The following is a 112,201-nucleotide window of genomic DNA, read 5'->3' on the forward strand; positions in this document are numbered from 1 at the left end:
GCGGTAACGGCTCCCTGATATCGACACCCCCCGGGTCCCCGTGTGGTAGTCCGCGTAACCAGCCCTGGTACATAGGCACCGGAACATTTCCCTATGTACCGGTGCTGGCTGGCACGTCTGGAAAAGCCCAACTCGTCGCAGGGTTGCCTAGCAGTACGGCAGCGCGGAGCACAAGGTGAGCTGCAAGCGACCGAGGTCGAGTCGGTTCCCTGTTCGGCTGGGATATCCAGTGTGGCTAGGGTTCCGCTCGGGGCTGGACGGTTCGACCCCGTCCCCTTAAGTGAGCGCGCTCGGCCGGCAGGCTTCTCCAGCCGATCACGCGTGACGTGCAACGACCGCCGCGTTTCATCGTGGCCCGTCGTGATTTCATGACGCAGGGGAGTGGCGGATAGCAACGCGGATAGCAACGGCAGTCAATTTGTAGGCATTCGTGACCGTCCGCGGGGAGGTGCAGACCTTGACTGAGCTGCACAGACCGGAGACCCAAGAACGCCCACGGATGCCGGAAATGATACTGGGGGTCAAGTGGTCGCAGGTTCAAATCCTGTCAGCCCGACAGAGTATGTATTTGTGCTGGTCATTGCATGTTTTTCACGGTAGCGCGGCCGACTCTCGAGATTCAAGCGACTTGAGACAGTTTCGATGGTTCGCGGTGTTTCCCCAGGTGAGGTGGGGTTGTGGCGCACTTGACCGAAATTTATGTGTGCGGGCCGAAAACCGCCTGTCGACCCCGGATTTGGCGTTCTGCCGCCACAGAATCTTCGGTGTCTTATTAAACAGGTTGTGTCACAACATGTTTGGTGGCACAGGGCGTGGTCCCCAAATGGTCCCCAAGGTGAGCGACGTGGTTGAACCGTGCCGGGTTTGATGCCCAGAGCGGCACGAAACCCGGCACGGTTAACTCCCGAGCCGGGCTATGGGTTCGCTACTTCTTGAAGGCGTCCTTGACCTTCTCGCCGGCATCTTTGAGATTGGACTTCGACTGGTCGTTCTTGCCCTCGTTCTGAGTGCTCTTGTCGCCGGTGACCTTGCCGACCGCTTCTTTAGCCTTGCCGCCAAGATCTTGGGCCTTGTTCTTAGCCTTGTCCGTACCGCTCACAGCATCTGCTCCTTGCTTCGCGATCGGCCTGCGATGGCCGATGCCTGAACACGCCGGTTACCTCGGACGCCGCTCGCCCAAACAGCGACTTCCCCTTCTGTCGGGGTCGCGGTGCTGCTTGGCCCGGCGCGGGTTGACGACACTGGCGCGCTTCGTGGCCGGTCAGGTAATGATGAACAGGTCGACGAGGGTGGCGGTGTCGGTGACCAGCGAGCGGCCCGCGAAGCGCAGGGTGGCGTTATGAGCATTGCGCGGCATCGGCGGCGCCCGCTCCCGTTCAGTGGGCTGCTCGAACGAGGATCGGTGCGCTGCACCCGATGCATAATCCACAAGGGGCGTGACACCGAGTGCCCGCCCGCGCCTTCGGCATTTCGATCGTTTATCGGGCCAATATCGGGCCAACGGGTCGGATGAGCCGGTCCAGTTGGTCCAATTGGAGGTGATGCGTCCGGTCTGACCTGGGGATTCCGGAACTACTTGGTGTTCTGTCCATTTCACACGCGGAAGGTCGCTGGTTCGATCCCAGCCGGGACCACCACAAAACCGCGGCAGGTCGACGGGCGGTAGGAACGTGCCGCGAGCCGGATGGTCGTCGGTACCGATCTCGGACGAGACCGGCCGTTGTCGAACAACGACGCCAGCGCAGCGCTCGGTCCCGGATCGATCGTCTCGTGTGTGACGACCGTGTGTGGTTCCCACATCGCTCCTACATGAACCTTCCGCCGGTAACTTCGAGGACGGTGCCGGTCATATATGACGAAAGGTCCGAGGCGAGAAACAGTGCGACCGAGGCGATCTCGGCGACTTCGCCGGCGCGCCCCATCGGGATTTCAGACATCTTCTGGTCCCAGATCTTCTGCGGCATCGCCTCGGTCATGGCAGTACGGATGAGGCCGGGCTGGATCGCGTTGACCCGAACACCGTGGTGGGCGAGTTCCTTCGCGGCTGCCTTCGACAATCCGACGATCCCGGCCTTGGCCGCGGAGTAGTTGGTCTGGCCGGCCAGGCCGACCTTGCCGGAGATCGACGACAGGTTCACAATCGCGCCACGCTTCTGCTCACGCATGATCGCTGCCGCCTTGCGGGTGCCGTTCCATGTTCCCTTCAGATGCACGTCGATGACCTGGTCGAACTGCTCCTCGGTCATCGTGCGCATCGTCGCGTCGCGGGTGATGCCGGCGTTGTTGACCATGACGTCGACCGATGAGAACGTGTCGACCGCGGCCGTCAGCAGCGCGTCGGTGTCCGCCGAGCTTGTGACATCGCAACGAATGCCGATGGCGATTTCCGGGCCCCCGAGGCACTTGGCGGCCAGTTCGACTGCGTCGGGATCCAGATCGCCGAGCACGACACGGGCGCCTTCGGCCACGAATCGCCCGGCGATAGCGAATCCGATGCCCTGCGCGGCACCGGTGATGACAGCGGTTCGGTTCTCCAGCAACAGTTGTGACACATCGGCTCCATTCATCGGGGGAGTGGTAGTTGGGTTTGGCGAAGAATTCTGCGTGCACGATCGACGACCGGTTTGTCGACCATCAGACCGTTGACGACGACGACACCGCCCGCGGCGGAGGCGCCGATGATCGCGTGTGCCCATTCCACCTCGACGTCCGTGGGCCTCATTTCCGCAGTGACGACGGGGACCTGCCGCGGATGGATGCACAACTTCCCGCTGAATCCGATCCGACGCGCATAGTGGACGTCGGACGTCAGCACTGTGTCGTCGTCGAGGTTGCCGGTGACGCCGTCGATAGGCCCGGGCATGCCTGCAGCCGCCGATGCGAGTACGAGGGCGCCACGCGCTCCTGCCACAGCGTCACGATCACTCGGATCGACGCCGAGTTGCGCCGCCAGATCGAGGTGCCGATGGCCAGTCGGTGCACGCCTGGCTCGGAGGCGATGTCGGGGGCCGCTAGTACGCCTCGCGCCGTTTCGATCAACGCGATGAGCGGTGAAGCCACAGCCGCGAGGACAGATGGGTTCTCGGCTTTGGGCAACATCACAGCGCACGGGTGCCTGGCTACCGCCGCGAGATCCGCTGCATGCCATGGCGTGCCGGCAGCATTAACCCGGACTGCGCATTCGTGTCCTGCTCCGAGCCACTCGCCGACGTGTTCGCGGGCCCGCGTTTTGCGTTCGGGTACCACTGCGTCCTCGAGATCGAGGACGATCAGCTTTGCTGGAAAAGTGGCCTACTGGAACGCGACGTTGGTCAAGGAGTTCAAGGCGGCGCTGGAGGGATAGCGGGGTGTAGGACACCTATCGAGTTGCTGTCGCGACCGGACTATTAAGTACGAAGAATCGCTCCCGCCACCTGCGCCCGCACAGCGTCCGCAGCGCCGGTGCGTACGGGTTCCAGCCGCTGGCCAGGTAGTGCCGCGCTTCTGCCGAAATCCCGTGACCTCGGTCAATTTCACCCGCATGATCAGCTCCCTTCTGGGCAAATCCCAACTGTTGGGAAATCTCCCTTCATGGAAGCATCAGCCGAGGTCGAGGCGCTATGTCCCTCGCCACCGTGCCTGCCGCCGCTGGGTCGGGAGATGTCGCCGGGTTGCTCGCCGAGTCGTTGTAGCAAGGGAATGTGCTGGTCCATTAGGGGCGAGCCGATGTGCCACCCGCCGAGCGCGTAGCGCTGACCGTACGGACTCGACGGACGGACATTCACCGGAGATCGCATCGCAACACAAAGTGGACCAAACCGTAACAATCGCGGGGCGTGACCGAATTGCATTGCGGGATCGACAGAATTGGAAGCCAATGCGCTTCCTACCTGTCACCCGAATCGTGCAGCAGTCCCTTCGATCCGTAAGGACATCCGATGCGCTACCGCGCTGTCGCTCTTCTCGCAGTCGCGTTCGGCGCGCTGGCCCTCATCATCGCGCCACGCATTGGCGCGCCCGCTGCGTGGGCCGATAGCGTGGTCACGACCATCCCGGTCGGATCTAATCCGGCCGGTGTGGCGATCACCCCTGACGGCACCCGCGCCTACGTCACGAACGGCGCCTCCAGAACGGTGTCGGTGATCGACACCGCTACCAACACGGTCACCGGCACCCCCATCTCCCTCGGCTACCCTTCGTCCGGTGTGGCGATCACCCCCGACGGCACCCGCGCCTACGTCGCTGGCGGCAACTACCCCGACTCTGGCATTGTGCAGGTGATCGACACCGTCACGAACACCCTCACGGCGCAGTTCAACCCCGGCAGTTTCGCGTCCGGTGTGGCAATCACTCCCGACGGCTCCCGCGCCTACGTCACCGGCGGGGTGGCAGGGGACGGAAAGGTGTGGGTGATCGACACCGCCACCAACGCGGTCATCGGCGCCCCCATCCTCGTCGGCCGCAACCCGGCCGGTGTGGCGATCACCCCCGACGGCACCCGCGCCTACGTCACGAACGCGCTCTCCAACACGGTGTCGGTGATCGACACCGCCACCAACACGGTCACCGGCACCCCCATCCCCGTCCCCGGCACAAACCCGTGGCATGTGACGATCACTCCCGACGGCGGCCGCGCCTTCGTCACCAACAATGTCTCCAACACGGTGTCGGTGATCGACACCGCCACCAACACGGTCATCGGCACCCCCATCCCCGTCGGACAAGGCCCGCTCGGGGTGGCGATCACCCCCGACGGCACCCGCGCCTACGTCGCCAACCGCGCCAACCAGGGCGACGGCAGCCCCGCCGGGACGGTGTCGGTGATCGACACCGCCACCAACACGGTCACCGGCACCCCCATCCCGGTCGGCGGGGATCCGAGGGATGTCGCGATCACCCCCGACGGCACCCGCGCCTACGTCACCAACTCGAGTTCGAACACGGTGTCGGTGATCCAGCTCGACAGGAGCGCGCCCACCACCACGCCGACCACCACCACACCGACCACCACCACACCCAAGCCGCCGAAGTTCGGAAGCAGCTAACGCGGTCGTCCCCGCCTCCCGAGCGCGGACAACCAGAGGCACGCGAGGTCTCCGCTCACGCTGCACGTCGTAACGGTCGGTGACGGCGGCGAGGTAGACGGTGCTGCGGTTTGGGCGCACGAAGGGCGAGGCGAAGTCGCCGGGGCAGTCCGTGCCGCCTTCACCGGCTCGGCGGGCCGACTCCAGGCCCTTGTCGATTCTCGTGCTGGACAACCCGACCTGACCCGGATCAAGTCGCAGTTCTATCAAGTCGTCGATGCGGTGAAGTCGACAGTCCCGCAGTCGATGTGGGGCGACATTCTCGACGAGTTGGATCTGGCCGATCAGCCTGAGCTTGCCGAATCTGACGAACATCAGCAAGACAACGAGGCTTTCGAACCCGACGGCTGCGACGACGAGTATTGAGATGCCTGGTGTGGCGTACCGCTGAGACGCAGCGCCGATGCCAGTCAGGCGGGTCGATGCATCTCTTACTGCTCGCGGGCCGTCACGATTCTGTGGGCACCGGAGCGGTCAGAGAGTCTTGAGCTTGCCGCACGGGCCGGGCACGTTCGACGTACTGCGAGAGGTCAGCAGCGTGCGAACGATCTCCTGGTCCGCAGCCGAGAGGCTGGGGTCGATGAAGTCCAGTTCAGATCTGCCAAGTTCGCGCACGCGTCCAGCGAGGGTGGCGTCGTAGACGGTCCGGTCGCCGTTGTGTCCGACTAAGCCGGTGACATGGAGGACCGAGACTGTGAACTTCCTCAGTGTCACCGGAAGGAACCGTGCGGCAAGGACATCGGCGTCACGGAAGTTGGTCCATGCACCTTGGTTTGCGAGCACACATTCTGCGTCGGAGTGCGTGGCGCTCTCGCCGATCTTGGTTCGGTTGAGGTACGGCTCCGGTGCGATGCCGGTTGAGAGTGCCTGCTGCAAGACCGGGTAATTGCCGTCCGAGTAGAGCAGTGGGTAGCTCGCCATCGTGAGTAGTCGGCTCGCGTCGAGATCGGGCAGGTAGCCCGAGTCGAGGAGGAACTGCACGCTTGCGTCCGCTGTGCCGAGCAGTTCTGCTGCCTTCTGTCGACTGACGGTCAGGTTTGCCTTCGGGGCGGAAGCCTGCTGAATAAGCTTCGGGGCCATGTTCGATCCTCTCGCTGCGGTGTGTGCTGAGAACGAAGCTTACATCGATAGATATAGATTGTCTACTACTAGTAGATACTGCCCTACGAGGTGGTTTTGCTCTACGAGATGATCGGGCCAAGCCAGGTGCGAGGGATCCGTCGTCGTCGACTTCGAGCGAGCGGAGGGCTAAGCCCTGGTCAACCGCCTCGCGACCTTGCTCGGCAGCCATCGGAGCACCAAAGGGGACGGTCCAATGAGCGTCCGCTCAACACGGTCGCCGATCACGACGTCGTCGGCCCGAACGCCTGGCCCATACCGAGGAGTAGCCGCGATCCTCGATGGAATCGCGTTGCTGGCGGGTATCGCGGACGCGATCAAAAGGGGCGATCAAGTCGCCGAACGAGTTGCACTTGGTCACAGTGGTGGCCTCCAATCGGCAGGGCATAGTCAATCGCACGGCTGTGGACCGACCGCAGGAACTCCAGCCGCGCCATGGGTGTGCGGCCCGTCGCGGCGATCATCGCCTCCCGCAGTGGATGATGACTCGCAATCAGGCGCTCATTGCGCTGGAACAACGACTCCAGGAAGTCGCCGTGCGCCAACTGGTGGAACTTTCCATCGGGACCTCGGTTGCACACCGCGCAGGCCAGCACCAGGTTCCAGACATCGTCCAGATCTAGGAACAGTCCCCGACTCATCAACATGTGGGGGAAGAAGTGGTCGACGTCGGCGGAGTGTTCGAGGCCGAGGAGCGGCGTGACCGGAGCGCCGCAGTAGAAGCATCGGCTGGCCTGGTACCCGCTCAGCGACGGACGCACCCAGGTGATGCTGCGGCGATGATCGAGCATGCCGCGCACGATCATCTCGCTGGGGCGGTCGTACTCCACGCGCAGAACCGCTCCCGTAGAGCGCCTTTCATCCCATATGGACTCCACCAGCCGCCAGCGCGACTCGGCCTCCGCCTGGAGCAGGTTATTGCGGTCGAGTTCGGCGAGCACGTAGGGGTAGACGAAGGTCCACTGTCATGGGGCTGTGATCGCTGTGAGCGATCCAGTCTGCATGCGCCCCCATCGCGACGGCTTCAATCGCATCGGATGGGGACACGAAGGTGTAGTCGATGTGGTATGTCGTGTCCGCGTTCTTCATCCACCACAGCGTGGGGTGCGACTCTGCTCCACGCGCAGATCCGTGGTGAACGTGGTAGGCGCTGACGAACCCCCGCACCTCTAACTGGTCCATGAAGTCGCCGAACTTCGCGCGCTTGGTGGGCTTGTCCCAGTACACGGAGTTGTTGAAGTCGCCGCTGATGAGGACGAGGTCTGCATCTCCGGAGAGGAACTCTTCATAGTGCGGGAGCGAGGAGCGGCAGGCTCCCATCTTTCTTGCGGATGGATGCCCGCTGCCTCTGTGGTTCATGTCCCACACCGCAAGAATCCGGATGTTCGCTGGCCCGGTCAGGTGCACCGGCATGACCCACTGGTAGCCGGGGTCGTAGCCGTCATCGATGCGAAGTTGCCAACCATTGAAGGCGACGACCGACAAACCTTTGTTGGGGTTGGCACCAATCCATTGCACGGAACTCGCCCCAATCGCCTCTAGCGCAGTTCGCGTCGAGGCAGTGTTGGCCGACTCGGGTAGGACCGCCATCGTCGGTTTCAAGCTAGCCAGCAGGTGGGCCTTGCGGTGGAGGGACATGGCGACGTTCCACTCGACGAGTCGAACGTTGATCGTGGAAGACACGGCTCGAAGGATGTCACCCGGCTCCGACACGTTGCACCCACCTCGTTCCACAACCTGGCGTCTCTTAGCGGACCATCACTATCGCCGACCCGCCAACCAGATCCTGGGATCGGGGTTCCACTCGTCTATGGTCAAGGGCAGCCAACCCTTGTGTACGCCGATCTGAGCATCAGACGGAGGCTGATCCGAGGCAAGGGACTTCACCCCCGCCAGACCGAGATGTTCGGCGACTTCGGAGCGGCTTAGGAAAACGTGCGATTGGGTGGTCATCCTTCGGTTGACGGTAATCGTCGTAGTCGCGCGCGGCGTCCCTGGAGGCGCGGCGGGGTTGTGGGTCCGACTGCACGGCAGTTCCGGCAACTCGTTATCGGGGCCGATCCTCACCGGCATTCGGTTATTCCTGTTGCTATTTAGCCGACGTCTTGCACGACGCGTTCTTCCTGACAGTTTCCGGCGCGGTAGCGTTGTCGCGTGCGCAGGACGGTAATTAGCCGGGTGATGGAATCACCAGATATTCGGCCCGGCACCTGGGGTCAGATTCGGCGCGGACGATTATCCAATGCCCAAAAACATGCCTCAATGCGGGCGATTGTCTCTGATATGGACGCAGTCAGAAGGGTGTAGTCCTGGTCTTGATGGTTCCTCCCACCGGCAGCTTCGTGGTCGTGCATTACTGCGATGCCGTGGTTCGACCGCAGGCCAGACAGGCAAACGAGAACCTTGTCGACTCTCTTCCTGACCGGATCCCATCCGTCATCGACACCTAGATTTGAACAAATCGCAAACAGTCGGTCCCAGCCCGATATGGAGGCTGGCAATACCCCTCCAGCGATATCCATGACCAATATGCGACGGTGAATGTCGCGGAGCAGCGACTCACAATCTGCCTTGATTTGAGTCATGTGTGCTCGGATTTCGGCACTGGTACCGTCTTCGACCGAGTTCTTGTGTCGGCGGACCATAGACAGCCTGCCGGAAGTCGCGACATACCAACCGGCGAACCAGCCGACAGCCCCGGCAATTAGCGGCGCTAGCCATGAGTGCATCTGGAAATTATGCACTCATGGGTGAACCCGCTGAGAGTGAAGCCGACGCAGCGCATTCCTCTCTCAGCGGAACCCAGACGTGGCACCGCCGCTCCTAGGATCTGGTCCGCCTGTCTCGAAAACGATCGCGACGACTCGCGGGCCATCGCTACCTCACCTAGCGGAACCCCGCCGCCGAGTGTTTTGAAAACCAGTCTCATAACCTGGTAGTATCAAAACCCAGATCAGAACGGGATTATGAGACAGGAGCGGTAGTTGGCAGTTATTGGGTACGCAAGGGTGTCGACCGCCGACCAGAACATGAAGCTTCAAGTCGATGCGCTGCGTGAGGCTGGAGTTGACCGCGTGTTCCGCGATCAGGGCGTCAGTGGTTCGACCTCGGCTCGACCCGGTCTCGATGCTTGCCTCGACCATCTCCGCGAAGGCGACGTGCTCACCGTCTGGAAGCTCGACCGACTCGGACGGAACACCCAACATGTACTCGCAGTCATCGATGCGCTTGCATCACGGGGGATCGGATTCCGCAGCCTGACAGAAGGTCTGCACACCGAGGGTCCGATGGGCAAGGCGATGCTCACGATCATGGCCGCGTTCGCCCAACTCGAGCGCGACACCATGATCGAGCGCACCCGCGCCGGGCTGGCCGCTGCCGCCGCTAACGGGCGGAAGGGTGGACGTCCCCGCAAGGTCGACGACGCCGACGCGGCCAAAGCCCGCAGTCTCCGCGACAAGGGCATCACAGCCACCGACATCGCGAAGATGCTGGGCGTCTCCCGCGCCACCGTGTACCGCTACCTCTCCCGCGGCGAGCCGCTATCCGCCTGAGACTCTCGACTCCTACTCAGGCGGATGCCATCGGAATGAACTAGTCGGCGGTGCCGCCCAATTCGCAGATGTCCTCACCCGGCGATCTCCAGACCGCAGGATCGAGCGCAGCGAGGCCGCCGGGACTGGGGTGACCGGGCACCGGTGTACCGATCGGCGCGGTAAATGCCCGAACGGGTTCGTCCAGCCTGGTCGTCGTCACAGCCACATTGCTTGTCAACACCTCGGGATCGACGACCAGCAGCCCGCTGTCAATCAGACCTTTCATCATGATCTGGGTGTAGATCACGCGGTCACAGATACGTGCGATCCCAGGGGCGGCGGCGTAGTACCGGTGGTCAATATCGAGGTCGCGAATGGCGGGCGCGGTAGGCGACTGCGCATGGATGACATCGCCGTATAGCCAGGCGTACATCAGCTTTCGGTCGGTGACCGACCCGCTCGGTGTCTCCACCCAGTAAGCCTGCGCGGCCAGGTTGGCGTCGATCACCTGACGCCAATAGTCATGCCACCAAGCCAGGTCGATCTCGTCGCTGAGAGTGTCGGCCCCGACGACTTCCTCAAGGGCATTGAGGGCTTTCTCGTAGTAGATCGGTTCCTTGCGGAGGATCAGCGGTCGGACCCGGCTCGCGAGCGACTCCAGGGCCTCCTCTGGCGGGTACTCGGCTTGGATGCGGTGCGTCTCATCACCCGTCTTCCTGTCAACCGTGACAAGGAGAGTGAACTCGCCGGAGTGCAGCTTCGACATCACGGCGGCCTGCTCTCGGATCAGAGAATGAGCCAGCACCCTTCGGGTTCGCAGCAGGAACCCCTCAACAACGGTTCGGGCCGTCTGCTTCCGTGCCATAGGCGCGCACTCTATGTGCCCGCTCCGACAACTTGACCCAGCCCAAGCAACGGAAATTGCCAGTTGTCCATCCGGCGACGGGATTGATCGACCGGACTGAGCGGGACCGGACAAATGCCACCGGCCCGATCGCCGTCGCGCCTACGGTCCGAGGCCGGGATCCCGCACGAGGCCAGCGCCGATCTGGGTTCTCGACGTGCTGCTTCGGATGGCCTACCGGCGGCGTTGAACTCCACGACCACTTGTCAAAGTAGTTCCACGTAGGACAATCCCGGCCCGTTCGCGGGTGGCGATCACAGCGCGTCAACTGCAACGAATGTCCAGCCCAATTGCCCGAGGTCGTAGCTGCCGTCGCCCGAGGCCCGGACCCTTTCGTAGAACTCGGGTTCCTGTCCCGGCTGAACGTCGATGGCTGGCGTACCGAGCCATAGGCCGCTGCCTTCCCATCGGTGGGGTTCACCGCTGGCCGCGAGCATTTGATCGAGCACGTCGCGACTGACCACAGGTGTGGCCCAGCCGTTCCACGGCTCGCCGAACCGAAGTGCTGGCCAAGTCCGTTCGGGCAGAGCATCGAGACCGAATTGCATGCCCCCAGCATGCCAAACCGCGCCGACAGTCAGGATTGCCATGAGAATGGGCACATGGCGGATCACATCTCCCGCGCTGGCCGCTCACGCAAGGCGGCGATCCGGTCCACGGACACCAAGCTCGAACTCGCGAAGTCATAGCTTGTCCGACAACCTTTTGATCTTTGAAGCAATGAGTGCCATTGCAATGACGCCGACCTCGTCGTAGAGGGCTTCCGCGACATCCCTTAAGTCGCCCTTGGGCTTGTAGCCATATTTTCCGAGGAATGCCTGCATACGGGTATACCGGTCACTTGCCTCCGCACCGGCCTGCTGAATCATGAAGTCTTTCCAGTCGCGACCCTGCTTAGCGGCGTTGCAAGGACTGCACGCTGGAACGATGTTGCCCCACGCATGGAGACCGAGGCTGGACTTGTTCATCGGAATGAGGTGGTCCTGTGCGGTGGCGGGTGCTGCGTTGCAATAACAGCAGTTTCCGTCGAAGAACTCCTTGACGGTTGCGAAGTCGTTGCGGCCCCCGTATGGGGTTAGACCCCGTTCTTTGTCGTACTCCGCACCCATCTCCTGGAGGAAGATTCTCAGTGCGGTGTTTGCAATGTCAGCCCTGCCACGCGCCATAGCGAGCAGCCTATTGCTCGTTGAGCAGGAGAGTTACACGGATGGCCTCGTCGACCTCTTGTGGGGTTTGGTGCACACAGACCTTTCGGGCTTCAGATGAGGGATCCAATTCCTCCGACCGCCTCGATCGCCCGCCTGAAGCGCACATTTTGATCGAGCAGCCAGTCGAGCATTGCGGGCCATTGATCAACGTCGGCAACGTCGTTGAACGCCGAAGTGACGCTGACTCGGGATGCTTTCCGGCCAGGCATCATGTCCCACACGGCGTCTCTGGTCGATTCGGCCACGGTGACAGACTCGAGTACAGATACCCATATCGCCGATTACCGGAACTGGCGCGCAAGCGGCGGTAGCTTGGCCACATCACCTAGCACCGGAAAGGAAAACGTGACAAAGAACGAATGGATTGTCGATCCGCAGCGGGTTGTCGAGACCACTCAGGTGGGTATGACGGCACTCTCGTCCGAGGACGTGGCTCTGCTTCAAACGCTCATCGGCGAACATGTCCAATCGGGTCCCACGCCTGCGTCTCGGGATCTGATTCCGCATATAGCCGAACACGTCGGGTACGTACTTCCGGCGTTGATCGCCGACCCACGCGCCGCCGACTGCCTGCGTCAACTCAACGCGGCGTTCGGCGTCATCGACATACCACCGGAGACCGGCCAGGACCTGACGCCACTTGCGGCGGTGTCCGGTAACGACACTCACGACGGCAGCACCGACGGGTCGCCGGATCCGGCGGTTATTCCCTGGGGTCCCATCGCCCTTGGCGTGGGAGCGGCGGCCATCACCTTCTACATAACGGCGGAAGCAATTTATCAATATTGCACCGATGTCCATCCTGAGCCGGGAGAGTCCGCCTCTCTACGCTGTTGATTCGGCAAACCCGCTGAGGGTCCGCGTACCCCGGCCCGGCAAAGCCAACCTCCGATCCGCTGGCCACAAGTAGCCTCGCATCCGTGGCGGCGATACCTCTCAGGAGCCTGATCGGCGACCTCGACCCGACGGCGTGCAAGCTTCACTGCGCGGTGTGGGACGGCACGGACCATCCGATCGATGTTCTTTCACGATCCTGGGACGAGTGGGTGGGGTGGAACCGGTGGCGTGGCACCCGCGACGACTTCAACCGGCAGTTCATCTGCTCGCTCGCCCGAGACAGAAGTAATCCGACCCACTGGCTGTTCGGTGGCGTCTTCGAAGTGACCGGGCGTCGCCCGACTCCGGGTGAAGGCTCGTACGACATCGTCCTGCGGGACGACCTGATGGGCGCATTTATCAAGCGTCTCGTCGTCCAGTTCAAACCGTCGGGCCGGGCCGTGCGGTTGAACATGGAGACCTACCTGGACCGGATGGGGGTCGTGTCCGTCCTCGAGCTGCCGTACGCCGGTGAACCCTTTCCCGGCCACGACCAGATCAACCACACCCTCGGTGTGCTGGAAGTCGCCGTCAAGCAGGACTGGGGGGACTGGCGCGGTGCGCTGCAACACATGAAGGGCGTCTACGTCATTCACGACGAGGAAACAGGCAAGCCCTACGTCGGCTCGGCCTGCGGCGACACCGGGATCTGGGCACGCTGGTGCGTGTACGTCGATTCGCTGCACGGCGGCAACGCCGCGCTTCGTGAATTGGTCGGCCAGGAGGGGGCCGACTATGCGCGGGCGAATCTGCGCTTTGCGCTCCTCGAGTTCTGGTCGATGCGAACCACAGACGAGCACGTGCTCGAGCGCGAGAGCTACTGGAAAAACGTGCTGATGTCGCGAAGGTTCGGCCTGAACAGGAACTAGGTCGCGTCGCGCAGCCGTCCAGGGATCCCGCCACCATGCTGCCCGGCAGCACTCAGGGATCCCGCCACGCCACCATCACCAGGCTGACGACCGCGCGGCAGCGTCCCGGGATCCCGTGGCCGACTTGCAGACGGCAAATGCCGATGCCCAGACATGACACTCCTCGGTCCTTGGTTCCGGTACGCGGACGTGCCCGAAGCGATTCGAAAGCCATTGTGCTGGTGTGTTGTAGGTTTGGCTGCCATTCATCCATCGGGCGCATCGTCAGCGACCCTGCGCGTCATGGGTAGGGATGCCAGCCGTGCCGCCGCCACTTTCCATCTGATCGTTCTACGCGGATCTAGCGGAGGCTCTTGCCGACGTAGGTCTTCTCCAGTTCGGGGTCCGGCGAGCCGGTATAGACCCACAACTTCGGTCTAGTCCGTCCGTTCTCGTCATGCGCCGGTTCCCATCGCTCGACCCGGTGAACAGCGCGAACAATGTCCTCAGCAAATACGAGTACCGGAAGGTTCGGGATGGTTCGGTGCGTGCCTGCCCGCCACGCCGCTCGCGACCATTCATAAATCTGCTCCGCCGTAGCATCGGCGCCTTGCCGCCGTAAGTCCAACCCCACTGGGGAACAGCACTTTCGATGTCCTCGGCCAGGACATCGGTGATCTTGTAGGCCGCGCCCTGGCGGTTGGGCTTCGTCTTGTCCTTGGTGCCGGTCGTCGTATTGGTATCGGACACGTTCTCGTCCTCCTCGTCGTCGGCACCCTCGGCCCGCTGCCAGCACCGCTCGAAGTCGTCGTCGCCGTTGCGGTCGAACCGCTCGGTCAGCCGCTCGGCGCAGTCCTCCCGCTGCCCGACCACCCACCTGGTCTGGTTCGCGGTCAGCCCGTTCGCACGGCAGCAGTAGATGAGGCGGATGGTGTCGGCGGATCGGTCTCCGCTGTCCGCCTTCAGCGCGGCATGCACACGCGGGTAACGGAGTCGGAGGCTCTTGACCTCCTCGGCACCGTCGTCCCAGCCGACCCACTGCGACGAGTCCGACAGCCCATTGGGTTGCGCCCGCGAGCGCCGCACCGGCTCGTCGGTCAACTCGGTGCCGAGCAGCGCGGCCAGCGCGGTCGGCTCGGTTCGGATGGTCATGGCCGCACCAGCCAACGAACCTGTGTCGGCTCACCACCGCCGCCGTTCATCACGGTCGCCTTGTGGTTGAGCGATCCCGGTGGGCGCAGCACGTCGTTGTCGGCGACCTTGAAGTCCTTGGCACCGAACCGCTCTCCCAGCACCCGACACAGTTGCTCGTGCTGATGGACCGGCACCGACTCGGTCAGCGGGACGTAGATGTAGATGTGGGCATGTCCGGTGGTCCCGCTGGCGACCGCAAACCCGTTGAGGGACAGCACACAATCTGTATCGATCTCGGTGTCGATCTCGGCATGCACCAGCGCCCGCGCCAACGACCGACCCTTGGCCCGACTCTCGCCGGTCATCAGGTACGGGCACAGAAACAGATCCCCGACCTTGGCGGCCTTTACCATCTCCCCGGCGATCTCGGTCGAGTCGTCGGGCCAGTGGAAGAAACCGGGCACCCACTTCCTGTGGGAGTAGCGACCTTCCTCGGTCTGGTACGGCTGACCGCCGATTGCGAAGTGGAGCTTGCCCTCCTGGCCGTCGTAGACGGCGTCCAGATATAGGCACAGGTCTTGGATGTCGTTAGTATCGACCATGATCGGTCCTTTCAAGTCGGTTCGCATCTGCCTGGTTCGTCCGGTCTCGGTGTTGGAGTTGTTGCGGTGGCCCCCACTGGTCATGGGGGCCGCCGCCGTGTCCGGGGGTCATCGAGCGTCCTCGCACGGATTGGCGCTTCTGCTTCCGATGTCCCACATCGTGACCGCGAAGTCTGCGTTGTCTCGCGAGTTTCTGATCCGTTGGATCGGATCTTGGAGGTACCTGTCCACGAACTCGACACGGTCGGTGTTGCCGAGTGAATCGACGTAGTCCGCCAGCACTTCGAGGAACTCGCCGCACTCCTCGTCGGTGTATTCGTCGGCCTGGACCTCCTCGTCGGTGTCCTCGGCGTCCTGCACCACCGCACAGGTCCGGTGGCACCACCGCTGTTCGATATACATCCGGCGGCAGCGCGGGCAGCAGGTCTCGTCGTGCTCGTCGTGGTCGTGTCAGCACGCGCACCGGGGCATCAGACCGCCCCCTCGTCCCACTCGTCCCACTCGGCCTGCTGGGCCTCGATCTCGGCGATGGCCCGGTCCAGTGCCACCTCGATCTCGCCGGTGCCGTACAGCCCTCGGCAGAAATCGTCGCCACCGTCGATGTAGTGAGCCACGAGGTCGATCCAGTAGCACCGGTACTCCCGGTCGTACTCGATCCCCATACCGTGCTCCTGGGCGCGGGCGCGGAGTTGCTTGATGGTGCTCACCGGTCGGCCTCGGCCTTCTCGGCATCCAGCCGGTCCCGCTTGATCTGGCGGGCCTTCGCGGCACGCTTGCGGGCCTGCTCCTTGCGGATCTCCTCCTTGCGGGCCTGCTCCTGGTGAACCTCGTCGGAGTAATCGGAAGGCCCGGACCCGGCCTCGAACAGCGCAACTACATCGGCGATCCGAACCCGGATGATCGGCGAGTTCTTCATGCGGAACGGCTCCAACTCGCCCTCGCGGATCTTCTTGCGCAGCAGCCAGTGACTGACATCGACTGCCGAGGCGGCGGTCTCCAGGCTGACGAGAATCTGTCCTGGCTCGGGCGCTGGCAGATTCTCGACTCGTAGCGCGGCGGTCTTCGCCATGATGGCTCCCCTTCGGTTGATCACCAACCGAGCGGGGCATGAAAATAGCCGCACCCCAACACGATTGATGTTGATGATGCAGCTTGTGGGCCAACGACGAGAGTACGCGGTTACGAGAGTGGGTGCAACTTGCTCCTAACGAATATCGCTACGCCACAACGCAATTGATGGCAACCTACAACGTCGTCACCGCAGCTTGGACATCTTCTTCGCCAGGGCGTCGTCCCGCACGCGGGTCCCATGCTGATACCTCGCGGCAGCCGCATTGGTGGTGTGACCGAGGCGGGCCTGGATCTCGGCGGTGGTGCCCCCGGCACGCGCTGCCATGGTTGCGCCGACGTGGCGCAGATCGTGGAAGCGCAGACCCTCCACCTTCGCCAGGCGGGTGGCCCGGTGCCAGGGATACAAGAAGTGGTGATGTCCGACGTGTGTGCCGTCGCTCCGCGAGAACAGCAGCGAGTCCTGCTCGGGCTTGACGAAGTTGCTCAAGTGCTCGCGTACCAGTTTCCTAATGTGAGGCGGAATGCTCACCGTGCGGATCGAGGACACCGTCTTCGGTGGACCGACCTGGAACCGCTTGTCGAGGTAGCTCACTGCGCGGGTGACGCTCACCGTCGAGCAGTCGGGGGAGATGTCCCCTCGGCGCAGCTCGAAGGCTTCGCCGAACCTCAAGGCGCACCAACCCGCGAGGTATACCGCCAGCCGTAGCTCCTCGGGGATTTCCATGGCCACCGCATCGACTTGTGCCGGGGTGATCACCACGACCTCGTGCTTGCGCTTGGTGCTGGCACCGGCACGGATGGTGCAGGGGCAGCGGTCGAGCAGTTCGTCGGCCACCGCCGAATTCAGGATGGTCCGCAATAACCCGTAGGCATGCGCACGGCGGGTCGGCGTGGACGGGTCGAGGGCGTAATACCAACCGCGCACCGTCTCGGATGTGAGAGCCACCAGGCTGGCGTCCCCGAGGCTGGGAAAGATCAAGCCGTCGAGCAGTCCCCGGTACAACACGCGGGTCCGTGGCCGCAGATCCCGCTGCTCGATCCAGGTGTCCGCGTAGGTGCGCAGCGTGACGCCCTTGAACCGCTCCTGCCCGCCAGGTGCCCAGATCGATCTCACGGCGGCGCGCGGACAACCATCCTTCGCCCGCGCCCTTGGTGGAGAACGTGTTGGGAGCGATGTAGGTCTTTCCATCCGGTCCGACGTAGGAGCACCACCACCGGCCCGAGGGCAGCTTCTTCAATCGACCGAACGCCCTGCCGGTCTTCCCTGCCATCGTGTCCTCCGTGCCGTCAGCGTGCCGTCAGCCAACCAATCCGTGCAATCGCAGCCTATCGCAGTGGCTGACAGGATGGGCGAAAGGCGTTGAATACCATGATATCCGGGCCGATCAGACGGGGTGCGGGGGAGGGTGGCATACAGGTTCAACTCCTGTCAGCCCGACCAGGTCAGACGGTGTTTCTGCGTTGCCGGGTCCCGGTCTTGGGGACCATTTGGGGATCACGACAGAATATCTCCGATACAGGGCATGTTCAGCGTCGACCAAAGAGCTGAGCTACTCGAGGCTCGCGGTCTATTAACGCGGATCGTGCTCGCACGCGATGCCGTCGTTGTCACGGTCCAGCCTCGGGGCGTACCCCGGATCGCCGCGGTGCAGCGGTGCCGCTCCCGCATTCCACGCCGCGGTGCAGTTCTCGTAGCCCGCCGGCGGTGCCGGGTCCGCACCGGCTGCGCCTGGCAACGCCAGCGCTGCGACGGCTGCGAACCCGAGGGCGACTCCTGCGATAGCTTGCTTCATCGTTCGCTCCTCGATCCCGTGTTGAAGGTCGACCACAGAATCGAACGGATCGCGCCAGGATTCGCGCGTAGTCCGCTACTCGATTCGGTTCAGCCCGCCCGCGAAAGCTGAACCGTCCCGCGTTTGATGCCGCTTGGGCTGTCCCAGGTTGTTGTCCGCCCGGTTGCGAGAGTCAGGACACCGATTGTAGGTGCTGGTTGGTTCTCTCGAACTCTGCCGGGTGAGCCAGCCGAGGCCGGAATGCCGACGTTGCCGGTTGTGGAAGATCTCGATGTAGTCGAAGATCGCGTTGGCGAGCTCGTTGCGGGTTTCCACCTTTCCGGTCGAGGAGATCGATTTGCATTCTGTTCCAGAAGGATTCGATCATCGCGTTGTCGTAGCCATCGCCGATGGTCCCCATCGAGCCGACCGGGCCGGCATCGGTGATGCGGCGGCTGAACGCCCAGGCGGTGGACTGGGTGCCGTGGTCTCTGTGAACGACGGTCCGGTTGGGTGAACGTGCCGCGATGGCCATGTCGAGCGCGGTGAGCACGAGCGACGCCGTTTGCCCGGAGTCGATGGCCCAGCCCACGATTCGCCGGGGGTATGCGCCGATCACCGCGCAGCGATAGACCTTGCCCTCCCGGGTGGGGTGTTCGGTGATGTCGTTGCGGCACAGCTGATTCTCCCGCTCAGCGGCGAAGTTCCGCTTGATCGGATCGAAATGTGTGGCAATGTCCTGCTTGCTGATGTAGCGTTTCCGGTTGCCCGAGAGGCCCTGAACAACAATATCTTTTATAACCGAGTGCAGTTTCCCGGACCAGACCTCGATGTCCATCGCGATGGTCAGTTCGGCGTGGATCCGGCGCACGCCATAACAGCCGAGCGACGCGGCGTGGAGGGCCTTGATGGTCTCGGCGAGCATCTCTTGGCGCAGCCGACGCTGGCTGGGCGGTCGGGTGCGATGGTGGGGGTAGCCGCGTTTGGAAATTCCAAGCACACGGCAGGCGGTGTGGATACTGATTGCTTGCCCGGTCAAGGCCGTGACAACCGGGAAACGCCTTTTGTGCCGATTCGACCAATGAGGTGCCAGGTGCCTCACCTCGGTCGATGAGGGCTTGCTGCTTCCACCGGTACAGGCTGGCTTCGGTGACTCCCAGATCGCGGGCCACGTCGGCAACGCGCCTACCCTCGTCGAGGATCAGAGCGACTGTGCGCTCCCGGAATTGCGGTTAATACATCATCGACACGAGTGGAGATCCCTCCATCGAAACGGGTAGGAATCTCACGACCAGGCGGACAGAACCTCAGGACAGCCCAATCGCACAGCGCGAGTGAGCCAAACGCAGGCACACCGACCGGACTCTAGGTGCCGGAGTCTTCGTCGTAGGCGTCCGCTGCCGCGGTACGGGCCCTCGCAATTTCCGGCGCTCTCGCGGCTGTCGCTTCGTCGGGAAACGGGCCCAGTCGTTCGGAGGTGCCGCACGGGTTTCCGTGCTCGGCGCGCTGATGCTTGACGCAGAACCACCATCGGTCGAGATTCGAATCGTCCATAGTCCGAACTTTTCATGTCGATCAAGCGGGTGTTTGACGCAAGCTTCAACGTAGCAGCTCGTGTCAACGGCGGCCGATGGCAACCAACACCGCGCGGGGGTGACGGCGTCGTTATGGCGAGACGGCAACGGGTGCCTTCGGTTGAAGGCACCCGCTGCCGTGTCTATTCAGTCCACGAGATCGGTCCGGTTAGAAGGCCGAACCGGTGCCTCCCGGGGTGGTGGAGGCCGACACCGTGATCACGCGCGCGTCCGAGTTCGACGCGATGAATCCGGTGGTGCCGCTGTACTCCGCGTGGAGGGAGTGGCCACCGGTGGTGGTGAAGGCGTGCGACAGGGTCGCCACACCGTTGACCACGGTCACCGGTCCACCGATCGTGTTGGTGCCGTCGAAGAACTGGACGGTACCGCCGGTCGCTTCGGGGGACACGGTCGCCGACAGCGTCACGGACTGGCCCGTGGTCGCGGTCGCCGGCGCGGTCAGCGTGGTGGTGGTGTTGACGTCACCCGGTGCGGGGTCGGTCACGGTGATCACGCTGGCCGCCGAGGTGGAGCCGAGGAATCCGGTGGCGCCGCTGTACACCGCGGTGACGCTGGGCGCGCCCGCTGCGGTGAACGTGTGGGTGAGGACCGCAACGCCCGCGGTCACCGGCGCGGTGCCGATGGAAGCCGCACCGTCGAAGAACTCAACGGTGCCGCCGTCCCCTTCGGGGGACACGGTCGCCGACAGCGTCACGGACTGGCCCGTGATCGCGGTCGCCGGCGCGTCCAGCGTGGTGGTGGTGGCAACGTCCTCCGGTGCCGGGGTGCTCACCGTGACGGTGGAGACCGCCGAGGTGGAGGCACCGTAGACGCCTTCGCCGCTGTAGACCGCGGTGATGGCGTGCGCACCATCGGTGGTGAACGTGTGCGGCAGGGTCGCCACACCACCGGTCACGGCGACGGGGGCACCGAGGTCGGTCGCGCCGTCCTTGAACTGCACGGTGCCACCGGCCTCAGCCGGGGACACGGTCGCCGACAGCGACACGGACTGGCCCGTGGTCGCGGTCGCCGGCGCGGTCAGCGCCGTGGTGGTGGCAACGTTGGCCGCCGACACGTCGACCACACTGGCCGCCGAGGTGGAGGCGATGAACCCGGTTGCGCCGCTGTACACCGCGGTGATGCTGTGCGCGCCATTCTCGGTGAACGTGTGATCGAGGGTGGCAACACCACCGGTCACGGCGACGGGGGCACCGAGATCGGTCGCGCCGTCCTTGAACTGGACGGTGCCACCGGCCTCAGCCGGGGACACGGTCGCCGACAGCGACACGGCCTGGCCGTTGGTCGCGGTCGCCGGCGCGGTCAGCGCGGTGGTGGTGGCAACGTCAGCCGCCGACACGTCGACCACACTGGCGTCCGAGGTCGAACCGAGGAATCCGGTCCCACCGCTGTACACCGCAGTGATGCTGTGCGCGCCATTCTCGGTGAACGTGTGATCGAGGGTGGCAACACCACCGGTCACGACGACGGGGGCACCGAGATCGGTCGCGCCGTCCTTGAACTGCACGGTGCCACCGGCCTCAGCCGGGGACACGGTCGCCGACAGCGACACGGCCTGGCCGTTGGTCGCGGTCGCCGGCGCGGTCAGCGCCGTGGTGGTCGCGACGTCAGCCGCCGACACGTCGACCACACTGGCAGCCGAGGTCGAGCCGATGAATCCGGTTGCGCCGCTGTACACCGCGGTGATGCTGTGCGCGCTCACTCCGGTGAACGTGTGCGCGAGAGTCGCAATACCCGTGGTCACCGGCGCGGTGCCGATGGAGGCCGCACCGTCGAAGAACTCAACGGTGCCGCCGGCCTCAGCCGGGGAAACCGTGGCGGACAGGTCCACCGACAGGCCCTCGGTCGCGGTCGCCGGCGCGGTCAGCGCCGTGGTAGTGGCAACGTCAGCCGCCGACACGTCGATCACGCTGGCAGCCGAGGTCGAGCCGATGAATCCGGTTGCGCCGCTGTACACCGCGGTGATGCTGTGCGCGCTCACTCCGGTGAACGTGTGCGCGAGAGTCGCAACACCCGTGGTCACCGGCGCGGTGCCGATGGAGGCCGCACCGTCGAAGAACTCAACGGTGCCGCCGGCCTCAGCCGGGGAAACCGTGGCGGACAGGTCCACCGACAGGCCCTCGGTCGCGGTCGCCGGCGCGGTCAGCGCGGTGGTGGTGGCAACGTCGGCCGCGGCCACGGTGCCGGTCTGCGGGGCCGACGTGGATGCCGCGAGGGTGGCGTTGCCGAGGTACTTGGCGGTGATCGAGTACGCCTGGCCGCCGTCGGCGGCGGACGGGGTCCACGAGTAGGTGGCGGTGCCGTTGGTGACGGTGCCGGTGCCCAGGACGGTGCCGTTGTTGGCGAACTCGACGGTGCCGGTGGCGCCGGCCGGCACGGTGGCCGTCAGGGTCGAGGCGGTGCCGGGCTTGGGGGCCGGGGTGACCGCTGCAAGGGTGGTCTGCGATGCAGACTTGGGGACCGTGATGGACGGACCCGCAGTCTGGTTTTCGCTGCTGGTGCTCTGGTTTGCGGTGATGCCGGCACCCGTTGTCAGGGCGAGGTCACGGCCACAGTTCGCACCGACGGTGTAGTCGAGTTTGTAGTCGATGTTGCGGTCGACGGCACTACGAATCCACGATCCCGTCATGGTCACCAATGTGGAGTTAGTGACGGCGGTGGTGACGGTACTTCCGGTGACTCGCGACGAACCCGCGACGTAGGTCAGGCAACTCGGGTGGTAGTCCTTGAAGCCGCTGATGGTCGGCGCCAGACCACCGTTCCAACGAATGGCGTTGGTGACGGTGATCGTGTCGCCCGGGGCCGGCGTGCCGTTGCTGATCGTCCGGTTGAATGTCCATTGGCCGGAGGTTGTCGACGCGTTCACGGGCGCAGCGTCTGCGGTCGCGGCGCCGAACGACGCGGCGAAACCCGCCGCTATCGCTGCCGTGCTTGCGCCGGCTAATAGCCGACGCATTTTTCTGTTCTGCACTCTCTGGAACCTCTCGTTGTGGAGCACGCCGACCCCCAAAGCGGGCGCTTGTTCAAAACAGTCATGCTTCAGAGCGGTGACAGTACGGTATCGATTGACTCGGGCAATGACTCAGGTCACAGCATGGCGTCGATCGTGACCGCGCCCACAGTTGCCGGACGCTTCTGTCAAAGCTGTCATCGGCCCATCCGGCTTTTCGTTACGTGGTGTCACGGATTCGATCACTGAGTTGCGGCGGTCACCCCGGCCGTGCCGTCTCCATGGATGGTTCATCCACGCCGGACTCGCCGGCGCGACCCGCAGGGGGCGGCGCGTCCGCCCCGAACGCTCTGTGCGGCCGTATCGAGACCCTGCACCTCGCGTTGCGGACCAGTTGTGAACCATGCGTCACGTGCGATGTGCGCTTTCCGCACGTGGTTGAGGCGGCTGGATTCACGGATACCGCGCGGTGACGTGCATAAACGGGGTAAACACCGTTTGGGGGTCGGGCAACTAAGTGAATCTGGTCGTGGAGCGTTGGTTTCGACGCGACTGCGCTCGCCCTACTGTCCCGCGAGCTCAGCGACGACAGGAGCGAAGCTATCGGCGAAGTCGGCGCCGAAGACGAAATAGGAGAATCCGATCTCCTCTCGGCGCCGCTGGATTTCTTCGGCGGCGGCTGCCGGGTCGTCAGGCAGCACGGTCAGTGCGTCTGCCGTGCGAAGTGCCGCCGTGTCGGTGTCGGGGGACGCCATGTGCGGCGCGACAGTGTCACCGATGACCGGCACGGCGAGCGCGAGCTCGACGTCCGCGACAGCGCGGAAATCGGTTGCCAGCCGCGTGACTTCGCCCCGAGGCTGATCGCCCAGCACGAAGGTGACAGTGTCCGCGACCTCGGCCGCCAACGCCTGGGCCTTCGGACCGAATACGGCCATCGCCACGGGCGTATGCAGGTCGGGGCCGTCGAGCTCTCGCAGCGTTCGCACGGTCTCACGAACCTGTGCCAGCCGCTTGAACGGCGGCGGTACAACCGGCATCCCCTTGTCGCGCAGCTCGTCCTCGATTCCCGGTCTGCCGGTGCCGATGCCCATTTCGAAGCGCCCCTCGGTCAGCAGCGACAGGGAGTGCGCTTCCCACGCGGTCAGCCATGCCGGGCGTAGCGGGGAGGCGTAAACCCACGTGCCCACGCGCAGGTCGGTCAGGGCCGCAACGGTGGCCAGCATGGGACCGGGCGCCGGTTGCATCTGCGGGAAGTCGGGCACCAACAGCGTCGAGTAGCCACTGTCGGCGATCCGGCGCGCGCGATCTCGCCAGGTCGGTACGTCAGATCTGAGCGGGGCAACGACCCCGAATCGGAACGGTCTCGTCATGCCTGTCCTCTCGGCCTCGGCGAGATCACCTGGCAGCAATGCTGAGTGTAGGCGCATGATCATCTCGTCGGCTCGGCCGGCAATTCTGGCGCGCGAAATATGGAGCGCGAGGGCGATCTTCAGGGTTTGGTTTGGGCTCCCGGTGAGCCAGTCCGATCCGGCTGTTGCGCCGCGAATTCGTGCATGAAGCGCGCAATATCGTCGCGGTCCGAAGCGCTGGGCAGGCCCCAGCCCGGCTGAAAACCGTAGGGCTCGGCCAGTGTCACCGAATGTCGGTTGCCGTCGGCCGTTTCGACGAAAGCGTGCCGATGCCCACTTCGACGGCATCGCGTCCCGATGGTCGGTCAGCCAACAGCCTGAAATGAGTTGTGCCGTCAACCGGATGCCCTTTGGGCCGGAATGAGCATTCCCATTCGATTGCCCATGGCGGCGATCGTCGGCATTGAAGGTGCCGACTGGACCTAAAGTCGCGAAAAGCGCTGTGTCGGAAAATAATTCGGTCCACGGCTAGCGGACTCGCACCTCACCGTTCTGTGCACCTCACGGTCGGGCATACCATCGGCAACGCGGTACCGTAGAGATCACGCTCGCCTGACATCCTGCTGAGGTGCGAATCCATCTGGTGATTCACCAGAGCCGAGGGCCGTGAGGAACCGGGCCGCCGCTGGGACGTTACGAAGGCGTTGGTCAGCGGCGATCGCGCTTTCGAGATAGTCACCCTGGCAAAACGCTCCGGGGCTGGCGGCTGCCTCATCGGTTGAACCACACATCGCGCAACGCAATCGTGGACTGTGACCGTCGAGCTCGGCCTAGAATTTGGGCGACCACTGAGCCTTGGTGATTGGCAGCAGGAGGCTGAATTGACGCCGTCGGTGTCGCTTGCGGGGAAGGTCGTTGTGGTTACCGGTGGGGCTCGTGGCATCGGGTTGGCCATCGCCACCGCGATGCACGATTTGGGCGCCAAGGTCGCCATCGGGGATATCGACGAATCCGCGGTCGAGGAGGCGGGTAGCCGGTCGGGATTCGGTATCCACTGCGGTTTGGACGTGACGAGTCGCCAATCCTTCGTCGACTTCCTCGACGCCGTTGAGGACCGGCTCGGGCCCATCGATGTTTTGGTCAACAACGCCGGCATCGTCGCGGTCGGTCCGGCGATCGACGAGCCGGATGCGGTCACGCAACGGGTGCTCGACGTCAATGTGCACGGAATGATGCTGGGCACCAAGCTCGCGGCGAAACGCATGATTCCCCGCGGCCGCGGGCACATCATCAACATCGCCTCGGCGGGCGCGATAATGCCGGTACCCGGCATCGCGTCCTATTCCGCTACCAAGTTCGCCGTGCTCGGGTTCACCGACGCGGTCCGGTTGGAAAATCGCGGCAGTGGAGTCCACTTCTCGGTGGTGCTCCCGTCCCTGACCAACACCGAGATGATTGCCGGAGTCGGGCGGGCGAGGGGATTCCAGAACCTCGAACCCGAAGACGTCGCGAAGGCGGTAGTGGGTTTGATCGCCAAGCCACGACCACGTGTCGTTGTTCCGCGGTCCTTCGGTGTTGTTGCCCTGAGTGCCAGGAGATTCATGCCTCAGCGTGTGGCCGAGGCGGTGGAGCGCGCATTGGGAGCCGAGCACGTGTTCTTGGATGACGTCGAGTTTCAGAAACGCCAGGACTACGCGAATCGAACGGGCACGTCCTGATTCACCGACCTCGCCCGTCTGCGACACCAACTTTCAATGCAGTCGTACCGATCATGGGATCGGTGTGGGGGAGAGGTCGTTGCCCGGCCCGACGACCGCGCAGTTGCTCGTCGGCGCAACGCTGGTGAATCGTTCGGTCAGGAACTGTGCAGCTTGCGCTTGGAACGGGATGAATGCGTCCGCGTGGTTGAGGCCGGTGTACTGGGCATAGGTGGCGGCGACACCGCGGTCGCAGTAGTCGCGGGCCAGTCCTTCGACGTCTCGGGTGACCATGACCGAGTCTCCGGTTCCGTCGGAGTCTCCGACGCCGAGCAGGATCGGCACGCGAGGTATTCCTGCGCTGCCCATGATGTTGTCGTCTATGGCCGCGACGACCTCGGGGATGTCGAGCAACGAGGTGTACGGAGGTTGCAGCATCTCGGTGTCGGTCAGTCCTGGATAGTCGGAGGCGAAGTCGTTGATGCAGTTGCCTTGGACTGCGTCGACGATCTGCTTGCCCTTATCCGAGAGGAACGCGTCGATGTCGATGCCGTAGGCGCGCTGGTACGCGACGATCAGGGCGGGGATGACACCTGCCCAGTCTTTCGAACCGCTGACGTAGGGAAGATTGTGCGCGAGGTCGACCGGGAGCCCGCCTGCGGCGGCGCCGACGATGTTCAACTCGGGTGCATACTGCGGCGCGACCTCGGCGCCCCATTGGGTTGGGACCGATCCGCCCGAGTACCCGATCAACCCGACCGGGGTGGTCGAGGCCAGGCTCAGAACGGATTCCGCGGCGCGGATGCCGTCGAGTGCTGCGTAGGCGGATTGGCGACCGATCGTCCACTCGAGGTGTTCACCCTCGTAGTCGGGGACGACGACGGTGTATCCGGCGGCCATGTAGCCGGTGATGACAACTTCTTCGATGGTGGCGGTTCGACTGTTTCCGTGGCCGCTGAGGGTGTACGACGGATCGCACTCCGTCCCGAGCCCGTCGTAGGCAGTGTGAAACGAGATCAATTTCGTCGGGCCGGGGATCAGCGGCCGGAGCACCGTGGCCACGGTCGTGACAGGCGAGTTCTGTTGGTTCGTGGTGCGGTAGACGACCTGTGTCGAGGTGATGGGCGTGGGGACGTTCGCAGCGCCGTAGGCCATCGGGCGGGTCCGCAGAACGGCGCCGGGCTCGCTGCCGTCGAGCGAACCATCCCAGTGGTAGAACGGGTCGGCAGAGGGGACAGGTTGCGATGCAACAGGAGCCGGTGGTTGCGCGGATCCCGTTCCTGTCGCAGCGGATACGCCGAGGACGGTCAGGGCAGCGATCACAGCGACGCGGCGGCTGATCGAACTGATTCGCATATTTGGCCTACCCGTCGTCACGTGTGCTGCCAGGTGGTCGGGAGGATACCGGCGACGGGTTTGGATCGGTGGAAAGACAAGGGATTCGACGGATCGGCCGCACGACGCCGCAGGTTCGCTTATTGCTTCGGAAGCTCGGCGGCGATGGATTTCGGAAGTTTGTAGGACGCGAGCGTCGTCCGGCAATGGGTGGTCATGGCGTGTCGTCGCCGTGTGTCTCGAGCTCGCGGGCCAAGACACTGTCGGGAAAGCAGGAAGATCGGGTGGCCGAGACTCTGAGCGGCGCTGCCGAATCCGCCGCTCGGCGCGGAGCGTGTCGGTTCATCTGGTGTGCGCCGGTGGGCTTGTCTGGTTCCGGTTCGCGGGTCACGTCACCGCGGAGGCTTGCAGGGCCGCGTCGAGGGTTGTGTGCAGCATCAGGATTTTGTCTACCCCGATCAGGTGCATTGGTCGTGCGACCGCGGGTCCGTCGGCAACGACGGCGAACTGTGCGGATTCACCGATCTGACCATGTGCCGTGAGGAGGACGGTCATGCCGGCGGAGGCGAGGAACTCGACGTCGGTCAGGTCCACGATGACTGCGGCGGGCTGGTTTCTCAGTTCGTGTTGGATCGATTCGGTGAGTTGGGGCGCGGTCATCATGTCGAGTGTTCCGCTGACACCGAGCACGACGATGTTGTCACGCACGGTGGTGGTGATCTCGCACCCGCCTGCTCCCGGTCCAGGGTCGGGATCTGCGGTCGAGTGGTAGTCATTCGTCGGTTCCAACACCGTTCACGCTCCTCCTGGATGTGTCTCGCGCCGGAGCGCGGGACTGCACGCTGGAAACCACTCGCCGCCGATTCGGGTGAACGGGCCGGGTGAGCCCGGAGACCCGAGGCGTCCGGGCCCACCCGTCGGCGGACGAATCTCAACCATGAACTTCTGCGGCGTGCCCGCTAGGGGAGCGGGACCGGTGCTGCCGCGGAGTCAGGCGTTGATCGCCTGATGGCCCTCGCGCTGGTGGGTGATCTCGATCTTGCGAGGCTTGGCCTTCTCCGCGACCGGGATCGCCAGGCGCAATACCCCGTCGTGATAGTCGGCGCGGATCTTGTCGGTATCGAGATTTTCACCGAGGAACAGTTGCCGGCTGAACACCCCGCGGGTGCGTTCCGCGGCGATCATCGACCGATCCGCGTCCAATGGCGGGCGCGAGGCCCGCACCGTCACCACATTGCGCTCGATATCCAGATCCAGTGACTGCGGGTCGATCCCGGGCAGGTCGAGTTCGGCGAAGAATTCATCGCCCTCGCGCCAGGCGTCCATCGGCATTACCACCGGCCGCGCCGACGTGCCGAACACCTGCTGCGTAAATCGATCCAGATCCCGGAAAGGATCGGTGCGCATCAGCATGGTCGCCACCTCCACTCACTCCATTCTTGCTCGTAGGTTAGGTCAGATAACCTCTGTCATCTGCCATAGATTTATTTATCACTGGACTGAGGTGAGCGCAAGAGTCAAAATGAGGTAATCTGCAAGCGACGAGGGAGGAGTGGTATGTCGGCCGATCGAGACGACATCCAGCCCGCATCCGGGCGCGATCATCGGCCCAGCCCCGGGCGGGCGGTGTACGGGATTTCAGTGGCCGCCGAACTCGCCGGGATGGGAACGCATTCGCTGCGCCTGTACGAACAGCACGGGCTGATCACGCCGGCGCGCAGTGCCGGCGGCACCCGCCGCTACAGCGACGACGATCTGGCTCGGCTGGCGCGCATCGCCGACCTGACCGGCCAAGGGATCAACCTCGTCGCGATCGCCCGCATCCTCGAACTCGAAGATGCCAACACCGAACTACGCGACAGCAACGCCGCACTCGCCTCCGAACGCGAACACCAAAACCGGAAATAACCCAGCACGCGGCAGGGCGGCGAACCGCGGGGTCGGGTCCAGGAATCTGAGACGGAATCTCATTCGGACCTGTTTCCCCGGGTCGGCGGGGTTGTGGCGCACTTGACCGAAATTCAGGTGCGGCGGGCCGAAATCCGCCCATCCGCCTCGAAATTGGAGTGCTGCCGCACTGAATAGGCTCAGGTGCCGTCAGTTATGTTGTGCAGCACGAATCTGGCGTGGCTCCGTGGTGCGCAAGTGGTCCCCCAAGCTGACGCCGGTTAGTGGCTGGGCGGGCGTCGCGGTTTCCGGGTATCCGGGAGGTGACCGTCCACGCCGTCCTTGGGCTCACCTGGCCTGCGACGCTCACGGCTGGTTTGGACCGCCGCTCTGTGTGGTGATGTGTTCGAGGATCACGGTGTGCACCTGGTGGGCCTTCTCGTTCCCGCGGAAATCGGCTTCGTAGGTGTCCGACCCCGCCGCGATGGCGATGCTGCTCGAGGAGAAGAACTTTCCTGCCCACGACTTATTGCTCAGCAATGACACCGACCGGATGTTCCGGTAGGGGATCGACGTGATCGCGGTGCGTTTGCCGACGAAGCTGTTGTCCTGGATGACGACTCGAAGGTTGGTCAGGCCGACGAACCCTGTCCCAGCGCCGGTGCAGTCGTAGACCGCGAGGATGCGCTCGCCGGTGAGCAGGCCTTGCTGCACCTGTTCCAGCTGATCGGACTTGTCGAAGACGGGGGCGGTCATGAGGATCTCCCTTCGGTGGCTGTGCGAGACGGTTCTGTCCGAGACTGCCAGAAGCTTGCTTTTCGCGCTTCGGCCCGTCCCGCTTTCCGTCGGCCGGTCGATACCCGGGTGCTTGGCTGCGAGACGGCGGACCAACTCGGTGGTTTCGCGGGCAGCACGCGCCGGATAGGCCAGGCGTAGGTCGGGCTCCCGTCGCGGAACGCAGTCGAGCAGTCTGGGCTCGTCGAGTTCGCCGGCCGATCATCCGTAGAGCTGCTGCAGCCGTGGCCCGATGATCCCGTAATCGAGCATCTCACCGACCGTGTGCTCGGCGGCAATGTAGGCCGCGATGTCGTCTCCGAGGCAGGTCGACGGTGTGCGAGGAAAGGGTCCCGCCCATTCCGCCGCTGCGTGCGACGGCTTCGCAGCCGTCGCGCACCAGCCGCTCGTTGACGCGCGCCATCAGCGACTACCGGGTGGCGCCGCATCCAGCGGCGCCGGCACTCCGCGTCGTAGCTGCCAGCGCAAGAACGACAAGGTGGCCCGGCGGAATGGCAAGTGCCTGGGTGCGTTCCCGGTCGACTTCCATCCCCCTATCATTGCGAACTCGGTCCGCCTTGTGCCTGGTCGGGCGGCACTGGCCTGACCGGTGTCCACCCAACGGCCGAATATCGATCATGTAGTGCTACGGCGTCCGCTCGCGTGGGCCGCCACTAGAATGATGGGCACGTACTGCGCCCGAGAGGAATGCCATCACACAGTCTGCCGCCCCGCCCGAGATCTACTTCGTTCCCGCGGAGCAGGAGACAAGCGACGAAATCCAGCATCCGTCGGCTGCCTCGATCGCGCGTTTGCGAGATCGCCCGGAGGTCGTTCGCTACCGGGACCGATACGCACTGTCGATCACAACGACCACACCGCTGCAGGCCATGATCGAGGACCTGCTGTTCTTGCGCGGCGCGCTCGACACGGCTGGGATCGCCTATCTTCTGGTCCGGGGCAACGACGAACGTCCGGTCATCGCCGTGGACTGGGCGAACCGCAGGACACTGCGTGAAGTGCTGGTGACGGCCTGTGAACGCGAGCCGTTCTACGCCAAGACAGTGGATGCCAAGAAGGGCAAGGCGCTGCTCGTCGGGGACGGGAAGCTGTCGACCACCTCCCTCGCGCGGATATTTCGGCTGTTCCGTCCACGGGTGCACGTCGGCAGCGGACTGACCTACGGCGCCGCGACCGGGGTGCAAATCGAGCTGTGGTCCTTCACGGACAGCGACATCGTGTTGCCGGTGGAGAACTCGCTGACCAGGCGATCGATTCGCCGGGAGGAGGCGATCAGGGGCACCGTCGAACGGTTCGGGCTGAGCTGGCCGACCATCGAGACGATGTTCGCCGACCACGCATCCGACATCGATTTCGACGTCGACATGGTGTTCTCCTGGGTCGACGGATCCGATCGGGAGTGGCAACGCGCACGCGCAGCGCGCATGCAGAACTTCGTCGCCGGTGAGGGAGACGCGCACGAAGCGCGGTTCCGTCAGGTCGACGAGCTGAGGTATGCGCTGCGCTCGGTGTATCTCTACGCGCCCTGGATTCGCCGAATCTTCGTCGTGACAGACTCGGCCAAGCCCGCGTGGCTTGTCGACGATCCACGGGTTACCTTTGTCCGCAGTGCCGAATTCTTCGTCGATCCCTCGGTGTTGCCCACCTACAACTCGCAGGCGGTCGAGTCCCAGCTCCACCACATTCCCGGCCTCGCCGAGCACTTCCTGTATTCGAACGACGACATGTTCTTCGGTCGCCCGGTGGGACCCCAGATGTTCTTCTCGCCGGGCGGAATCTCGATGTTCATCGAGGCGACGACGCGAATCGGGTTGGGCAGCAACGACGAAGAGCGCAGTGGGTTCGAGAACGCGGCACGCGTGAACCGTCGACTGCTGCTCCAACGATTCGGGCGCGTCACGACTCGTCACCTCGAACACGCCCCCACACCGCTACGCCGGAGCGTGTTGGGTGAGCTCGAGCGCGAGTTCCCGGAGGAGTTCGCGGCAACGGCGGCAAGTACTTTCAGGGCCAGCGAGAACATCTCCGTGACGAACTCGCTTTATCACTTCTACGCACTGCTGGCCGGACACGCAGTGGTGCAGACGGCGGCACGAGTGAAGTATGTCGACACCACCACCAGGGCCGGACTCGGCGAGATGGACCGGCTGCTGGCCAAGCGGTCGATGGACTTCTTCTGCTTGAACGACGGAAGCTTCCCGGAGATCGATGCCAAGGCCCGGGCATCGGCGCTCACGACGTTTCTCGAGACCTACTTCCCGATCCCAGCACCGTGGGAGAAGGCGGATCAGACCTAGCGCCGGCTCGGCCCGGCTCGGTGTCGGCAATCCGCACGCCCGCAGCCACGAGTCGGCGCGCCGTCTCGGCGGGCGAAACGTACTCGCCGACCGGCTGGTGGGACCCCGTGGGTACCACCGAGTGGACGACGGTGTCGCGGTAGACGTGGACCAGGTTGATCGCTTGAGCCCCGTCGCGTCCCCGCAGCGCCCCGGTGGGGACATTGAGATCCTGCGTGTAGCAGGTCGCCGACGCCACCGAGACGGGGATCCCGGCAAAAGTCGCGGTCGTGGAGTAGTGCAGGTGCCCGGCAAGGATCGACCGCACGTCGGTGCCACGCAGCACTTCGGCGAGGTCTTGTTGATCGCGCAGCTCCACCAACACCGCGAGATCGAGGACGCTCGGGATCGGCGGATGGTGCAGCGCGAGAATCGTGCCGTGCGGAGCCGGGACTTCGAGTTCGCCGGCCAGCCAATCGAGCTGAGTTCGAGTGATCTCACCGTAGTGATGCCCGGGGACGCTCGAATCAATGGTGATGACCCGAAGTCCGTCCACATCGTGCACCGCATCGACCGGGTGGTCGGAGGGGTGCTGATCGAGGAGTGCGCTGCGGAAGCCGGCCCGATCGTCATGGTTTCCCATCGCCCAGATGACCTGTGCCCCCAGTGATTTTGCCACCGGCGTGACGATGGAGCGCATGGCTCGGTACGCATCCGGCTCGCCCTTGTCGGCAAGGTCACCGGTGAAGATCAGCGCATCCGGCCGGGCGTGTGACGCGGCGAGCCCATCCAACATCTGTCGCAGCCGGGCGGCACTGTCCACCGCGTCGTAGAGATCATTGCCGGGACCGACGAGGTGTGTGTCGCTGATATGGACAAGGAAGTGGCTCGGGCGTGGATGCTCAGCCGTCCGAATGGTCTTCCGCCTCTCAACTTCTGTGGCCCGAGGACGAGCCACGAGCCGCAACGCTTGCTCGCCTCCCACACTAGTCACCGGCACGCGACCGTACCGCCGTAAGCCCGGCGCAGCGCGCTGACGCAACCACTGCGGACCTGACGACGATCGCGGACCGCGTGCGAAGCACCGAGCACACGAGACCGAGGTGTCGACTCGAGTCCACCAGGCATGTCCGGCGACGTACAGTGGATTGATCTGGATCCTCGATCCGAGGAGATCGCGATGAGCGTGTTGTCCGCGGAAGTGATGACGTCGACGCGGCCGGAGTCGTCGGGCGCCGATGCAATGTCACTAGGATGGCGCGACCGGCGTCGGCTGCGGAAACGCCTCGCCGAACAGGACCGGCGCAGTGCTCAGTTTGCCGAGTTGCGCACGATCTGCACCGTCCTCGACAAGGCGGAGGCGATCGTGCGCGCGGGCTGGGTGCAGCATGGGTGGTTCGCCTACCGCGACGAGCGGGACAGGATCGCCGTCGCGACTGCCCACGACCTGCGCCGCATGGCCGGCCGGCCGGTCGTCGGGGCCTGCATGGTTGGCGCGATCGTGCAGGCAGGCGGTGGCGTACCGGCCGTGTGGTCACAGCCGGTGCAACGCACACTCGACCTGCTCTGGCACACCCTGAGTGGGAGCGACCACCCGGTGCAGTGGTGTCCGGCGCCGCCGGTGCGGCTGGCCCGGTTGCGCGAGCTGACCCTGTGGAACGACCGTCCGGTGCGCAACCGAGGCGAGGTGCTCGCGTTGCTCGGCGCGGCCCGGGCGGCAGCCGCACGGCTGGGCACCGACACGACCGAGGTCGCCCGCGGAAGTCTGGCCTGCTGTCCGGCAGGTGGCTCGATCGACAATCGACCGTCGTAACGGCTGACGCCGCGTAACGGCAGGCTGTCCCGCGCATACGCCGGGGGCGGTTCGGTTGCGGCGGGCCGTACGACTCGAGGCAAGCGCGCTGGAGCCGTCGGAACTGCGCATTGCGACGCTCGGGATCCCGCCTTGCCGGCTACCTGTGTGAGGCGATGCCGGCTTACGCCAACACTCGGACGTGGTGCCGCGCCCCGGCTCCGCTATTGTTCGCACGACCAGGACCGAGGAGGGCACATGGTGGAACCAGGGCAGAAGTTGACATTTGGCCAGAAAGCCAAAATGGGATTACAGGTCGCGGGCGCGTTTGCCCGCAATCCAAAGGCTTTGGTTGCGCTGGTGAAGTACAAGCGCGCGGAGCGGAAGCAGCGAAAAGCGCAGCCTGAAGCTGCGAGCGGCTAAGACCTAGTTCTTCGGGCAGGTTCGGCGGCCTGGGCCGTAGGTGGCGAGCAGTCGGCGCATGCGGTCCAGGCCACCCTTGCATCTGGGAGCTAAGACTTCCTGGGTGACGGTGTCTGCTGGGCACAATTTCCAGGACCAGCGGGCAGTTCGCGATCGAGCGCGTCACGGTGCGAATTCTCCTGGGAATGTCGCGCGGTTTGGACGCGCCGTGTTCGTCGGCTGTTCACTCCGATCGAGTTGAGTCGCCGCAGGCCACTTCCGTACGGGACGGGACGAGGCCTCGGGCTGGAGTCGATCATGACGAGATTCACTGCGAACATCGCCTGCGTTGGTCGTCCGCTGCCGGCGGCCGGGTCGGTGGCGCCGCCCGTTCGTGCAGTGCGCACGCCGCGCGCGGTTGCGACGACGATGATGTTGCCGGCGCATGCGGAGTCGGTGCTCGCGATCTATCAGGCCGGGATCGATTCGGGCAACGCGACCTTGGACGCGGTTGCACCTCAATGGGAGACGTTCGACACCACCCACCTGCCCGAGTACCGGTTTGTCGCCGTAGCCGGGCCCACCGTGCTCGGGTGGATCGCGGCCAATCGCCCGTTCGACTTCTGGGCCGACGACCCGACGCTACCGATCTATCACGCGGTGTATGTGCACCCTGTTGCCACCGGGTGCGGGATCGGGCGCCAGCTGCTCGAAGTGCTGCTGGCAGCCGCGCAAGCACACGGCGTGCATGCCGTGCGGAGCGCCATCTTCCCGGAGAACACGGCCAGCCTCGCCCTGCACACCCGCGCGGGCTTCCGAGTCGTCGGAGCCCAGCAACGCTACGCTCATCGTGAACACCGTTGGCGCCATGTCCTTCTCGTCGAGCATGACCCGCGTGCAGCCGAACGCTCGGCGCTGCTGTGATAGTCGACTATCACCGGGGGCGACGCCTGGCTCCGCGAGATGCGGAGGCGTTCGGGATCATCGTGGATTCGCCCGATGCGGCGATCGCCGTGCGCCGGGGCCGGACCGGGTTCTCGGTCACGGTCGGGCGCCTGGTGCTTACCGGCGACAGCGTTCGGGTCGTGCCACACGACGGTGTCGAACCGCGCGCGATGGAGCTGTTGCTGGGAGCGGCCGAGCAGGTGTGGCGCTTCGGACGTGAACCAGAGCAAGGCTGGCATCGCCACGGCGAGGGCGGCTGGGAGACCGACGTGGAGGTACGGCTCGATCGCTGACTCGCCCCGTGACGGATATGACAACAGCACGGGCCCGAGGCCGATGAACCGTGAGTGGATTGTCATGCGCCGTTCACCCTGCGCCGACTGGTCGTAGCCCACAATGAACGGGTGTCGATATCACGTGAGCAGACCGGGTTGCGTGAGGCCAAGGTCGTGACCGACGCCGACATGGTGCAGTTCGAGCTGCGTTGGTTCGAACTCGGCGGCGGATCGGCTGAGGAGATCCGGGAGCGGTTCGGCGTAGAACCGGTCGCGTTCTTCGCCCACGTGCACGACATCCTCGACCGTGAACCACCGCCGGCGGTATCCCGATATGCGATCGAGGGCATGAAGCGAGTTGCACGCGCACGACAGTGGCTCGCGGCCTGACCGCATCGCGTGCATCTCGGGCCCCTGGGTGATTGACGAGGGATCCCGATATACCCACTCCGCGTGACACTTTGGTGGTACAGGCGTATTCACCGCAGCGCGGTCGATGCCAGACCGCGGTGCGGGTAACGTAGTGCGGGTGCTGGGCCTGCCCGATTCGATCGCGGTCGCATTGTTCGATCTCGACGGCGTGTTGACGAGTACCGCTGTGCTGCATTGCAGCGCATGGAAGCATGCCTTCGACGCGTTCTTGGCCGAGCGTGACGGTGACGCCTACGTGCCGTTCACCGTGCAGGATTACCTCACTCATGTGGACGGGCGCCCGGCCGTCGACGGGGTGCGCGCGTTCTTGGCCGCGCGGGGGATCGATGCCTCGTCGGCGGTGATCGACAACCTCGGCTCCGAGGAGAACGCGGTCTTTCTCGACGGACTCCGGCGGGGGGAGGCGGCGGCGTATCCTGGATCGGTCCGGTATCTGGAGGCGTTGCGGCAGAACGGTTTTCGTATCGGCATCGTGACATCGTCGAAGAATGCGCGAGCAGTGCTCGACGCGACCGGGCTGACCGGGTTCGTGGAGCAGCGGATCGACGGAGTGGAGATCGATCGAGTCGGGTTGCGCGGCAAGCCAGCCCCGGATTCGTTCCTGGCGTGCGCGGCAGCATTCGGGGTGACGCCGGCCGAAGCGGCGGTCTTCGAGGACGCGTTGTCGGGAGTGCAGGCGGCCCGTGCCGGCGGATTCGGATTCGTGATCGGGATCGATCGTGTCGGCGCGGATCACGCGGCGGCGATGCGCGATGCGGGGGCGGATATCGTCTTGGGTGATCCCGCGGAATTGTTGCCGGCATGACGTGTACCCGGCGGGGTCGATATCTGTGCGATCGAAGCTGAACCCCGGACCGTTGCTCAATCTGTAGTGATTGCCGAATATTGCGATCACGACCGCATAGAACGCGTCGTTGGGTCGCCCGAGGGAGTGCAGAAGGCCACGTCGGAGATGTTCGCGGCATCGACTCCGCGACGTCGTGGGCGACGCCAACGACGCGAGCGGCCGCGTTGACCCATGGAGTTCGGTGATCCAAGCCCTAACCGTCCGGTCTACGCGTCAGGCCAGCCGCACGGTCGCTTCGGCCCGTCCGAAGATTCGCTTGCCCGCGCTGGTGGCCCGCATGGCGATCGTGGCGGTCCCGGCATGCTCGTCGACGGATTTCACCCTGCCACCAAATTCGATCTCCGCCGGCTCCATTGATCCGACGAACACCGGACTCCTGAACCGCACCCCGTAATCGAGGAGCGCGCCGGGATCGCCGAGCCACTGCGTGAGGTATCCGGCGCCGATGCCCATCGTCAACATTCCGTGCGCGACGACACTGTCGAGTCCGACGAGACCCGCGACGTGATCGCTCCAGTGGATCGGATTCGGATCACCCGACACCCCGGCGTAATTCACCAGATCGCCGCGGGAAAGCCGCACCACCCGCGCGGGCAACTCGTCACCCACGCACACCGCGGAATGGAGCCGCCGCGGCCGGGGCAGATAACCCTTCGCCTCGGAGCGTGGTGCGGCCGACCCGTTCTCCGCCATCTGGGTGATCCGGTCCAGGGGTTTGCCGCGCGACATCATGACCGATGTGGCTGCCCTGGCGAGTTGCTCGTCGATCACGCCGCCGGTTCGCGCGACTGCCGTGGTCAACGAGGTCTGGACCGCTTCGCCGTCACTGTCGACCAGGTCGGTCTCGAACACGAACGAGTCCTGGCCGTGCGCCCGACGAAACGACGCCAGCCTGATCTGACAACCCAGGATGTCGCCCGCATAGACCGGCCGGTGTATCCGGATGCGTTGGTCTGTGTGGAGCAACTGACTCAGGTCGTAGTGCGGCAGGAATTCGTCGAACACCCGCTGCTGGGCGATCCCGCCCAGGATGGCGGTGAAGGTGACCGGGGCGACGAGTCGGTTGTGCCCCGACGCCGCTGCGTCCTCCTCACGGAAGTGCGCGGGGTGTCCATCCTGGACGGCGGCCGCGAACTCCCTGATCTTCTCCCTTCCCACTTCGTACCGATCGGGCAACTGATAGCGCCGCCCGAGCATTGCGGTCGCCTGGGCAGCCGCCTCGTCGACCACCGCATCGAGTTCCGCGCTCATGCGCCCGCTTTGCCGTGCTGAGCAGACTTCGTGAGGGTGAACTGCATGACGTCTATGTAACCCTTGCGGAAGTAGTCGGCGCATCCGGTGAGGTACTTGTTGTACGTGTCGTAGGTCTGTGGCGAAGCGATTGCGATCGCCTCGTCCCGGTGCTCGCGTAGGGCCTGCGCCCAATGGTCGAGCGTCCGCGCGTAGTGCTGCTGAAGCGGATGGATGCGTTGCACCTCGAATCCGTGGGAGGTGGCGTCGCGGACGACCCACTCGGGCTCGGGCAATTCCCCGCCTGGGAAGATTTCGTCTCGGATGAAGCGTGCGAAGAGCAGAATATCGCGGTCGATCGGCAGGCCTTTTTCGCGAATCAGGTGACGGTTGTACTGCACGATCGTGTGCAGCAGCATTGTTCCGTCGGCCGGCAGAATCGAGTAGGCCTTTTCGAAGAACGCATTGTGACGCGACTTGCGAAAGTGCTCGAACGCGCCGATGCTCACGATGCGGTCGACCGGCTCGTCGAACTCTTCCCAGCCCTGAAGCCGAACTTCACCGGTCCGCGTGCCACCACGGCGCTGTTCGAGCAGGTCGCTGACGTGCTCGTATTGGTTTCGGCTCAACGTCAGACCGATGACATTTACGTCGTAGCGGTCCATCGCGCGCAGCATCGTCGAGCCCCAGCCACAGCCGACATCGAGCAGCGTCATGCCCGGCCGCAGATCGCACTTGCCCAACGCGAGGTCGACCTTCGCCTGCTGCGCTTCCTCGAGCGTCATGTCGTCGCGTTCGAAATACGCGCAGCTGTATGTACGGCTGGGGTCGAGGAACAGGGCGAAGAAATCGTCGGAGAGATCGTAGTGGGCCTGGACGTCGGCGAAGTTTGGCTTGAGTGTCGGCATTGTCGCAGTTCCTTCCGCAGGTGATTCTTCAGACCGACGCCCGCTCGCGATCGATCCGTCCCGCGAGAGTTTCCGCCGAAATTTGGGTCCAAACCCGTAAATGAACAACATTGTTCGAAGAACCGATGCTTCAGATTCGCGTCGTCGTAGTCGGTTCGCGCTCGACCGCGCCGGAGGAAGCCAGTACTGCTGGTCCGGCGACGCGACGTGCCGAGACTTGTCGGGACGAGCGTGATTGCACAGCAATCGGCGGTGACCACGGGCGTATCCCGGCGCATACTCGATCCATACCGCGCGACGGGTCGGCTTCGCGCGAGTCGCCCTCGCACGGAACTCGAGCCCCGAGACCGCACGGAGAATGGCGATGATCATCGAGAGCGCAATCGAGCGGTACCGCTTCCAATGCCGAAGTTGCAACCACACGTGGGCCAACGACTACACGGTGCAGTATGTCGCGGACTCGGAGGGTGCTATCTGGTCGTTCTACCGATTCGATGGAACGCCCGTTCCCTCGCCGGGGGGCGGCGACATCATCTGCCCGCAATGTCACCATCAGCACGTGTCGTGGGATCTCATCGGTCGCCGCGAGATGCCACTGGCATCGCTGGACCGCGACGAGCCGCGTCAGCCGGTGACGAGCACGCGCGAGGAGCGTCGCGAATCGGCCCCGGAACTGCCCGGCAAGGTCCGAGTCACGCGCGTCCCGCCGGCGGCTGAGGATCCTGAGGGGTGAGTCGAGCGGGGCATTGGTCAGCAGCGCGTTCTACCCGGCGACGTCGATCGTCTCGAAGGCCGAGGTCGCCGCGCCGGCCGAACTGGCCGTTCAGCGGCGAGTGTTTGCGGAGTGGCCCGTGTACAGCTGTTGTCGCGGATCGCTACCCTGCCCCTGGCCGACCAGCGCGCCGAGACCAAGAGCAACCGGAAGCGAGACCATGACCCAGCCGCCGAGCGCGAGTGTCCACACCATGCCGGGCTGATTTACCCAACTGGACACTCGCTAAACATCAGGTTCGGGCGCATTCGAACGAAATCAGGCGGCTCCGGCGACCAACACGTCGGCAGCGGCGGTCATATGCTGCGCAACAGTCGCTGCGGCGTTGTCCGCGTCGCCGGATTCGATCGCGTCGACGATGTCGAAGTGGCGTTTGGCATTCATGTTCCGCTCGGCGCGATCGACGCCCGCGAACATGATCGACATCCGAATGCTGCCTTCGAGCGACGACCAGGAATGCATCAGCGTCTCGTTTCCGGTCAGCCTGCACAGCGTGCGATGAAACTCGAGGTCCGCCTCGATCCGGTCGTCGAGCTCCGCGCCCTCGCGGCGGTCCATCTCCTCGACCGTGCCCCGCAGCGCGGCGACGACCTCGGCGCGATCGGGCAATGCGCACAGCAGTCGCGCGGCGAGGGACTCGAGTGCGGCGCGCACATGGAAGATGTCCCGGATTTCCTTGGTGTCGAGGTGTCGAACCGACAGCCGACCCCGTTCGCCGGCGGAGATCAGACCCTCCTGCTGGAGTTGACGCATCGCCTCGCGCAGCGTGCCGCGGCTGATATGCAGCGCCTCGGACAGCTCCGTCTCCACGAGGTGAGTTCCTGCGGGCAGCTCACCGGTGGTGATGGCACGCCGAAGCGCGGTTAGTGCTTGCTGGCGCAGACTGGTCTTCTCCAAACGCAGCAACGACACCGGATCCGAGGCCATCGGCCCTCCCTTGCGCATCGACCGACTGTCGACAGAGGCTCTGTCGACAGTTGATCCTACGCCGCGAAGGAGGGTTCGGCTTTCAGGCGACATGCTTCAACACCGTCGATACCAGTTGCGAGGTGGACAGCCCATAGCGGTCGTGCAGTGTGGGCAGTGCGCCGGCGGCGAGGAATTCGTCGGGCAGGCCTACCGGAACGATCTTCTTGCCGAGTCCTCGGCGCGCCGCAGCCGCGGCTACCGTCTCGAACAGCCCGCCGACCACCGTGTGGTTCTCGCAGGTGACCACCAGCCGGTCGGTATCCACCTCGTTGAGCACGGTGTCGGCGTCGAACGGCTTGATGGTCGGGGTGTGTACCACAGCCGCGTCGACATGATGCGCGGCCAACTGATCGGCGGCCTGCAGCGCCCGCATGGTCATCAGTCCGCTGGAGACGAAGACCACGTCTGCGCCGGGCCGAAGCACCTTGGCCTTGCCGAGCTCAAAGGTGTAGTCGTACTCGTCGAGCACGGTCGGCACCTGCCCGCGCAACAACCGGAGGTAGGTCGGCCCGGCGCTGGCCGCCAGCTGCGGTACCGCCTGTTCGATATCGACCGAGTCGCAGGGATCGACGATAGTGAGGTTGGGCATGCCGCGGAAGATCGCGATGTCTTCGGTGGCCTGGTGCGATGGGCCGTAACCTGTTGTGAGCCCGGGCAATCCACCGACGATGTTGACGTTGAGGTTCGGTTCGGCGATGTCGAGGCAGAGGAAGTCGTAGGCACGCCGGGCGGCGAACACCGAGTACGTCGAAGCGAAGGGGATCAGTCCGGTTTCGGCCATGCCCGCCGCCGCGCCGAAGAGTAACTGCTCGGCCATGCCCATCTGGAAGAAGCGTTCCGGAAATGCCTCGGCGAAGATGTGCATGTCGGTGTACTTGCCGAGATCGGCGGTGAGCCCGACGATGCCGTCGTTGCGCTCCGCCGCGGCGACCAGTGCGTGCCCGAACGGCGCCGGCGTGGTCTTCTGGCCCTCGTCGGCGAAGGACGCGATCATCGCCGAGGTGCGTAGCCGCGTTGTGGTCATGACTGGGTTTCTCCTTCGTATCCTGCGGTCAGTTGGTCGCGGCAGACTTGCCACTCGTCGGTTTCGATGCGCATGAAGTGCGCCTTCTCCCGGTTCTCCAGCAGCGGCACGCCCTTGCCGACTCGCGTGTCACACAGGATCACCGAGGGCTGACCGGTCGAATCCGTCTGTGCCGAAACGGAGTCGAAGGCATCCAGCAGCGCGGCGACGTCGTTGCCGTCGACCCGACGGACGAACCAGCCGCACGCGGACCACTTGTCGGCGACCGGCTCGGTGCGCAACACGGTGCCGGTGTGCCCGTCGGCCTGCAGTGCGTTGATATCGACCATGGCGGTGAGGTGGCCGAGTCGGTGGTGGCTCGCGCCCATGGCGGCCTCCCAGGTCGAGCCCTCGTCGAGCTCCCCGTCGGACAGGAAGTTGATCACGCGGGCGGCGGAGCGTTGGTGCCGCAGCCCGAGTGCCATCCCGACCGCGATGCTGAGTCCGTGGCCCAGCGATCCGCCGGAGATCTCCATGCCGGGGGTGTAGGTGGACATTCCCGACATCGGCAGCCTCGATCCGTCGGACCCGTAGGTCTCGAGTTCGTCGACCCCGATGATTCCGGCCTCGGCGAGAGCAGCATAGAAGCCGATTGCGTAGTGCCCGGTGGACAGGAGGAACCGGTCGCGGCCCTCCCATTCGGGATCCTCGGCGCGGAAGCGCAGCTGGTCGGCGTACACCGTGGCGAGCATGTCCGCGGAGCCGAGTGCCTGGCCAACGTAGCCCTGGCCTTGCACTTCACCCATGTTCAGTGCGTGGTGGCGCATGCGGTAGGCGGCCGCGCTGACCCGCTCGATTCGTTGTTCGGTGGAGGGCGACACGACGTCGCCGGTCAGTGTGAGAGTCATCGAAGTCCTCGAAGTCGATTGAGAAGTTGAAAGTGCGGTTCAGGCTGCGATTTTCGCGGCGGGGGCCGCGATCACCTCGGCGGCGGCGGCGTCCGCGAGCGCGCGCTCACGACGGCCCCAGGTCTCGCGCGTCGAGAGTGCGGCCCACAGGCCGATTGCGCCGTAGCTGCTGAACAGCAGGGCCGGACCGAGCCAGCCGAAGGTGACGAACAGCAGCGTGGTGATGAAGGGCGTGAACCCGGAAACCGTTGCGGAGATCTGATAGGCAAGCGACGCTCCCGAGGAGCGGGTCTTGGCCTGGAAAAGTTCGGGGAACCAGGCACCCTGTGCACCGGCGAGCGAATTCTGGCACACCGCGTAGGCGAGCACGACGGTGGCGATGACCAACACCGCCAAACCGGTGTTGACCAGCAGGAACATCGGAATACCGAACAAGACGGCGAAGGCGCAGGACCAGATGTAGACGGGGCGCCGGCCGATCTTGTCGGTCAGCCGGGCCCAGGCCTGTGTCGCGAAGATGCCGATTGCGGCGGCGATGCACAGCGCCGTGAGCGTTTCGGTTTTCGTCGCGAGCCCTTCGCTCTTGAGGTAGGAGATCATGTAGGTAATGGAGACGGCGTAGCCCGCGGTTTCGGCGATGCGTAGGCCGATGCCGCGCACGATGTTTCGCCAGTCGGTCTTGATCACCTCGATGATCGGAGACTTCACGATGTCGCCGTGCTCCTTGACGTCCTCGAAGACCGGAGATTCGGGCACCTTCGCCCGGATGATCAGGCCGACGATCACCAGCACGATGCTGCCGAGGAAGGGCACCCGCCAGGCCCAATCGCCGCCGAGGTGCACGCTGAACAGGAAGACCAGGTTGGCCAGCAGCAATCCCACCGGGAAGCCGGCCTGCACGATGCCGGTGAAGCGGCCCTTTTCCTTCCACGGCGCGTGTTCGTAGCTCATCAGGATCGCCCCGCCCCATTCGGCGCCGAAGGCCAGGCCCTGGATGATGCGCACCGTCACCAGCAGGATCGGGGCAGCGATGCCTGCCATCGCATAGGTCGGAAGCAGTCCGATGGCGAAGGTGGCTAGCCCCATCACGATCAGCGACGCGACCAGCACCGGCTTGCGGCCGAGCTTATCGCCGAGGTGGCCACCGATGATGCCGCCGATCGGGCGGGCGGCGAATCCGACGCCCAGGGTGGCGAATGCGGCGAGCGTGCCGGCGATCGGGCTGGCGCCGGGGAAGAAGGCCGTCCCGAAGTAGAGCGCCGCGGCGGTGCCGAAGCCGATGAAGTCGTAGGTCTCGATGACCGCACCGACGCCGGAGCCGATGGCCACGCGCTTTGCGTCCGGAGTGCCATGCACCGGACCGCGCATCTGAAGAGCTTGATCGCTCATGGCGGCAAATCCTTTCGATCCAAGAATAGGGGCTCACTGTTGACCGTCAACAGCTGCGATGGATTCGAGTGTGAACCAGCACACAGACGACTGTCAACAGCTGAATTGCTAACGGCTACCCGTTGACTGTTAACAGTTACCCGAGATAGTGTGCTGGCAGTCACACTCACGACAGCAGAGACGGACGACATGTTTCACAACCGACTGGGCTGCTCGACGATCAGCTTCCGTCACCAACCGCTCGATGAAGCGCTCGCGACCATCCGGGGGCTCGGTTTCAACGAAATCGATCTCGGAGCGCTCCCCGGCGTCTGCGACCACGTCCCCCATGTGCTCGACGAAGCGGCGGTCGCCCAAGTGAGCGGTGCGGTCGCGCGGTCCGGTTTGCGCGTGCGCTCCATCAACGGAGACATCGGGGATCTCAACCTGCCGCTGAACAGCACTGCCCGCGCCGCACGCGAGGACCACCTCGACATGCTGCTCGCCCTTGCAGAGGCCACCGGATCCGATGCGCTGGTGCTGCCATGTGGTGCGCTGGACCGGACACCGGTCGGCGACGAGGACGCGGACCTCGACCGGGTCGCCGGTGAATTGGCACACGCCGCAGAGCGGGCTCGCGAGCGCGGTGTCGGGCTCTGGGCCGAGACGCTGCACTACTTCCGGCTGTGCTGGAACATCGACCGCGCGCAGGCGCTCACCGACCGACTCGCGGGTAGCCAGGTCGGCGTGGTTATGGACTTCAGCCACATCGTGGCCTCCGGTGCCGATCCGGTCGATTTCGTCACCCGCTTCGCCGACCGCCTCGAACACGTGCACCTACGGGACGCGGTACCGGGCAACATCAACCTCAGTATCGGCAACGGCCACACCGACTTCGGGGCCGGACTCGCCGCTCTAGCCGACCGCGGTTACACCGGCCACTACTCACTCGAACTCGAAACCCGCGACGTCACCCACGAGGAACGACCGACCGCGGCAAGCCAAGCCGGACAGCTCGTTTCGGCCCTCATCTGACCAGCACACGACAATCCAGGAGAACACAATGAGTATCCAGCGCACCGCCATCGTCACCGGCGCCACTTCCGACCGGGGCATCGGCATGACCGTCGCCCGCCGCTACGCCCGCGAAGGCTGGGCGATCGTCATCCTCGATCTGGACGGGGAGAAGTCGGCCAAGGTCGCGGCCGAAATCGGCAGCGAGTTCTCGGTACCGTCTTTCGGCTACGAAATCGACGTCACCACCGAGGAATCCGTCGCCGCCGCCCAAGCTGCCGTCGCCGGCGAGGTGGACGCGGGCAATCTGCCCGTTGTCGGGGCGCTGGCCAACATAGCCGGCATCACCTCGCCGGTGCCCTTCCTCGACACGACGCTCGAGCTCTGGAACAAGGTGATGGCCGTCAACGCCACCGGTACCTACCTGGTCACCAAGGCATTTCTGCCGGCCATGATCGACGCCGGCTGGGGCCGCATCGTCAACATGTCCTCGGTGTCCGCGCAACGCGGCGGCGGCGTGTTCGGCAAGGTGCCCTACTCCTCGGCGAAGGCCGCCATTCTCGGCTTCACCAAGGCTCTTGCCCGCGAGTTGGGCGACAGTGGCGTCACTGTCAACGCCGTGACCCCGGGCGCGGTGGACACCAACATTCGCGTCGGCGCGACCGAGGAGACCGAGGCCGCGCTTGCTGCCTCGATTCCGGTCGGCCGCACGGCGACCACCGAAGAGGTCGCGGCGGTCATCACTTTCCTGTCCGGCGAGGACGCCGCCTATCTCACCGGCGCGACCTTCGACATCAACGGCGGCAGCCACCTGCACTGACGGGCGACCGCAGTAGCACCGATCTTCCTGAGGTTGACCATGACTCGACTGTTCAACGATCCCGCGACCTTCACCGAAGACATGCTCGCCGGATTCCTCGACGCCAACTCCGGCTATGTCGTCGGCGTGCCCGGCGGCGTCGTCCGGTCCACCCGCACCCGCAGTGGCAAGGTCGCGGTGGTCGTCGGTGGCGGCTCCGGCCACTACCCCGCATTCTGCGGTGTCGTCGGGCATGGATTCGCCGACGGCGCCGTGGTGGGCAACATCTTCACCTCACCGTCGGCCCAGGAGGCCACCTCGGTCGCACGGGCCGCGCACGGCGATGCCGGGGTACTGCTGATCACCGGCAACTACGCCGGTGATGTGATGAACTTCGGGCTTGCGGTGCAACAACTGCGTGCCGAATCCATCGATGCCCGCTACCTCGCAGTCACCGACGATATCGCCAGCGCTGCGGCGCAAGACATCGCGAAACGCCGTGGCATCGCCGGCGATTTCAGCGTGTTTCGATGTGCGAGTGCCGCCGCCGAGGAAGGCTACGACCTCGACGGCGTGCAACGCGTGGCCCGGGCGGCGAACAACGCCACCCGCACGCTCGGTGTCGCCTTCGACGGATGCACGATGCCCGGCGCGGACCGGGCGCTGTTCACCGTCGAGGAGGCGACAATGGCTCTCGGGCTGGGCATTCACGGCGAGCCGGGCGTGTCGAGCCATTCGTTGCCGTCTGCTGCCGAACTCGCCGAGGTCCTGGTGCGCGGTGTACTCGCCGAACGGCCGGCGGGTGCGAGTGGCCGAGTTGCGGTAATCCTGAACGGGCTTGGGCGCACCAAATACGAGGAGCTGTTCGTCGTCTGGAAGTCGGTCGCCGAGTTGCTGGCCGAAGCGGGCTACACGGTGGTCGAGCCGGAGGTCGGCGAGCTCGTGACGAGCCTCGACATGGCGGGCTGCTCGCTGACTCTTACGTGGCTCGACGACGAACTCGAGCGGCTGTGGACCGCACCTGCGGACAGTCCGGCCTATCGCAAGGGTCGCCCGGCCGCTGCCGCTGGGCAGCGTCGCGACAGCAGCGACGCCGGGTCTGTCGCGGATTGCGTCGTTGCCGATGCAGACGAGTCATCCCGCGCTGGAGGGCGATTCGCTGCTGCGGCGATCAGCGCAATCGCCGACCGCATGGTGGTGGCAGAGGCCGAACTCGGGCGGATCGACGCCGTCGCCGGCGATGGCGATCACGGGCGGGGCATGGTCAAGGGATCGAGCACCGCTGCAGCAACCGCTCGAATCGCCGTATCGAGGGGCGGGGGGCTCGAGAGCGTGCTGGCCGCGGCCGGCGAGACGTGGGCAGCGAAGGCCGGCGGCACATCCGGTGTGCTCTGGGGTACGGCGCTGGGCGCGATCGGCCGCACGCTGGGCAACCAGGGCTGGCCCGACGACGCCACGCTGGCGGCGGCCCTGCGCGCCGGGTACGACGCGCTCGCGGACCTCGGGGGTGCCCAGCCTGGCGACAAGACCATGCTCGACGCGCTCGCGCCATTCGTCGCGGCGGTTGAAGCGGCCGTGGCGAGTGGAACCGACTGGCGTACAGCGTGGTTGGCGAGTGTAGAGGTCGCGCTAAAAGCTGCCGCTGCCACCGCGGAACTGCGCCCCAAGATCGGTCGCGCCAGACCGCTGGCCGAAAAGAGCATCGGCACCCCGGATGCGGGTGCCATATCGCTGGCGATGTGCTTGGCCACCGTCGCCGACCTACTCGACTCCGAACGGAGCAACGGACAATGAGCGAACAACTGCGGATAGTGATCGGCAGCGACGACGCCGGCGTGCAGTACAAGGACGCCTTGCGGATCGACCTCGAGCGGGACTCGCGGGTCGCCGCGGTGGTCGACGTCGGCGTAGGACCGGACGAGAACACTGCCTATCCGCACGTCGCGGTAGCGGCGGCGCGGATGGTCGCCGACGGCTCGGCCGATCGCGCATTGCTGTTCTGCGGCACCGGACTCGGCGTGGCGATCAGCGCCAACAAGGTCCCGGGTATCCGCGCCGTGACGGCACATGACAGCTTCTCGGTCGAGCGGTCGATCCTCAGCAACGACGCCCAGGTGCTCTGCCTCGGCCAGCGGGTTGTCGGCATCGAGCTGGCTCGCCGGCTGGTGTCCGAATGGCTCGGCTACCGGTTCGACCCGGCGTCCGCGTCGGCGGCGAAGGTCGCCGCCATCGGGGCGTACGAGCCGGCGCAGGTCGTCTGAGCGGCCTTGCGGTCCCAAACACGACCTTTCGGATAGTGGAACTAACGTCCCATACTTCGAGATCGTTGAAACGGGTTCCCGCCGCCTGCGCGGATGCTACGTTGTCGGCGTCGGCAATGCGGCAACGAGGGACGGCGATGACTTTCAGCCTTGCGCTCACTCCGGCACAACGGGATCTCGTCGAGCGGACTCACGCTTTTGCGGAGGACGTGATCCGGCCGGTGGCGGCCGAACACGACCGAAATCAGGAGTTTCCGTGGGCAGTGCTCGAGCAAGCCGCGCAGGAGGGGTTCTACGCGCCCCTGTTCTACCGCGATCTGATCGGCGACCCGACTGGTTTGTCGCTTCCCCTTTTCATGGAGGAGTTGTTCTGGGGTTGCGCGGGGATTGGCCTCGCGATCGTGATGCCGGCGCTTGCCCTGTCCTCGATCGGTCAAGCGGCGACGCCCGAGCAGATGCTGCGCTGGGCGCCGGAGTGCTTCGGCGAGCCGGGCAACCTCAAGCTCGCGGCCTTGTGCATTTCCGAACCCGAGGGTGGTAGCGACGTCCGCAACCTTCGAACGACGGCGACCCGCGATGGCGACGAGTGGGTGATCGAGGGGCACAAGATGTGGATCGGCAACGGGGGCATCGCGAACGTGCATGTCGTCAACGCCACTGTCGATCCGGATATCGGGCATCGCGGGCAGGCGTTGTTCGTGGTGCCCGGCGACGCAGACGGCATCGAACTCGTCCGCAAGCTCGACAAGTTGGGGTGCCGCGCATCGCACACCGCGGAGTTGAAATTTCATGCGGTGCGCGTGCCCGCCGACCATCTGCTCGGTGGCGACGACAAGCTACAGCGCCGTATGCGCAAGGCCCGCGAGGTCCAGGAGCAGGTCGCGGAGGGAGCACCGCGCAAGCGCTCGGCCACCCTCGGCACCTTCGAGCAGACTCGCCCCATGGTCGCTGCGCAAGCGCTCGGCATCGCTCGCGCCGCACTCGAATACGCCACCGAGTACGCCAACCGCCGTGAGGCTTTCGGTGGGCCGATCATCGACAACCAGGGCATCTCGTTTCCACTTGCGGAGCTCGCCACGGAGATCGATGCGGCACGGCTGCTCACCTGGCGCGCGTCCTGGATGGCCGCGGCTGGTGTCGAGTTCCTGCACGGCGAGGGATCGATGGCGAAACTGGCCGCCTCGGAGGTGGCGGTGAAAACCACCGAGCGGGCGCTGCAGACCCTCGGCGGCTGGGGCTACATCAGCGATCATCCGATCGAGAAGTGGTATCGGGATGCCAAGCTGTACACGATCTTCGAGGGTACGAGCGAAATTCAGCGGATGGTTATCGGCCGTGCGCTCGGGGCAGCGGACGGCGGCTCGCCGCTGCACTTCGAGCAGCCGACCGAGGGCACGGTCTTCAATCGAACGTTCGCCCGCGGAACGCCGATGCGGACGAGGGCAGGCGAATTCGCGATGTCGGCGAAGGACCGGATCCCCGAGTCGGCCCAGCGCGTAGCGATGAAATTCCTTGCACCGCCCAAGAAGTGATGACGCCGCCGTCGGCGGAGTTGGTCATCTGCTGCGAAAGAAGCCGGCAGGCCCTCAGGTAAAGCGGATGGTCATGGTGGCGAGGCCGAAAATCTTGCGACTACCCGATTTGGCGACAACGATGATGACGCCGCTGCGACTCTCCGGATCCAGCGATTTGATCCGGCCGCTGTACTCGATGTCGCCGCCCTCGGCTGCCGAGACGATCGCCGGCTGCGAGAGCCGCACCGCATAGCGGGTCACCGCACCCGGATCGCCCGACCAGGACGACACGAATCCGGCGCCAAGGCCCATGGTGAGCATGCCGTGCGCGATCACGTTCGGCAATCCGGCAAGCCGGGCAATCTCCTCATTCCAGTGGATGGGGTTGACGTCGCCGGCTACGCCTGCATAGTTCACCAGATCTCCGCGGGAAAGCCGCGCGTTTTGTGTGGGGAGCACATCGCCGACCGTCAGGTCGTCGAACGACCGGGTACCCGGTGCTCGGCCCGTGTCGTTTGCGATGCGGATGTCTCCCGCGGGTCGCACAGGCCTGGTATAGCCACCGTCGGCGCCGTCCCGCCCGAGGATGTTGACATCGTGCATCATGACGTTCTGGACGGCCTGGGTGATCGCCGGATCGACCTCATCGGCGGTCACACCCGCGACTGTGGTGTGCATCGTGTGCACGGTCTCGCCCGCGGCGTCGGTGAAGGTGTTGGTCACGGTGATCAGATCCCTGCCCGCAATTCGTCGGACCTTCGAAAGCTCCACATCGGTTCCGAGGTGGTCGCCGACGACGATCGGGCGGTGCTGCTCGAAGACCTGTTCGGTCTGCACGTAGGTGTCGTAGCCGCTGATCACCGACTCGAACAGGTGACGGTTGGCCGCCATCGCCGGGATCGAGGTGAATGTCAGCGGCGCCACCAGGTCCGAATAGCCCAGTGCGACGGCGGCCTCTTGATCCTTGTGCGCGGGGTGGTGATCCTGCACAGCGCGCGCGTATTCGCGCACTTTCTCTCGCCCGACCACGTACGTGTCGTCCATTGCGTAGTAATGGCCGACGCGGGATTCGATTCCGGAGGTGCCGGAAGAGGTCGCTGGTGTGGCGGGGGTTACGGTCACCACGAACAAGCTACCGGTGAGTATCCGCACGTCAAGAGTCAGGTGCTCGAATGCCGTGGCGGATGGGGTGCTCGGCGCTGCCGGTCCCCGGACAGATCCAGGAGTCAGGACGCCGGTGGCGTCCTTCGTCGGATCATTTCGTCGCGGGGGACCGGACGCTCGATCTCGCCGCGACCGAGCAGGAGCGCGGAGAGCGGCAGAAATAGGACGGTAAGCACACCGGCGGTGACAAGGACGGACGCATTGCCAGGGGTCATCGGTCCGGCGTCGACCGCGACAGTGGTGACCGCGACGATAAGTGGGAGTCCGGTGGTGGCGTAGAGCGCGATCTGGCCGCGCTCGCGTCGGTCGAAGGCCCGCTCACCGTCGTCGTTGCGTTCGAACCGGGTCGCGACGAACACTGGCACGCCGCGCACGAGCAGTAGTACGACGACCGCAAGGATCAGCAGCCCGGGACGACCGACGACGGCTTCGACATCGATGTTCATTCCCGACGTGACGAAGAAGACCGGGACGAGCAGTCCGAACGCCAATCCGCCGAGCTTTGTCTCCAGGTTCTCGTCTCCTCCGGGCATGAGCCTGCGCAGGATGAAGCCGGCGGCGAACGCCGCGATGATGATGTCGAGTTCGAATGCCGCGGCGAGTGCGATCAGGCCGACGAGCAGCAATATCGTCAGGCGCACCTGGGTCTGCGCTGTGGTGTCGGTGCCCCTGCGGATCGTCGCCATGGCGCGCGATTCGGGACGGCCGATCCGGCGCGGCACGATGGCGACGACAATCGCGGCGAGTGCGAACAAGGCCAGTACCAGCAGGGAGCCTGCCGCGCCGCGCGCCCCGAGGAGAATCGCCATTGCCACGACCGGGCAGAGTTCGCCGATGGCGCCGTGGTTGAGGATGGTTTGGCCCATCCGCGTCTCCAATAACCCTCGCTCGGTCAGAATCGGCAGCAAGGTGCCCAGCGCGGTCGAAGTCACGGCGATTGCGGTCGCGACTTCTGCCCTGATTGTGATCACCTGCGCGAGACCGAACGTCACTGCGAAGGCAAGTCCGAGGCAACACAGCCAGGTGAGAAAGGCGCGCCGACCGCCGGGACCGACCAGTTCGCGTTGGTCGAGTTCGTATCCGGCGAGCAGGAAGAGTAGACCGAGGCCGAGTTCCTGGAGCATGTCGATCTCAGGTGTGATCGAGGCAATGTCGAGACCGAACGGTCCGATGATGATGCCGGCGATCAGCAACAGCACGACTTCGGGTACGAGTCGTCGGGGTACTGCGGCGGCGATCAGCGGTGCACAGGCGGCGGCCAGCACGATCCAGAACAGCGATTCGGCTACCTCGGCGGTCACAGTATGCCGCCTGTGCTGTTGTGGTTGGTCATGACAGTTCGGCCACTGGGGCACTCAGCGAACGTCTCGAGTTCACCGAAACCGCCACCGATGTAGGCGAATCGCGCCGCAAGCCGCTCGAAAGCCCCCAAGGTGACGAGGGACGTCGGCGGCCCGGCGGGTCCGTCGGCGCGACCGTGGAATCGGAAGCTTCCGTCGCACTCATCTGCACGTCCCTCTCGGAGAAGTTTCCGCGGAGTACCGAAATTTCCATTGTGCGCCGTATCGGGATGCCGTGTCCTCATACCGGCCGGGTGAACCGGAGCGTTCGTTGGACATCCGGGAGCCGATGTTGCCTTCTGTTCGGGTATTGCCGGGTACGCCGCGACAGCGGCCGTACACGCCGGCCGGACCGTCCCCAGCGAATGCCCAAGAAGGCCGCGCAGTTTGGCTGCGCCCAAGAACCCGCAGGTCCGATACGATCACTGCCACAACCCAATCGGAGGGGGCGTCCATGGCCGTACTCGCTCGTGTGCTGCCTCGGTCGCTGCAGGGTTACCAGGCCGGTTGGTTGCGCACCGACGTCGTCGCCGGCGTGACATTGGCGGCTGTCGCGATCCCGGAGACGATGGGCTACACGTCGATTGCCCAGACTCCGGTCGTCACCGGCCTGTACACCATCATCTTCCCGACCCTGGTCTTCGCGCTGCTCGGCTCGTCCCGACTGCTCGTCGTGGGTGCGGATTCCGCAACCGCCGCCATTCTTGCCGCCGGCCTTGCGGGCATAGGAATCGCAGGGCTGCAGCCGAATTCGGCAGAATGGCTGGCGTGGACCAGCTTGGTCGCGCTGGTCTGCGGTGGCCTGCTCGTGTTGGCGAGACTGCTGAAACTCGGCTTCTTGGGCGACTTCCTCAGCGCATCCGTGCTCGTCGGGTTTCTGACCGGCGTCGGTATTCAGGTCCTAGCGGGTCAGATCCCCGACATGCTCGGAATTGCGAAGGGCTCCGGCAACTGGTTCGAGCAGCAGTGGTCGACCATCACGCACGCACTCGACGCCAATGGCTGGACGCTCGCCTTCGCCGCGGGGACGTTGATCATCATCGTGGGGTTCGAGCGCTTCCTGCCGAAGGTTCCGGGCGCCGTGGTAGCCGTGATCGTGTCGATCATCCTGTCGAACATGCTGAACGCGTCCGGGCACGGCGTCGCGGTGGTAGGGGCCGTCGAGAGCGGCTTTCCACCGATCGGTCTGCCGGATGGGCTCACGTGGAGCGATATCCCGAAGGTGCTCGGCATCGCGTTCTCGTGCTTCGTTCTGATCATCGCCCAGAGCGCGGCCACTTCGCGCAGCTTCGCGATGAAACACAGCCAAACCGTCGACGTGAACCGTGACATCGTCGGCCTGAGCGGTGCCAACTTCGCCGCTGGGCTGACCGGTACCTTCGCGGTGAACGGCAGCCCGACCAAGACGCAGATCCTCGACGAGCAGAAGGGACGTACTCAGGTCGCCAACATGACGATGTCGCTGATCGCGCTCGTCGTGGTTCTGTTCTTGACGGGGCTGCTCACCGACATGCCCAAGGCGGTGCTGGCCTCGATCGTGTTCCTGATCGGTATCGGGCTGATCGACCTCGGGGGACTGCGGCGGATTCGGGCCGCCCGGGTCAGCGAGTTCGCCATCGCCGTGATCACGGCAGTCGTTGTCTTCGCGATCGGTGTCGAAGCGGGCATCATCCTTGCCATCGTGCTGTCGATCATCGAGATCGTCCGCCGCGCGTACGCGCCGAAAGACTTCTTGGTCGGCACGGACAGCGGTGGCGGGATGACCTACGTCAGAGCCGAACCCGGGCGCCAGAGCCTGCCCGGGCTGCTGGTTTTCCGCTTCGATGCCCAGCTTTTCTTCGCCAACGCGAGCCGGTTTTCCGATCAACTCGACGGACTGCTGTCGGCGGCGCCGACCGACGTCCGATGGTTAGTGCTCGACTGTTCGTCCCTCAACGATATCGACTACTCCGCCGGCATCACGATCGCCCGGCTCATTCGAGCCCTGCATGCCGATGGTCGCGTTTTTGCCCTCGCCCAGGCCGATCCCGACCTGCTGGCCACCCTCGAGAAATATGGCACGTTGGCCGATTTCGACAACAGCCACATCTATTCCACCGTCGCAGCCGCGGTCACGGCATTCCGGAGTTCTTCGCTGCCATCGGCGTCGCCGGAATCGGAGTGAGGAGACCGCCGCAGCCGTCGCTCATGGTGCGCCCGACATTCCGACGCCATCCATTTTGGTTGACGTTACGCCCCGCCGGGGTTTGTACCGTCGGTATGGTTCATCCATCGGGCGTGCGGCGACCGAGGAGCGGCGATGATCAGCATCGATCACGGCGGTACGACGCGATGAGAGCGGGTCGGAGGTTGCTGTTGTTGCCGGTGAATCCGGTTTCGTGGGCGCGTTCGCAGACGCTCGTGGCAGCCGTAGTCTTCGCGGCCGGAATCCCGATCCGCTCGGCCGAGGCGCGGCATCATTGGGATGGATTGACCTCGCGCGCAGTGCGATTCGTCATCCATTCGGCGCGGTGTGGGGGTGCGTCGCTCGGGTTCGTGCTGCGCAATGACGACCGCCACCTGCGACCGGAGGAGGGAATGTGAACCGCCGACGTGGCGAACGCTTCCGGGAGTACCTCAGCGGAGCGTTGTGGGTGTGGCCGTCGGTGGCGGTGGTGTTGGCGATCGCGCTCGGATCGGGCCTGTCTCGGGTGACCATCTCGGAGTCGTCGAGATTCCACTGGCTCGTTTTCCAGGGCACCGCGGACGATGCCCGCACCCTGCTGATCGGCATCGCCGGAACAACGATCACGGTGATTGCTTTGATGCTGGGGCTGACCGTGGTCGCCCTGCAGCTGTCCTCGACCCAGTACTCGCCGCGGATCGTGCGGAATTTCCTGCGCGACCGGCCGAACCAAGTCGTGCTGAGCGTTTTCGTTGCGACATTCGCCTATTCCGCTGCGGGCCTGTACACAGTTGGCGTTTACGAGGGCGATCGCAGCGCAGGGTTTCCCCGTGCTGCCGTGTCGGGCGCGATTGCGTTGTTGTTCCTCACGCTCGGCGCCCTGGTCTACGAGGTGCACCACATTTCGCATGCGATGCAGGTCGACGAGATCATGCGTCAGATCGAGCAGCACACGGTCGCTGTCATCGATGCGCGATTGCCGGGGGGTGATGACGACGGCGGCGCGTCCCCGTCGGCCGGTGCGGTCGCGGTTCCGGCCCCGAAATCGGGATATCTGCAGACGCTGTATCCCGAGTCGGCGGTTCGGTATGCCGAGACGCATTCGGTGCATGTGCTGTACACCAGGCGGGTCGGCCAGCATATCGTCGCCGGTGCGCCACTGGCCTGGGTGTGGACCGGTACGGACACGTCGGTCGATTCCGAACGGTGCACGGGACCGGTGGCCGAGTGCGTCCGAATCGGTTTCGAACGGACGATGGAACAGGACGCCGCTTTCGGCCTGCGCCAACTCGTCGATATCGCGGCGAAGGCCCTTTCACCCGCCGTCAACGACCCGTACACGGCGGTGCAGGCGATCGACCACCTCTCGACCGTCCTCGCCGCGCTGGCACCGCACCCCTTGGGGCCGGCCGTCATCCGGCCCAGCGCCGCCGCGAGTGTCACCATTCCGGCGCGGGATTTTGCCAGCTATCTGGATTTGGCGTGTGGACAGATCAGGCGCTTCGGCGCATCGGAACCGACGATTGCGCAGGCGTTGATCGAAATGCTCACCACCGCAACGAATGCACTCGCAGCCGATGCCGACGGACGACGCGCCTCCATCGGGAACGAACTCGACCTCGTGCTTGCCGACGCGCAGCGCTGCATCGCCCAGCGCGCCGACCTGACCCCGGTCCAACACGACGGAAGTGCCCTGCGGGCGTTGCTCGCGAACCGCCGTTGAACAGGCGGTCCTCGGAACGTACCGGCAGCATCGCGGCAATCGAACCGTGGTTTCCGTCATCTACACGCGCAGTCGCGTGGTCACTTCGGTGGTGTCTTCGGCGTCACGTCGGCGGCCCGACGTCGAGTAGGGCAGCGTCTCGATCCTCGCCCCGGAGGGGTTCTCGGACACGCGGTTGCCGAGAACGTCTATGCGGATACGGCGATGTCGCGCCGGGCCGGTTACATGTACGGCGCGGTCCGCAGGGGCAGGCCGGTGCCGGACTCGGGCCGACGACCTCCGTCGGCGAAGCCGGCCTGCTGGTCCCGGCCGTCGAGGTGAGGCAGACCGGTGAGGTGCACAGCATCGACGGCGTCGAGATCGAATTTCAGATGGCGCGGGGTACCGAGGCCGCCCGCCGAGATTCGTCACCCCGTGAAACCCGAACTGTCCCTTGATGGATCGTTACGCCTGGGTACGGGCACGTGTTTGGTTGGCGCAATGAGCTTCCGCGGCGCTCACCGGGCCTCGAGTCCGATCCTCCCGCGACCGGCCCGAAAGCGCGTTCCGCCGACCCGAAACCTGGGCGTGACCTGCGAATCAACGAGCGTCTATGAGACGGCGGTCTCAGAACAGCCCCAGTTGCCCCGATGTGTGGTTTACTTGATCACGGTCATGGTTTTGCGTATTCATACTTCTGTGTGCTCGAGACCTCTGTTGCTTCTCCAGCGCGATTCTTCGTAATTGCCGCGCGAGGCAACTGACCCGATGGCAGGAGAATCTGTCGTCGTCAACGGTAAGAGGAAGAAATACATGTCACAGGGCACTGTCAAATGGTTCAACGCGGAAAAGGGCTTCGGCTTCATCGCCCCCGCTGATGGATCCAGCGACGTCTTCGTCCATTTCTCCGAGATCCAGAGCAGCGGCTTCCGCTCGCTGGAGGAGAACCAGCAGGTTGAGTTCGAGGTCGGCCAGGGCGCCAAGGGCCCGCAGGCGACCAACGTTCGCGCTCTCTGAGGGTCACACCCCAAGACTTAAGGTCTGAAACACTGTCCCCCGGCACCAATGGTGCCGGGGGACAGTGCTGTTCGGTGGCAGTTCACGCGGGTGCTTGCTCAGATGCGCGCGGTCTGGTTCGGTCAATCTGCGCGGCAGTCGCGTGGTTCTCGTCGGCTTGATGCGGTAGTAGGAAAGGTGATCCAGCCATGAGCCTGCTGTTCGGATTCGCGCCATGGATCGTCTACTGGGTCCTCGTCGGCAACGTTCCGTTTCTGACCGCCGTGCTGCTCGCGCTGGCGACCGCGATCGCGACGTTCGTGGTTGGTCGGCGCAGTGGCAAGCCCGGACAGACGTTGCAGATCGGGGCGGTGGCCACCTTCGCTGTGCTTGCCGTGCTGACCCTGGTGCTCGACCAGGATGCGCTGGAGCGCTGGATGCAACCGTTGAGCAACGCCGGCATATTCTTGGTGGCACTCGTTGGGGCACTCACCGGGCGGTCGTTCGTGCGTGAGTATGCCGAGGAGGGCCAGCCCGACAACGTGATCAGTAGCGATCTGTTCGGTCGAATCGTGACCCGGCTGACCTGGGTTTGGGTCGGCGTCTTCGCGGGGATGACCGCCTCGTCGATGATCCCGCCGATCGTCCAGGGCGATGCGACGATCATGGACACGGAAAAACCCCTATCGTTCGTCTTCTACTGGGTGATCCCGATCGCGCTGCTGGCAGTGGGAGCGGCGGCGTCGAAGATCCTGCCCGACCGGATGATGACGGGCATGGCCGACGCCGAGCGAAAGACGACGTTCGTCGCCTTCCGCGAGGCAGAAATCGACGAGTTGTTCTATCTGGCAACCAAACACGCCAACCGCGAGGTCGGCCCCGGCAAGGAAGCGTACAACGTCCAAGTCGGAGCGAAGGGAACCCCGCTCGTGGGTGACGACTCCCGACTGTCGTGGCCCTCGACCTACAAGGTGCGCGAGAAGACTGTGCGGTAAACGACTGGCTGCGGGGACGTGTACTCCGGACGCATTAGGTGTTGTAGGCGCAGGCGGATGCTCACCCCGGGGCCGCTACGGCTGCACTACGCCTTGCCCGTCGTTACTGTACTGTCAGTGGCCGTCGCTACTCCGCAACGGCTTGCCTTCCAGATTCTTGATGCGACGGTGCTCGAGCAGCAGCACCGCGGTCCCCGCGACGAAGCACACCACGGTGACAAGCGCGCCGATCACCGACCAACCTTCGAATCCGTCGCCGGCGGCGACCAGCGTGAGTGCCAGAGCCGCCAGCCCGAGCGCCATGAGAATGATGCCGGGCCAGTTCCGGGTGTCTTCGATACCTTCGCCCGCGTGGCTCCGGAAGGTCCGTGCATTGTCCGGGACTTCTTCGCTGCGGTTCGCCGGTTTCGACGGCATAGAATTCTCCTTCGCTCGGGGGAGTGGCGTTCAGTTGTGAGGGTTCGCGCTCGGCGCGTACCCGACGGTTGAAGATGACCACCGCGACGCCGATGACGAGAGCAGGATCGCCAGCAGCTCCATGTGGCTGGGAATACCCCGCCTTGCATTCGTTATGCAAACTCCGGGCCGGAGGTTTCGGACCGCGGCAAACGGAAACCTCTCGAAGTATGGAAAGCCTGCAAGCCTTGGCCCTGGTATGCACGCTCACACCCTCACCGGCCGATTCGAGTAGCGATCTCCTGGCGAGGCAAGTCCTCGACGAGTTGGGCAAACTTGACGTCGACACAGAGTTGGTCCGACTCGTCGATCACGACGTCCGTCCCGGCGTGCAGCGCGATATGGGTCCCGGCGACGCGTGGCCCGACATTCTCGAGCAGGTCCTCGCCGCCGACATTCTTGTCGTCGCGACGCCGATCTGGCTGGGCCACATGAGCAGCATCGCACAACGCATGCTCGAACGCCTCGACGCCGAACTGGCCGAAACGGACGAGCGTGGGAACCCGAGCATGTCCGGCAAAGTCGGCGTGACGGCGGTGGTCGGCAACGAGGACGGCGCGCACAAGATCGCCGCCGACATGTTTCAGGCGCTCAACGACCTCGGATTCACCATTCCTGCTCAGGGCGCGACGTACTGGGTTGGCGAGGCGATGCAGGGCACCGACTACAAGGATCTCGACGGGCCGCCCGATCCGGTCGCGCACTCCACCGCGACGCTGGCTCTCAACGCTGTGCATGTCGCATCGCGACTGCGCGCCAATCCGTATCCTCCGCAGCCGAGTTCGGAGTGAGTGGCATGAAGTACGAGATCGAACTCAGAGTTGACGGCAAGGCACATCGGCTGGATCTGGACCCGCGCACCACCTTGCTCGACGCACTGCGTGACCATCTGGGCAATATGTCACCCAAGAAGGGTTGCGACCACGGACAGTGCGGATCGTGCACGGTGCTGGTGGATGAGCGCCGCGTCACCACCTGCCTGACGCTGGCGGTCACCCAGGACGGCGCGGATGTCGTCACCGCCGACGGATTGGCCGCGGACGGCCTGCATCCGCTGCAACGCGCATTCGTGGAGCAGGACGCCTTGCAATGCGGATACTGCACGCCGGGCCAGATCTGCTCGGCAGTCGGGATGCTGAGCGAAGCCGCCACCGGTGCGCCGAGCCATGTGACGGACGACGTGGCGCACCCGGCGCGGCTCGACGACAACGAGATCCGCGAACGCATGAGCGGAAATCTCTGTCGGTGCGGGGCCTATCCCAACATTCTCGCCGCGATCCGCCAAGTCGCCGAAACCGAGACGAGCACGTCATGAAACCGTTCGACTATGTGCGCGCGGAAGACGCCGCCGCAGCGGTCGCGCTCGTCGCCGAACGACCGGACGCAGCGTTTCTCGCGGGCGGAACAAACCTCGTCGATCACCTCAAACTCGGTGTCACCGAACCGAAGACGCTCGTGGATATCGGCGGGTTGCCGCTCGATGCGGTCGATGAGACGAGCGACGGCGGGGTGCGGATCGGCGCGGGGGTACGCAACAGCGATCTCGCCGCCCATCCGGTGATCCGGCAGCGCTATCCGATGCTGTCCCGCGCGCTGCTCGCCGGTGCGTCGCCGCAATTGCGCAACCTTGCCACCACCGGCGGGAACCTGCTGCAACGCACGCGGTGCGTGTACTTCCAGGACGTGACGACGCCGTGCAACAAGCGCGAACCCGGCACCGGATGCTCCGCGGTGGGTGGCTACACCCGCTACCACGCGATCCTCGGCGCCTCCGAGCAGTGCGTCGCCACGCATCCCTCGGACATGGCTGTCGCGCTGTGCGCGCTCGACGCGGAAGTCGCCGTGCTCGGGCCGAACGGTTCGCGGCGGATTCCCGTCACCGACTTTTACCGGCTGCCGGGCGAACAACCCGAACGGGACACCGTCCTCGACCACGCCGAACTGATCGTCGCAGTGGAGCTCCCACCACCGACCCCGGATGCGGCGTCCACATATCGGAAGGTGCGTGACCGTACCTCCTACGCGTTCGCGCTCGTGTCGGTCGGGGCCGAACTGCGGATCATCGAGGGCACAGTTGCCGGGGCGCGGGTCGCGCTCGGCGGCGTCGCGCATCGACCGTGGCGGGCACGTCGTGCCGAGACGGTGCTCGTCGGTGCCCCGGCGACGATGGAGACCTTCGCGACCGCCGCAGCCGCGGAACTCGTGGTCGCGAAACCACTGGTAGGCAACGAGTTCAAGGTGGACATGACCAGGCGAACGATGACCGCCGTCCTGCGAGATCTGAGCCGGCAGACGCCGTCATGACCACCGCCACTCGCATCATCGGCACTCCCACCGAGCGGATCGACGGACCTGCGAAGGTAGCGGGCACCGCGCCATACGCCTACGAACACGACGTCGACCGTCCCGCGTTCCTCTATCCGATCACCGCGACGATCGCGCGCGGCACCGTCGCCGCGATGGATACCACGGCCGCCACGGAACTCGATGGCGTGCTCAAGGTTTTGACGCCGTGGAATTCGCGTGGGCTGACCAAGGATGCCGAAGGCGAGTATGTCGTCCTGCAGGGCCCCGACGTCGCCTTCCGCGGGCAACTGATCGGTGCGGTGGTGGCGCAAACGCCCGAGACTGCCCGGCACGCAGCAAGTCTGGTGCGCGTCGAGTACAACGAGATGCCGCACGACACCGAGTTTCGCGTCGACCATCCGGACGAGTTCGCGCCCGAGTCCGTCAATGGCGGGTACCCGACCACCTCCGATCAGGGCGACGTGGAGGCGGCGCTCTCGCAGGCACGCCGCAACGACGACGCCGTCGTCGATGAGTGGTATTCCACCCCCGAGGAGCACAACAACCCGATGGAGCCGCACACCGTTGTGGCGCACTGGGATCCGGACCAGCCACTGCTGACGCTGCACGACTCCACGCAGAGTTCGCACTCCGTTGCCGAGACGGTCGCCAAGGTGCTCGGACTCGACCGAACCCAGATCCGGGTTGTCGCCCCGCATGTCGGTGGCGGCTTCGGCTCCAAAGGCGCCCCACACGCCCACGACATACTCGCGGCGATGGCCGCGCTTGCAGTGCCCGGGCGCAGTATCAAGTTCGCGGTCACCCGGCAGCAGATGTTCGTGTTCGTCGGTCACCGCAGCCCGACGTCCTCACACATCCGGATCGCCGCCGATGGCGATGGTCGAATCACCGCGTTGTGGCACGACGCGTATTCCCGCAGTTCAACGGTGAAGGAATTTGCCGAGCAGTCTGCCGTGTCCTCGCGATCGATGTACTCGGCACCGAATCGCCGTACTTCGCACCATATTTCCGCGCTGGATGTGCCTGCGCCGTTCTGGATGCGTGCTCCAGGCGAGGCGCCGGGCATGTTCGCCGGCGAGGTGGCGATGGACGAACTCGCGTACGCGACAGAAATCGACCCGGTCGAACTTCGCATGCGCAACGAGCCGGGGGTCGACCCGGAGTCGGGCAAGCCGTGGTCCTCGCGCCGGTTGGTCGATTGCCTCCGCACGGGTGCTCGGCAATTCGGCTGGGTGGCCGACGACCGTTCGCCCGCGCAGCGGCGCGAGGGCCAGTGGCTGGTCGGGACCGGAGTGGCCAGTGCCACCTATCCGCACATGGTCATACCGGGCTCGCAGGTCACGATCCGTTTCGACGCCGGCCGGTATCGCGTGGCCATCGGTGCCGCCGACATCGGCACCGGCGCCTGGACGACGCTGACGCTGATCGCCGCCGACGCCCTGGAATGCCGGATCGAGCAGGTCACGATGGAGATCGGTGACTCCACATTGCCGATGGCGACCGTTGCCGGTGGTTCGTCCGGCACATCCTCGTGGGGAGCGGCGATCGTCACCGCCGCACATCGATTTCGCGAAGAACACGGCCACGATCCCGATGACGGCGCGGAAACCACCTCTGCAGCGACGAGAAACGAAGAATTGAAGCGGTTCGTCCACGCTTCGTTCGGGGCGCATTTCGCCGAGGTACGGGTGGATGCCGATACCGGTGAGATCCGGATCCCGCGAATGCTGGGTGTGTTCTCGATCGGCCGCGTGATCAACCCGCTCACCCTACGGTCGCAGCTGATCGGCGGGATGACCTTCGGCATCTCGATGGCGTTGCACGAAGAGAGCGTGCGCGACCCAAGGTTCGGTCACGTTGTCACCCAAGACTTGGCGAGCTACCACGTTCCGGTGCACGCCGACATCGTCGACGTCGACGCGACGTGGCTCGACGACGCCGACGAGCGAGCCACCCCGATGGGCAGTCGCGGCGCCGGCGAGATCGGCATCGTGGGCAGCGCCGCCGCTGTCGTGAATGCGATCTACCACGCGACCGGCGCCCGGATCCGCGATCTACCGGCGACCGCCGACAAGGTGCTGCCGTACCTGCCCTAGCCCCCCGCTGTGGATCGCGGACCTGCTTCGGTGGATCTACCGGTTCCGGCGGCGGAGGATGACGATCACCACGACCGCTGCCACGACGCCACCCACCGCAGCTGCGACCAACGGCGCATTGTCCTGCAGCTTGCGCCGCTGAACCTCGGTTGCGGATCGCAGTCGCGTCGGTACGTCGGCCTTGGCCGCGAGCGCTTCAACGGTGGCGGCGATCTCGGCGCGCTGCTCTTCGATATCCGGTGTGTGATCAGTCATTTCATGCTCTCTTTCACGACGGCGACGTCATCGCGCACGCTCTCGGCGGTGTCCTGCGGTACCGGGGGAACCGCCTGCTTCGCACGCTTCGCACCGACGGCTGCGAGCACACCACCGACGGCCAGCACCACCACGGCGACGATGAGTGCAGCGAGCCACGGCTCGAGGGCGGTGGCGAGACCGAGGATCGCCGTGGCGATCAGCGCGCCGAACCCGTACAACAGCAGCAGTACGCCCGCACCGGAGATGCCGACACCGATGCCGAGTCGGGTGCCCTTGGACTTGACTTCCGCCAGCCCGTGCGCGATTTCGGTGCGGACCAGCGTCGACACCTGGGCGCCGAGGCGATCGATCAGCTGAACCGTGCTGAGGTCGGCGGGCACGTCGTGACCGGTCGACCGGGGGTCGGGAACGGGTTGATTCATTGGGTGATCCTTCGGTCGTCGTCATCCGGAATCGAGTCCGGATCGTCCTTCTCGCCGCGCGATGCCCGCAGGGCACGGCCACGGTCGATATCCTGCTGTTGCTTCTCGGCCTTCTTCTCCGCACCGCGGCTGTCCCGCAACGGAAGCTGCAGCTCCTCCTCGGCGGGCAGGCCGGCCTGCAACTCGCGACCGCGTTCGAGTTCGGAATCGAGCTCGGCGCCGAAGAGCAGGGCGAGGTTGGTGATCCACAGCCACAGCAGGAAGACGATCACCCCCGCCAGGGAGCCGTAGGTCTTGTTGTAGCTGCCGAACATCGACACGTACAGGCCGAACAGCACCGATGCCACGATCCAGGTGAGGATCGCGAGCACCGCGCCCGCACTGATCCATCGGAACTTCGGCTGCGCCACGTTCGGCGTGACGTAGTACAGGATTGCGACGGCCATGATGACCAGTACGAGCAGCAACGGCCATTTGGCGATGTTCCACACGGTAACGGCGGTGTCGCCGAGTCCGATCGCCTCGCCGACCGAGCGCGCGACCGGACCGCTGAGCGCCAGTATCGCCGCCGCGACCGCCGCGAACACCAGCCCCACCAGAGTCACCAGCAGCATCGTGGGCCGCAGTTTCCAGAACGGCCGTCCCTCATCGATCTCGTACATCCGATTCATCGCACGACCGAAGGCGCCGACGTATCCCGATGCCGACCAGATGGCACCGAGCAGCCCGATGATCAGCGCCAAGCCGGCAGCCGGTGCGTCGACCAACTGCGTGATCGGCTCGCGCAATGTGTCCACGGCGGACGACGGGCCGAGGTCCTCGACGATCGCGAGGACGGCGTCGATGGTCTGTTGGCCCTGACCGAAGACGCCGAGCAGGGAAACCACGGCCAGCAGCGCGGGAAACAGCGACAGCACCGCGTAGTAGGTGAGCGCGGCGGCGATGTCGGTGCACTCGTCGTCGGTGAACTCGCGCGCCGTCTTACGGAGTACGAAGGCCCACGAGGTCTTGGTCAGGTCGGTCGGTGACTCCGGCTTGTCGGGATGATCGGGATCAACCGAATCCCTGTCCACGCGGGAGGCCGCGTAGGTTTCGCGTCGATTCGATTGGGTTTCGGGCACATCTTCGAATACCCAGGCCGCGCCGGGTCAATCGGCGGCGAGCCATTGCCGGGGCTGACCATCGCGAGGTTTAGCGGCCCGCCGGCGGGGTAATCCTTCTAGCCGCCGCCGAGTGAGCGGTGGGACAACCGTGGAGGCGATCATGTCCAATACGCCGGGAGAGCATCTGCAACCCGAGCCGCAAGCCGAGCGCGGCGAACCCGGATCGCGGGACACCGGGTCCGATGAACCGGGCGGCGGTCCGGTCGACCGTCCTGCCGGGTCGTTCGACGACGAGGAGGTTCAGTCGACCGACAACCAATCCGACACCGACCCGGCTCGCGAAAACTAGGGCTGCAGAATCACTTTTACGGCGCCATCGGCCTTGCGTTGGAAGATGTCATAGGCGTGCGGTGCCTGCTCGAGCGGCAGCGTGTGGGTGGCGAAGCTGTCCACGCCGAGCGGGTCGTCGTCTCCGAGCAACGGCATGATGTCGTCGATCCACTTTTTGACGTTCGCCTGACCCATCCGGAGCTGGATCTGCTTGTCGAACAGGGTCAGCATCGGCAACGGATCGGCGGCGCCGCCGTACACGCCGATCAGCGAGATCGTGCCGCCTCGCCGGACGATGTCGACAGCGGAGTAGAAGGCCGCAAGCCGATCGACCCCGGCCTTCTGCATGAGCGGCTTGCCGAGGAAGTCCGGCAGATAGCCTGAAATAGTCTGCGCCAGTTGCGCAGTAGGTGAGCCGTGCGCTTCCATGCCGACCGCGTCGATCACCGTGTCGGTGCCGCGACCGTCGGTCTCGGCGCGGATCGCGTCGCCGAGATTTCCGGAATGGTCATCGAGGTTCAACGTCTCGATGCCACGGTCCGCGGCGCGGGCGAGCCGTTCGGGAACTCGGTCCACTGCCATCACCCGGTAGCCGAGGTGGTGGGCGATGCGTGCCGCCATGTCCCCGATCGGTCCGAGCCCCAGCACAGTGACCGAACCACCGTCGGGGATATCGGCGTAGACCACGGATTGCCAGGCCGTGGGGAGCACGTCGGACAAGTAGACGAATCGTGAGTCGGGCGGCCCATCCGGCACCTTGATGTGGGTGAAGTTCGCGTGCGGCACCCGCAGGTATTCCGCCTGGCCGCCCGGCACCTGGCCGTAGAGTTCCGAGTAACCGAACAACGCCGCGCCCATGCCCTTGTCCCGGACCTGCGTGGTCTCGCATTGGGTGTACAGCTGCCGGTCGCACATGTAACAGCTACCGCAGGAAATCTGGAATGGAATGACCACGCGGTCACCAGGTTTCAGGTTGGTCACCTGATCGCCGACCTCGGTCACGATGCCCATCGGTTCGTGCCCGAGCACGTCGCCCTCGTTCATGAAGGCGCCGAGTACCTCGTACAGGTGTAAATCGGAACCGCAGATGTTGGTCGAGGTGATTTCGATGATCGCGTCGGTTGGTTCCTCGATCTTCGGGTCCGGGACGGTGTCGACTCGCACGTCGCGTTTGCCGTGCCAGGTGACTGCTCGCATCAGCCCCTCCTTCCATCGATTCGACCGGGGTCCCAAGCGCATACCCCCGCCGATTCCTTCGAAACGCCCCCGATCACCCGGACGTTTCCGGCATCGCCGTGTCGCCCACGCAAAGCTGGGTACCACCTCGCTCATAGGCCCACTACCCGGGAGGATCCCATGAGTGACACCGTCGGTGACGTGCTACTCGCGCGGTTGCGCGAGTGGGGGGTCGAGCAGGTATTCGGATACCCCGGTGACGGCATCAACGGCCTGCTCGCCGCGTGGGCGAAGGCGGAGAACAAGCCGCAGTTCGTTCAGTCCAGGCACGAGGAAATGTCGGCCTTCGAGGCGGTCGGATTCGCGAAATTCTCCGACCGGGTCGGCGTTTGCGTGGCGACCAGCGGCCCGGGCGGAATACATCTGCTCAACGGGCTCTACGATGCCAAACTCGATCACGTGCCGGTGGTCGCGCTGGTCGGTCAGACCGAGCGTTCGGCCATGGGCGGTTCGTATCAGCAGGAAATCGACATGCTGTCGCTTTTCAAGGACGTATGCAGCGACTACGTGCAGATGTGCACCGTTCCTGAGCAGATACCCAACCTGCTGGATCGGGCGATCCGCATCGCGCTCACCGAGCGGGCGCCGACCGCACTGATCTTTCCTTCCGACGTCTTCGAACTCGACTACTCACCGCCGCGACACGCGTTCAAACACGTGCCGTCGAGCCTAGGTTTGGCGCCCGCGACGCCGAATCCGGACCCGGCGGCCCTCCGCGCGGCGGCGGATCTGCTGAATGCGGGAGAGAACGTCGCGTTGCTGGTCGGACAGGGGGCGCGCGGGTGTGTCGAGGAGCTGACCCAGGTGGCGGATCTGCTCGGCGCCGGCTGCGCCAAGGCGCTCCTGGGTCGGGACGTGCTTTCGGACGAGTTGCCGTGGGTGACCGGTTCCATCGGTCTGCTCGGCACCACAGCGAGCTACCGGCTGATGCGCGACTGCGACACGTTGCTGACCGTGGGTTCCAACTTCCCGTATACACAGTTCTTACCGGAGCTCGATCAGGCCCGGGCCGTGCAGATCGACCGGTCCGGCAAGTGGATCGGTATGCGCTATCCGTACGAGATCAATCTCGTCGGGGACGCGAAAACGACGCTGCAGCAGCTGATTCCGTTGCTGGACCGCAAGGCCGATCGATCCTGGCGCGAGTCGATCGAAAAGCACGTCGCCCGTTGGCATTCGACCGCTCAGCGACAGGCCATGACCAGCGCCGATCCGATCAACCCGATGCGCATATTCCACGAGTTCTCCGAGCGCGCGCCGGCGAATGCCATCGTCACCGCAGATTCCGGCAGCGCCGCGAACTGGTATGCACGGCACATAAAGTTCCGTGCCGAGATGCGGGGTTCGCTGTCGGGGACGCTGGCGACCATGGGTCCCGCAGTGCCCTACGCGATCGGCGCAAAATGGGCATATCCGGACCGGCCCGCGATTGCCTTCGAGGGCGACGGTGCGATGCAGATGAACGGGCTGGCCGAGATGCTCACGGTTACCCACTACTGGCGGCAGTGGTCGGATCCGCGCCTGATCGTGGCTGTCCTGCACAACAACGACCTCAATCAGGTCACGTGGGAACAGCGCGCGATGGAGGGGTTGCCGAAGTTCGCTGTGTCCCAGACGCTTCCCGAGCTGGACTATGCAGCGTTTGCCCGCGGCATCGGTTTGCAGGGCATCAATGTCGATCATCCGGACGACATCGGGAACGCCTGGGACAAGGCCTTGGCGGCAGACCGGCCGACACTGCTCGACGTGCGCTGCGACCCCAACGTCCCGCCGATTCCGCCACACGCCACGCTGGAGCAGGCCAAGTCGCTCAGCGCCGCGCTGGTCAAGGGCGACGAGGATGCCTGGGACGTCGTCAAGCAAGGCGCCAAGCAGAAGCTGCAGCAATATCTTCCAGGGCAGAAGGAGTGAATCACAGGACCGGGTTGCGGGTCAGCGGACCTGCTCATCGAGCCAATCGAACATACGCTGTTCGGTCAGTTTCGCGAGCAAGCGGCCGGCAGTGATAGCCGGCGCCGTCGGCTGCGGCGACGAACGTCGGGGCCGTGAGCACTATCGGGCGTGTTGATGCGCGAGCTGTTCGAGGGTGTCCCACAGTTGTCGTTCCCTTACCGGTTCATAGGACTCATCGGAGGAGCGCTCTGCTCGGCCCCGGTTGATGTAGGCACCCGTCGTCGCGGGGGTGTCACCCAGTGCGGCCTGTGCCAAGTACTGTCCTGCAACGCTTTTGCTGGTCGCCAATGGCGTGAACGCAACGAGCGGCAACACCCGTCTCATCGCGAAGTTGGCCATCCGCCCCGCGTCACGGGCGAGATCGGTGCCGGGAACGAAACCAGGGTTGAAACCGGTGATCGTGATGTCTTCCGGTAGGCGGCGGGCGAACTCATGGATCGAGTAGATTGCGGCGAGCTTGCTGGTCGAGTACGCGGCCCGGCCGGCGGCGACCGTGTCGGGATGGGGGAACGCACCAATCCGTGCGATTGTGCCGGGGTCCTGCCAGCGCGGGGCGGGGACCATTCCCAAATTGTGGCTGAAGTCGCCGAAATGGGTGTCGCTGACGGTGATCACGATCCGTGCCGGAGTCCGGAACGCGCTCTCCAGGTTGCGAATGAGCACGTGGTTGGCGAGCACATTGATCGCGAACGTCGCCTCGAGGCCATCGGAGGTTGCGGTGGTGTTGTTGGTGAACTGCAATCCCGCGTTGCCCACCAGCGTGCGGAGCGGTGGCAATCGGCCCGATGCGAACTGCTCGAGCAGCCGTGCTGTTGCGTTCCGGACGCTGCGCATGGACAACAGATCCGTGTTGATCGCTGTCACTTGTCGTCCAGTGCTCGCGAGCCGGCGGGCAAGTGTGCTTCCGCCGGGCTCGCGGGCGAGCAGCACGAGATGGGCCTCGGGATCATCGGAGATGATTCGGTCGACCGCTACCCGGCCGATCCCACGAGTAGCCCCGGTCATCACGATGGTGTGCACGGCTTCCCCTCTTCGGTCCGTTCATCGTCGAGCGTACGGTGGACAAGCAACTTTCACTGGGTGAAAGCCAAACCTCGATCCTGTGAGCCAGACCTCCTAGGTTGGCGCTAGCGCGTCACGTCACAGGAGCGGAGTAGTTGATGAGTGTGCACAGCAGCACCCGTACACAGGTGGCGATCGTCGGAGGTGGGCCCGCGGGTTTGATGCTGTCGCATCTGCTGCACATCGCGGGGATCGAGAGTGTCGTCGTCGACAACCGGACGGTCGAACAGATCGAGACCACGCACCGGGCGGGCATTCTCGAGCGTGACAGCGTCCGACTACTCGTGGACTCGGGGGCATCGGATCGCGTGTTGACCGACGGCCACGAGCACGGGGGAATCTCTTTGCGTTTCGGTGGGGTCAGTCATCGGATCGACTTTCAGAAGCTGACGGGAGCGTCGGTGTGGCTCTATCCGCAGACCGAGGTGTTCGTCGACCTGCACCGCGCGCGTACCCGCGATGGTGGTGACCTCCGGTACGGGATCCTCGACACCGAGGTGACCGGCGTCCTGGACTCCCCGGTCGTCACCTACACCGACGCAGCAGGTGCCCGGCACGAGATCGCGGCCGATCTCGTGGTCGGCGCCGACGGGTCGCGCAGCGTGTGCCGCGATTTGGTCGAGAATGCGCGGCAGTACTACCGGGAGTATCCGTTCGCCTGGTTCGGCGTGATGGTGCAGGCCCCACCGAGTGCTCCAGAACTTATCTACACCCGCGCGGCGCAGGGTTTCGCGCTGATCAGTCAGCGCACGGACACGCTGCAGCGCATGTATTTCCAGTGCGATCCGAACGAGGATCCCGCGCAGTGGTCCGACGATCGCATCTGGGATCAACTGCATTCCCGCTTGGCCGGGAGCGACGGGTTCCGACTGCAGGACGGTCCGGTACTCGAGCGCACCGTGTTGCCATTCCGCAGCTTTGTCCAATCGCCGATGCGCCACGGGCGACTGCTGCTGGCCGGGGATGCGGCACACACGGTGCCACCAACGGGGGCGAAGGGACTCAACCTTGCCCTCGCGGACGTCCGAGTGCTCGCGGAAGTCATCGAGCGTGCGATCGACAAAGGCGATGGCGACGCGCTGGACAGCTACACCGAGCGCGCGCTGTCTCGGGTGTGGAAGGCGCAGCACTTCTCGTACTGGATGACGACCATGCTGCATCGCGTCTCGGGGGCAACCGATTTCGATGAACAGCGACAGCTTGGGGAACTGCAAACCCTGATCTCGTCGAACGCCGGCTCCACCTATCTCGCGGAAGGTTACACAGGATGGCCACACCACTGATGGCGAACAACGAGGCCGAGTCGACCGTCGTCGGCACGGGTAGTGCCGTCTCCTCGGATGCGGCGCAGGGATCGCAACAGCGGATCAGCGAGGAGATCGCCCACATCGGCTCGGACTACGCCGCGGCACAGGCGGCGGGTGCGATCCCGGAGACCGCGCCACGCCTGGATTTCGCACCCTACCGGTCGAGTCTGCTTCGCCACCCGACCAAGAACTTTCAGCACGCCGACCCGGAGGGAGTCGAACTGTGGTCACCGGCGTTCGGTCATCGTGACGTCGACCCGCTCGAGGCCGATCTGACCATCCAGCACGCCGGTGATCCCATCGGTGAACGACTCGTGGTCACCGGTCGGATTCTCGACGGCGCGGGCCGTCCGGTCCGCAATCAACTGGTCGAGGTGTGGCAGGCCAACGCGTCCGGCCGCTACATCCACAAGCGCGATCAGCATCCTGCACCGATCGATCCGAACTTCACCGGCGTCGGCCGTTGCCTCACCGATGGGGACGGGTGGTACAAGTTCACCACCATCAAGCCCGGCCCCTACCCGTGGAAGAACCACCACAACGCCTGGCGACCGGCGCACATCCATTTTTCGGTATTCGGTACGGCCTTCACGCAGCGGCTCGTCACCCAGATGTACTTTCCCGGCGATCCGCTGTTCCCGTTGGACCCGATCTACCAGGCAATCGTCGACAAGCAGGCGCGCGACCGGCTCGTTGCCAACTACGACCACGATCTGACCCAGCACGAATGGTGCACGGGCTACCGTTGGGACATTGTGCTCACCGGCGCCGGCCAGACCCCGATGGAGGAGCAGCGATGAATCTCGCACCCACCCCGGGCCAGACCGTCGGCCCGTTCTTTCACTACGCGCTCCCGTTCGACGGCGGGGCCGAGTTGGTCCCGCCGGGACATCCGGATCGGATTCGGCTGCACGGCACCGTATTCGACGGAGCCGGACAACCGATACCCGACGCGCTGATCGAGATTTGGCAGGCGGATACGAACGGCAACATCAGCCGTGCACCGGGGTCGCTGCGGCGAGATGGCTTCACCTTCACCGGCTGGGGCCGGGTGCAGACCGACCGCACCGGGCATTACACCTTCGCCACGGTCGTGCCCGGCCCGGTCACACCCGGCTCGGCACCGTTCTTCTCGGTCTGCGTTTTCGCCAGAGGGCTACTCGACCGGCTCTTCACCCGCGCCTATCTCCCGAGTGACGCTGCCGCGCTGGCCGGCGACAAGCTGTTGGCTTCCGTTCCCGGCGAACGCCGATCGACGCTTGTCGCCACAGCGGAGGACGACGGCTACCGATTCGACATCCGTCTGCAGGGCGATGACGAAACCGTCTTCCTCGACCACCGCGAACGGTGACGGACCTGCTGTGGCCGGGTGACCATCGCGCCGGTCGAATCTTCTCCGACGGCGCTTTCCTCGATGCCATGATCGCCGTCGAGGCCGCATGGTCCTCGGGGTTGATCGAGGTCGGCGTCGCACCGGCGAGCGCTCGGGTGAGTGCCGAACACCTGCGGGGGCTGGCCGGGAAAGTACCGGTCGAACAGCTCTCGGTCGCCGCCGAGTCGGGCGGCAACCCGGTGATCCCGCTTGTGCGGACGCTACGCGACGGCCTGGGCGACAGTGCCGCGGCGAACTGGCTGCACCGCGGCCTCACCAGCCAAGATGTCATCGACACCGCGCTGATGCTGTGCGCTGCCGAGGCATTCGCGCAGATCCAGGCCGACCTCGCCGAACAGATCTCCGTACTTGCGCACCTCACGGTGCAGCATCGGGCAACGCCCATGGTGGCGCGCACCCTCACCCAGTACGCGGTCCCGATGACCTTCGGGCTCAAGGTCACCGGGTGGCTGCGAGGCATCCTCGACGCTCACGAGCAGCTCGAGCGACTCGAGTTTCCGGCACAGATCGGAGGTGCCGCAGGCACATTGGCGGCCGTGGCCGAACTCGCCGGGTCACTCGACGACCCGGCCACGATTGCCGTCCAGGCTGGGTGTGCGACAGCACGTGAGCTGGGCCTGTCGTCGGCGAATCCGTGGCACACGGTTCGGACCTCGATCACCCGATGCGGTGATGCCGCGCTGGGTTGCACCGACGCCTGGGGTCATCTCGCAAACGACGTATTGACGCTGTCTCGGCCGGAGATCGGTGAGCTTTCCGAGGGCGCCGGCGGCGGCTCCTCGACCATGCCGCACAAGGCGAATCCGGTCCTTTCCGTGTTGATCCGGCGCGCCGCTCTGGCGGCACCGTCGCTCGGGGCGTCGTTGCACGTTTCCGCAGCGGATGCGCTGGAGGAGCGCTCCTCGGGCGCATGGCATGTCGAATGGGAGACGTTGCGCACGCTGGTGCGGCGCACCGTCGTTGCGGGCAGTCAGGCCAGCGCACTCGTCACCGGACTCCAGGTCCACGGCGACCGGATGCGCGCCAACATCGACGCTGCCGGCGACGCGGTGCGTTCCGAGCAACGAACGATGGCCGCCATTGCCGGCAATGCACCCGCCGCGGAATACCTCGGTGCCACAGACGAATTCATTGAGGCCGAGCTCTCCCGCGCTGCGGCCGTGAGCAGAGGAGCGGATCGATGACCCGATACGACGAGGGCATGGCGGTGCGCCGTGAAGTGCTCGGCGACAAGCATGTCGACGCTGCCACCGCGGCGATCACCGATCTCACCCGCGACTTCCAGCAGCTCATCACCGAATTCGCGTGGGGGAGCGTCTGGACGCGGCCGGGACTCGACCGTCGCAGCCGTTCGATGATCACCCTCACCGCACTCATCGCCCGCGGTCACCACGAGGAGTTGGCAATGCATGTCCGTGCCGCGTTGCGGAACGGGTTGACCCGCGACGAGATCAAGGAGGTACTGCTGCAGTCGGCGATCTACTGCGGCGTCCCCGACGCGAATACCGCATTCCGGATCGCCTCCGGAGTCTTGGCCGAAACCGACTCCACCGACTGACTCTCCCCGTACGCTCGATTTCACTGAGTGGAATCGAGTTACCGAGGGTGAGGTGAATGGCGGGGAACGCCGGTCGGGCCGGCCAGTCGGTCGCTTCCCGAACACTCGCGGTGCTCGGCGCTTTCGACGCTGCCCACCGGGCACTGACGCTCACCGAGATCGCGCAGCGCGCCGACCTTCCGGTGCCGACCGCGCATCGGTTGGTCCGGGAACTCGTCGCCTGGGGTGCCCTGGTCCGTCGACCCGACAACGCTTTCGTCATCGGCAGACGGCTATGGGACCTCGGCCTACTCGCGCCGATCCAGTCCGGCCTGCGCGAAGTGGCCGCGCCGTTCATGCAGGATCTGTACGCCGCCACCCTCGCGACGGTTCACCTGGCGGTCCGCGAAGGAACGCAGGTTCTCTACCTCGATCGACTGTCCGGCCGCACGTCGGTTCCGGTGGTCAGCAGGGTCGGAAGCCGGCTTCCGCTGCACTCGACCGGAGTGGGCAAGGTGTTGCTCGCGCATGCCCCCGACGACATCCGCCACGCGGTTCTGTCGGATCTACATCCGGTTACCCGGCACACCATCGTGGCTCCTGGTGTCCTGGACCGGCAGCTTCGCCAGATCCGGCAGCAGGGCTATGCGACGACCGTCGAAGAAATGACCCTGGGCGCATGCTCGGTCGCCGTACCGGTCCGCGTGGACGACTACGTGGTCGCCGCGCTGGGCATCGTCGTCCCCGCGCTGGGACGAAACAAGGCTTCACTGGTCGCCGCGGCACAGGTGGCCGCGGCGAGTATCGGTCGTACGGCGAGATAACCGAAGGTCCACCGCGGCGGGCTATCGCTTGATCAGCGGGCTGCGCACGACGTTGTTACCGTTCGCACGGTCGGCCGAGTCGAAAAAATCCTCCCGATAGATGTTGCGAGGGAACAGCCTTGCATTCATCAACGCCTTCATGGTGTCAGCGACCATGCTTGGGCTGCCACAGATGTAGGCGACGTTTCCGGCGGCCTTCGGATAGTCCTGCGCGAGCAATGTCGGCACCCGGCCGGTGCGACCCTGCCACTCTTCGCGGGAGACTGCCGGGCGGTAGCTGAACCAGTCGTGCTCGGCGTCGAGTTCCGCGAACCACTCGCGGTCGTAGAGTTCCTCGACGGTCGCGACGCCGTGATAGAGCACCACCTCGTGCTCGGCGCCGGTCTCGGCGATGTGGCGGATCATCGACTTCATCGGGGCCAGGCCCGTGCCGCCGGCGAGCAGCAGCATCGGCTCCTCGCGCAGCGGGCGGAACGAGAACCGGCCGTAGGGCCCGGAGAACGCGACCCGGTCGCCCCCGGCGAGGTTCTTGAATACCCAGCCCGCGGTGCACAACCCGCCTTCGGACAACTTGATGTGCAACTCGATTCGGCTCGAATCCTGCGGAGTGCTGGCAATCGAATACGGCCGCTCGTCGCCGGACGGAGTGCGCAGCAGCACGTACTGGCCCGGGTTGAACGCCACCGGTTCGTCGACCGCGATGATCACCCGGCGCACGGTCGGCGTGACGTCGGAGACGGATTCGATCATGCCGCTGTAATCGCGCACCGGGTGCACGTCGACGCCCTCCTCTGCGTCGACATCGCCCTCGATGGTGACGTCGCTGCGCGGCTTGGCCACGCAAATCAGCGCCGCGCCCTCCGCGCGTTCGCTCTCCAGCAGGGCGTAGGGCGACGCGTCGCCGAAATCGACTTCGCCGTCGAGTATCTCGGCCTTGCAGGTACCGCAGGTGCCGTGTGTGCAGGCGTGTGGCAGCCAGATACCCTCGCGCAGACACGCATCGAGCACGGCTTGGTCGTCGCGGCACTGGATGTCCACGCCGATCGGCTCGATCGAGACCGTGTAACTCGTCATAGCCGGCTCCTAGGTCGTGAACGAGATCAGGGCCTTGTGCCCGATACCCAGCTCGGTCAGCGTGGCGTTCGGGTCGGCGTTCAACGGTTCGTCGAACAGTTGCCAGTCGCGTACCTGCGTTGCGTCGTAGTCCGGGTCGGAGCCGGCCCAGGCGTCGACCATGGCGGCGCGGAAATCGCCGAACGTCATCGCCTTCGGGGCCCGGAAGCAGCCGGCCGCCGAGAACAGCAGGTTGCCCCGCCAGTGCACGTAGACCAGTTCGTCGTCACCGAAGAGCTCGGCACGGTCCGCCGAGGGAAAGTTGTAGTCGTAGAGCGCCTTGACGGCCATCTCAGGCCTCCTTGCCATCGTCGTGCTTGGTCTTGTCGTCGCTGTGCCATTGCTGCCATGCCAGATCGTCGAGTGAGCCGTGGTATTCGCCGTTGTCGCCGGGCTGGATGCCGTACCAGTCCAGTACTTCGGGCACGCTGGGCCCGCCGCAGTTGCCCTGGTAGATCTGATGCACCGGAAGCCACGCCTGCACGTACTTCTCCGGCTCGCGGTCGAAGATCCACTGGCAGCCGTCGCTGCAGGTGTGGAAGGTCTCGCCACGATACTCGCTGTGCCGGAACGAGATCCGTTCCGGATCATCAGGCTCGGTGAACGCCATCGGAATCTGGCACACCTGGCACAGCTGCGGCAGACCCTGTACGAAGACCCGGCCGCCCTCGGCCTCGATCTTCTGGTGCTTTTCCCAGGTGGCCCGGTAGTGCTCGTCGAAGGTGTCGGGGTACTGCTCCGAGAGCCAGGCCATCTTCTCGTCGGTCGGCGTGTGCGTGGTGAACGCAGCGGCAAAGGAGAAGTTGTGCAGGATCTTGTAGGCCTGGTGTGACAGGTGATCCTTCTCTGCGATCGCGAGGTCGACGTGCCGCGGCGGCTTGATGCCGTAGAACTCGAGATCGGGGAACAATCCGCCCATCATCTGTTCCTCGAAGTAGAGCTCGAAGGCTTCCTTCCAGCTCATCACCTCCCGCGGCAGCATGTAGTCCATCATCGCGGCGACCAGGGCCGCGACCCGGTACGCCCGCCAGAACCACTTGTCGATCCAGCCCTGGATGATCGGCACGTTGGCCTCGTCCTGCTCGAGCAGGAACTTGATCGCCTCGAGGCCGAGGGTCATGTGCCGGCTCTCGTCGGACTGTGCGGAAAAGCCGAACGACATAGTCGGCATGTCGCCGTTGAAGCTCGCCCCGCTCATGAAGGGCACGAAAAGCAGGTTGGTGAGCAGATATTCGAAGCTGAACGAGATCGCGATGAGGAACTCGAACGGCCCCGCGGTCATGGCGTCGTCGAAGAACGACTTCGGCACCGACAGGTACCAGACCCGGTCCTTCTGTTTGGTCCAGCTGTGGAAGCCGCCGTAGTACTTGTTGTAGTTGCTGATCGTGTGGATCTGGGTCTGGCAGTGCCGCAGCTCGTCGACGCTCTGGCAGAGTGCGGCGAAGCGTGGTGCCGGGCCTTCCAGATACCTTGCCAGATAAGCGAAGTGGCGGTGAGCCGCGTACTCGAGCGGGGTGACGCCCTGGATGAACAGCTTGAGCGAGTTCAGGTAGCTCGCCTCGGACAACGTGAGGTGTCCCTGGCTCTGCGCGAAACCGTCCAGCACCGCATACAGGCGCTTGTCCTTCTCGGCCTGGTACTTGTAGTAAGCGTCGACGGTCAGCCGGAACGGATCTTCCCAGCCGTTCCAGTCGTGCACCTTGATGCCCTCGTAGCTGGTGTAGGGGAACAGTTCCTGCTTGTCGACGTAGCTGGGATCCCAGTCGAGGTCGCGGGTCAGCAGCGAGTAGCGCTGCTTGAGTGGCAGTTTCTTTTTGCGCGGGGTGGTCTTGGGTGCCGGTGTGTCGATGGTCATGTCAGTGCTCCCACTTCACGATGATCTGGTCGTCGTCCCACTCGGAGAAGTTGCCGGCGTAGGACACGATGGCCAGTTGGAATTCGCCGGTTTCCCATTCCCGGCCGAGCTTGTCTTCGACGGTCTCCCGGTTGATCACGATGTGCCCGGGGGACTGCAGCTTGACCAGTCCGGGCAGGTGACGCACCGTCATGTCCGGATTGTCGGAGCGGATCGCCTCGATCAGCGCCCGGTTCTCCTCGGACTCCTGCAGGTCGATGCCGACAAGTCGGGTGGTCTCGGTACTCATGCCTGTGCTCCCAAAATTGTTTTCCACGTGTCGGTTTCGGCGGCGTCGAGGTCGGCCAGGAGCGTGGTCGCACCTGCCTCGGGAAGCTGCTCGTCGACGAATGCCGCGATCGGCGCGACGGCATCGAGCGCCGCCGGGCGCCAGCGATCCCGCACGTCGGCCAGCACCGCGACGTTGTCTGGCGCGGTCTCCGGATCCGTAGTCCACGACTTCAGCAGCGCGTCGATCCATTTGCGTTGATCGGCGAACCAGGCAGTGAAGTGCTGGGCGACAAGGCTGTAGGCGCCGCCGCCGGTGAGCAGCGCGGTGTCGTCGAGACCGCGGTAGAGCAGCGGGTAGATCAGCCTGTCGGTGATGTCGAGTGCGATCAGGCCCTGTGCCCAGTCGTCGACCACCATGATGTGCTCGATCAGCGAGCGCAGCGGCTGCAGGTGCGCCGCCGCCATCCACTCGGTCTTGGCGGTAGCGAGCGCTTCCGCGGTGCCATCGCCGAGCGTCAGTCCGATCCGGGAGATCATCTGCGCGTTGCCGATCCGGTCGAACGCCGCGAAGCTGGCACACTGGGCGATCGAGGTGCCGAATGCGAACCGGGAGCCCGCAACGCTGATCAACTGGCCGCCGGATTCGTAGTGGCGCAGTGGGATCACCGCGGAGCCGACGATGTTTTGCCAGGCCTGCGGCATCCTGACCATCAGGTCGCGGCTTTCCACATAGCCGAGCGTCTTGCCGAACTCGTCGTGGTGCGCGGCCCGCGCCGTGACGTAGGGCGTGTAGTAGAACTGGCGCGGATCGAGGAACGAATACGGGTCGGTCAGCCGCAGGGCGCTGTACCGGGCGTCGTAGAGATCGCGCTCGGCATCCCAGGTCGGGCGGTAGTGGAAGATGTCGCGCGGCTCGATGTCGAGGGTGCCCTCGAGGTAGCGGCTGGCGGGCTCGTCGCCGAACCGGTCGATGATGTTCTGGTAGGTGTGCCGTTTTGCTTCGATCACCTGGTAGCGAAGCTCGTACTGCATGGTGTCCTCCTAATTTCGTGTGCCGGCGGGTTCGGCGAGCAGGCTCAGCAGCAGCGCCTGCAGTTCGTCCTCGCCCGACAGTTCCCGGGTCTCGGTGCCGGGGATGCCCGGCGCGGTCAGGCCGGCGACGGCGCGGTGACCGCTGATCACGGTCGTGATGCGGGCGGCGCGATCGCGACAGCGCACGGTAAAGGTGAACTGTCCGGGGCCGGTGTCGTCGGTGAGTTCGAACATCGGTCCGCGGTCGCGCAGCACCGCGTTCGCCTCGGACACGAGTTGTTCGGCGAGTGATCGGACGATCACCTGGACATCGGCCGCGGCCGCAACGGTCCGCGACCGGCTTGGTTCGGTGGTGGGGGCGACGGCGGGCGCGCCGTCGAGTTTGGCTTGTACGGCCAGCATGAAGGGCGTCATGCGGGGCTCCTCTGGTGCACGTCGGAAGCGCTTTCGGGACTGTGTGACGTAGAACATAGGAGGGCCGGGACGTCCCGGCGATCCGCTGAACGCGGCCGCGATCCGGATTGCGCGACCGATCACGGTTGCCAATCGCAGTGGTGCGGCTCACACTGTCGGCGGGTGCGACGGGTTGGAGGATGTGCGGATGCCGAGCGGCTCTCGGGAAGCCCCCGAGCGCGAGGAGCGGGACTGGGAAGCGGCCGAACACGCTGTGTCCGACGCGTACTTTCCGCACGTACTGCGTCCGATCGAGGCGGGCACGAGCCCAAGCCTGAACGTTCGCGCGACCCAGCTCGGTGCGCTGCGGTTGGCACGGATCGGGTGGGGAGCCGAGGTTTCGGTGCGCACCCAACATCCCGGCGCGTATGCGGTGAACATCCCGGTAAGTGGGCACATCGAGTCGATCAGCGGTGGGCAGGAGGTCTACTCCGAGCCGGGGCAGGCCTCCGTTTTCGCACCCGATACCGACGCCGTGATCACCCGGTGGACGGAGAACTGCGAGATCGTCGGCGTGAAACTCGACCGCGACTACCTGCATCGGGAACTTGCCCGGGTCACCGGACGGCCGGATCTGCATCTGCCCGCACAGGTCGACCTGAGCACTCCGGCCGGACGGAGCTGGACGACGCTGCTCGAATCGGTGGTCGCACAAGTGCGCGCCGAGGACGCACTGCTACAGAATCCGCTCGTCGCCGATCAGCTGGCCGGCGCGGTGACCACTGCTTTCGTTCTCGCCGTGATGCCAGGAGCGATGGAGAGCACCGCGCCGGTGCGCCCGCGCATCGTCAAACGGGTCCTCGACCGACTCCACGACGATCCGAGCCAGTCCTGGACCGCCGCCGACATGGCGGAGGTCGCCGGGGTGAGCGTGCGCCGCTTGCAAGAGGCCTTCCACGAGTACGTCGGGGTAGCGCCGCGCGAATATCTGCTCGACGTCCGCCTCGACCACATCCACGCGGACCTGGCGGCCGCCGATCCCGGGACGACAACGGTGACCGATATCGCGATGCGGTGGGGGATCACCCACACCGGCCGATTCGCGGCGGCCTACCGGCGCCGGTTCGGGGTGGCGCCGTCGGACACGCTGCGCCGCTAGGGCCCGACCGCCGAAGGACTGTGCATGCTTTCGACACCCGATACCGCGAGCTTGCCCACGTACTACTTCAAGCGGACGTCCGAGTCGACGCTGGTCGCGACCACCCATACCGGCGGTGCCTGGAATACCGACGAGCAGCACATCGCCCCCGCACTCGGGTTGGCCACCCATATCGTCGAGCAGCACCGAATGCGGCGTCACGGGGACGCGATGTCCACGGGCAGACTCTCGTTCGACATCCTCGGCACCATGCCCGTAGGCGAGATCGAGGCATCCCTGCGGGTGCTGCGGCCCGGCAACACCATCGAACTCGTCGAGGCCACCCTCGGGCATGCGGGCCGAGCGGCCCTGGTCGCCCGAGCCTGGTTGATACGCAAATATGACACCGCGCCCCTCGCGCACACCCATTTTCCAGCGCTGTCGCCGCGCGAGGAACTACCGGCCTGGGATCCGACCACGGTATGGCCGGGCGGATTCATCGCATCTGCCGAGGTCCGCCGCCACCGCGTCGACGCCGGTCGAGCCATGTTCTGGGTGCGGACACCGGTGGCCCTCGTGGCCAACGAGGACAGTACGCCGCTGGCTCGGGCGATCGGCCTGCTCGACATCGCCAATGGCATGACCGAACGCCTCGAACCCGCGGAAATCCTGTTTCCCAATCTCGATCTCACCGCCCATATGTTCGCGGAACCGGACGGCGAGTGGATCGGGTTCGACACGACCGTCAGCATTGGCGCCGACGGAATCGGCCTCACCCACAGCATCATCCACGACCACCGCGGGCCCATCGGCACCTCGTCGCAGATTCTCACGGTGCGCCCGATGGGCAAAACGCGCTGATGTCTCGACCCGTGAACCGGATCGACGCCGGCAGGTGGACGTAGCCTGGGCTGGGTTCTGCATCGCGCGATCCCGGCGCCCACGTCGCGCCGAACGGAAGGACATCGGATATGGGTGAATACGACGATTGGAACCGCAAGATAATCGACGAGTTCCGCGCGAACGAGGGCAAGGTCGGCGGAAATTTCGAAGGCGCGCCTATGGTTTTGTTGCACCATCGAGGACGCAAGACCGGCCGCGAAAACGTCACCCCGACGATGTACCTGCCCGACGAGCAGAATCCCGACACGATCTACGTCTTCGCGTCCAAGGCGGGCGCGCCGAGCAATCCCGCGTGGTACTACAACCTCACCACTGCCGGACAGGCTCAGATCGAGTGCGGGACGGAAACTTACACAGTCACCGTCGGCGAAGTGACCGGTGCCGACCGCGACCGGATCTACGCCGAGCAGGCTCGCCGCTACCCAGGCTTCGGCGAGTACGAGAAGAAGACCGCCGGCGTCCGGACGATTCCCGTACTCGCCCTGCATCGCGCGTAGCGACGCTGCCGATCATCGGCAGGGCGCATTCTGGAGACTCGAGCGCAGGTCGGTAATCGCGCGAGCGAATCCGTCGGGATCCTCCTGGGGCGCGTTGTGGCCGACGTCCAGGCAGCGGTAGTCGGTCAGGGCCGTGAAGTGGTGTTCATGCTGCTCGCGTGGCAGCGGTGGCCGCACGGTGTCGAAGTTGCCGTCCACGACGATGGTGGGCGCAGTGATCGACGGTTGCGCGTCGAGTCGGGCCTCGGTGGCTCGATAGGCGGGGTCGCCGTCCACCAGGCCGAAGCGGTGCCGGTAGGAATGCACGACGACGTCGACGAAGTCGGGATTGTCGAACGAGGAACGGGTCGCCTCGAACTCGCGGTCGTCGAACTTCCACGTCGGGGACCACTCCTGCCAGAGCTGGCGGGCATACTCGGCGCGGTATGCGCTCAGGCCCGCCTTTCCGCGATCGCCATGCAGGTAGTACTGGTACCACAGCGTTCGCTCGACAGCGGGTGGTTTCGGTGTGGTCTCCGCACTGATGTGCTGGATGTTGTAGCCGTTTGCGGTCACCAATCCGGCCACCCGCTCGGGCCACAGCGCCGAAACCACGCAAGCGGCGCGCCCGCCCCAGTCGTAGCCGGCAACGATTGGCGCATCGAGTTCGAGCGCCTCGATCAGCGCGAGCAGATCGTGGCCCAGCGCGGCCTGTTCGCCGGAGCGGAGCGTCGCAGCATTGGCGAATCGGGTGGCCCCGTAACCCCGCAGGTACGGAACGACGACATCGGCGCCTGCACCGGACAGGATCGCCGCAACCCGGTCGAAGCAGCGCGGGTCATAGGGAAACCCGTGCAGCAGCACGACCGGCCACCCGCCGGGCACACCACTGCGGCGGACGGCCACGTTCAGCACCCCGGCCCGGACCATCGACTCCGTTGCTTCGAGCATGTCGCAAGGATATCCGCGCGCAATGACGTTAGTCCAGGCAGGCGAAGGGCCACGGGTGTTGTGCCGCACCGTATCTCGACGACCTCGTCGCCATGACGCTCCGCGACCGCTGGTAGCGGGATGTGACGGGATCCGGGCCGGCGAAGAGTAGCGCGGTTGCGCAGCGTCGCCGGTGCTCCGTCGCCTCCCGGAATCGGCGCGCCATGCGGCATCCGTCGCGAGCGACCGTTTGTGGCTCCTGCACTCAGCGTGATCGGAAATATTCGCGCTGCCGGGCCGTGCCCATATTGTCGGACCCGACCCATTCGGTCATGACTGTCTCGAACGAAAGTGGCGCACAACCGTATGTCGAAGCTGATATTGAATTCGGTGATCCGCGCCATCGGATTCACGCAGGGGGCTTGGCGTCACCCATCCGCGCAACCGGATGGCGCACTCGACCTCGACTACTACCGGCGATACGCCGAGACCTCCGAGAAAGGGTTGTTCGATGGCCTGTTCATCGCGAATACCCCCGCGATCCCGGAGAACGAATGGTCGTACCTGTTCTCCCCGCTCGAGCCGGTTGCGCTGCTGTCCGCGCTGGCGCCGCTGACGTCGAAGATCGTTCTGATCGCGACGATTTCGTCGTCGTTCACCCATCCGTACAACATCGCACGACAGATCGCGACCCTCGACCACCTGAGCAAGGGGAGGGCGGGCGTCAACATTGTCACCACCGGATCCGTTGCTGCCGGTCGAAATTTCGGATTCGAGGAGCTGCCGTCCCACGCGGACCGGTATGAGCGCGCGGACGAGTACATCGATGTCCTGCAGCGGCTCTGGGACAGCTGGGCACCGGACGCCGTCGTACTGGACAAGGTCGGGGGAGTGCAGGTCCGGGCGCAGGCGGTCACTCCGATCGACCATCGCGGGAAGTACTTCTCGGTCGCGGGTCCGCTGGACACGCCACGGTCCCCGCAAGGTCGGCCGTTGCTCTACCAGTCCGGGTCATCCGAGGCAGGTAAGCGTCTCGCGGCCAAGTATGCCGACGCCGTTTACACCGTGCAGCAGGACATTGGGCATTCGCGACGTTTCCGAACGTCCCTACGCGAGCTGCAGGCCCGATTCGGGTCGACGAGACCACCGGTGAAGGTACTGCCCGGCCTGATTCCGATCGTCGGAAGCACGCGAGACGAGGCAGAGCGGCTACACGAGGAGATCAGTGACCTGAATCCGGTGGCGCGCGGAATCGAGTCGCTCGAGCAACGACTCGACGTCGACTTGAGTGGTGTCGAGATCGACGCGCCCTTCCCGGTCGAACGCCTTCCGGAACTTGCCGATGTCGAAGGCAGCGTGAGTTTCCACGAAGCGATCCGTCGGTTCGCTTCCGATCCAGATGTCACGCTGCGGCACGTACTGAGGCTGACCGATTCCGGCAACAGCCACTTGCGGTTCGTCGGTACGCCGGAGGACATCGCGGATCGGATCGAAGAATGGTTCATCAGCGGTGCGGTGGACGGGTTCAACATCAACCCCGCCATCACCCCGCGCGGTCTCGACGACTTCGTCGACCATGTCGTGCCGCTGCTGCAGAAGAAGGGCATCTACAAGCGTTCCTATGCCGAAAGCGACACCGACAGTGCCGTTCTCGTATGACGCGTAAAGCAGCCCCGGTCAACAAATTTCGTTAGTTGGTATTTGGCTCCGAAAATTCGGCAGCCATCGACACAGTGAGGGATCGATGTTTCGAGCACGAATACTGGTCGCCGGCGTCCTCGCCGCAGGAGTTCTGGCAGGTTGCTCCCAAGGCCAGCAGATTGCCGCCACAGACGGTCCGAGCGGCGATCCGCAGAAGGGCGGAACGGTCGTCTACTCCGACGTCATGTTCGTCACCGACGCGCTCAGCGGCTTTTACTCGACTGGCAACCTCCTACTGCAGGTGGTCGATCGCCTTGTCTACGTCGACCCGAGCAATGGCGCAATCACACCATGGCTGGCAGAGGAGTTCTCGCGCAACGACAATGCCACCCAGTACACCTTCAAGATTCGCGACGGCGTCACATTCAGCGACGGAACCCCACTGACCGCCGAGGTCGTGAAGGCGAACCTGGACCAGGTCGGCAAGGGCGACCAGGAGAAGAAGATTCCGGCATTCACCGATTTCGTCGGCTACGACCGCAGCGAAGTGGCCGGAAACACCGTCACGGTCTTCCTGAGCAAGCCGAACGCCAACTTCTACCGGGCACTGGCCGGCCACCGCGCGGGCATCCGCGGACTCTCGACATTGGCGCTGAATTACGAGAACCAAGCCAAGATCGAGAACGTCGTCGGCTCGGGCGCATTCGTGTACGAATCGCAGGTGCCGGATCAGAAGATCGTGCTGAAGCGCCGCGACGGTTACGCGTGGCCGCCCGCGGTGTCGCCGAACAAGGGCGCTGCGTACCTCGACAAGCTCGAAATCCGTGCCATCGGTGAACCGGGCTTGCGCGCCGGTGCGGTGCAGTCGAAGCAGGTCGACGTGGCCCGCGGGATTCAGCCGACCGACGAAGCCGGGCTGACCGCGGCGGGCAAGCAGGTAGTTCCCGTCACCGCGCCGTTGCTGACGAGCAACATCGCCGCCGTGCGGATCGGCAACGAGGAAGTGAGCGACGTCCGCGTTCGCAAAGCGCTGCAGTTGGGTATCGACCGTCAAGCGCTCGTCGACACCGTCCTGTCGGACAACTACCAGGCAGCGGATTCGGTGCTCAATCACGACGATCCAGCATTCACCGATCTCAGCAAGGAGATCGCCTACGACCCCGACGAAGCCAGGCGGCTACTCGATGAAGCCGGCTGGAAGGTCGGGTCGGATGGGATCCGCGAAAAGGACGGCAAGAAGCTCGCGCTGAGTCTCTCCGCCTCGGTGCAAAGCGTTGTCATGCGTCCGGCCGTCGAGTTCCTTGAGTCGCAATGGCGAGAACTCGGCATCAGTCTCGTCAACCTTGCTGGGGACACGACGGCGTACAACATCGCGATCTCCGATCCGACCAAGCCTCTGTTGGGCACCCGCACCGGATACAACAACGGCCTGTCGCTGTTGTTCGGTCGCGATAAGAACACGATGACGTTCGTGCCCGATAACGACTTGATCGCCCTGTCCACGGATGAACTGTCGAGCACCGACGCGGCAAAGCAGAAGGAAGTCCTCGGTCAGGTGCAGGAGCAGATTGTCGACAAGCACCTCGCCCTTGTGCTGTGGGACGAGGTGCAGGTCCACGCCGCGTCGCAGGACCTACACATCGATTTCGACACGCTTACCGAGCCACTTTTCCAGAGTGCTTGGAAGGCATCCCAGGTATCGGGCTAGCCGGAACATGAGGGACGAGTAATGCTGCGATACACGTTGACACGGATCGGCCAGTCCGTGCTTGTGCTGTGGCTCGCGTACACAGTGGTCTTCTGGGGAGTCGCCTTCCTGCCCTCCAATCCCGCAGAGATCTTCGCGGCGAAGGGCGAGGCGTACTACAACCCGGAGATTGTCGAACAGGTCAAGAGCTTCTATGGATACGACCGGCCGCTGATCGCGCAATACTTCGGCCAGCTGGGCCAATTGCTCACCGGCAACTTCGGCTTCTCGCTCTCGAGCGGGCAGACGGTGCTCGATCGGATCGGGGATGTTGTCGGTGAGACATTGAAGCTGGCACTGACCGCGACCGTGTTCGCGCTCGTCTTTTCCGTCGGGATCGTGGTGCTGTGCACGACCAGCAGATTCGCCTGGCTGCGAAAAATAGTGCAAAACATCCCGCCGCTGTTCAGCGCGGTGCCGACGTTCTGGCTGGGATTGGTGATCCTGCAGATCTTCTCGGTCCAACTGGGTCTGTTCTCGCTGTTTCCGGATGGCTCGGTGCTGTCGTTCGTCATACCGGCGCTCGTTCTCGCCGTGCCGATTTCGGCGCCCATCGCGCAGGTGCTACTCAAGAACGCCGAGAGCACGATGAAACTGCCGCATGTGAATACCGCGCGCGCCAAGGGCGGTAAGCCGTGGTGGGTGATCCGCAAGCATGTGCTCAAGAATGCGGCGGGCCCCGCGCTCACGGTGACGGCCACGACGGTCGGCGCACTGTTAGCCGGGTCCGTCATCACCGAGACCGTGTTCTCGAGGTCGGGCCTGGGCTCGGTGCTCATGGATGGTGTGGCAAACCAGGATATTTCGTTGATCCAGGGCCTCGTGCTGCTCACGACAGTCGTCATCGTCGTTATCAATCTCGTGGTCGATTTGATCTATCCGATCCTCGATCCACGGGTGACCAGGACGCAGAGCAAGGGTTTCAATACTCGGCTGGGGAGTTTCAATTGACCGAATCGACGACGCTCGCCCCGCAGGTGGAGGTACGGAAACGCGGCAGGCCCGCAGCCATCGCCGCCAAGATACGCGCACTACCGATATCGGTCCTGCTGTCGAGTGCATTGCTGTTTCTGACCGTGCTGTGGACGTTCTTCCCGGGGTTCTTCACGAACTCCGATCCGCTCAGGGGCAACCACGCCGAGAAGTTTCAGCCACCGAGTTTGTCGCACTGGTTCGGGACCGATCACCTTGGCCGCGACGTGCTGGCTCGAGTCATCTACGGCACGTCGCAGACGGTGCTGACCGCGGGACTTGCGGTCGCGGTGGGGTTGGTCGTCGGCAGCGTCATCGGCATCCTGGCCGGCGTTTCCGGACCCGTTGTCGACGCCGTCGGCATGCGCATCAGTGATGTGCTGCTGTCGTTGCCGAGCTTCCTGATCTCGATCTGGATCGTCACCGCCTATGGTTCCGGCCGTTTGTCCGTCGGAATCGGTGTCGGCATCGGCTCGATCGCGATCTTCGCCCGGGTGATTCGATCCGAGGTGCTGCGTGTGCGTTCGCTCGACTTCGTGGAGGCGTCGTTTCTCTCCGGCGCAAGCCGAAACTCGGTGATCCGCAGGCACATATTGCCGAATGCGCTTGGTGCGGTGGTTGCACTCGCGGTCATCGATCTCAGTGCCGCAATCCTTGCGATCGCCGCGTTGGGGTACCTCGGTTACAGCGCGCCCCCGCCCACGCCCGAATGGGGGCTGCTCGTGGCCGAAGGCCGGAATTACATTGCCACCGCGTGGTGGCTCACGACTCTGCCGGGCGTGGTGATCCTGTTCGTGATCATCGCACTCGGCGTGGTGAGCCGGCACTTTCTCGCGTCCAACAGAATCTGACGGAGATCGCCATGTCCGAAACATTGCTCGCCATCGAAGATCTCGTCGTGACCTACGGTGCGGGGGAAGAATCAAACGTCGCGCTGGATCGGGTGAGCCTGCGTGTGCGGGTCGGTGAGTTCACCGCGATCGTCGGCGAATCCGGGTCGGGGAAAACCACTCTGGCGAATGCCGTGTTGGGGTTGCTACCGGAGTCGGCCCAGGTGGAAGCGAATGTGCTCGCTCTGGACGGGCGCAGCACCATCGGGCTGACCGAGCGGCAGTGGAGCGACATCCGCGGTAGCATCGTCGGCCTGATTCCGCAGGATCCCGGCGCTTCACTCAACCCGGTGCGCACCATTGGTGCGCAACTCGCCGAGGTTTTCGAGCTCGCGAAGCTGAAGTTGAGCAAGAGCGAGATTCGACGTCGGAGTATCGAACTACTCGAGCAGGTCGAGATCGACAACCCCGAGCGCCGGCTGCGTCAGTACCCGTTCGAGTTGTCGGGCGGAATGCGGCAACGCGTGCTGATCGCCATCGCCTTCGGGCTGAACCCGAAACTCCTCGTAGCCGACGAGCCGACGTCGGCTCTCGATGTCACGGTGCAGAGTCAGGTCCTGCGCGTACTCGACCGTCTCGTCGAAGAACACGGGACGACCGTGCTTTTCGTGACCCACGACATCGGAGTTGCTACCGATCATGCGTCCCGGATCGTCGTGATGCGCGAGGGCCGCATTATCGAGGACGGCGACGTCGAGTCGATCGTGACCGTCCCGCAGTCGGACTACACGAAGACGCTCGTCGGGCGGATCCGTGAGGTGGCACCGACGAGGATCCCCGATGTTCGGTTCACAACGACGGATGCGACGGACGTCTCGCTCGACGACGTGATCCGGGTAGCCGACCTTGCGAAGGAGTATCGGATCGACCGGAGACACAAACACCGGGCCGTCGACGGGGTCAGCTTCGCCGTGCGCCGCGGCGAAACGCTCGCGATCGTGGGGGAATCGGGCTCGGGCAAGTCCACGATCGCCAAGATGATCATCGGATTGACCGCGCCCAGCGAGGGCGCGGTCGAGGTGCTCGGCAAAGATATCGCGGCGCTCGGGCAGCGCGAGCGACGGCGGCATTGGAAGGACATCCAGTTCGTCTATCAGAACCCGGATTCCGCGCTCGATCCCCGGTGGTCGGTACACGACATCGTGAACGAGCCGTTGGCTTCGTTCAACGTCGGCGATACGGAATTGCGGCGCAAACGTATCGCCGACGCGCTCGACAGCGTGAACCTGCCGACGACCGCATTGACCAAATACGCTGCGGAACTCTCCGGGGGACAACGGCAACGCGTCGCGATCGCCCGGGCACTCGTCGTTCGACCGGAGATCATCCTGTTCGATGAGCCGCTGTCGGCGTTGGATGTGATCACCCAGGATCAGATCGTCGCGCTGCTGATGGACCTGCAGCGTGAGCAGGCATTGACCTACCTGTTCATTTCGCATGATCTTTCCGTGGTTCGCCGGATCTCACATCGCGTTGCAGTCATGCGCGCCGGCCGCCTGGTCGAGATCGGGGAGATCGAGTCGGTCTTCGAGAATCCGACCGCGGCATATACCCGCAATCTCATCGACGCCATCCCGGGTGGTCGGTTCAAGCGGTCCGCGTTGCTGACCGCATGACCGAACGAGTCGATTCCACCGCTGCACGCCGAGTAAGGAAAGCCATGCCGCGCCCCAGACCGTCCGTGTTCTTCGTCTCCTCGGAGTTCCACTTCGCGGACCGATTTCCGCGGTGGAAGTCGGTGGAGGTGCCCACCGATGCGAGCGACCGGCATAGGGCGAAGGCGCAATTCGCTCGTGAACTCGAGGAGGTGGGGTTCGACGCCGTATTCGTCGCCGATTTCGCGGGGCTGAACCGGACCCAGATTCGGTACAGCGGGCCGCGCTCGTTCGAACCCGTGACGCTGGCGGCATTCCTGGCCGCGCACACCGAGCGAATCGGCCTGGTCATCACGCTATCGACCCAGTTCAGCGAACCGTACACGGTGGCAAGGGAACTCACCTCACTCGACCGATTGTCGGGCGGACGAGCGGGCTGGAACGTCGTGACCTCGTTCAACGGCGAGTCCAATTACGGATACGATCGCATTCCGTCGCCACAGAAGCGCTACGAACGAGCTCGCGAATTCCTCGGTGTCACGAAGGCTCTGTGGCATTCGTGGGATCCCGACGCAATCGTCGCGGATCGGGCCTCGGAGGTGTATGTCGACACCGACAGGGTCCGGGACATCAACTGGGCAGGTGCCAATTTCCGAGTCGGTCAAGCTCTGGATCTACCACCGGCCCCGCAAACGTTCCCGCTCATAGCGCAGGCCGGCGCATCGGATATCGGTATCGATTTCGCCGCCGAAGCGGCCGAGGTGGTGTTCGTGGCATGCCCCGACTTCGACTCCGGCCGCGCTTACTATCGGCAGCTCAAGGACGCTGTCGTCGACAAGGGGCGCCGCGCCGACGATCTCAAGGTCTTGCCCGGGATTCGGATCTACCTGGGTGACGACGAAACCGAAGCCAAGACGGCCTACCTCGACGAGTTGACCGCGCTCGACCTCGAGCGTGCCCGGGAAGCAATTCGCTACGAAGTACCGGGCCTCGATTTGTCCGATCTCGGACTCGACGATGCCATTCCGCTCGACCGCTTCCCGGATCGCGCCGACCTGGAGAAGCATGGCCGCCGCGTCAGTCGTGCGCTCATCTACCGAAAGTGGGTGGAGGAAGGCGATTACGCGACGTTGCGGGAGTTCCTGGTCCGGTACGCAACGTCTTTCGGGCACTTCCAGATTGTGGGCACCGCAGCGACGGCAGCGGACACGATCGAGGCGTGGATCTCCGAAGGTGCTGCGGATGGCTTCATCCTGCTCGGAGGTTCGAGCTTCGAGCGGATCCGCCGAGATCTGATTCCGCTGCTGCAGGAGCGGGGGATATTCGGTCGGCCCGATCCAGGTCGGCGCGAAACGCTGCGAGCGCGTCTCGGAACCACGACGCCGGGCCTCATCGGTTCTGCGGTCGCCTTCGAGGGCGAATTGGTATAGCGCAACCGACTCGGCTCACCGTCGATTCTGCTACCTTGCACCTAGTAGCTCTAGGTATAGAGGTTCTATGTATATCGACAAAGACCTGGTGGCCGCCTCGGCAACCCCGATGGTGCTCGGCATCCTCGCAGGCGGCGACTCCTATGGGTACGCCATTCTCAAGCGCGTCGAGGAACTGTCCGACGGGCGGATTCAGTGGACCGACGGCATGTTGTATCCGCTGCTGCATCGTCTCGAGCGGGTGGGTTACGTGTCCGCATCGTGGGGTGTCTCCGAGACTGGTCGTAGGCGAAAGCACTACGTGATCACCGACGCCGGGCGGGAGATGCTCGCGCAGCGACGGGCGCAGTGGGATGTCGTCGCGACCGCGCTGAACCAGGTGTGGCGCAGCGCCGCGTTGCCACCCGCCGCCGCGCAAGGGTGGTCGTGATGGATACGGGATTCGAGTTGGAATCGCAGATCGGCCAATGGCGCGGATATGTCGAACGGCGCGGAGTGATCGCCGCGGCCGACGCCGAGGAGATGGAAGACCATCTGCGTGAACAGATCTCGGACCTGTCGGCGGCGGGTCTGGAACCCGACGAGGCATTCTTGGTCGCGGTCAAACGGATGGGCAACGTGGACGGCATCGCGCGCGAATTCGCGCGCGAGCATTCCGACCGGTTGTGGAAGCAACTCGTGTTGCTCCCTGCGACCCCCGATGGGGTGGGCAAGCGGGCGCCGCGGGAGTTGATGTTGGTGCTGTTCCTCGCGGTGCTCGGTGGGGTTGCCATCAAAATCGGTCTGGATGTGCTGGACGAGGAGGTCTTCGCGCGCAATGTCGGCCTGTTCGTCCTCCCGTTTCTAGCCGGCTACTTCGCCTGGAAACGACGTGCCGGAGTTCGGGTGGGTGCGGCTTTGCTCGTGGCATTCGTACTCGCCGCGGTGCTGCTGAACGTCTATCCGTTCGAGGAGGGCGGGTCGACCGCAGTGATCGTCGCGATCCACGCCCCGCTCGCGCTATGGTTCGTCGTCGGCGTCGCCTACGTGGGCGGGGAGTGGCGATCCGACCGGCGCAGAATGGATTTCATCCGATTTACCGGCGAATGGATCGTCTACCTCACGCTCCTCGGCCTCGGCGGCGGTGTGCTCATCGGTCTCACTGTTGGCGTCTTCGACACCCTCGGCACGAGCGTTGAATGGTTCATCGAGGACTGGGTGGTGCCGTTCGGTGCTGTGGGTGCACTTCTCGTCGCCGCCTGGCTCGTGGAAGCGAAACAGAATGTGGTGGAAAACATCGCGCCTGTATTGACGCGCGTGTTCACACCACTGACGACAATCATGCTGCTGGTGCTACTCGCCGCGTTCGCAACGTCGGGCAGCCTCGTGGACGTCGATCGCCAGTTGTTGATCCTGATGGACGTCATCCTGATTGTCGTACTCGGGTTGCTGCTGTACGCGATATCGGCCCGCGACCCCTACCTGGCGCCCGATCTCTTCGATCGACTTCAGTTCGTGCTGGTGATCAGCGCGCTCGCCGTCGACACACTGATGCTGGTCGCGATGCTCTCGCGCATTGCGGAGTTCGGCTTCACCCCGAACAAGACCGCCGCACTCGGCATGAATCTCGTGCTGCTCGTCAACTTGACCTGGTCGGCGGTCCTGCTCTTCGGATTCGTTCGCGGCCACCGCAGATTCGGCGCCACCGAACGCTGGCAAACCACTTACCTGCCCGTCTTCGGGATCTGGGCTGCGGTCGTGGTCGCGGTGCTGCCGCCGCTCTTCGACTTCGCCTGAGCCGCAGGCAGGAAGCGTCCCGCCGATCGAGTCAGGGTGTCGTGGTCCGGGTAACCAGGTCGTGCTCCGCGACGTCGAGGACGCGTTCGAAGGTGTGCGCGAGAAGTGGTCGCGCCACCCGCCGGGTCAGAGCGGCACCGACGAATGGGATTCGTAGCTGCACGATCGTGGACCAGACGACGCGCGTGCCCCCGGCGGTCTCGGTGCAGTCGACCCGGCCCGCGCGATGCCTTGCGGGCGGAAAGCTGCGGTACACGTGGTATTCGAACGAGTACGGCGGATCGAAGTGGGTAATCCGCTCCCAGAACAGCCCGATCGCCCACACCAGGAACCGGACTGCGCCGGGACCGTAGGTCGTGCCCGCGCCGGGCGTCTGCACCCGCTCGTGCAGAACCATCGGCACACGGGTGTAATTGTGGGCGTTGCTGATCCAGTCGAAAACGTCGTTCACCGGCGCGGCAATCGTGCGCTCGACGGTGATCGTTTCCATGACAGCCCCCGTAGTTCGGTCCGCGGCGGTCGTCGCGGACGGCCTGGATCTACTACCGGCCATAGTAGACGTTGCCGGGACAAAAGGGGAGGGGATCACGAAAGCCGTTGGCAGTGGACGGAAAAGTCGAATCGGGAACCGCCGCATGGACGGTTCCCGATTCGGTGTGGAGATTATGACTACCGCGTGGCGCGCCGACGGTTCGGGGCACCGCCGCCCTGCGCGGACCGGGACCTGCCCTGGTCGGCTCGCGCGCCGTTCGTCGACGCGGCGCTTCGGTCGCCACCGTGTGCGGTGGTTCCCCGGGATGCGGTACCGCGCGAGCGCGACGACGTCTGGCCGGTGTGGCCGGCCGCCGGAGCGTTCGGTCCACCGCGACGACGACGCGGTCCGGAGGTACGTGCGCCACCGGGCTGGGCAGCAGTCGGAGTGCTGCTGGGCGCGCGGAACGGCGCAACCTCACCGACGAGCGCGTGGACGCTGGCCGAGTCGGCGTGCACCTGCTGCGGGGCTGCGTCGATCCCGGCGCGGCGAAGCAGTGTCTGGGTGTCCCTGCGCTGTTCCGGCAGCACGATCGTCACCACGTCGCCGGCGTTGCCTGCGCGTGCCGTGCGGCCGGAACGATGCAGATACGCCTTGTGTTCGGCCGGCGGATCGATATGGATAACCAGCTCGATGTCGTCGACATGCACTCCGCGAGCGGCGATATCGGTGGCCACGAGGACGCGGACGTCGCCGGCGCTGAACGCAGCCAGGTTGCGGTCGCGTGCGGGCTGCGAGAGGTTGCCGTGCAGGTCGACGGCGGGAATCCCGGCTGCGGTGAGGTCCTTGGCCAGCTTGCGTGCGTGATGCTTCGTGCGCAGGAAGAGGATTCGTCGTCCACTTCCGGAGGCGAGCCGGTGTGTCAGGTCCTTCTTCGCGTCTCTACCGGCGACGTGGAAGACGTGGTGGGTCATCGCGGCAACGGGGGAGTTCGCTTGGTCGACCGAGTGCAGTACCTCGTTGCGCAAGAATCGGTTGACCAGCTTGTCGACACCGTTATCGAGTGTCGCGGAGAACAGCATGCGCTGCCCACCCGCAGGCGTGGCGTTCAAAATCCTCGTCACACCGGGGAGAAAGCCGAGATCGGCCATGTGATCGGCCTCATCGATGACGGTCACCTCGACCGCGTCGAGCCGAATGAGCTTCTGCTTCATCAGATCTTCGAGCCGGCCCGGGCACGCCACGACGATGTCGACGCCTGCAGCAAGTGCTTTCACCTGCCGAGACTGGGAAACGCCACCGAAGATGGTGGTGACTCGAAGATTGTGAGCGGCCGCGAGCGGCTCGAGGGCGGCCGTGATCTGGGTCGCCAGCTCACGCGTCGGCGCGAGCACCAGCCCGGACGGACGAGACGCGGATCGCTTGCCGTCGGCCAAGCGGGTCACCAGCGGGATCGAGAATGCGAGGGTCTTCCCGCTTCCCGTCCGCCCGCGACCGAGCACGTCCCGGCCGGCGAGTGTGTCGGGCAGGGTCGCGGACTGGATCGGGAACGGCTGCTCGATGCCTCGCGCGGCGAGTGCGGCGATGATCGCGCGGCTCACGCCGAGGTCGGCGAATGTTTTGTCGGTGGTCATGGTTTGTGCGGGTCTCCAGGCATTGGTGGGCCGAGGCGCGGCAGAGTATGGCGCGGGATCGACACGGGTGGCGAGATTGCCGGTCGGCAAAATCGATCGCCGCGATACGTGCCTGTGCTGGTGCACTGATCACCGTGACTCGGCGCGCAGGCAGGAGAATCGGCCGGCGCCGCGAGGATGAGGAAGCGTTCACGACGTGCCGGATTCGATGGAACGAGTCCGGCTCGGTCACCAGCATAGCGGAAGCCCCGAGCAATCCTGTCTTTTGTGTTGCCGGTCACGGCATGGCCGCCTCGAGCGAATCGCTCACAGCATCCGAATGTCGGGGGCGTGAACGGCCTCAGACCCCCGGCGCCAGCCGGCGGAACTCGCTGCGGTGAAACACGATCGGCGCCACCTCCGACTGCACGTGCGCTTCGGTGATCCGCAACACCACGATCGCGTGGTCGCCCGCAGGGACCTGATCGGTCACCGTGGTGTCGAGCCAGACCGTCGCGCCGCCGATGAACAGCGCACCGTGCACGTTCGTCTCGGTGTGCAGTCCGGCGAAACGGTCGCCGGTGCGGGCAGCGAGCGTGCGCGCGGCGACGTCGTGTGCTTCGCCGAGAACGCTGATGCCGAGGTGTTCGACCGCGGCGAGCCGCGGCCAGGTCGTGGAGGTGTTCTGCACGCAGAACGCGACGAGCGGCGGATCCAGCGACACCGGCACGAAGGTGCTCGCGGCCATGCCGATCCGCTCGCCGTTCACTTCGGCGCAGACCGCAACGACGCCGCTGGGGACATGGCCGAATGCCTCGCGCAAGGCGGCGGGCTCGAGTGAGGTCAACGTGTTCATGCCTGCTCCGCCCGCACAGAAGTGGCCGCCCGCAGTACCGGCGCCCACCGCTGGGCGTACTCGGCGATCCGGCCGTCGCTGCGGTAACTGCTGTCGAGCAGATACAGCCCGGGCGCCGGGGTCGCGGCACCCAGTTCGGCGAGCACCGGCTTGAGCAGCAGTTCGGGAGCCAGCGCGTGTGCCGGGCCGGCGCCGAGCATCACCGGCACGGCGACGACGTCACGTAGTCCCTCGCCCGTCGCGAACTGGTCGAGGAACAGCTTCAGCACGCCCGTATAGGTGGCCTTGAACGTGGGACTTCCGATGACGACGAGGTCCGACTCGGCCACCGTCGCGACCGCCGCCGCAATCCGCTCATCCCCCCAGCCGAGCAGTCCGGGTCCGAGTTCGATGACGTCGATCACCGAATCCGGCGCCGAGCCCGTCACAGCCTCGGCAACGAGACCGACCGCCTCCAGGGTCCGCGAGCCGGTCTTGGGATTGCCGGCGACCACCGTTACTTTCATTTCGCACCCTTCGCGCTACTACGTTCTTTCTCCCCACCATAGGGCATGATGCTCCGGCGAATCCCTCTGCACCGGAGCGGAATTCGCTATGAATCAGGGTGATCGCAACCCTTGTCGAAACGCCCGACGGGCGTCACGATCCGTGAAAGGCGTGCCTGCATTGGCAGAACGTGGTGAACCACGTGGCGCAGTCGATTTCCACGACCTCGGCGCATCGGGCGGGGGGCGGAGTCCGGTTCAGGATCCGGTCGATCAGCCCTGCTCGCGCCGATGCGGCCTGGTGGCCACATGACGGGCACATCCCCGGCCGGTCGGCCACCGGGAGATCGTCTGTGTCGGACCAGTACATCGACACAGAATGCCGAGTCACCGACCGTGCGGCAATGATTGCGCTCACGGCGCAACCGAACGTCACAGACTGTTCATTGCCGCCCACTCGCCGTACAGCGCAGCGTACCGGCCACCGTGCGCCACCAGCTCGTCGTGCGGCCCGTGTTCGATGAGGCGGCCGCCGTGGAAGAGCGCGACGGTGTCCGCGGTCTCGGCGGTGATCATCCGGTGGGCAATCGTGACGGTGGTGCGGCCCTTGGTGAGCCGAGCCAACGCCTGTTGCACACGTACATCGGTCGCCGGGTCCACCCCACTGGTCGCCTCGTCGAGCACCAGCAGATCCGGGTCGATCAGGGCGGTGCGCGCCAACGCCACGAGCTGCCGTTCACCCGCCGAGAGCGCCTCGCCTCGGATTCCGGCGGCGGTGTCGAGTCCTTCCGGCAGACCGTCGACCCACTCCCGTAATCCGAGGTCGCCGAGGACCTCCAGCACATCTCGGCGTGTTGCACCCGGCCGGCCGAGCGCAATGTTGTCCAGGACGCTGCGATCGAAGAGGAATGCCTCCTGGGGGACGATCGCGATTCGCCGTGACAGCGAAGAATCGGTAATACGCCGCGCGTCGACGCCGGCGAGTTCGATTTCGCCACACGTCGGGACCAGCTGCCGGGTAATCAGCTTGGCGAAAGTTGATTTGCCCGAACCGGTCTCGCCAACGACGGCAACATGCTCATGTGGCGCGATGGTCAGGTCGATCCGCTGCAGCGCACGAGTGTCCGGCGTGTACCCGAACTCGACGCCGCGTAACCGTAGCGAAATCCCGCCTTCGGGCAGCGCAACCCCGGCATGGTCCGGGACCGCAGCCGAGGGCTCGGCGAGCAGGGCGAGAACCCGTCGCAGTCCCGCGACGGCGCTTTGCGAGTCGCCGAGAATCGACACCGAGAACTGCAGGGGCCGGACGAAAAATGTGATGAGAAACAGGAACGCGACGAGCCGGCCGGCGGTGAGGTCCAGCCATCCGATGTGCCCCGCGCCTGCGGCCGCCCCGAACAGCACCACAGTGGTGGTGATCACCCCACTCGCCGCTTCGCCGAGCGACATGTTGACGGCCAGCGGCCGTTGCGCGCGGAGCAGCTTCTGCTCGGTCCCGATGATCAGGTTGTCGACACGAGCGTGCACGAGGTCGGTCATCCCGTAGGACCGCGCGACCTCCACCCCGTGCAGCATCTCCGAGATACCGTCGTAGAGCGCCGCCACTGCGATCCGCACGTCGCCGAAGCGGCGGGCAATCACGCGCTGGGTAAGTCGCATGGCGATGACCGCGAGGACCGACACTCCGATCACCAGCAGCGCCAACGGCCAGCTGTAGACGAGCATCACCGCAGCTGCCATGAACATCTGCGCGAGATTCGAGACGAGCGTGACGCCACCGGCCTGAGTGAACTGCGAAACGGTGTCGACATCGCTGGTGACGCGGGACACGAGGGAGCCGCGGCGCCGGTCGTCGAGGGTGCCGGGCGCGAGCGCGAACACATGCGCGAACGCTCGCTCACGAAGCTGGGCGAGCGCTGTCTCCGCGGTGCGCACGAGGCGGCGATTGAGCAGAAGAGACGACACTCCCGCCACGGTCACCGCTACCGCACCGATGGTGATCGCCACCGGTAGAACGTGTCCGTCCTCGGACGCGGTGGGATGCAGCAGCGTGTGGTCGAGCGCGTACTGGATCGTCAACGGCACGACTATTCGCCCGCCCGCACCGGCGATCGCGAGGAGCGCGGTCAGCCAGACTCCGGTGAACAACCCCGGAGTGTAGGAGAATCCCGTGCGCAGGGAGAGCGTCGCCGTGCGCAACCGGGCAACGACACGATTCATCGCCCGCCGCCGGAAACCGGTATCGCGGTACCTGTTTCGATGGGCGATCCGTATGCCTCGACGATGGCGCGGTATCGGGTGTCTCGGTCGAGCAATTCGGCGTGGGTTCCGGTGGCAGCAATCCGGCCACCGTCGAGCAGCACCACCCGGTCCGCGAGCGTGACGGACGTCTTTCGGGCGGCCGTGATGACGATCGTGCAGCGCCGCTGAGGTCCGCCTGCGGCGACGAACTCGCTGCGGATGTTTTCCAGTACCGTCCTTTCGACCGACGGGTCGAGCGCACTGGTCGCGTCGTCGAGGATCAGCAGTGACGGTGACCCGGCGAGTGCCCGTGCGAGCGCGATCCGTTGGCGCTGGCCTCCGCTGAGCGCAGTGCCGAGTTTGCCCACCCGTGCATTCAGGCCTGCCGGGTTTCGGTGCACGAAACCATCGGCCGCTGCCAGGCGGAGGGCGCGCCATACCGCGTCGTCGTCGAGATCGCGACCGACGGTGACGTTCGCTCGAACGGTGTCGTCGAACAGGAAGGTGTGTTGCCCGACCACGGCTACGCGGGATTCGACCGCACCGCGCGCGAGAGTTCGAACATCCACACCGTCGTACGCGACGATGCCCTCGTCGGGATCGACCGTGCGGGCGAGTAACCGAACGAGTGTCGATTTCCCCGATCCGGTGGTGCCCACAACCGCGACGACATCACCGGCGTCGATCATCAGGTCGATCGGACCGAACGGTGGTCCGGGTGTTGCGGGATCGCCGTGCCGGTACGTGACCGCCTCGATCCGAACCGCAATCGGTGCCCGGCCGGCCAATTCGGCGGTACCGGCCACCGCGAACTGCGTGGATTCGAGAACCTGCTTCGTCCGGTGCTGGCCGACCACGGCCAGCGGGACGACACCGAGGAACCTGCCGATGATGTTGAGCGGCAGGGCCATCGTGAGGAAAAGATAGATTGCCTCGACCAAGATGCCGACCGTGAGATCACCCGAGGACACGCGTTGTGCGCCAACCGCGAGGACGACCAGTACGGTCGCGGTCGGCGTCAGCTCGACAATTGGGTCGAAAGCGGCACTGGCGTAGGCCATTCTGGTGTTGTTGCCCCGGACGTGCTGCGCGGCCTGCGCGAAGCGCGCGGTCTCGTCCGCCGAAATGCCCAACGTCCGGACCACCTGTTCGCCCTCGATCGCTTCGAACGCGACACTGCTGAGGTCGGCGCGGGCACGCTGTGCAGCCCGGGCTCGTGGGGACATCACCCGTTGAAAACACAGATTCGCGACAAGGATCGCCGTGACCATCGCGACGGCAACCACTGCCAGGTACCGGTCTGCGCGCACGATGTTCACCACGGCGACGAGAAGCATGAAGACGCTACCCGCGGCGAACGCGAAGAATTGCATCGGAAACCACTGCGCGTCGACGTCGGACACCGTGTTCGAGAGCAACTGCCCCGCGGAGTGTCGTCGGTGCCACCGCACATCCAGTCGGCCGAACTGATTGACCAGCGCCCGGCGGGTGTTCGCCTGCTCACCGAACTGGACCACGGCAGCCGAAAGCGACCGCGTCACAATGGTGACGACCCGCAGCAACGAGACCCCGAGGATCGCGGCCGCCGTCAGCAGCCAGGTCCGCGCCGGCACCTGCTCGCCCGTGAAGACGGGCAGGATGAGATGGTCGGTGGCCCGGCCGATTGCAATGGCGCTGAGCACCATCGTCGCTCCGTTGACCATTCCCGCGACGAACGACACCGGGGTGGCGATCGGATATCCACGGCTGCCGCGCAACATCACCCGCACGGCGCTGCGTAGGATTTTCCGCGTACCTATCGAGTCCAGACCGTCATGACCGAGTGCGACACCGAGGCCGGAGCGCATGGTCATCGTGCATCACCCGCTCCGGCCGCGTGTTCATGCCGCACGGCGTCGGAGCGCGGGATCGGCCAATGCGTCGGGGATCTTGCCGGTGTCGCGGTCGTGGAAAACCGTGCCGGGCGGCACGATTTCGTCGACCCGGTCGAGCGTTTCGGGTGCGAGCGTCGACTCCGCCGCGGCGAGGTAGGTCTCGAGGTGGTCGAGGGTGCGCGGGCCGATGATCACCGAGGTCACGTCGGGGTGCGCGAGTGTGAAGGCGAGCGACAGATCGATCAGGCCGATGCCGAGATCCTCGGCCAGTACCGCGAGCGCGTCCGCGGCGGCGAGCTTGTCGGCGTTCTCGGGGGCATCGATATCGAACCGGCCCGGGATGAGGTCCGCGCGGAATGAGTGTGGCTGAGCCGCGCCGTGACGGTACTTACCGCTGAGCCACCCCGCCGCGAGCGGCCCGTAGGTGAGCACCCCGAGTCCGTACTTGCGTGCAATGGGCAGAGTTTCGCGCTCGATACCCCGGGTCAGCAGCGAGTAGGGCACCTGCTCGCTCGACGGGCGCACGAGGTTGCGGTCGTCTGCCACCCATTGCGCCTCGATCAGTTCCCCGGGGGAGAACACCGACGTGCCGTAGTAGCGGATCTTGCCCGCCTGCACGAGATCATCGAGGGCGCCGACAGTTTCCTCGATCTCGGTGGCCGTCTCGGGCCGATGCACCTGGTAGAGGTCGAGGTGATCGGTGTCGAGTCGGCGCAGGCTGTCCTCGATCGCGCGGCTGATCCAGCGTCGCGAGTTGCCCCGGTGGTGCGGATTGTCGTCGACGGGGTTGTGGAACTTGCTGGCCAGGATGACATCGTCGCGCCTGCCGCGAAGCGCCTTGCCGACGATCTCCTCGGACTCGCCGTGCGAGTAGGTGTCCGCGGTGTCGACGATGTTGATCCCTGCATCCAGGGCGCGATGGATGACCCGGATGCTGTCGTCGTGGGTCGTCCGGCCGCGCGCGCCGAAGTTCATCGTGCCGAGCGTGAGCGGGCTGACCCGGATACCGGTCCGGCCGAACGTGCGCAGATCGGGCAAGCTCATCGGTTGGCTCCCAATTCGATGCGCTGGTCGTTGACCCGTCGGCGTTGTCCGGCCTCGGTCAGTGACGGCGGAAGATAGCCCTCGTCGGCGGCGCTGATCGTCACTCCGGGTGCGATGATCTCGTCGATTCGGTCCAGGACGTCGCTGTCGAGGCGGACGTCGATCGCGCCGAGCTGGCCCTCGAGCTGCTCGAGCGTGCGTGGTCCGATGATCGCGCTGGTGACCGCCGGATGCTGCAGCACGAACGCCAATGCCAGCTGTACCAGCGAGATTCCGGTGTCGTCGGCGAGTTTGAGCAGCTCCTCGGCTGCGGCACGCTTGCGCTGGTTGGCGGCGAGTTCCGGATCGTGGCGATGCGGCTGGCGACCGAGACGGCTGGATTCGGTGGTGGGGGATTCACCGGCGCGGTGCCGACCGGACAGCCATCCGCCGGCCAGTGGGCTCCAGGTCAGCACACCAAGCCCGTACTTCTGTGCGATCGGCAAGGTTGCCCGTTCGGCTCCCCGCGCGAGGATGGAGTACGGCGGCTGCTCGGAGACCGGTCGCTGCAGCTGTCGACGTCGTGCCGCCCACTGCGCCTCGACGAGCTGATGCGGTTCGAAGGTCGTGGTACCGAAGTATCGGATCTTGCCCTGGCGCACCAGGTCGTTCAATGCACCGAGCGTCTCCTCCAGGGCGGTGTCCGGGTCGGGGCGGTGCGCCTGATACAGGTCGAGGTGGTCGGTCTGCAGGCGGCGCAGACTGTCCTCCACCGCGCGGAATATCCAGCGTCGCGAGTTGCCGCGGTGGTTGGGATCCGACCCGATCTGGCCGTGGAACTTACTGGCCAGGAACACCTCGTCGCGCCGGCCGAGCAGCGCTTTGCCGACGATTTCTTCGTTCTCGCCCTGGGAGTAGACGTCGGCGGTGTCGACGACGTTGATACCCGCGTCGAGGGCGCGGTGGATGATGCGGATCGCGTCGTCATGGTCGGTGTTGGCCCACACCCCGAAGTTCATGGCGCCGAGGGCAAGCGGGCTCACCAACACGCCCGTGCGGCCGAATTGACGGTAACTCATACGGTCTCTGCTTTCGTCGCGGGTGCGGGCAACATGATCATCCGCAGTTCAGTGTCGGAGTCGCCCCGCCCACGAACAATGCATGGCGACTACGGGATTCGTTAAGAATTTCTCGACACGTATCCCTCATGAAGCCAGTGACAGCGGCGCCGCGGCCGCGCGCAATGCCCGGACCGCAGCCGCTACCGCCGGCCGTTTCAACGACGCCTGTCGATAGGTGACTCCGATTTGTCTGGCACCGTTGCGGATCGGGCACGCGATGAGATGACGATGCGCCTGCGCTACCGCCATCTCCGGCAGCACGGCGACCCCGAAACCGGCGTCGACCATCTGCGCCATCGTGTCGAACGTGCCGCATCGATGTTCGATGCGGGGCGTGAACCCCGCCTGCCGGCAAGCGAAGGTGACCGAGACGATCGCGGGCGCGCCATCGGCCGTGGCAATCCAATCCGCGTGGGCGACCGCGGCCAGACCGTCGGTTCGCGCCCGTTCACGAAGCGGTTCGGGAGCCAGCAGGACCAGCGGATCGTCGAGCAGGTACTCCGAGGCGAGGCCGGGCGGCAGTTCGCGTGCTTCGAACGAGTAGGTGTAGGTAATCGCGAGATCGATCTCCTGACGGCGTACCGCGGGTACCGAGTCGGTCGGCATCGCATCGATGACCCGGACCCGCAGTCCCGGGTGATCGGCGCCGAGCCGGCCCGCAGCCGGAAGTGCCAGCCGGCCAAGCGCTGTCTGGAAAGTTGCGAGCGTGAGCACGCCGGTGACCGATTCGCCGGTCGCGGCGACGGCACTTTCGGCTTCCTCCAGCGCCGCGACAACTCGAGCAGTGTGGTCGACGAGGATTCGTCCGGCGTGCGTCAATCGAAGGACACGGCCCTCCCGGCGGGTCAGTGCCGTGCCCACTTCGTCCTCCAGTTGGCGCAGCTGTTGCGAGACCGCAGAGGTGGTGATGCCGTGAAGTTCCGACACGGCGGTCATCGTCGTGTGTTCCGCGAGGTCGCGAAGCAGTATCAACCGTCGAACGTCGTACACAAAGGTCCTCGTGTCGCTGTGTGCCACCGGAAGAACGTCCGGCGGTCGCGTTCGATCCTGCGCTCAGCTCATCGTGCAGCACAGCTTTGCGATCAGCGCGATTCTGTCAAGGACGCCGCGACCTCCGGCAGGCGCTCAGATCAGGTAGATCGCCAGGACACTGCCCCAGAACAGCACCAGCCAGCCGTCGACGGTGAGGCGCAACCAGGTCGGCGCGACGCGCACTTCCATGAAGTTCTGCGTGATCAGCCGCACCTTGATGAGCCCGATAGCGAGGACCGCGAGTGTGATCGGCATGCTCGCAGCGAAGTTGCCGTCCGTGCGGGTGTGGGCCAGGCCGCCCGACAATATGGTCACCGCGCAGAGCGCCAGCCAGACGTAGGTGGCGCGCGCGTTGGCGGAAATCTTCACTGGTTCACCTCATCACGTAGATCAGCGCGAATATCACGACCCACAGCAGGTCCACCAAGTGCCAGTAGATCGCTCCGCTCTCGACAATCGACACACGTCGTAGCTCGCTGTTGCGAAGGTTGGCAACGACGACCCCGAGGATGACCAGGCCGAGTGCGACATGGAAGAGGTGCACGCCGGTGAGCATGTAGTAATACATGAAGAAGTCGCTGCTGGTTATGGTCTGGTCGCCCTGGATCTCGGAAATCCATTCGTAGGCCTTGATCGCAATGAACACGACGCCACAGAGCCCGCCCAGCAGAGTCAGGTTCGTGGCACGTCGGTGGTCGCCAACCCGCGCGGCGTTCACGGCCAGCGCGACACACCACGAACTGGTCAACAGCACCAGCGTATTGACCAGGCCGGCATCGAGATTCAGGTGCTGCTGCGCGGCCAGGAAGGCGTCGCGGTGCTCGCTGCGCGCAATCATGAAGATGACGAAATAGGCGCCGAAAATGAACAGGTCGCCGATGACGAACACCCACATGCTCGTATCGCCCTGCTGATGCAGGCCCGGTGGCGCGGCTGCCTGCGCTCCGGGTGGCGCGTCGCCGGGCCCGGTTTCGTTCGCCAGTTCGGTCTCGGTCATTCGCGCTTCCTCGTTCGACGGTGCATCGGGCACATCCGATCAGTCCGGAACACGCTCATCGGCGGGTTGCCGTTTCACGGCGCGGTAGAGCAGCACGATCAGGCAGCACTCCCAGATACCGAAGATTGCGGTGCCCATCCAGAAACTGATCGAGCCGTCCCACGCGAACGGGCCGTCGGTGAAGAGGAAGATCGGCGCGGCCATCAGTTCGGTGACGATCTGCCAAATCGTGATGTAGGCAAACCATTTCGGGAAGATCTCGTTCTTGTCGAGGAATATGGCGAGGGCGAGAACCAGGTACGCGGTGGCGAAACAGCCGAGCGAGCCGACGAAGGTCATCATCCCCATGTCGTAGAGCAGGGCGATGATCCGCGGATCACGATCGGGCCGCAGCGTCGCGGTGAGAAAGCTCAACGCACAGAACAGGCAGCCGGGCAGCGCGCCCACCGCCAACGCCACGATGTAGGAGTAAGCGAACACGGACCCGACCGACATGCGCTTGATCTGCAGTGCGATCAAAGCGTTGGCGACAGTGGCGAATCCGACCACCACCAGCAGGATCCCGAACCCGATCTTGATGGTCAGCGAGTGTGATTCGACGAAGTCGACAATCTGCTGGGTCGACAGGCCCGGCTTGGGAGGCGGCATCACATGCGCCAGTGGGACGAAGATGATGCCGAAAAGCAGGTAGTAGACCGGGATTGTCCAGAAGGCGATTCGCAGGTCGAGCTTCTCGCGTGACTTTGCTGCAGGCGGCTGGGCCCGCTCGACGTCCGGATCGGTCGAGGTGGTGCTGCTCATTGCGCGGCGCCCACGGGCTCGGCGGCAACGCTCGCGGTCGCTTGCTCCTCGGCGGCCTGCCGCTTCACGGCCGCCCAGGCAACGACGATGAGGACAACGAGGAACACGCTGTAGACGACGATCCGAAGCCAGAACGAGATCGCGCCGTCCCAGGCAAATGGACCCGATGTCACCAAAGCGGCACCCGCAGACGGCACGAGCGCAATTGCCGTAACAACGGAGAGGTGGCCAACCCAGCGCGGGAAGATCGGCTGCGGTCGGGCGTCGAGATAGATCGCCAGCGCAAGGGTCAGGCACTGCACGAGGAGCATGCTGACCGGCGCGAGGAACGTAATCCAGGCCATGTCGTTGAGCAGCATGACGAGCTCGGCGTCGCGCTCCGGGCGGAACGCGGCGATGAGCCAGAACAGGTTGGACAGGGCGAACAGTGTGGTGCCCGTGGCGACCGCCGCGAGGAAGGCGTACGGCAGGACCTGCGTCGGGGTCGACATTCGTTTCATCTGCTCGACAACGACCATGTAGAACGGCACGAGCATGACTCCGCAAACGTCGAACACGATCATGCTGAACCGGATCATCGGCGCGTTGTCGCGGTAGAAGTCGGCGACTTCATTGGCCGGAGTGAGCGGTGACATCGGCGGGAAGAATCCTGGGAACGCCAGAAATGCGATGACCAGGATGGCGCCGAAGAAGACGGCAAGCCAGAGGCTGATCAGTTGAGTGCGGATGTGCATGAGTGCGCTACGCCCTTTCAAAGCAGCGAACGCTGCGAGACGGCGACGAAGGGAATCCTTCGGTTGTGTGCGAGGCTAGCCGATCGGCTACCCTCGCGGCAATGGTCAATCCGGCAGGTGCAGCAATCGCTGCGTGACCAGCAGTAACTCGGTCCGCAGTTCGTCGTTGTCCATATCGGCGACGAGTGGATTGATCACCGCGCCGGCGAGAGCCGCCGAGAGAATGGCCGCGAGCACGCGGGCGCGTGGCCCGACATCCTCGCCGAGCAGTACGGCGTACAGCCGGTTGAGGAAATCCTGGAACGGTTGATGTTCGGCGAGCAACCGAACGATCACGGGATCGTGCTGCAGTGTGCTCACCCACCGGCGCCGCTCCACGGCCATGTCGATGACGGCGGCGAGCAACAACAAGCGTGCGCGCGAATGCTGTTTTTCCGCCTCCGCGGCGTCGAGCGCGTCCTGCAGCTTCGCCAGTTCGCGCTCGGTCACCGCGATGACGATCTCGTCCTTGGACTTGAACTTGTGATAGACCGCAGCCTTCGTGACACCGACCGAATTCGCGATCATTTGCAGCGACGTGCCGCTGACGCCGTGCTCGCCGATGAGGTCGAGCGCCGCGTCGAGAATGCGGGTCTGCGCGGCGCTGCGTGGCACAGCGTCGAGCCGGGGCGCGACGACCGGGCCGGGGGAGACCATGCGCGCCAGGGTAGCCGATCGGCTAACCGGCCGTCACGGATCGAATTCGCGCACCCGACCGTCGATGACGACATCGCGCACCAAGCTGCGGTGCGGAGTGGTCAATGCCTCGCGCAGCGGCACGTGCAGCAAGCAGAGATCGGCCACCGCGCCAGCGACGACCCGCCGTGGTGCACCCCCGGGATCGTCGGGCGCCCCCAGATACCCGGCGAGTGCGGTTGCGGCGGAGACACGTTCGGCTTCGCCCAGGATCGCGCCGGATTCGCTACGGCGCTGCATTGCGGCGTCGATCACCTGCCATGGGTCGAGCGGGCCGTAAGGTGCATCGCTCGACAGCGCCACCGGAACTCCGCTCGCGAGCAGGCCGGCATGCGGATACAGGTGCGGACGATCATCCGGGTCGACGTCGCGGAGGTAGGCATCGCCGCGCGCGTGCAGAAAGCCCGGCTGGGTGACGACCCGGACGCGCAGCGCTGCCATCCACTCGGCGACCCCCGTCGGGACCACGCCGGCATGCTCGATCCGGTCGCCGTCCCGCGTCCCGACATCGTCGAGCACGGCGAGGGTGAGCAGCAGCGATTCCCGGCTTACGCAGTGCACGGCGACCGCGCGGCGGGAGCGGTGTACCGCCTCGATCTGCACGTGCAACTCGTCGAACGTCGGTAGATCGTGGTCGCGCAGCAGAAGTTTGTACGGTCCGGCGACGACACCGTCGGGCAGCTCGGTATCCGGCGCGGCACCGAGCAATACGACGCGCTGGGCGAGCGCGCCGGATCGGTGGGCCGCGGTGATCAGGTCGATCGCCGCCGCGTCGAGATCGGGTGTGGCATCGGTGACCCCGGTGATCCCGTAGCTGTCGAGTTCGGCGCCGAGTGCGTCCAGATCCGGTGGGTCGGCCGCGAGTCCCGCACGCAAGCGGGCGTCGTAGCGCCAGAGTCGCCCGTTCGGCTGGCCGAGATCGTCGCGCTCGACATCGAGCGAGTCATCCAGAACATCCGAAACGACAGACAGAGCAGCCGAATTGAGCATCCACAGTGCACCACTGCGGTGCTGAATCCGAACCGGGCGGTCGGGAACCCAACGGTCGAGCACGGTCCGATCCAGTTCGCCCGCGACCGACTCGTGGTAGTTCGTGCCGCGGAACCATCCCGAGCCTCCCTCGACCGTCAGCGCGTGCTGCAGTCCGGTCGCGTCGCGTACCGCAGGCGGCCCGCAGTCGATCGACCGACGAGCGGCGGCAGTCGCCAACAGATGCAGGTGATGGTCGTGCAGTCCCGGCAGGAGCACCCCTCCGCGACCGTCGAGAACGGTCGCCTCGTCGTCGGTGGCCAGTTCGGTTCCGACCTCGGCGACCCGTGTACCGGCGACGCGCACATCGACGCGCGCGCCGTTTACCTCGACGTTGCGAAACAGTAAGCCCATCACTGCCTTCCGAGCCACCGGGCGTTGGCGGCACCGAGTGCGGCGGCAGCGACCCTGGGCGTACGCGCCACCGGGTCGTGGACCGGGAATCGCCCGCCGGAGGTGTGTACCCACCAGGTGTCGTCGTGGAAGTGCACGCAGTGCTCCTCGGCCGGCGGTCCAGCGGCAGCCTCGGCCGCGACATGCAGCATCGACACGTCGATCAGGCACGCGCGCTCGGCCAACAGCGCGGTACTCGCGCTTGCCGCGGCGCGCACACCTGCCAGGGGGTCGGCCAACGCGTCACCACAGGGGAGCAGGTCGGTGCCGTCGGCGACCACGAAACCCGCCGCAGCCGCGACGTCGTCGCCGAATCCGACGCCATCGTCGTCGCGACCGCGTGCGGTGATCGACAGCCAGGACGTGCCCGCCGCGACGATCTCGGTGGCCTCGATGCCGAGTTGCGCGAGCGCGCGTGGCCGCGATGATTCCAACACCAGGTCGGCATCGGCCAGCAGTTCACGCAGCGCATCGATTGCTTGGGGATCGTGAAAGTCCAACGCCACCATGTCATGTCCGCCGTGCAAGAGATCGAAGAAGCGTGCCGGGCCGAACCGGGCACCGTCCGGGCGACGCGTGCTCTCCACCTTGATGATCTCGGCGCCCCCGAGGTCGAGCAGGTGGGCGCACAACGGGCCGGCCCAGAGCGCGGTGAGGTCGACGACGCGGGGTCGCTCTCGGCGATGCCGGCGCGGTCCGTACTCGCTGACGAGCACACCGGCGCGATCCGTGCGGTGCGGATCGGGAACGGCACCGCCGGCCATGCCGAGAAGTGCAACGCGTTCGGCCGCCGCCCGTGTCGTCGTCGACGCCGCCCACGCCGAGACCGCGACCCAGACGTCGGGTGGAACGTCGGATTCGATCAGCGCCGGGATCAGTTCGAGGTCGCTCGGCCGGGGGAGTGACAGTCCGAGCCACCCGTCGCTCGTCGCGAGGACACGAAACGCGCCGCCACAAGACAGCGGGCCGGCGCGTTGCAAGCCGGCGATGGCCGCGCGCTCACCGAGTATCTGCGCGCCGGGGAGCGCCGGTGCGCGCCCGGTGCGCTGCACAGTGGTTTCGGCGACGTCGCGCAGTGCCGCCGTGGTCATCGTCGCGGCGCTGCCCGGTGCCGCGATCGGTGGGCCGTCGCGTCGGCCGGTCAGCGCCATGGCGCCGGAGGCCGCCCATTCGCGCAGTTCGCCGGAGGCCGCCCATTCCCGCAGGTGGTCGGTGTCAGGTTCGGCCATCGACCAGGCCCCATTCCAGGGCGGTCTCGGCGCCGACCGGTCGAGCGGTGAGGGCGAGAAAGGCGGTGCGCCACTTGCCGATTCGACGTGGAATGCTCACCGTGCCCCCGGCGCCCGGGACCAGGCCCATGGTGAGCTCCGGTAGCCGGAACGTTGCGTCATCGTGAGCCAGGATCTGCCCGGCAAATGCGGGAACCTCGATACCGGCGCCGATACAGGAGCCGTGTACTACGGCACGCACCCGCTCCGCGATACGGTGCACGGCGAGCCCCGCGCTGCGCTGCAATCGCACCAGATGGGCGGCAGCAACGTCGGTCGCGGTGCCGAACTCGTCGAGATCACCTCCGCTGCAGAAGGATCGGCCGTTTCCGCGCAAGACGACCCGGGTGATGGAGGGGTCGTACTCGGCCACCGCCATGGCCTCGATGACGCCGTCGCGGACCTGGCGGGCGAAAGCGTTGTGCCGCTCGGGCCGGTTCAATGTCACGGTGAGTTCGTCACCGTCGCGGTCGAGCAGGACCGGTTCGATGCAGTCCGGCACCGGACGGCGCGGAGTGCTGCGCCGCCATTGCGCGAATTCCGGTCCGGCGAGCAGCATCGAGTAGGCGAGCGATTCCGCGACGAGTCCGTTTTCCACGTCGGTGGCGGTGGTGAGGTCGAGCAGGGAGGTGAGCGCGAGCGACGCGCGAGGTGCGGCGCCGACGGTGTCGGTAATCGCGCCGAGATCCTCGCGCCCGCCGGTGACCCAAGTGCGCCCGGGGCCACTCGGCGCGAGCGTGCAGGCCAGGGACTCGAGCAGCGGGGCAGCCTGCTCGGGCAGGGGTTGGTTCGCGATGCCGACGACGACCACGGTTCGGTTGCGCAGTGCGGCCACCGCATCGTCGAGGTGGGCCCATTCGTCCCGGTCGAGATCGACGACGACCAGTGGTTCGTCGGGAATCATCGTGTCGCCGACGGACAGACTCGCGCACCCGGCGGCGACGTCGGCGAGTCCCCTCGGTTTCACAACGACCTCCGATCGGCAGGTACCCGAATCGTAGGCCGGTGGTGCGAGGTTCCGAGTCGAGGGGATCGGTCAGGCCGAACGACCGATCACCCCGACATGTTCGCGCCGCAGCGGGCGCGCCGGCGCGGGTTCGTCGTCCTGCTCGCTGTTCGCGGCGGCGATGATGGACTGCACCGTCCGGCGGCATCGGCCGCAGTCCGTGCCGGCACCACATGCCGCCGCAACCTGATTCGAGGTGCACGCGCCGCGCGCCACCACCTCGGCGACCTCGCGTGAGGTCACCCCATGGCACAGACAGACGTACATCGGGGGTGCGCCTATCCCGCCGATTTCCAACCGCACGGCAATCCGCAGGTGGCAACAAGCTCGCGGTCGACGGCGCCATCCGCGTATGTACGCGCCGTGACCACCGCCTCGGCGGGATAGCCGCAGCGCGGGCACTTTTCGAAATAGTCGAGGGCCGGAGCGACCGTGACGCGGATAGGTTCGGCGTCATGCATTGGTGCGGTCACGGTTGCCTCCGACCTGATGTGTCGATGTTGCACGAATGCCGCACCGACCGAAGTTAGGTTCCCCTCATGGTAGTGGTATTCTCTTTTTTCGCAAGTGGCGTTTCAGGGCGCTTGGTGCACCGACGCCGAACTCGTCGTGGCGCGCGCCGAGCCGTCGCGCACCCACCGGGCGATCTCGGTCTGATCCGCTCCGGGGCCGAGGTCGGCGTCGGCGGCGGACCACAGCCCGACCGCGCATTCACCGAGTACCGCAGGCACACCGAGCTCCGCTGCGAGCCCGGTCGCAGTCCGCATGTCCTTGAGCATCAGGGCCAGCGCGAAGCCGGAGTCGTACGTCTCGGGGACGACGAACTTCGGAAACTTGATCTCCGTGGACGCGCTGCGACCGCTCGCGGCGTTGATGGTCGACACGATCACCTCGGGGTCGAGGCCGAATCGCAGCCCGGCGGCATACCCCTCGGCGGTCGCGAGGAGGTGGACCGCGGCGAGCAGATTGTTGATCGCCTTGATCGCGTGCCCGGCGCCGCAGTCGCCGATCCGGCGGGGTGTGCCCATCGGTGCGAGCACCTTCTCGACGGCGACCACCGCATCCACGGAGCCGCCCGCCATGATCGTGAGCGTCCCCGCCTCGGCACCGCTGACGCCGCCGGACACCGGCGCGTCGACGAGCGCGATCCCGCGCGCGGCGAGACGGTCCGCGAGGCGGCGGGTCGACATGGGGTCGGACGAACTCATGTCCACCACCGTCATGCCGGGTTGCAGCGCGGCGACGACGGCGGGGTCCTCCAGAATCGCCTCGACCACCGCGGAATTCGGCAGCATGAGGATGACCGTCGCGGCGCCGGTGATCGCTCCCGCCGCGCTCGGCTCGGCTCGCCCACCCGCTTCGGTGAGTGCGTTGCGAGCCGATTCGACCGGGTCGAACCCGACCACGTCGTGCCCGGCGTCGACGAGCCGCCGCGCCATCCGTGCGCCCATGTTGCCGAGGCCGAGGAAGGCCACGTGCCGGGTATTGGTGTCACTCATCGCCGGCCTCCGCGATCACCCGTTCGGCGATCCGGAACGATTCCAGCGCCGCGGGCACCCCCACGTAGACGGCCGTCTGCAGCAGGACCTCGCGGATCTCGTCGGTGGTGACGCCGTTCGTCAGCGCACCACGCACATGAGTGGCGAACTCGGTCGGGCGATTGAGCGCCGTCAGCATCGCCAGGTTGATCAGCGACCGCGTACTGCGGGTGAGGCCGGGGCGCGTCCACACCGCGCCCCAGCAGTACTCGGTGACGAGATCCTGCATCGGCGCCGAGAAGTCGGTCGCGTTCGCCAGCGCGCGTTCGACGTACTGCTCGCCGACGACCTCCTTGCGCACCGCCAGGCCGGCCTCGTAGGTCTCTCGGCGGGACGCATCGACCGTCATGACCGCGCCCCGACCACCTGGGTGCGGTCGAGGAAGAGGTCGATGATGGGCCGATCGCCGCCGCCGTAGCCGGACAGATCGGTGACGCCTGCCTCGGCCAGCACTTCCGCGTCGATGTAGCAGTTGCCGGTCGCCTCGCGGGCGGGCCGGGACAGGATCTCGACCGCCGCGTCGGCCATGATCTGCGGGCTGCGCGAGGAGGAGAGCAGACTGTCCCCGTCGGCCATGTTCGACACCGCGGAGGTCGCGATGTAGGTCTCGGGCCACAGGCAGTTCGACGCAACACCCGCCTCGGCGTACTCGGCGGCGACACCGAGGGCCAGCAGCGCCATGCCGTATTTGGACAAGGTGTAGGCCGGATGCGCGCCGAGCCAG

General features: G+C 65.3%; 117 protein-coding genes, 1 tRNA gene and 4 pseudogenes (2 of these 122 only partly in view). 50 read left to right on the plus strand and 72 right to left on the minus strand.

Translation table 11 applies throughout. The annotated features are described in order from the left end of the window. A protein-coding gene (locus tag OG921_RS12925) for a hypothetical protein (protein WP_266112871.1) crosses the window boundary here: on the plus strand, positions 1-18 show its final stretch. Its footprint begins 711 nt before the window's first position; only the last 18 of its 729 coding nucleotides appear in the window; the start codon falls outside the window, past its left edge; it ends in the stop codon at positions 16-18. A 907-nt stretch (positions 19-925) separates the two neighbouring features. Here the strand turns inward: OG921_RS12925 and OG921_RS12930 are convergent. Further along, a complete protein-coding gene (locus OG921_RS12930; RefSeq protein WP_266112872.1) occupies positions 926-1,099 on the minus strand; it encodes a CsbD family protein in 174 nt (57 codons plus the stop codon). 417 nt (positions 1,100-1,516) lie between these two features. Here OG921_RS12930 and OG921_RS12935 point away from each other — a divergent pair. Next, positions 1,517-1,637 (plus strand) — tRNA-OTHER (locus OG921_RS12935). A 168-nt stretch (positions 1,638-1,805) separates the two neighbouring features. Here the strand turns inward: OG921_RS12935 and fabG are convergent. The 3 genes from fabG to OG921_RS26610 are packed head-to-tail and all read right to left on the minus strand — an operon-like array spanning position 1,806 to position 3,246. Further along, positions 1,806-2,567 (minus strand): 3-oxoacyl-ACP reductase FabG, encoded by a 762-nt coding sequence (gene fabG / locus OG921_RS12940; RefSeq protein WP_266112873.1) that lies wholly within the window; start codon positions 2,565-2,567, stop codon positions 1,806-1,808. Beyond that, positions 2,564-2,911, minus strand: a complete 348-nt coding sequence (locus OG921_RS12945; RefSeq protein WP_266112874.1) for an HpcH/HpaI aldolase/citrate lyase family protein — start codon at positions 2,909-2,911, stop codon at positions 2,564-2,566. Before OG921_RS12945 ends, fabG begins: the two co-directional genes overlap by 4 nt. Then, positions 2,809-3,246 carry a hypothetical protein gene (locus tag OG921_RS26610; RefSeq protein WP_323182773.1) on the minus strand — a complete coding sequence of 146 codons (438 nt, stop codon included), beginning with the start codon at positions 3,244-3,246 and terminating at the stop codon, positions 2,809-2,811. Before OG921_RS26610 ends, OG921_RS12945 begins: the two co-directional genes overlap by 103 nt. Before the next feature lie 671 nt (positions 3,247-3,917). On the opposite strand from OG921_RS26610, the gene OG921_RS12950 reads away from it, so the two are divergent. Together OG921_RS12950 and OG921_RS12955 are read left to right on the plus strand one after the other, a co-directional pair. Beyond that, complete coding sequence (locus OG921_RS12950) at positions 3,918-5,024, plus strand: YncE family protein (protein ID WP_266112875.1); 1,107 nt, start codon at positions 3,918-3,920, stop codon at positions 5,022-5,024. 261 nt (positions 5,025-5,285) lie between these two features. Further along, positions 5,286-5,429 carry a hypothetical protein gene (locus tag OG921_RS12955; RefSeq protein ID WP_266112876.1) on the plus strand — a complete coding sequence of 48 codons (144 nt, stop codon included), beginning with the start codon at positions 5,286-5,288 and terminating at the stop codon, positions 5,427-5,429. Positions 5,430-5,537: 108 nt separating this feature from the next. Here OG921_RS12955 and OG921_RS12960 read toward each other — a convergent pair whose 3' ends face one another. From OG921_RS12960 to OG921_RS12970, 3 genes are all read right to left on the minus strand, one after another. Next, positions 5,538-6,143 carry a transcriptional regulator gene (locus OG921_RS12960; protein WP_266112877.1) on the minus strand — a complete coding sequence of 202 codons (606 nt, stop codon included), beginning with the start codon at positions 6,141-6,143 and terminating at the stop codon, positions 5,538-5,540. Between the two features lie 356 nt (positions 6,144-6,499). Next, a complete protein-coding gene (locus OG921_RS12965) occupies positions 6,500-7,123 on the minus strand; it encodes an HNH endonuclease domain-containing protein (protein WP_266112878.1) in 624 nt (207 codons plus the stop codon). Further along, positions 7,098-7,865 carry an endonuclease/exonuclease/phosphatase family protein gene (locus OG921_RS12970; RefSeq protein WP_266112879.1) on the minus strand — a complete coding sequence of 256 codons (768 nt, stop codon included), beginning with the start codon at positions 7,863-7,865 and terminating at the stop codon, positions 7,098-7,100. The genes OG921_RS12965 and OG921_RS12970 overlap by 26 nt, the downstream gene beginning before the upstream one ends. Positions 7,866-9,166: 1,301 nt before the next feature. Between OG921_RS12970 and OG921_RS12975 the strand changes: the two genes are divergently transcribed. Next, the gene (locus OG921_RS12975) at positions 9,167-9,736 is read left to right on the plus strand and encodes a recombinase family protein (protein ID WP_266112880.1); all 570 of its coding nucleotides are present in this window, start codon (positions 9,167-9,169) and stop codon (positions 9,734-9,736) included. Between the two features lie 40 nt (positions 9,737-9,776). Here OG921_RS12975 and OG921_RS12980 read toward each other — a convergent pair whose 3' ends face one another. The 4 genes from OG921_RS12980 to OG921_RS12995 form a co-directional block, all read right to left on the minus strand. Beyond that, a complete protein-coding gene (locus tag OG921_RS12980) occupies positions 9,777-10,583 on the minus strand; it encodes a hypothetical protein (RefSeq protein WP_266112881.1) in 807 nt (268 codons plus the stop codon). Between the two features lie 293 nt (positions 10,584-10,876). Further along, the gene (locus OG921_RS12985; protein ID WP_266112882.1) at positions 10,877-11,236 is read right to left on the minus strand and encodes a hypothetical protein; all 360 of its coding nucleotides are present in this window, start codon (positions 11,234-11,236) and stop codon (positions 10,877-10,879) included. 69 nt (positions 11,237-11,305) lie between these two features. Next, positions 11,306-11,788 (minus strand): HNH endonuclease, encoded by a 483-nt coding sequence (locus OG921_RS12990; RefSeq protein ID WP_266112883.1) that lies wholly within the window; start codon positions 11,786-11,788, stop codon positions 11,306-11,308. Between the two features lie 92 nt (positions 11,789-11,880). Continuing rightward, positions 11,881-12,075, minus strand: coding sequence for a DUF4268 domain-containing protein (locus OG921_RS12995; protein ID WP_266112884.1), 195 nt, complete (start codon positions 12,073-12,075; stop codon positions 11,881-11,883). Positions 12,076-12,175: 100 nt separating this feature from the next. Between OG921_RS12995 and OG921_RS13000 the strand changes: the two genes are divergently transcribed. Then, positions 12,176-12,667, plus strand: a complete 492-nt coding sequence (locus OG921_RS13000) for a hypothetical protein (protein ID WP_266112885.1) — start codon at positions 12,176-12,178, stop codon at positions 12,665-12,667. 83 nt (positions 12,668-12,750) lie between these two features. Continuing rightward, positions 12,751-13,575 carry a GIY-YIG nuclease family protein gene (locus OG921_RS13005; RefSeq protein ID WP_266112886.1) on the plus strand — a complete coding sequence of 275 codons (825 nt, stop codon included), beginning with the start codon at positions 12,751-12,753 and terminating at the stop codon, positions 13,573-13,575. A 330-nt stretch (positions 13,576-13,905) separates the two neighbouring features. On the opposite strand, the gene OG921_RS13010 is transcribed toward OG921_RS13005, so the two are convergent. The 13 genes and pseudogenes from OG921_RS13010 to OG921_RS13060 form a co-directional block, all read right to left on the minus strand. After that, positions 13,906-14,706: a hypothetical protein gene (locus OG921_RS13010; RefSeq protein ID WP_266112887.1), complete on the minus strand. Its 801-nt coding sequence runs from the start codon at positions 14,704-14,706 to the stop codon at positions 13,906-13,908. Further along, entirely contained in the window at positions 14,703-15,290 is a 588-nt protein-coding gene (locus OG921_RS13015; protein WP_266112888.1) for a hypothetical protein, read from the minus strand. Before OG921_RS13015 ends, OG921_RS13010 begins: the two co-directional genes overlap by 4 nt. A 108-nt stretch (positions 15,291-15,398) precedes the next feature. Further along, on the minus strand, positions 15,399-15,692 hold the full coding sequence (locus tag OG921_RS13020; RefSeq protein WP_266112889.1) for a hypothetical protein: 294 nt from the start codon (positions 15,690-15,692) through the stop codon (positions 15,399-15,401). Between the two features lie 68 nt (positions 15,693-15,760). Continuing rightward, complete coding sequence (locus tag OG921_RS13025) at positions 15,761-15,997, minus strand: hypothetical protein (protein ID WP_266112890.1); 237 nt, start codon at positions 15,995-15,997, stop codon at positions 15,761-15,763. Beyond that, entirely contained in the window at positions 15,994-16,359 is a 366-nt protein-coding gene (locus OG921_RS13030) for a hypothetical protein (RefSeq protein WP_266112891.1), read from the minus strand. The genes OG921_RS13025 and OG921_RS13030 overlap by 4 nt, the downstream gene beginning before the upstream one ends. A gap of 186 nt (positions 16,360-16,545) precedes the next feature. Beyond that, the gene (locus OG921_RS13035) at positions 16,546-17,475 is read right to left on the minus strand and encodes a site-specific integrase (protein WP_266112892.1); all 930 of its coding nucleotides are present in this window, start codon (positions 17,473-17,475) and stop codon (positions 16,546-16,548) included. 457 nt (positions 17,476-17,932) lie between these two features. Continuing rightward, positions 17,933-18,073: pseudogene (locus OG921_RS13040) on the minus strand (excalibur calcium-binding domain-containing protein); the annotation flags it as partial. A gap of 156 nt (positions 18,074-18,229) precedes the next feature. Then, positions 18,230-18,469, minus strand: a complete 240-nt coding sequence (locus OG921_RS26705; protein ID WP_353962098.1) for an IS3 family transposase — start codon at positions 18,467-18,469, stop codon at positions 18,230-18,232. Between the two features lie 13 nt (positions 18,470-18,482). Further along, positions 18,483-19,235 (minus strand): annotated as a pseudogene (locus OG921_RS13045) (IS3 family transposase); the annotation flags it as partial. Next, positions 19,219-19,353, minus strand: a pseudogene (locus OG921_RS26710) (transposase); the annotation flags it as partial. The pseudogenes OG921_RS13045 and OG921_RS26710, both read right to left, overlap by 17 nt. Before the next feature lie 145 nt (positions 19,354-19,498). Further along, positions 19,499-19,687, minus strand: coding sequence for a hypothetical protein (locus tag OG921_RS13050; protein ID WP_266112894.1), 189 nt, complete (start codon positions 19,685-19,687; stop codon positions 19,499-19,501). A 189-nt stretch (positions 19,688-19,876) separates the two neighbouring features. Next, positions 19,877-22,591 (minus strand): Ig-like domain-containing protein, encoded by a 2,715-nt coding sequence (locus OG921_RS13055; RefSeq protein ID WP_266112895.1) that lies wholly within the window; start codon positions 22,589-22,591, stop codon positions 19,877-19,879. Between the two features lie 647 nt (positions 22,592-23,238). After that, on the minus strand, positions 23,239-24,045 hold the full coding sequence (locus OG921_RS13060) for an LLM class flavin-dependent oxidoreductase (protein ID WP_266112896.1): 807 nt from the start codon (positions 24,043-24,045) through the stop codon (positions 23,239-23,241). 860 nt (positions 24,046-24,905) lie between these two features. Here OG921_RS13060 and OG921_RS13065 point away from each other — a divergent pair. Continuing rightward, a complete protein-coding gene (locus tag OG921_RS13065) occupies positions 24,906-25,742 on the plus strand; it encodes an SDR family oxidoreductase (RefSeq protein ID WP_266112897.1) in 837 nt (278 codons plus the stop codon). Between the two features lie 51 nt (positions 25,743-25,793). On the opposite strand, the gene OG921_RS13070 is transcribed toward OG921_RS13065, so the two are convergent. The 3 genes from OG921_RS13070 to OG921_RS13080 form a co-directional block, all read right to left on the minus strand. Next, positions 25,794-27,077 (minus strand): lipase family protein, encoded by a 1,284-nt coding sequence (locus OG921_RS13070; RefSeq protein WP_266112898.1) that lies wholly within the window; start codon positions 27,075-27,077, stop codon positions 25,794-25,796. A gap of 366 nt (positions 27,078-27,443) precedes the next feature. Then, positions 27,444-27,848, minus strand: a complete 405-nt coding sequence (locus OG921_RS13075; protein ID WP_266112899.1) for an STAS domain-containing protein — start codon at positions 27,846-27,848, stop codon at positions 27,444-27,446. Positions 27,849-28,046: 198 nt separating this feature from the next. Beyond that, positions 28,047-28,484 carry an Hsp20 family protein gene (locus OG921_RS13080; RefSeq protein WP_323182774.1) on the minus strand — a complete coding sequence of 146 codons (438 nt, stop codon included), beginning with the start codon at positions 28,482-28,484 and terminating at the stop codon, positions 28,047-28,049. 129 nt (positions 28,485-28,613) lie between these two features. On the opposite strand from OG921_RS13080, the gene OG921_RS13085 reads away from it, so the two are divergent. Further along, the gene (locus tag OG921_RS13085; RefSeq protein WP_266112900.1) at positions 28,614-28,964 is read left to right on the plus strand and encodes a MerR family transcriptional regulator; all 351 of its coding nucleotides are present in this window, start codon (positions 28,614-28,616) and stop codon (positions 28,962-28,964) included. Between the two features lie 345 nt (positions 28,965-29,309). Here the strand turns inward: OG921_RS13085 and OG921_RS13090 are convergent, their stop codons facing one another. Continuing rightward, a complete protein-coding gene (locus OG921_RS13090) occupies positions 29,310-29,699 on the minus strand; it encodes a PH domain-containing protein (RefSeq protein WP_266112901.1) in 390 nt (129 codons plus the stop codon). 830 nt (positions 29,700-30,529) lie between these two features. Between OG921_RS13090 and OG921_RS13095 the strand changes: the two genes are divergently transcribed. Further along, complete coding sequence (locus OG921_RS13095; RefSeq protein WP_266112902.1) at positions 30,530-32,035, plus strand: stealth family protein; 1,506 nt, start codon at positions 30,530-30,532, stop codon at positions 32,033-32,035. On the opposite strand, the gene OG921_RS13100 is transcribed toward OG921_RS13095, so the two are convergent. Next, positions 31,971-32,930, minus strand: coding sequence for a phosphodiesterase (locus OG921_RS13100; RefSeq protein ID WP_266113215.1), 960 nt, complete (start codon positions 32,928-32,930; stop codon positions 31,971-31,973). The genes OG921_RS13095 and OG921_RS13100 overlap by 65 nt on opposite strands. 264 nt (positions 32,931-33,194) lie before the next feature. Here OG921_RS13100 and OG921_RS13105 point away from each other — a divergent pair, with 264 nt between their 5' ends. The 6 genes from OG921_RS13105 (at position 33,195) to OG921_RS13130 (ending at position 36,665) form a co-directional block, all read left to right on the plus strand. Continuing rightward, the gene (locus tag OG921_RS13105) at positions 33,195-33,827 is read left to right on the plus strand and encodes a hypothetical protein (protein ID WP_266112903.1); all 633 of its coding nucleotides are present in this window, start codon (positions 33,195-33,197) and stop codon (positions 33,825-33,827) included. Positions 33,828-34,064: 237 nt separating this feature from the next. Beyond that, the gene (locus tag OG921_RS13110) at positions 34,065-34,229 is read left to right on the plus strand and encodes a hypothetical protein (protein WP_266112904.1); all 165 of its coding nucleotides are present in this window, start codon (positions 34,065-34,067) and stop codon (positions 34,227-34,229) included. Positions 34,230-34,526: 297 nt separating this feature from the next. Further along, positions 34,527-35,132, plus strand: a complete 606-nt coding sequence (locus OG921_RS13115) for a GNAT family N-acetyltransferase (protein ID WP_266112905.1) — start codon at positions 34,527-34,529, stop codon at positions 35,130-35,132. A 62-nt stretch (positions 35,133-35,194) separates the two neighbouring features. Then, on the plus strand, positions 35,195-35,446 hold the full coding sequence (locus OG921_RS13120) for a hypothetical protein (RefSeq protein ID WP_266112906.1): 252 nt from the start codon (positions 35,195-35,197) through the stop codon (positions 35,444-35,446). 111 nt (positions 35,447-35,557) lie between these two features. Beyond that, the gene (locus OG921_RS13125; RefSeq protein ID WP_266112907.1) at positions 35,558-35,818 is read left to right on the plus strand and encodes a DUF3263 domain-containing protein; all 261 of its coding nucleotides are present in this window, start codon (positions 35,558-35,560) and stop codon (positions 35,816-35,818) included. Positions 35,819-35,957: 139 nt separating this feature from the next. Next, entirely contained in the window at positions 35,958-36,665 is a 708-nt protein-coding gene (locus OG921_RS13130; RefSeq protein ID WP_266112908.1) for a beta-phosphoglucomutase family hydrolase, read from the plus strand. A gap of 255 nt (positions 36,666-36,920) precedes the next feature. Here OG921_RS13130 and OG921_RS13135 read toward each other — a convergent pair whose 3' ends face one another. Both OG921_RS13135 and OG921_RS13140 read right to left on the minus strand, forming a co-directional pair. Beyond that, complete coding sequence (locus OG921_RS13135; RefSeq protein ID WP_266112909.1) at positions 36,921-37,958, minus strand: fused (3R)-hydroxyacyl-ACP dehydratase subunits HadA/HadB; 1,038 nt, start codon at positions 37,956-37,958, stop codon at positions 36,921-36,923. Continuing rightward, positions 37,955-38,845 (minus strand): cyclopropane mycolic acid synthase family methyltransferase, encoded by an 891-nt coding sequence (locus OG921_RS13140; protein WP_266112910.1) that lies wholly within the window; start codon positions 38,843-38,845, stop codon positions 37,955-37,957. The genes OG921_RS13135 and OG921_RS13140 overlap by 4 nt, the downstream gene beginning before the upstream one ends. Positions 38,846-39,209: 364 nt before the next feature. On the opposite strand from OG921_RS13140, the gene OG921_RS13145 reads away from it, so the two are divergent. Next, positions 39,210-39,578, plus strand: coding sequence for a hypothetical protein (locus OG921_RS13145; protein WP_266112911.1), 369 nt, complete (start codon positions 39,210-39,212; stop codon positions 39,576-39,578). 90 nt (positions 39,579-39,668) lie between these two features. Here the strand turns inward: OG921_RS13145 and OG921_RS13150 are convergent, their stop codons facing one another. The 5 genes from OG921_RS13150 to OG921_RS13170 form a co-directional block, all read right to left on the minus strand. After that, positions 39,669-39,839, minus strand: coding sequence for a hypothetical protein (locus OG921_RS13150; protein WP_266112912.1), 171 nt, complete (start codon positions 39,837-39,839; stop codon positions 39,669-39,671). A gap of 36 nt (positions 39,840-39,875) precedes the next feature. Continuing rightward, positions 39,876-40,544: a GntR family transcriptional regulator gene (locus OG921_RS13155; protein WP_266112913.1), complete on the minus strand. Its 669-nt coding sequence runs from the start codon at positions 40,542-40,544 to the stop codon at positions 39,876-39,878. Between the two features lie 82 nt (positions 40,545-40,626). Further along, positions 40,627-41,610: a transketolase family protein gene (locus OG921_RS13160; protein WP_266112914.1), complete on the minus strand. Its 984-nt coding sequence runs from the start codon at positions 41,608-41,610 to the stop codon at positions 40,627-40,629. Continuing rightward, positions 41,607-42,416, minus strand: coding sequence for a transketolase (locus OG921_RS13165; protein WP_266113216.1), 810 nt, complete (start codon positions 42,414-42,416; stop codon positions 41,607-41,609). The genes OG921_RS13160 and OG921_RS13165 overlap by 4 nt, the downstream gene beginning before the upstream one ends. Before the next feature lie 120 nt (positions 42,417-42,536). Beyond that, complete coding sequence (locus OG921_RS13170; RefSeq protein ID WP_266112915.1) at positions 42,537-43,886, minus strand: MFS transporter; 1,350 nt, start codon at positions 43,884-43,886, stop codon at positions 42,537-42,539. Positions 43,887-44,075: 189 nt separating this feature from the next. Here OG921_RS13170 and OG921_RS13175 point away from each other — a divergent pair, with 189 nt between their 5' ends. The 5 genes from OG921_RS13175 (at position 44,076) to OG921_RS13195 (ending at position 49,471) form a co-directional block, all read left to right on the plus strand. Then, the gene (locus OG921_RS13175; protein ID WP_266113217.1) at positions 44,076-44,900 is read left to right on the plus strand and encodes a sugar phosphate isomerase/epimerase; all 825 of its coding nucleotides are present in this window, start codon (positions 44,076-44,078) and stop codon (positions 44,898-44,900) included. Positions 44,901-44,928: 28 nt separating this feature from the next. Beyond that, positions 44,929-45,699, plus strand: a complete 771-nt coding sequence (locus OG921_RS13180) for an SDR family NAD(P)-dependent oxidoreductase (RefSeq protein WP_266112916.1) — start codon at positions 44,929-44,931, stop codon at positions 45,697-45,699. A gap of 39 nt (positions 45,700-45,738) precedes the next feature. After that, positions 45,739-47,472 (plus strand): dihydroxyacetone kinase family protein, encoded by a 1,734-nt coding sequence (locus OG921_RS13185; RefSeq protein ID WP_266112917.1) that lies wholly within the window; start codon positions 45,739-45,741, stop codon positions 47,470-47,472. Beyond that, entirely contained in the window at positions 47,469-47,939 is a 471-nt protein-coding gene (locus OG921_RS13190) for a ribose-5-phosphate isomerase (protein ID WP_266112918.1), read from the plus strand. The genes OG921_RS13185 and OG921_RS13190 overlap by 4 nt, the downstream gene beginning before the upstream one ends. Positions 47,940-48,076: 137 nt before the next feature. Continuing rightward, positions 48,077-49,471, plus strand: a complete 1,395-nt coding sequence (locus tag OG921_RS13195) for an acyl-CoA dehydrogenase family protein (protein WP_266112919.1) — start codon at positions 48,077-48,079, stop codon at positions 49,469-49,471. 54 nt (positions 49,472-49,525) lie between these two features. Here OG921_RS13195 and OG921_RS13200 read toward each other — a convergent pair whose 3' ends face one another. Then, positions 49,526-50,575 carry a fused (3R)-hydroxyacyl-ACP dehydratase subunits HadA/HadB gene (locus OG921_RS13200; RefSeq protein ID WP_266112920.1) on the minus strand — a complete coding sequence of 350 codons (1,050 nt, stop codon included), beginning with the start codon at positions 50,573-50,575 and terminating at the stop codon, positions 49,526-49,528. 104 nt (positions 50,576-50,679) lie between these two features. After that, positions 50,680-51,918, minus strand: coding sequence for a cation:proton antiporter (locus OG921_RS13205; protein WP_266112921.1), 1,239 nt, complete (start codon positions 51,916-51,918; stop codon positions 50,680-50,682). A 493-nt stretch (positions 51,919-52,411) separates the two neighbouring features. On the opposite strand from OG921_RS13205, the gene OG921_RS13210 reads away from it, so the two are divergent. The 5 genes and pseudogenes from OG921_RS13210 (at position 52,412) to OG921_RS13230 (ending at position 57,814) form a co-directional block, all read left to right on the plus strand. Continuing rightward, positions 52,412-54,121 (plus strand): SulP family inorganic anion transporter, encoded by a 1,710-nt coding sequence (locus tag OG921_RS13210; protein WP_266112922.1) that lies wholly within the window; start codon positions 52,412-52,414, stop codon positions 54,119-54,121. A 415-nt stretch (positions 54,122-54,536) separates the two neighbouring features. Then, entirely contained in the window at positions 54,537-55,844 is a 1,308-nt protein-coding gene (locus OG921_RS13215; protein ID WP_266112923.1) for a DUF2254 domain-containing protein, read from the plus strand. 19 nt (positions 55,845-55,863) lie between these two features. After that, positions 55,864-56,236, plus strand: a pseudogene (locus OG921_RS13220) (MBL fold metallo-hydrolase); the annotation flags it as partial. A gap of 400 nt (positions 56,237-56,636) precedes the next feature. Further along, positions 56,637-56,840: a cold-shock protein gene (locus OG921_RS13225; RefSeq protein WP_266112924.1), complete on the plus strand. Its 204-nt coding sequence runs from the start codon at positions 56,637-56,639 to the stop codon at positions 56,838-56,840. 188 nt (positions 56,841-57,028) lie between these two features. Further along, a complete protein-coding gene (locus tag OG921_RS13230; protein ID WP_266112925.1) occupies positions 57,029-57,814 on the plus strand; it encodes a hypothetical protein in 786 nt (261 codons plus the stop codon). Positions 57,815-57,928: 114 nt separating this feature from the next. Here OG921_RS13230 and OG921_RS13235 read toward each other — a convergent pair whose 3' ends face one another. After that, on the minus strand, positions 57,929-58,231 hold the full coding sequence (locus OG921_RS13235) for a hypothetical protein (RefSeq protein WP_266112926.1): 303 nt from the start codon (positions 58,229-58,231) through the stop codon (positions 57,929-57,931). Between the two features lie 209 nt (positions 58,232-58,440). On the opposite strand from OG921_RS13235, the gene OG921_RS13240 reads away from it, so the two are divergent. Genes OG921_RS13240 through OG921_RS13255 form a run of 4 tightly spaced genes read left to right on the plus strand, consistent with a single transcriptional unit; the run spans position 58,441 to position 62,673 of the window. Further along, complete coding sequence (locus OG921_RS13240) at positions 58,441-59,061, plus strand: flavodoxin family protein (protein ID WP_266112927.1); 621 nt, start codon at positions 58,441-58,443, stop codon at positions 59,059-59,061. 5 nt (positions 59,062-59,066) lie between these two features. Beyond that, positions 59,067-59,585: a 2Fe-2S iron-sulfur cluster-binding protein gene (locus OG921_RS13245; protein WP_266112928.1), complete on the plus strand. Its 519-nt coding sequence runs from the start codon at positions 59,067-59,069 to the stop codon at positions 59,583-59,585. After that, on the plus strand, positions 59,582-60,574 hold the full coding sequence (locus OG921_RS13250) for a xanthine dehydrogenase family protein subunit M (protein WP_266112929.1): 993 nt from the start codon (positions 59,582-59,584) through the stop codon (positions 60,572-60,574). Before OG921_RS13245 ends, OG921_RS13250 begins: the two co-directional genes overlap by 4 nt. Further along, complete coding sequence (locus tag OG921_RS13255) at positions 60,571-62,673, plus strand: xanthine dehydrogenase family protein molybdopterin-binding subunit (protein ID WP_266112930.1); 2,103 nt, start codon at positions 60,571-60,573, stop codon at positions 62,671-62,673. Before OG921_RS13250 ends, OG921_RS13255 begins: the two co-directional genes overlap by 4 nt. Positions 62,674-62,709: 36 nt before the next feature. On the opposite strand, the gene OG921_RS13260 is transcribed toward OG921_RS13255, so the two are convergent. Genes OG921_RS13260 through OG921_RS13270 form a run of 3 tightly spaced genes read right to left on the minus strand, consistent with a single transcriptional unit; the run spans position 62,710 to position 64,426 of the window. Next, positions 62,710-62,928, minus strand: coding sequence for a DUF3618 domain-containing protein (locus OG921_RS13260; protein ID WP_266112931.1), 219 nt, complete (start codon positions 62,926-62,928; stop codon positions 62,710-62,712). After that, the gene (locus tag OG921_RS13265; RefSeq protein WP_266112932.1) at positions 62,925-63,353 is read right to left on the minus strand and encodes a phage holin family protein; all 429 of its coding nucleotides are present in this window, start codon (positions 63,351-63,353) and stop codon (positions 62,925-62,927) included. The genes OG921_RS13260 and OG921_RS13265 overlap by 4 nt, the downstream gene beginning before the upstream one ends. Further along, entirely contained in the window at positions 63,350-64,426 is a 1,077-nt protein-coding gene (locus OG921_RS13270; RefSeq protein ID WP_266112933.1) for a YihY/virulence factor BrkB family protein, read from the minus strand. Before OG921_RS13270 ends, OG921_RS13265 begins: the two co-directional genes overlap by 4 nt. A gap of 160 nt (positions 64,427-64,586) precedes the next feature. Between OG921_RS13270 and OG921_RS13275 the strand changes: the two genes are divergently transcribed. Further along, positions 64,587-64,805: a hypothetical protein gene (locus OG921_RS13275; RefSeq protein ID WP_266112934.1), complete on the plus strand. Its 219-nt coding sequence runs from the start codon at positions 64,587-64,589 to the stop codon at positions 64,803-64,805. On the opposite strand, the gene OG921_RS13280 is transcribed toward OG921_RS13275, so the two are convergent. Next, entirely contained in the window at positions 64,802-65,983 is a 1,182-nt protein-coding gene (locus OG921_RS13280) for a zinc-dependent alcohol dehydrogenase (protein ID WP_266112935.1), read from the minus strand. The two genes, OG921_RS13275 and OG921_RS13280, sit on opposite strands and share 4 nt — an antisense overlap. Before the next feature lie 159 nt (positions 65,984-66,142). On the opposite strand from OG921_RS13280, the gene OG921_RS13285 reads away from it, so the two are divergent. Continuing rightward, the gene (locus tag OG921_RS13285) at positions 66,143-67,933 is read left to right on the plus strand and encodes a thiamine pyrophosphate-requiring protein (protein WP_266112936.1); all 1,791 of its coding nucleotides are present in this window, start codon (positions 66,143-66,145) and stop codon (positions 67,931-67,933) included. Positions 67,934-68,074: 141 nt separating this feature from the next. On the opposite strand, the gene OG921_RS13290 is transcribed toward OG921_RS13285, so the two are convergent. Then, positions 68,075-68,995: an SDR family NAD(P)-dependent oxidoreductase gene (locus tag OG921_RS13290; protein ID WP_266112937.1), complete on the minus strand. Its 921-nt coding sequence runs from the start codon at positions 68,993-68,995 to the stop codon at positions 68,075-68,077. Positions 68,996-69,132: 137 nt separating this feature from the next. On the opposite strand from OG921_RS13290, the gene OG921_RS13295 reads away from it, so the two are divergent. The 6 genes from OG921_RS13295 to OG921_RS13320 are packed head-to-tail and all read left to right on the plus strand — an operon-like array spanning position 69,133 to position 74,098. Continuing rightward, positions 69,133-70,320, plus strand: coding sequence for a 4-hydroxybenzoate 3-monooxygenase (locus OG921_RS13295; RefSeq protein WP_266112938.1), 1,188 nt, complete (start codon positions 69,133-69,135; stop codon positions 70,318-70,320). Next, positions 70,305-71,144 carry a protocatechuate 3,4-dioxygenase subunit beta gene (pcaH, locus tag OG921_RS13300; protein ID WP_266112939.1) on the plus strand — a complete coding sequence of 280 codons (840 nt, stop codon included), beginning with the start codon at positions 70,305-70,307 and terminating at the stop codon, positions 71,142-71,144. The genes OG921_RS13295 and pcaH overlap by 16 nt, the downstream gene beginning before the upstream one ends. Beyond that, positions 71,141-71,695: a protocatechuate 3,4-dioxygenase subunit alpha gene (gene pcaG, locus OG921_RS13305; protein ID WP_266112940.1), complete on the plus strand. Its 555-nt coding sequence runs from the start codon at positions 71,141-71,143 to the stop codon at positions 71,693-71,695. The genes pcaH and pcaG overlap by 4 nt, the downstream gene beginning before the upstream one ends. After that, positions 71,692-72,921 carry a lyase family protein gene (locus OG921_RS13310; protein ID WP_266112941.1) on the plus strand — a complete coding sequence of 410 codons (1,230 nt, stop codon included), beginning with the start codon at positions 71,692-71,694 and terminating at the stop codon, positions 72,919-72,921. Before pcaG ends, OG921_RS13310 begins: the two co-directional genes overlap by 4 nt. Beyond that, complete coding sequence (pcaC, locus tag OG921_RS13315; protein WP_266112942.1) at positions 72,918-73,295, plus strand: 4-carboxymuconolactone decarboxylase; 378 nt, start codon at positions 72,918-72,920, stop codon at positions 73,293-73,295. The genes OG921_RS13310 and pcaC overlap by 4 nt, the downstream gene beginning before the upstream one ends. A gap of 56 nt (positions 73,296-73,351) precedes the next feature. Further along, on the plus strand, positions 73,352-74,098 hold the full coding sequence (locus OG921_RS13320) for an IclR family transcriptional regulator (protein ID WP_266112943.1): 747 nt from the start codon (positions 73,352-73,354) through the stop codon (positions 74,096-74,098). 21 nt (positions 74,099-74,119) lie between these two features. Here the strand turns inward: OG921_RS13320 and OG921_RS13325 are convergent, their stop codons facing one another. The 6 genes from OG921_RS13325 to OG921_RS13350 are packed head-to-tail and all read right to left on the minus strand — an operon-like array spanning position 74,120 to position 78,782. Then, positions 74,120-75,172, minus strand: a complete 1,053-nt coding sequence (locus OG921_RS13325) for an NADH:ubiquinone reductase (Na(+)-transporting) subunit F (RefSeq protein ID WP_266112944.1) — start codon at positions 75,170-75,172, stop codon at positions 74,120-74,122. Between the two features lie 9 nt (positions 75,173-75,181). Then, entirely contained in the window at positions 75,182-75,502 is a 321-nt protein-coding gene (locus OG921_RS13330; RefSeq protein WP_266112945.1) for a phenol hydroxylase subunit P4, read from the minus strand. Between the two features lies 1 nt (position 75,503). After that, positions 75,504-77,066 carry a YHS domain-containing protein gene (locus OG921_RS13335; protein WP_266112946.1) on the minus strand — a complete coding sequence of 521 codons (1,563 nt, stop codon included), beginning with the start codon at positions 77,064-77,066 and terminating at the stop codon, positions 75,504-75,506. A gap of 1 nt (position 77,067) precedes the next feature. After that, positions 77,068-77,355, minus strand: coding sequence for an MmoB/DmpM family protein (locus tag OG921_RS13340; protein WP_266112947.1), 288 nt, complete (start codon positions 77,353-77,355; stop codon positions 77,068-77,070). Further along, the gene (locus tag OG921_RS13345) at positions 77,352-78,368 is read right to left on the minus strand and encodes a phenol 2-monooxygenase (RefSeq protein WP_266112948.1); all 1,017 of its coding nucleotides are present in this window, start codon (positions 78,366-78,368) and stop codon (positions 77,352-77,354) included. Before OG921_RS13345 ends, OG921_RS13340 begins: the two co-directional genes overlap by 4 nt. Positions 78,369-78,377: 9 nt before the next feature. Further along, positions 78,378-78,782, minus strand: a complete 405-nt coding sequence (locus OG921_RS13350; protein ID WP_266112949.1) for a hypothetical protein — start codon at positions 78,780-78,782, stop codon at positions 78,378-78,380. Positions 78,783-78,969: 187 nt separating this feature from the next. Here OG921_RS13350 and OG921_RS13355 point away from each other — a divergent pair, with 187 nt between their 5' ends. The 3 genes from OG921_RS13355 to OG921_RS13365 all read left to right on the plus strand — a co-directional run bounded on the left by OG921_RS13355 (position 78,970) and on the right by OG921_RS13365 (position 81,299). After that, the gene (locus tag OG921_RS13355) at positions 78,970-79,920 is read left to right on the plus strand and encodes an AraC family transcriptional regulator (RefSeq protein ID WP_266112950.1); all 951 of its coding nucleotides are present in this window, start codon (positions 78,970-78,972) and stop codon (positions 79,918-79,920) included. 24 nt (positions 79,921-79,944) lie between these two features. After that, positions 79,945-80,760 (plus strand): thioesterase family protein, encoded by an 816-nt coding sequence (locus OG921_RS13360; protein WP_266112951.1) that lies wholly within the window; start codon positions 79,945-79,947, stop codon positions 80,758-80,760. Positions 80,761-80,870: 110 nt separating this feature from the next. Further along, entirely contained in the window at positions 80,871-81,299 is a 429-nt protein-coding gene (locus OG921_RS13365; protein WP_266112952.1) for a nitroreductase/quinone reductase family protein, read from the plus strand. A 12-nt stretch (positions 81,300-81,311) separates the two neighbouring features. Here the strand turns inward: OG921_RS13365 and OG921_RS13370 are convergent, their stop codons facing one another. Further along, positions 81,312-82,229 carry an alpha/beta fold hydrolase gene (locus OG921_RS13370; RefSeq protein WP_266112953.1) on the minus strand — a complete coding sequence of 306 codons (918 nt, stop codon included), beginning with the start codon at positions 82,227-82,229 and terminating at the stop codon, positions 81,312-81,314. A gap of 345 nt (positions 82,230-82,574) precedes the next feature. Between OG921_RS13370 and OG921_RS13375 the strand changes: the two genes are divergently transcribed. The 8 genes from OG921_RS13375 to OG921_RS13410 all read left to right on the plus strand — a co-directional run bounded on the left by OG921_RS13375 (position 82,575) and on the right by OG921_RS13410 (position 92,259). Then, positions 82,575-83,867 carry an LLM class flavin-dependent oxidoreductase gene (locus tag OG921_RS13375; RefSeq protein ID WP_266112954.1) on the plus strand — a complete coding sequence of 431 codons (1,293 nt, stop codon included), beginning with the start codon at positions 82,575-82,577 and terminating at the stop codon, positions 83,865-83,867. Between the two features lie 85 nt (positions 83,868-83,952). Next, positions 83,953-85,557 carry an ABC transporter substrate-binding protein gene (locus OG921_RS13380; protein WP_266112955.1) on the plus strand — a complete coding sequence of 535 codons (1,605 nt, stop codon included), beginning with the start codon at positions 83,953-83,955 and terminating at the stop codon, positions 85,555-85,557. A 21-nt stretch (positions 85,558-85,578) separates the two neighbouring features. Further along, positions 85,579-86,547: an ABC transporter permease gene (locus OG921_RS13385; protein ID WP_266112956.1), complete on the plus strand. Its 969-nt coding sequence runs from the start codon at positions 85,579-85,581 to the stop codon at positions 86,545-86,547. A 59-nt stretch (positions 86,548-86,606) separates the two neighbouring features. Beyond that, entirely contained in the window at positions 86,607-87,419 is an 813-nt protein-coding gene (locus tag OG921_RS13390; RefSeq protein ID WP_323182789.1) for an ABC transporter permease, read from the plus strand. A gap of 11 nt (positions 87,420-87,430) precedes the next feature. Then, positions 87,431-89,074 carry an ABC transporter ATP-binding protein gene (locus OG921_RS13395; protein ID WP_266112958.1) on the plus strand — a complete coding sequence of 548 codons (1,644 nt, stop codon included), beginning with the start codon at positions 87,431-87,433 and terminating at the stop codon, positions 89,072-89,074. A gap of 44 nt (positions 89,075-89,118) precedes the next feature. Further along, on the plus strand, positions 89,119-90,483 hold the full coding sequence (locus OG921_RS13400; protein ID WP_266112959.1) for an NtaA/DmoA family FMN-dependent monooxygenase: 1,365 nt from the start codon (positions 89,119-89,121) through the stop codon (positions 90,481-90,483). Positions 90,484-90,550: 67 nt separating this feature from the next. Further along, complete coding sequence (locus tag OG921_RS13405) at positions 90,551-90,913, plus strand: PadR family transcriptional regulator (protein ID WP_266112960.1); 363 nt, start codon at positions 90,551-90,553, stop codon at positions 90,911-90,913. Continuing rightward, entirely contained in the window at positions 90,913-92,259 is a 1,347-nt protein-coding gene (locus OG921_RS13410) for a permease prefix domain 1-containing protein (protein ID WP_266112961.1), read from the plus strand. Before OG921_RS13405 ends, OG921_RS13410 begins: the two co-directional genes overlap by 1 nt. A gap of 31 nt (positions 92,260-92,290) precedes the next feature. Here the strand turns inward: OG921_RS13410 and OG921_RS13415 are convergent, their stop codons facing one another. From OG921_RS13415 to OG921_RS13515, 21 genes are all read right to left on the minus strand, one after another. Beyond that, positions 92,291-92,749 (minus strand): SRPBCC family protein, encoded by a 459-nt coding sequence (locus OG921_RS13415; protein WP_266112962.1) that lies wholly within the window; start codon positions 92,747-92,749, stop codon positions 92,291-92,293. A gap of 179 nt (positions 92,750-92,928) precedes the next feature. Then, positions 92,929-94,365: a DEAD/DEAH box helicase gene (locus tag OG921_RS13420; RefSeq protein ID WP_266112963.1), complete on the minus strand. Its 1,437-nt coding sequence runs from the start codon at positions 94,363-94,365 to the stop codon at positions 92,929-92,931. 340 nt (positions 94,366-94,705) lie between these two features. Further along, positions 94,706-95,200: a flavin reductase family protein gene (locus tag OG921_RS13425; protein ID WP_266112964.1), complete on the minus strand. Its 495-nt coding sequence runs from the start codon at positions 95,198-95,200 to the stop codon at positions 94,706-94,708. After that, positions 95,197-95,706 carry an NADPH-dependent FMN reductase gene (locus OG921_RS13430; protein WP_266112965.1) on the minus strand — a complete coding sequence of 170 codons (510 nt, stop codon included), beginning with the start codon at positions 95,704-95,706 and terminating at the stop codon, positions 95,197-95,199. The genes OG921_RS13425 and OG921_RS13430 overlap by 4 nt, the downstream gene beginning before the upstream one ends. Positions 95,707-96,117: 411 nt before the next feature. After that, positions 96,118-97,905 (minus strand): ABC transporter ATP-binding protein, encoded by a 1,788-nt coding sequence (locus OG921_RS13435; protein ID WP_266112966.1) that lies wholly within the window; start codon positions 97,903-97,905, stop codon positions 96,118-96,120. After that, complete coding sequence (locus OG921_RS13440) at positions 97,902-99,779, minus strand: ABC transporter ATP-binding protein (RefSeq protein ID WP_266112967.1); 1,878 nt, start codon at positions 99,777-99,779, stop codon at positions 97,902-97,904. Before OG921_RS13440 ends, OG921_RS13435 begins: the two co-directional genes overlap by 4 nt. 27 nt (positions 99,780-99,806) lie before the next feature. Then, positions 99,807-100,844, minus strand: coding sequence for an aldo/keto reductase (locus OG921_RS13445; RefSeq protein WP_266112968.1), 1,038 nt, complete (start codon positions 100,842-100,844; stop codon positions 99,807-99,809). Beyond that, a complete protein-coding gene (locus OG921_RS13450) occupies positions 100,841-101,902 on the minus strand; it encodes an aldo/keto reductase (protein WP_266112969.1) in 1,062 nt (353 codons plus the stop codon). The genes OG921_RS13445 and OG921_RS13450 overlap by 4 nt, the downstream gene beginning before the upstream one ends. Positions 101,903-102,028: 126 nt before the next feature. Continuing rightward, positions 102,029-102,961: a LysR family transcriptional regulator gene (locus tag OG921_RS13455; RefSeq protein WP_323182775.1), complete on the minus strand. Its 933-nt coding sequence runs from the start codon at positions 102,959-102,961 to the stop codon at positions 102,029-102,031. A 108-nt stretch (positions 102,962-103,069) separates the two neighbouring features. After that, positions 103,070-103,345 (minus strand): cytochrome C oxidase subunit IV family protein, encoded by a 276-nt coding sequence (locus OG921_RS13460; protein WP_266112971.1) that lies wholly within the window; start codon positions 103,343-103,345, stop codon positions 103,070-103,072. Between the two features lie 4 nt (positions 103,346-103,349). Next, the gene (locus OG921_RS13465) at positions 103,350-103,871 is read right to left on the minus strand and encodes a cytochrome c oxidase subunit 3 (RefSeq protein WP_266113218.1); all 522 of its coding nucleotides are present in this window, start codon (positions 103,869-103,871) and stop codon (positions 103,350-103,352) included. A 141-nt stretch (positions 103,872-104,012) separates the two neighbouring features. Further along, positions 104,013-104,774 carry a hypothetical protein gene (locus tag OG921_RS13470; protein WP_266112972.1) on the minus strand — a complete coding sequence of 254 codons (762 nt, stop codon included), beginning with the start codon at positions 104,772-104,774 and terminating at the stop codon, positions 104,013-104,015. Then, complete coding sequence (locus OG921_RS13475; protein ID WP_266112973.1) at positions 104,771-105,508, minus strand: hypothetical protein; 738 nt, start codon at positions 105,506-105,508, stop codon at positions 104,771-104,773. Before OG921_RS13475 ends, OG921_RS13470 begins: the two co-directional genes overlap by 4 nt. A gap of 105 nt (positions 105,509-105,613) precedes the next feature. Then, positions 105,614-106,204, minus strand: coding sequence for a TetR/AcrR family transcriptional regulator (locus tag OG921_RS13480; RefSeq protein WP_266112974.1), 591 nt, complete (start codon positions 106,202-106,204; stop codon positions 105,614-105,616). Positions 106,205-106,237: 33 nt separating this feature from the next. After that, a complete protein-coding gene (locus tag OG921_RS13485) occupies positions 106,238-107,626 on the minus strand; it encodes an amidohydrolase family protein (RefSeq protein ID WP_266112975.1) in 1,389 nt (462 codons plus the stop codon). Beyond that, the gene (locus OG921_RS13490) at positions 107,626-108,894 is read right to left on the minus strand and encodes a CoA transferase (RefSeq protein ID WP_266112976.1); all 1,269 of its coding nucleotides are present in this window, start codon (positions 108,892-108,894) and stop codon (positions 107,626-107,628) included. Before OG921_RS13490 ends, OG921_RS13485 begins: the two co-directional genes overlap by 1 nt. Further along, positions 108,881-109,900, minus strand: coding sequence for an enoyl-CoA hydratase/isomerase family protein (locus tag OG921_RS13495; protein ID WP_266112977.1), 1,020 nt, complete (start codon positions 109,898-109,900; stop codon positions 108,881-108,883). The genes OG921_RS13490 and OG921_RS13495 overlap by 14 nt, the downstream gene beginning before the upstream one ends. Positions 109,901-109,969: 69 nt before the next feature. Beyond that, entirely contained in the window at positions 109,970-110,206 is a 237-nt protein-coding gene (locus OG921_RS13500; RefSeq protein ID WP_266113219.1) for a bacterioferritin-associated ferredoxin, read from the minus strand. 308 nt (positions 110,207-110,514) lie between these two features. Continuing rightward, a complete protein-coding gene (locus OG921_RS13505) occupies positions 110,515-111,438 on the minus strand; it encodes an NAD(P)-dependent oxidoreductase (RefSeq protein WP_266112978.1) in 924 nt (307 codons plus the stop codon). Next, entirely contained in the window at positions 111,431-111,826 is a 396-nt protein-coding gene (locus OG921_RS13510; RefSeq protein WP_266112979.1) for a carboxymuconolactone decarboxylase family protein, read from the minus strand. The genes OG921_RS13505 and OG921_RS13510 overlap by 8 nt, the downstream gene beginning before the upstream one ends. Continuing rightward, positions 111,823-112,201: the final stretch of an NAD(P)-dependent oxidoreductase gene (locus OG921_RS13515; RefSeq protein WP_266112980.1), read on the minus strand. It continues 476 nt past the right edge of the window; only the last 379 of its 855 coding nucleotides appear in the window; its start codon lies beyond the right edge, outside the window; the stop codon is at positions 111,823-111,825. The genes OG921_RS13510 and OG921_RS13515 overlap by 4 nt, the downstream gene beginning before the upstream one ends.

Source organism: Aldersonia sp. NBC_00410, assembly GCF_026342035.1.
In the GTDB taxonomy this organism is placed as follows: Bacteria; Actinomycetota; Actinomycetes; order Mycobacteriales; family Mycobacteriaceae; genus Aldersonia.

Excerpts from the sequence above, each read along its gene's own strand:
- OG921_RS13330 (WP_266112945.1), bottom strand. The coding sequence starts at position 75,502 with ATGGCCGTCAAGGCGCTCTACGACTACAACTTTCCCTCGGCGGACCGT.
- OG921_RS13510 (WP_266112979.1), bottom strand. The coding sequence starts at position 111,826 with ATGACGGTCGATGCGTCCCGCCGAGAGACCTACGAGGCCGGCCTGGCG.
- OG921_RS12990 (WP_266112883.1), bottom strand. The coding sequence starts at position 11,788 with ATGGCGCGTGGCAGGGCTGACATTGCAAACACCGCACTGAGAATCTTC.
- OG921_RS13175 (WP_266113217.1), top strand. The coding sequence starts at position 44,076 with ATGTTTCACAACCGACTGGGCTGCTCGACGATCAGCTTCCGTCACCAA.
- OG921_RS13255 (WP_266112930.1), top strand. The coding sequence starts at position 60,571 with ATGACCACCGCCACTCGCATCATCGGCACTCCCACCGAGCGGATCGAC.
- OG921_RS13375 (WP_266112954.1), top strand. The coding sequence starts at position 82,575 with ATGTCGAAGCTGATATTGAATTCGGTGATCCGCGCCATCGGATTCACG.
- OG921_RS13195 (WP_266112919.1), top strand. The coding sequence starts at position 48,077 with ATGACTTTCAGCCTTGCGCTCACTCCGGCACAACGGGATCTCGTCGAG.
- OG921_RS13115 (WP_266112905.1), top strand. The coding sequence starts at position 34,527 with ATGACGAGATTCACTGCGAACATCGCCTGCGTTGGTCGTCCGCTGCCG.
- OG921_RS13180 (WP_266112916.1), top strand. The coding sequence starts at position 44,929 with ATGAGTATCCAGCGCACCGCCATCGTCACCGGCGCCACTTCCGACCGG.
- OG921_RS13350 (WP_266112949.1), bottom strand. The coding sequence starts at position 78,782 with ATGACGCCCTTCATGCTGGCCGTACAAGCCAAACTCGACGGCGCGCCC.
- OG921_RS13340 (WP_266112947.1), bottom strand. The coding sequence starts at position 77,355 with ATGAGTACCGAGACCACCCGACTTGTCGGCATCGACCTGCAGGAGTCC.
- OG921_RS12980 (WP_266112881.1), bottom strand. The coding sequence starts at position 10,583 with ATGGCACGGAAGCAGACGGCCCGAACCGTTGTTGAGGGGTTCCTGCTG.
- OG921_RS13420 (WP_266112963.1), bottom strand. The coding sequence starts at position 94,365 with ATGACCACCGACAAAACATTCGCCGACCTCGGCGTGAGCCGCGCGATC.
- OG921_RS13440 (WP_266112967.1), bottom strand. The coding sequence starts at position 99,779 with ATGACCATGCGCTCCGGCCTCGGTGTCGCACTCGGTCATGACGGTCTG.
- OG921_RS13250 (WP_266112929.1), top strand. The coding sequence starts at position 59,582 with ATGAAACCGTTCGACTATGTGCGCGCGGAAGACGCCGCCGCAGCGGTC.
- OG921_RS13505 (WP_266112978.1), bottom strand. The coding sequence starts at position 111,438 with ATGAGTGACACCAATACCCGGCACGTGGCCTTCCTCGGCCTCGGCAAC.
- OG921_RS13405 (WP_266112960.1), top strand. The coding sequence starts at position 90,551 with ATGTATATCGACAAAGACCTGGTGGCCGCCTCGGCAACCCCGATGGTG.
- OG921_RS13030 (WP_266112891.1), bottom strand. The coding sequence starts at position 16,359 with ATGGCGAAGACCGCCGCGCTACGAGTCGAGAATCTGCCAGCGCCCGAG.
- OG921_RS13430 (WP_266112965.1), bottom strand. The coding sequence starts at position 95,706 with ATGAAAGTAACGGTGGTCGCCGGCAATCCCAAGACCGGCTCGCGGACC.
- OG921_RS13465 (WP_266113218.1), bottom strand. The coding sequence starts at position 103,871 with ATGTGGGTGTTCGTCATCGGCGACCTGTTCATTTTCGGCGCCTATTTC.
- OG921_RS13140 (WP_266112910.1), bottom strand. The coding sequence starts at position 38,845 with ATGCCGACACTCAAGCCAAACTTCGCCGACGTCCAGGCCCACTACGAT.
- OG921_RS12960 (WP_266112877.1), bottom strand. The coding sequence starts at position 6,143 with ATGGCCCCGAAGCTTATTCAGCAGGCTTCCGCCCCGAAGGCAAACCTG.
- OG921_RS13050 (WP_266112894.1), bottom strand. The coding sequence starts at position 19,687 with ATGGACGATTCGAATCTCGACCGATGGTGGTTCTGCGTCAAGCATCAG.
- OG921_RS13230 (WP_266112925.1), top strand. The coding sequence starts at position 57,029 with ATGAGCCTGCTGTTCGGATTCGCGCCATGGATCGTCTACTGGGTCCTC.
- OG921_RS13185 (WP_266112917.1), top strand. The coding sequence starts at position 45,739 with ATGACTCGACTGTTCAACGATCCCGCGACCTTCACCGAAGACATGCTC.
- OG921_RS13110 (WP_266112904.1), top strand. The coding sequence starts at position 34,065 with ATGGTGGAACCAGGGCAGAAGTTGACATTTGGCCAGAAAGCCAAAATG.
- OG921_RS13135 (WP_266112909.1), bottom strand. The coding sequence starts at position 37,958 with ATGAGCGCGGAACTCGATGCGGTGGTCGACGAGGCGGCTGCCCAGGCG.
- OG921_RS13470 (WP_266112972.1), bottom strand. The coding sequence starts at position 104,774 with ATGAGCAGCACCACCTCGACCGATCCGGACGTCGAGCGGGCCCAGCCG.
- OG921_RS13070 (WP_266112898.1), bottom strand. The coding sequence starts at position 27,077 with ATGCGAATCAGTTCGATCAGCCGCCGCGTCGCTGTGATCGCTGCCCTG.
- OG921_RS13475 (WP_266112973.1), bottom strand. The coding sequence starts at position 105,508 with ATGCACATCCGCACTCAACTGATCAGCCTCTGGCTTGCCGTCTTCTTC.
- OG921_RS13345 (WP_266112948.1), bottom strand. The coding sequence starts at position 78,368 with ATGCAGTACGAGCTTCGCTACCAGGTGATCGAAGCAAAACGGCACACC.
- OG921_RS12950 (WP_266112875.1), top strand. The coding sequence starts at position 3,918 with ATGCGCTACCGCGCTGTCGCTCTTCTCGCAGTCGCGTTCGGCGCGCTG.
- OG921_RS13415 (WP_266112962.1), bottom strand. The coding sequence starts at position 92,749 with ATGGAAACGATCACCGTCGAGCGCACGATTGCCGCGCCGGTGAACGAC.
- OG921_RS13450 (WP_266112969.1), bottom strand. The coding sequence starts at position 101,902 with ATGAGTTACCGTCAATTCGGCCGCACGGGCGTGTTGGTGAGCCCGCTT.
- OG921_RS13425 (WP_266112964.1), bottom strand. The coding sequence starts at position 95,200 with ATGAACACGTTGACCTCACTCGAGCCCGCCGCCTTGCGCGAGGCATTC.
- OG921_RS13235 (WP_266112926.1), bottom strand. The coding sequence starts at position 58,231 with ATGCCGTCGAAACCGGCGAACCGCAGCGAAGAAGTCCCGGACAATGCA.
- OG921_RS13015 (WP_266112888.1), bottom strand. The coding sequence starts at position 15,290 with ATGGTCGATACTAACGACATCCAAGACCTGTGCCTATATCTGGACGCC.
- OG921_RS13280 (WP_266112935.1), bottom strand. The coding sequence starts at position 65,983 with ATGCGAGCAGTCACCTGGCACGGCAAACGCGACGTGCGAGTCGACACC.
- fabG (WP_266112873.1), bottom strand. The coding sequence starts at position 2,567 with ATGAATGGAGCCGATGTGTCACAACTGTTGCTGGAGAACCGAACCGCT.
- OG921_RS13365 (WP_266112952.1), top strand. The coding sequence starts at position 80,871 with ATGGGTGAATACGACGATTGGAACCGCAAGATAATCGACGAGTTCCGC.
- OG921_RS13145 (WP_266112911.1), top strand. The coding sequence starts at position 39,210 with ATGATCATCGAGAGCGCAATCGAGCGGTACCGCTTCCAATGCCGAAGT.
- OG921_RS13500 (WP_266113219.1), bottom strand. The coding sequence starts at position 110,206 with ATGTACGTCTGTCTGTGCCATGGGGTGACCTCACGCGAGGTCGCCGAG.
- OG921_RS13085 (WP_266112900.1), top strand. The coding sequence starts at position 28,614 with ATGTCGGCCGATCGAGACGACATCCAGCCCGCATCCGGGCGCGATCAT.
- OG921_RS13485 (WP_266112975.1), bottom strand. The coding sequence starts at position 107,626 with ATGGGCTTACTGTTTCGCAACGTCGAGGTAAACGGCGCGCGCGTCGAT.
- OG921_RS13105 (WP_266112903.1), top strand. The coding sequence starts at position 33,195 with ATGAGCGTGTTGTCCGCGGAAGTGATGACGTCGACGCGGCCGGAGTCG.
- OG921_RS13360 (WP_266112951.1), top strand. The coding sequence starts at position 79,945 with ATGCTTTCGACACCCGATACCGCGAGCTTGCCCACGTACTACTTCAAG.
- OG921_RS13395 (WP_266112958.1), top strand. The coding sequence starts at position 87,431 with ATGTCCGAAACATTGCTCGCCATCGAAGATCTCGTCGTGACCTACGGT.
- OG921_RS13020 (WP_266112889.1), bottom strand. The coding sequence starts at position 15,692 with ATGTATATCGAACAGCGGTGGTGCCACCGGACCTGTGCGGTGGTGCAG.
- OG921_RS13400 (WP_266112959.1), top strand. The coding sequence starts at position 89,119 with ATGCCGCGCCCCAGACCGTCCGTGTTCTTCGTCTCCTCGGAGTTCCAC.
- OG921_RS13435 (WP_266112966.1), bottom strand. The coding sequence starts at position 97,905 with ATGAATCGTGTCGTTGCCCGGTTGCGCACGGCGACGCTCTCCCTGCGC.
- OG921_RS13260 (WP_266112931.1), bottom strand. The coding sequence starts at position 62,928 with ATGACTGATCACACACCGGATATCGAAGAGCAGCGCGCCGAGATCGCC.
- OG921_RS13210 (WP_266112922.1), top strand. The coding sequence starts at position 52,412 with ATGGCCGTACTCGCTCGTGTGCTGCCTCGGTCGCTGCAGGGTTACCAG.
- OG921_RS13285 (WP_266112936.1), top strand. The coding sequence starts at position 66,143 with ATGAGTGACACCGTCGGTGACGTGCTACTCGCGCGGTTGCGCGAGTGG.
- OG921_RS13325 (WP_266112944.1), bottom strand. The coding sequence starts at position 75,172 with ATGACGAGTTACACGGTCTCGATCGAGCCGATCGGCGTGGACATCCAG.
- OG921_RS13225 (WP_266112924.1), top strand. The coding sequence starts at position 56,637 with ATGTCACAGGGCACTGTCAAATGGTTCAACGCGGAAAAGGGCTTCGGC.
- pcaG (WP_266112940.1), top strand. The coding sequence starts at position 71,141 with ATGAATCTCGCACCCACCCCGGGCCAGACCGTCGGCCCGTTCTTTCAC.
- OG921_RS13240 (WP_266112927.1), top strand. The coding sequence starts at position 58,441 with ATGGAAAGCCTGCAAGCCTTGGCCCTGGTATGCACGCTCACACCCTCA.
- OG921_RS13155 (WP_266112913.1), bottom strand. The coding sequence starts at position 40,544 with ATGGCCTCGGATCCGGTGTCGTTGCTGCGTTTGGAGAAGACCAGTCTG.
- OG921_RS13320 (WP_266112943.1), top strand. The coding sequence starts at position 73,352 with ATGGCGGGGAACGCCGGTCGGGCCGGCCAGTCGGTCGCTTCCCGAACA.
- OG921_RS13480 (WP_266112974.1), bottom strand. The coding sequence starts at position 106,204 with ATGGTCTCCCCCGGCCCGGTCGTCGCGCCCCGGCTCGACGCTGTGCCA.
- OG921_RS13245 (WP_266112928.1), top strand. The coding sequence starts at position 59,067 with ATGAAGTACGAGATCGAACTCAGAGTTGACGGCAAGGCACATCGGCTG.
- OG921_RS13410 (WP_266112961.1), top strand. The coding sequence starts at position 90,913 with ATGGATACGGGATTCGAGTTGGAATCGCAGATCGGCCAATGGCGCGGA.
- OG921_RS13335 (WP_266112946.1), bottom strand. The coding sequence starts at position 77,066 with ATGACCATCGACACACCGGCACCCAAGACCACCCCGCGCAAAAAGAAA.
- OG921_RS13160 (WP_266112914.1), bottom strand. The coding sequence starts at position 41,610 with ATGACCACAACGCGGCTACGCACCTCGGCGATGATCGCGTCCTTCGCC.
- OG921_RS13170 (WP_266112915.1), bottom strand. The coding sequence starts at position 43,886 with ATGAGCGATCAAGCTCTTCAGATGCGCGGTCCGGTGCATGGCACTCCG.
- OG921_RS13060 (WP_266112896.1), bottom strand. The coding sequence starts at position 24,045 with ATGACGAGACCGTTCCGATTCGGGGTCGTTGCCCCGCTCAGATCTGAC.
- OG921_RS13385 (WP_266112956.1), top strand. The coding sequence starts at position 85,579 with ATGCTGCGATACACGTTGACACGGATCGGCCAGTCCGTGCTTGTGCTG.
- OG921_RS13165 (WP_266113216.1), bottom strand. The coding sequence starts at position 42,416 with ATGCGCCACCACGCACTGAACATGGGTGAAGTGCAAGGCCAGGGCTAC.
- pcaH (WP_266112939.1), top strand. The coding sequence starts at position 70,305 with ATGGCCACACCACTGATGGCGAACAACGAGGCCGAGTCGACCGTCGTC.
- OG921_RS13190 (WP_266112918.1), top strand. The coding sequence starts at position 47,469 with ATGAGCGAACAACTGCGGATAGTGATCGGCAGCGACGACGCCGGCGTG.
- OG921_RS13090 (WP_266112901.1), bottom strand. The coding sequence starts at position 29,699 with ATGACCGCCCCCGTCTTCGACAAGTCCGATCAGCTGGAACAGGTGCAG.
- OG921_RS13445 (WP_266112968.1), bottom strand. The coding sequence starts at position 100,844 with ATGAGCTTGCCCGATCTGCGCACGTTCGGCCGGACCGGTATCCGGGTC.
- OG921_RS13370 (WP_266112953.1), bottom strand. The coding sequence starts at position 82,229 with ATGCTCGAAGCAACGGAGTCGATGGTCCGGGCCGGGGTGCTGAACGTG.
- OG921_RS13380 (WP_266112955.1), top strand. The coding sequence starts at position 83,953 with ATGTTTCGAGCACGAATACTGGTCGCCGGCGTCCTCGCCGCAGGAGTT.
- OG921_RS13490 (WP_266112976.1), bottom strand. The coding sequence starts at position 108,894 with ATGGCCGAACCTGACACCGACCACCTGCGGGAATGGGCGGCCTCCGGC.
- OG921_RS13355 (WP_266112950.1), top strand. The coding sequence starts at position 78,970 with ATGCCGAGCGGCTCTCGGGAAGCCCCCGAGCGCGAGGAGCGGGACTGG.
- pcaC (WP_266112942.1), top strand. The coding sequence starts at position 72,918 with ATGACCCGATACGACGAGGGCATGGCGGTGCGCCGTGAAGTGCTCGGC.
- OG921_RS13265 (WP_266112932.1), bottom strand. The coding sequence starts at position 63,353 with ATGAATCAACCCGTTCCCGACCCCCGGTCGACCGGTCACGACGTGCCC.
- OG921_RS13010 (WP_266112887.1), bottom strand. The coding sequence starts at position 14,706 with ATGACCATCCGAACCGAGCCGACCGCGCTGGCCGCGCTGCTCGGCACC.